This is a genomic window from Anaerolineales bacterium (assembly GCA_016928575.1).
In the GTDB taxonomy this organism is placed as follows: domain Bacteria; phylum Chloroflexota; class Anaerolineae; order Anaerolineales; family RBG-16-64-43; genus JAFGKK01.
Genome location: JAFGKK010000088.1, coordinates 1 through 83,807 on the forward strand (window position 1 = coordinate 1; position 83,807 = coordinate 83,807).

62 protein-coding genes and 3 tRNA genes are annotated in these 83,807 nt (G+C 59.7%); 47 read left to right on the plus strand and 18 right to left on the minus strand.

Annotation, left to right across the window (positions count from 1 at the left end):
• Positions 1-598 precede the first annotated feature (598 nt).
• Positions 599-2,740 (minus strand): hypothetical protein, encoded by a 2,142-nt coding sequence (locus JW929_10915; protein MBN1439910.1) that lies wholly within the window; start codon positions 2,738-2,740, stop codon positions 599-601.
• Between the two features lie 84 nt (positions 2,741-2,824).
• Positions 2,825-3,586 (minus strand): response regulator transcription factor, encoded by a 762-nt coding sequence (locus JW929_10920; protein ID MBN1439911.1) that lies wholly within the window; start codon positions 3,584-3,586, stop codon positions 2,825-2,827.
• Between the two features lie 263 nt (positions 3,587-3,849).
• Between JW929_10920 and JW929_10925 the strand changes: the two genes are divergently transcribed.
• Positions 3,850-4,572 (plus strand): hypothetical protein, encoded by a 723-nt coding sequence (locus JW929_10925; protein ID MBN1439912.1) that lies wholly within the window; start codon positions 3,850-3,852, stop codon positions 4,570-4,572.
• A gap of 49 nt (positions 4,573-4,621) precedes the next feature.
• On the opposite strand, the gene JW929_10930 is transcribed toward JW929_10925, so the two are convergent.
• From JW929_10930 to JW929_10940, 3 genes are read right to left on the minus strand one after another with little or no spacing between them, the layout of a single operon-like run.
• Positions 4,622-5,671: a hypothetical protein gene (locus JW929_10930; protein MBN1439913.1), complete on the minus strand. Its 1,050-nt coding sequence runs from the start codon at positions 5,669-5,671 to the stop codon at positions 4,622-4,624.
• Positions 5,668-6,897, minus strand: a complete 1,230-nt coding sequence (locus tag JW929_10935; protein ID MBN1439914.1) for a hypothetical protein — start codon at positions 6,895-6,897, stop codon at positions 5,668-5,670. Before JW929_10935 ends, JW929_10930 begins: the two co-directional genes overlap by 4 nt.
• The gene (locus JW929_10940) at positions 6,894-9,668 is read right to left on the minus strand and encodes a valine--tRNA ligase (GenBank protein ID MBN1439915.1); all 2,775 of its coding nucleotides are present in this window, start codon (positions 9,666-9,668) and stop codon (positions 6,894-6,896) included. The genes JW929_10935 and JW929_10940 overlap by 4 nt, the downstream gene beginning before the upstream one ends.
• Before the next feature lie 533 nt (positions 9,669-10,201).
• On the opposite strand from JW929_10940, the gene JW929_10945 reads away from it, so the two are divergent.
• From JW929_10945 to JW929_11035, 19 genes are all read left to right on the plus strand, one after another.
• On the plus strand, positions 10,202-10,687 hold the full coding sequence (locus JW929_10945; protein MBN1439916.1) for a methylglyoxal synthase: 486 nt from the start codon (positions 10,202-10,204) through the stop codon (positions 10,685-10,687).
• The gene (locus tag JW929_10950; protein MBN1439917.1) at positions 10,684-11,232 is read left to right on the plus strand and encodes an isoprenylcysteine carboxylmethyltransferase family protein; all 549 of its coding nucleotides are present in this window, start codon (positions 10,684-10,686) and stop codon (positions 11,230-11,232) included. Before JW929_10945 ends, JW929_10950 begins: the two co-directional genes overlap by 4 nt.
• A gap of 891 nt (positions 11,233-12,123) precedes the next feature.
• Complete coding sequence (locus tag JW929_10955; GenBank protein ID MBN1439918.1) at positions 12,124-13,155, plus strand: LacI family DNA-binding transcriptional regulator; 1,032 nt, start codon at positions 12,124-12,126, stop codon at positions 13,153-13,155.
• A gap of 127 nt (positions 13,156-13,282) precedes the next feature.
• On the plus strand, positions 13,283-14,635 hold the full coding sequence (locus JW929_10960; protein ID MBN1439919.1) for an extracellular solute-binding protein: 1,353 nt from the start codon (positions 13,283-13,285) through the stop codon (positions 14,633-14,635).
• Positions 14,636-14,713: 78 nt separating this feature from the next.
• Positions 14,714-15,661, plus strand: a complete 948-nt coding sequence (locus JW929_10965; protein ID MBN1439920.1) for a sugar ABC transporter permease — start codon at positions 14,714-14,716, stop codon at positions 15,659-15,661.
• A 13-nt stretch (positions 15,662-15,674) separates the two neighbouring features.
• Positions 15,675-16,532 carry a carbohydrate ABC transporter permease gene (locus JW929_10970; protein ID MBN1439921.1) on the plus strand — a complete coding sequence of 286 codons (858 nt, stop codon included), beginning with the start codon at positions 15,675-15,677 and terminating at the stop codon, positions 16,530-16,532.
• Between the two features lie 23 nt (positions 16,533-16,555).
• Positions 16,556-17,872: a glycoside hydrolase gene (locus tag JW929_10975; GenBank protein MBN1439922.1), complete on the plus strand. Its 1,317-nt coding sequence runs from the start codon at positions 16,556-16,558 to the stop codon at positions 17,870-17,872.
• A 275-nt stretch (positions 17,873-18,147) separates the two neighbouring features.
• Positions 18,148-19,278 carry a substrate-binding domain-containing protein gene (locus tag JW929_10980; GenBank protein ID MBN1439923.1) on the plus strand — a complete coding sequence of 377 codons (1,131 nt, stop codon included), beginning with the start codon at positions 18,148-18,150 and terminating at the stop codon, positions 19,276-19,278.
• Positions 19,279-19,428: 150 nt separating this feature from the next.
• Entirely contained in the window at positions 19,429-20,985 is a 1,557-nt protein-coding gene (locus JW929_10985) for an ATP-binding cassette domain-containing protein (GenBank protein ID MBN1439924.1), read from the plus strand.
• On the plus strand, positions 20,982-22,244 hold the full coding sequence (locus JW929_10990; protein ID MBN1439925.1) for a sugar ABC transporter permease: 1,263 nt from the start codon (positions 20,982-20,984) through the stop codon (positions 22,242-22,244). Before JW929_10985 ends, JW929_10990 begins: the two co-directional genes overlap by 4 nt.
• A gap of 107 nt (positions 22,245-22,351) precedes the next feature.
• Positions 22,352-23,518: a xylose isomerase gene (locus JW929_10995; protein MBN1439926.1), complete on the plus strand. Its 1,167-nt coding sequence runs from the start codon at positions 22,352-22,354 to the stop codon at positions 23,516-23,518.
• Between the two features lie 53 nt (positions 23,519-23,571).
• Complete coding sequence (locus JW929_11000; protein MBN1439927.1) at positions 23,572-25,929, plus strand: glycoside hydrolase family 3 C-terminal domain-containing protein; 2,358 nt, start codon at positions 23,572-23,574, stop codon at positions 25,927-25,929.
• 500 nt (positions 25,930-26,429) lie between these two features.
• Entirely contained in the window at positions 26,430-26,708 is a 279-nt protein-coding gene (locus tag JW929_11005; protein ID MBN1439928.1) for a GYD domain-containing protein, read from the plus strand.
• Between the two features lie 298 nt (positions 26,709-27,006).
• On the plus strand, positions 27,007-27,942 hold the full coding sequence (locus JW929_11010) for a UbiA family prenyltransferase (GenBank protein MBN1439929.1): 936 nt from the start codon (positions 27,007-27,009) through the stop codon (positions 27,940-27,942).
• 226 nt (positions 27,943-28,168) lie between these two features.
• A tRNA-Val gene (locus tag JW929_11015) sits at positions 28,169-28,242 on the plus strand.
• A gap of 373 nt (positions 28,243-28,615) precedes the next feature.
• Complete coding sequence (locus tag JW929_11020) at positions 28,616-28,864, plus strand: hypothetical protein (protein MBN1439930.1); 249 nt, start codon at positions 28,616-28,618, stop codon at positions 28,862-28,864.
• Positions 28,865-28,887: 23 nt separating this feature from the next.
• The gene (locus JW929_11025) at positions 28,888-29,982 is read left to right on the plus strand and encodes a hypothetical protein (protein ID MBN1439931.1); all 1,095 of its coding nucleotides are present in this window, start codon (positions 28,888-28,890) and stop codon (positions 29,980-29,982) included.
• Positions 29,983-30,454: 472 nt separating this feature from the next.
• On the plus strand, positions 30,455-32,527 hold the full coding sequence (locus JW929_11030; GenBank protein ID MBN1439932.1) for a WD40 repeat domain-containing protein: 2,073 nt from the start codon (positions 30,455-30,457) through the stop codon (positions 32,525-32,527).
• A gap of 15 nt (positions 32,528-32,542) precedes the next feature.
• The gene (locus JW929_11035) at positions 32,543-34,420 is read left to right on the plus strand and encodes a hypothetical protein (protein ID MBN1439933.1); all 1,878 of its coding nucleotides are present in this window, start codon (positions 32,543-32,545) and stop codon (positions 34,418-34,420) included.
• A gap of 121 nt (positions 34,421-34,541) precedes the next feature.
• Here JW929_11035 and hxpB read toward each other — a convergent pair whose 3' ends face one another.
• Positions 34,542-35,219, minus strand: coding sequence for a hexitol phosphatase HxpB (gene hxpB, locus JW929_11040; GenBank protein MBN1439934.1), 678 nt, complete (start codon positions 35,217-35,219; stop codon positions 34,542-34,544).
• Positions 35,220-35,230: 11 nt separating this feature from the next.
• Complete coding sequence (locus JW929_11045; protein ID MBN1439935.1) at positions 35,231-36,022, minus strand: FkbM family methyltransferase; 792 nt, start codon at positions 36,020-36,022, stop codon at positions 35,231-35,233.
• Positions 36,023-36,211: 189 nt separating this feature from the next.
• Here JW929_11045 and JW929_11050 point away from each other — a divergent pair, with 189 nt between their 5' ends.
• From JW929_11050 to JW929_11075, 6 genes are all read left to right on the plus strand, one after another.
• A complete protein-coding gene (locus tag JW929_11050; GenBank protein ID MBN1439936.1) occupies positions 36,212-37,099 on the plus strand; it encodes a glycosyltransferase family 2 protein in 888 nt (295 codons plus the stop codon).
• Positions 37,100-37,389: 290 nt separating this feature from the next.
• The gene (locus JW929_11055; GenBank protein ID MBN1439937.1) at positions 37,390-37,878 is read left to right on the plus strand and encodes a hypothetical protein; all 489 of its coding nucleotides are present in this window, start codon (positions 37,390-37,392) and stop codon (positions 37,876-37,878) included.
• 133 nt (positions 37,879-38,011) lie between these two features.
• Positions 38,012-38,791 (plus strand): glycosyltransferase, encoded by a 780-nt coding sequence (locus tag JW929_11060; GenBank protein MBN1439938.1) that lies wholly within the window; start codon positions 38,012-38,014, stop codon positions 38,789-38,791.
• Between the two features lie 34 nt (positions 38,792-38,825).
• Positions 38,826-40,538, plus strand: coding sequence for a hypothetical protein (locus tag JW929_11065; GenBank protein ID MBN1439939.1), 1,713 nt, complete (start codon positions 38,826-38,828; stop codon positions 40,536-40,538).
• Positions 40,535-41,575, plus strand: a complete 1,041-nt coding sequence (locus tag JW929_11070; GenBank protein MBN1439940.1) for a DUF362 domain-containing protein — start codon at positions 40,535-40,537, stop codon at positions 41,573-41,575. Before JW929_11065 ends, JW929_11070 begins: the two co-directional genes overlap by 4 nt.
• An 8-nt stretch (positions 41,576-41,583) precedes the next feature.
• Positions 41,584-42,759, plus strand: coding sequence for a glycosyltransferase (locus tag JW929_11075; protein MBN1439941.1), 1,176 nt, complete (start codon positions 41,584-41,586; stop codon positions 42,757-42,759).
• Between the two features lie 488 nt (positions 42,760-43,247).
• On the opposite strand, the gene JW929_11080 is transcribed toward JW929_11075, so the two are convergent.
• The gene (locus JW929_11080) at positions 43,248-43,454 is read right to left on the minus strand and encodes a methyltransferase domain-containing protein (protein ID MBN1439942.1); all 207 of its coding nucleotides are present in this window, start codon (positions 43,452-43,454) and stop codon (positions 43,248-43,250) included.
• A 990-nt stretch (positions 43,455-44,444) separates the two neighbouring features.
• On the opposite strand from JW929_11080, the gene JW929_11085 reads away from it, so the two are divergent.
• The 9 genes from JW929_11085 (at position 44,445) to JW929_11125 (ending at position 54,649) form a co-directional block, all read left to right on the plus strand.
• Complete coding sequence (locus JW929_11085) at positions 44,445-45,185, plus strand: glycosyltransferase (GenBank protein MBN1439943.1); 741 nt, start codon at positions 44,445-44,447, stop codon at positions 45,183-45,185.
• Complete coding sequence (locus JW929_11090) at positions 45,182-45,931, plus strand: class I SAM-dependent methyltransferase (GenBank protein ID MBN1439944.1); 750 nt, start codon at positions 45,182-45,184, stop codon at positions 45,929-45,931. The genes JW929_11085 and JW929_11090 overlap by 4 nt, the downstream gene beginning before the upstream one ends.
• A 16-nt stretch (positions 45,932-45,947) precedes the next feature.
• Positions 45,948-47,288 (plus strand): oligosaccharide flippase family protein, encoded by a 1,341-nt coding sequence (locus tag JW929_11095; protein MBN1439945.1) that lies wholly within the window; start codon positions 45,948-45,950, stop codon positions 47,286-47,288.
• Positions 47,272-48,186, plus strand: a complete 915-nt coding sequence (locus JW929_11100) for a sulfotransferase (GenBank protein MBN1439946.1) — start codon at positions 47,272-47,274, stop codon at positions 48,184-48,186. Before JW929_11095 ends, JW929_11100 begins: the two co-directional genes overlap by 17 nt.
• 34 nt (positions 48,187-48,220) lie before the next feature.
• Positions 48,221-49,921: a hypothetical protein gene (locus JW929_11105; GenBank protein ID MBN1439947.1), complete on the plus strand. Its 1,701-nt coding sequence runs from the start codon at positions 48,221-48,223 to the stop codon at positions 49,919-49,921.
• Positions 49,922-49,924: 3 nt separating this feature from the next.
• Positions 49,925-51,121, plus strand: a complete 1,197-nt coding sequence (locus tag JW929_11110) for a glycosyltransferase family 4 protein (GenBank protein MBN1439948.1) — start codon at positions 49,925-49,927, stop codon at positions 51,119-51,121.
• A gap of 9 nt (positions 51,122-51,130) precedes the next feature.
• The gene (locus tag JW929_11115) at positions 51,131-52,021 is read left to right on the plus strand and encodes a DUF1616 domain-containing protein (GenBank protein MBN1439949.1); all 891 of its coding nucleotides are present in this window, start codon (positions 51,131-51,133) and stop codon (positions 52,019-52,021) included.
• Positions 52,022-52,170: 149 nt separating this feature from the next.
• Entirely contained in the window at positions 52,171-53,532 is a 1,362-nt protein-coding gene (locus tag JW929_11120) for a CPBP family intramembrane metalloprotease (protein ID MBN1439950.1), read from the plus strand.
• Positions 53,533-53,632: 100 nt separating this feature from the next.
• Entirely contained in the window at positions 53,633-54,649 is a 1,017-nt protein-coding gene (locus JW929_11125) for an LCP family protein (protein MBN1439951.1), read from the plus strand.
• Positions 54,650-55,223: 574 nt separating this feature from the next.
• On the opposite strand, the gene JW929_11130 is transcribed toward JW929_11125, so the two are convergent.
• Both JW929_11130 and JW929_11135 read right to left on the minus strand, forming a co-directional pair.
• Positions 55,224-56,588: a hypothetical protein gene (locus tag JW929_11130; GenBank protein ID MBN1439952.1), complete on the minus strand. Its 1,365-nt coding sequence runs from the start codon at positions 56,586-56,588 to the stop codon at positions 55,224-55,226.
• A gap of 487 nt (positions 56,589-57,075) precedes the next feature.
• Positions 57,076-57,471: a hypothetical protein gene (locus JW929_11135; protein ID MBN1439953.1), complete on the minus strand. Its 396-nt coding sequence runs from the start codon at positions 57,469-57,471 to the stop codon at positions 57,076-57,078.
• Positions 57,472-57,841: 370 nt separating this feature from the next.
• On the opposite strand from JW929_11135, the gene JW929_11140 reads away from it, so the two are divergent.
• Entirely contained in the window at positions 57,842-58,759 is a 918-nt protein-coding gene (locus JW929_11140; GenBank protein MBN1439954.1) for an SGNH/GDSL hydrolase family protein, read from the plus strand.
• Between the two features lie 39 nt (positions 58,760-58,798).
• Here JW929_11140 and JW929_11145 read toward each other — a convergent pair whose 3' ends face one another.
• From JW929_11145 to JW929_11180, 8 genes are all read right to left on the minus strand, one after another.
• On the minus strand, positions 58,799-60,214 hold the full coding sequence (locus tag JW929_11145; protein MBN1439955.1) for a HAMP domain-containing protein: 1,416 nt from the start codon (positions 60,212-60,214) through the stop codon (positions 58,799-58,801).
• A gap of 3 nt (positions 60,215-60,217) precedes the next feature.
• A complete protein-coding gene (locus JW929_11150) occupies positions 60,218-60,907 on the minus strand; it encodes a response regulator transcription factor (protein ID MBN1439956.1) in 690 nt (229 codons plus the stop codon).
• Positions 60,908-61,316: 409 nt separating this feature from the next.
• Positions 61,317-61,388 (minus strand) — tRNA-Met (locus tag JW929_11155).
• Between the two features lie 91 nt (positions 61,389-61,479).
• A tRNA-Lys gene (locus tag JW929_11160) sits at positions 61,480-61,552 on the minus strand.
• A gap of 93 nt (positions 61,553-61,645) precedes the next feature.
• Complete coding sequence (gene folE / locus JW929_11165; protein MBN1439957.1) at positions 61,646-62,281, minus strand: GTP cyclohydrolase I FolE; 636 nt, start codon at positions 62,279-62,281, stop codon at positions 61,646-61,648.
• 29 nt (positions 62,282-62,310) lie between these two features.
• On the minus strand, positions 62,311-62,850 hold the full coding sequence (gene folK, locus JW929_11170) for a 2-amino-4-hydroxy-6-hydroxymethyldihydropteridine diphosphokinase (GenBank protein MBN1439958.1): 540 nt from the start codon (positions 62,848-62,850) through the stop codon (positions 62,311-62,313).
• Entirely contained in the window at positions 62,843-63,238 is a 396-nt protein-coding gene (gene folB / locus JW929_11175) for a dihydroneopterin aldolase (GenBank protein MBN1439959.1), read from the minus strand. Before folB ends, folK begins: the two co-directional genes overlap by 8 nt.
• A gap of 188 nt (positions 63,239-63,426) precedes the next feature.
• The gene (locus tag JW929_11180; GenBank protein MBN1439960.1) at positions 63,427-64,155 is read right to left on the minus strand and encodes an SDR family oxidoreductase; all 729 of its coding nucleotides are present in this window, start codon (positions 64,153-64,155) and stop codon (positions 63,427-63,429) included.
• A gap of 121 nt (positions 64,156-64,276) precedes the next feature.
• Between JW929_11180 and JW929_11185 the strand changes: the two genes are divergently transcribed.
• The 11 genes from JW929_11185 to JW929_11235 all read left to right on the plus strand — a co-directional run.
• The gene (locus tag JW929_11185) at positions 64,277-64,774 is read left to right on the plus strand and encodes a hypothetical protein (protein MBN1439961.1); all 498 of its coding nucleotides are present in this window, start codon (positions 64,277-64,279) and stop codon (positions 64,772-64,774) included.
• A 100-nt stretch (positions 64,775-64,874) separates the two neighbouring features.
• Positions 64,875-65,360, plus strand: coding sequence for a hypothetical protein (locus JW929_11190; protein ID MBN1439962.1), 486 nt, complete (start codon positions 64,875-64,877; stop codon positions 65,358-65,360).
• A gap of 92 nt (positions 65,361-65,452) precedes the next feature.
• Positions 65,453-66,241: a TlyA family RNA methyltransferase gene (locus JW929_11195; GenBank protein MBN1439963.1), complete on the plus strand. Its 789-nt coding sequence runs from the start codon at positions 65,453-65,455 to the stop codon at positions 66,239-66,241.
• A 217-nt stretch (positions 66,242-66,458) separates the two neighbouring features.
• On the plus strand, positions 66,459-68,264 hold the full coding sequence (gene lepA / locus JW929_11200) for an elongation factor 4 (protein MBN1439964.1): 1,806 nt from the start codon (positions 66,459-66,461) through the stop codon (positions 68,262-68,264).
• Complete coding sequence (locus JW929_11205) at positions 68,261-69,265, plus strand: flippase-like domain-containing protein (protein ID MBN1439965.1); 1,005 nt, start codon at positions 68,261-68,263, stop codon at positions 69,263-69,265. Before lepA ends, JW929_11205 begins: the two co-directional genes overlap by 4 nt.
• Before the next feature lie 88 nt (positions 69,266-69,353).
• Positions 69,354-70,514, plus strand: coding sequence for a glycosyltransferase family 4 protein (locus JW929_11210; protein ID MBN1439966.1), 1,161 nt, complete (start codon positions 69,354-69,356; stop codon positions 70,512-70,514).
• Between the two features lie 138 nt (positions 70,515-70,652).
• Complete coding sequence (locus tag JW929_11215; GenBank protein MBN1439967.1) at positions 70,653-72,995, plus strand: glycosyltransferase family 39 protein; 2,343 nt, start codon at positions 70,653-70,655, stop codon at positions 72,993-72,995.
• A 21-nt stretch (positions 72,996-73,016) separates the two neighbouring features.
• The gene (locus JW929_11220) at positions 73,017-78,356 is read left to right on the plus strand and encodes a glycosyltransferase family 39 protein (GenBank protein ID MBN1439968.1); all 5,340 of its coding nucleotides are present in this window, start codon (positions 73,017-73,019) and stop codon (positions 78,354-78,356) included.
• Between the two features lie 111 nt (positions 78,357-78,467).
• Positions 78,468-81,083 carry a hypothetical protein gene (locus tag JW929_11225; protein MBN1439969.1) on the plus strand — a complete coding sequence of 872 codons (2,616 nt, stop codon included), beginning with the start codon at positions 78,468-78,470 and terminating at the stop codon, positions 81,081-81,083.
• The gene (locus tag JW929_11230) at positions 81,080-82,849 is read left to right on the plus strand and encodes a hypothetical protein (protein MBN1439970.1); all 1,770 of its coding nucleotides are present in this window, start codon (positions 81,080-81,082) and stop codon (positions 82,847-82,849) included. The genes JW929_11225 and JW929_11230 overlap by 4 nt, the downstream gene beginning before the upstream one ends.
• A gap of 661 nt (positions 82,850-83,510) precedes the next feature.
• Positions 83,511-83,807 (plus strand): hypothetical protein (locus JW929_11235; protein ID MBN1439971.1); only part of this gene is annotated, 297 nt, incomplete at its 3' end.

The window sequence follows — 83,807 nt, forward strand, 5'->3', positions numbered from 1 at the left end:
ATAACTCCGAAACGGGCGGCCGGATAACTCCGGAATCACCGGCCGGATAACTCCGAAACGGGCGGCCGGATTAGGCCGGAAAATGCAAAAAGCGGGCGGATTTGCCAAGGTATTCGCAGAAGGATCCCGGGCGCTTTTTTCATATGGATTATCTATTTTGATATTTGCTCAATCTACCTGTTTTGCATCTGCTCAGCCTTCTGGACTTGTTTCCTTCCTCACCTCTATCCCCCGTCCCCTTCCCCCTCTCCTGGCTTATGCCAGGAGAGGGGGAAGGGGTGAGGGGTTGGGGGTGAGGAAGAAAACGAGCAGAATTTCTCTTCGATATGGGATGGGCTGAGCAGTCACAAATTGAAAAATGTCGAAAAACCGTCCAATTATTTCTCCCCTCATACCATCCTCCCGTCACTGTCCCGAGCGCCTCTCCCGAGCACGGCGAGGGATAGCGAGGGAAAGCGACGGGAGGGCGGAGGAGGGGGAAGCTGAGCAAATCCCCTTTCTTATCAGAAAGCCGGATACACGGCATCCGTCCCCCGGCACGGTGGTTCATATCCGCCGCTTTTTGGCGGAGACATCCGAGGGATCCGATTGGGACCGGTTAATGGATCTTTGCCGCACCCGACGCAAGGCTCAGCCGAACGGCCGTCCCGCCACCGGCGCGGGCTTTGACGGACAGGTCGCCGCCGACGACGGCCATCATCGTCCCGTGCAGCGAAAGCCCTTGCCCGGTGGCTTCGGCGGATTGCGGCGCAGCCCGGGTGCCGACGCCGTCGTCCTCGACAACTAATTCCAAGGCTTCGCCGACGGAAAGCCGGATCGTGAGGTGCAGCGGCCGGGAGGCATCGTCCCCGCGCCCGTATTTGGCGGCGTTGCGGACCGCCTCGCGGGCGGCGTAGTACCACACTTCCAGGTACATCGGCGGCAGGGAGCGTGCTGCTTTTTCGGCGGCGGGGTGGATGTCCCACTCGACCGATTCGAACGATTCAGGCAGTTCGTCTTCCAGCAGGCGCCGCAGGGATTCGACGATCCCGCCGGCCGGCTCCTCGATAGGCGGCGCGCTGGGGGTATCCAGGAGCAGTTGCGAGATCCGGCGGTGGATCCCGCTTAACTCGGCCAGGGCTTTCTCCGCAGAAGGATCCCCTGCGGCGCGGCCGCTGAGCGACAGCAGCGCGGCGTGCAGGGCGGGGAGAACTTCGTCGTGCAGGACGCGCCGCGTTTTGCGGTCGAGGATCCGGCTGCCGACCAGCCGCTCGCGTTGGATGGCGAACAGCCGGCGGGTCAGGGCCGCACTGGTTTGGGAATCCAGAAAGCGTTCGCTCGCCGCTTGGGCGATCTCGAAGTCCTCCTGGGCGTAGAGGCCGCCGTCGCGCTTGTCGCCCAGGAGCAGGAAGCCGATCGGGCCGCGCCGGCTCCACAGCGGAAGCGCCCAACGCAGCCGGTCGCTCCGGTCCCCTCCCAGGTTGATCACCGTCAACTTCGAAGTCGCCGTTCCCCCATCGGGCAGCGGATGGGAAAGGGCGAACGGTTCCGGAAACGTGAGCGGCGGACCCCACAGCGGAGCCATCGGGCCGGTCGCCGCGAGCGCCGCCAGCTCACAGCCGAGGTAGCGGCCGCACAGCGCGCGGAACGGTTCGGCCGCGCCGGCTTCCTCCGGCGCGGCGGGGTCGGCGGTCAGCCGATCGTACAGCCGAGGACCGGTGACGAAAGGCCGCAGGATCTCCAAAAAAGATTCGCGCGCGGTGTAGGAACGCCGACCGAGCATGGCGTAGAACACGGTCATGATGACCGTTGCGAGCAGGAGGATGTAGATCGGGGTCACCTTGCCGGCCAGACTCCAGCCCACCACCAGGCCGAAGCCGGCCGCCAGAATGACGGCGTTCCGCCAGTAGCGGGCCAATCCGCGCCGCGGCAAGGCGCGGCCGGTGAAGACCTCGTAGGCCACCACCGCCTGTCCGAGAAGCAGGGTCGCCAGGCCGATCAGGACTGAGACCGCCAGATCGAGGATTCCCAGCACGGCCAGGAATTGGCCGGCGCCCGAAGTGTTCGCGTTCAAGAGGACCCACCATTCGGCGACTCCCACCAGCAGGCATACCGCGAGGAAAACGATCGAGGCGGCCGCAAACCAGGGCCGGGCGCGCAGGCGCGCGGCCGGCCCCATCAGGCGCGCGGTGGGGCCGGGCCGGCGGAGGGCGTCGCAGGCCAGGGCGATGTAGAGGACGATGAACGGCGGATACGCCAGCATCACTCCGGGGAAACCGGCATTCGCCGGCGCGGGATCCAACTCGTAGCGGGAAACCTCGCCGACCGCCGGGAAGGTGTTGGCGGCGAGGGCGAGAAAGATCCAAGCCAGCACGGAAGCCGTGCAAAAGAGAAACCACGGCCGGTGCCTCGCGGCCAGATCCTCCGCTCCCGCCTCCCAGAATCCGGCATACCACAGCATCGCCGCATACCAGGAAAAGGGCAGGACCACGACCGTGATCCATCCAGCCCGCCACCAATTCTGCAGCGCGGGAAGAATTTTAGAAAGGCTGAAACCGAGCAGGATGGTGTGGAATAGGAAGAAGGTTCCCCCGAGGCAGAGGCCGGCGGCGGCGATCCAGAAGCCCCAGGCGCCGCTCCGGCTGGCGGGAGAACGGTGCCCGGCGTTGAACAGGACCGTCAGCCCGAGCCACAGCATCAGGATGGCGTTGAACAGGGATATGGAGAACAGCGATCCGTCGAGGAGGAAGGAGCCGGTCATCTTCTTACCCTTTGCCTCGCTTCCGGCGTCCGCCGGGAAAAGGAGGCGGGCGATGAGGGGCGGCGAAGGGACCGATCCCTCCCATCATTCCCCATCGATGACGTCCCTCCGGTTCCCCTTGGTATCCCACTCATACAGCCGTCCGGCCTGGACGATCAGCGCCGCCCGCGTGCGGGCGACCTTTTCGTCGGTCGCGTCGGTAGCCAGCCCCCAGGCGGCGTAGATTTGCCCGTTGGTGCGGCTGATCGTGCGCTTGTCGCGGAAACCCATCCGCGCCGCGATCTGCTCGTTGGTCAGGCCCTGCGCCAGCATCCGCGCCACCGCCTGTTCGTTCGGCTCGAGCAGGGCCAGCGGATCGTTTTCATCTTTGCGGCGCACTTCCTGGACCCGGGCTTCGATCTCCGGGTCGATGAAGCTTTTTCCGGCGGCCGCGTCGCGCAGCAGCGGCAGGATCATCGCCGGAAGGAGGTAATTGGATTTGCGGACGTAGGCGTAGTGGCTGAGGATTCCCGAGCGGCGGAAATCGCGGTAGTAGGCGTCGTCGTCCTGGATCGAGTAGAACACCACCGGCATCCGGGGGAATTCGCGGCGGACGGCGGCCGCGGCCTGGATCCCGTTCATCCTTCCTGCCAGCTGGACGTCCAGCAGAAGGATGTCCGGAAAACGCTCCGCCTCCCTCGGGCCGGCCGCGTGCTTTTCACCGGAATCGATCAGGAACTCCAGCGCCGCTTCGCCGCTCGCGCAGGCGTACACGGTGCGCGCCTCCCCGGTCGCTTCCAGCCCGGTTTGAAGCGCCTCGCGTAGTTTGGCATTATCTTCGACGAGCAGTACCGAGAGAGGATTCATGGTTTTTCGGTCACGTCCTGCCTGCCTTGCCACTCGCCGTGCTCGTCATATTCCGCTCCTCCCTTCCCGTTTGGCGGGAAGGGAGGAGCGGAGGGGGGCGGGATGGGATCGCGTCCCGAAACAATACAGCATTCACGGCGCACCGTCAAACACCCGGGTGCCCGGCGGGAAGGTTCCGAAGCGTCGCAATTAAGAACCAACCGGTGAAAATGGATGGTACCGGGCGGAGCGATTCCGCGCGGAATTTCGAATCCGGAGAGGATATGGCGGTGAAATCCCGATTGTTGTCTGTGACGGTTTTTTCCGTGGCGATGGCCTGGGTCGAAGCGGCTGTCGTCTTGTATCTGCGGGTCCTCGTCGACCGCCTGCAACCCTACCAGGCGGATCCGTTGCCGCACTTCGGCGGCTTGGGCGGCGCGGAAATCGTCCGCGAGGCGGCGACTCTGGCGATGCTGCTTGCGGCCGGCTGGCTGGCAGGAACGAGCGTGCGGTCCCGGCTGGCCTACAGCGCCTTCGCCTTCGGCGTGTGGGATATCTTTTACTACGTGTTCCTTATCCCGCTCACCGGCTGGCCCGCAACTTTCCTGGATTGGGACATCCTGTTTCTCATCCCGCTTCCTTGGTGGGGGCCGGTGATCGCTCCGGTGGGCGTTTCGGCGCTGTTGATCGCCGGTGGAATGCTCACGATCCTGATCGAGCGCTCCGGCCGTCCGGCGTGTTTTGCAGGATGGGCTTGGCTGCCTGCGTTGACCGGGATCGGTCTGATCTTGTATGCCTTCATGGCGGATGCCATCGGCGCATTGATCCGGGGAACCGGATCGGCGTGGAATATCCTGCCGGACCAATTTCCATGGGGGCTGTTCCTTTGCGGGTTCCTGTTGATGGCTGTTCCGGTCGCGGGGCTGGCCTGGCGGTTTATCGTCATCCTGCGGATCTCCCAACCACAGGGGATTGGGGGAACCCTTGGCCACCCTTGGGAACCCTAAGGGTTGGGAGGAGCGGTAACGAAGGCGGGGAGGAAAGGATAGGCGGGCTTTACGTCTTCATCACCGTCAATTTCTGGATCGTCGCTTCGCCGCCGCGGCGCGACTCGCGCCAGGGATGGGGGATGCGGGAATCGAACATCTTCAAGATCCAGCGCTGGCGCATGAAGGCGTTCTCGCGCGAAAAAAGGTCGCGGTCGCCTTCCACGAAGGAATACTCCGCCAACCGGGTGGTACTGTTGCCGGTCCAATTTTCCGCCCGGTTGCTTGAATAAAAAAGCGCGGGCGGACGCAGCAGGCGCCGGAAGAGGGAGAAATGCTCTCGGATCGCGGCGAGTTCCATTTCCTGCATCGTCTCGTTGTTCACCGCCAGGTGGATCGAGGCGGACGGCAGCCGCCGCGCGGCTTCCGGCGGGATCAGGAGGAAATCGCTCTCCGGCCAGGATTCCGACTCCCGCTCGAATCCGTCCAGAAAGAGAAACCGGCATTCCGGAAGGACGGTGGTCAGGAAGATGGAAATGAAGCCGAGGGCCTCCGGCCGGCCGACCAATACGATGGTGGAGTGGGGCAGAAAGAGTTTTGCCGCCAGCGCGAACAACCCGGCGCCGGGGCCGGCCTCCATAATGTTCAACCGCCGCGCGCCGGAGCGCATCTCCGCCGGCAGGTGCGGCGCGATGCAGGCAAGGTGGTACTGGGCGCTTAAAAAATCATAGGCGGTCCGGCGCCGACCGAAGCAATACCCAAAGCGCGAGTACCCTTTCCGCCCGCGTGGAATGGAGAAAGAGAGGGCTTTCAACTCCGCCGGAGACGCCCGGCGCCGCCAACCGGAAAACCCCAGCCACAGCAGGCGGTCGGCGGTGTTCAGCCACTCGAGCGCGGATCGGGAATGCCCGGGGAAATGAAAAGCGCTTTCCCCGCGGATGCGCACGACCCCCCGGCAGCGGTCGAGAACCTCGACTCCCGCCAGCGAGCGGTGCAGCTTCCAGTAGTCGCCGATCGACCGGCCGTCCGTTCCGAACCCGGCGGCGGCGCGGGCAAAGGAGTTTTCGATGCCCGCGAGGTATTCAGGATTGGCGCGCAGGATCAAATCGGGGCGGGTCACGGCCGGGATCCGCAAGCGGCGGATCCCGCCATCCGCGCCGCCAGGTCCGCGACGGCCTGCGCCGCGCGGCCGGGATTGGCCAGAAAGCAGGATACCGCCCGGGCCCCGCGCGCTCCGCGCTGCGGATCGCCGCGCACGACGCGGACGAAGGCAACCAACTCCTGAGCCGACCGGATCCGCTCGGCCACCCCGCGGCCGGCCAGGTCCCAATCATCGAGCGGTTTGGAGAGTTCAAGGATCCCCAGCGGAACCGAGAGCAGCGCGGCTTCGATGCCGGCGGTCGTGCTAAACATGAGCGCCGCCTGCGATCCCTGCAGGAGCGGATACAGCGGCCGCTCGACGATGCGGGCCCAGCTTCCGGCCTTATGTTCCTCCAGCAGGGCCTGCAACGGAGCCGGATCCTCGCTGCGGTGGAGTTTGAAGGCCATCCGCAGATTCCTCCACTCCGCATCCGCGCGCAAGGCCGCCGCCCAGGCGAGGAGTCTCCCGAGCGCGGCCTGCTTTTCCGCACGCGAGACGATCTGCATCCGCTCGATCGGACTGCTTAGAAAGATGAGGAGAAAATCGTCGGGGGCGAGGCGCAGATCCGCGCGGATGCGCCGCGCGTCGGCGGAAAAATCGGCGCCCGCCAGCCGGTCGAAGCGCGGATTGCCGGTGACGAAAATCTGCTTCTGCGGAACGCCGACTCTGCGGAAGTAAGCGCGCGAAGTATCCCCCCACGCGGCGACGGCGTCGCACCCACCTTGACCGTACCGGCGTAGTCCTTCTTCGATTCCCCGGAAAATTTTCCGCCGCCAACGGGCGAAAAGTTTGGCTGGGGGCGGCCGCTGGAAAAGATCCTTGCGCAGGCTTTCCTGGATCAGCAGGGTGGGAATGGCCATGCGGCGTGCCGTCTTGAGGTACACGTTGGACGGAAAATTGCGGTCGTTGAGCAGCGCCACCAGTGCGGGTCGGATGCGGTCCACCTCGGCCGGGATCCGCCGGAGGAACGGCGCCGCGGCCGCTTCCCATTCCGGCTGGCCGGCCGGCAGCGGCGAATCGGCCATGCGCACGTGGGGGATGCCCTCGCGCTCCAGCGTTTCCGTGTCGCTCGCGGTGCGCAGAAGTTCGCAGTCCGAATAGACGATCGATGAAACGCCGCGCGCAGTGAGCAGGCGGATCACCGGCAGGATGATCTGCTGGTGGGAATCCGCGGCTGTGATTTCAAAGAGGATCGGACCGGTCATTCCGCCAGCGCCTTAAGCTGCTCCTCGAGTTTAGCACGGGTTTCCTTGAGCGCGGCCAGGCGGGCGCGTTCCTTTTCCACCACCGCGGCCGGCGCGCGCCGGCCGAAATCGGAAGCCAGCAGCCCTTCCACGCGCGCGATCTGCCCTTGAGCCTGTTCGGATTCCTTCTTCAGCCGCGTTCGTTCGGCGTCCGGATCGGCCATCTCCGCCAAGGGGATCAGGATCCGCACCGGACCGACGACCAGCGGGACCATGGTCTTCGAATCCTCCGGGGAGGCCGCGGCGAACGTCAACCCCTTCGGCTCCAGACGCGCCAGCAGGCACAATCCCGCCGCGGATTCCTCCAAGGTGCGCCGGTGGCGGTCGGTGATGACCACGGCGGAGGTCTTCTTCGCCAGCGGGACCTTCTTTTCGGCGCGCAGGTTGCGGATCGCGCGGACGACTTCCATGAAGATCGAAAAATCCTCGAGCGCCTGCGCGTCGACCGCATCCGCCGCCTGGGGCCAGCGGGCGACGATCAGCGCATTGGGCCATCCCCCCGGGGGATCGAAATCCTCGCCCGCCGCGCGGCAGGCTTCCTTAAGGCGGCCCCACAGCGCCTCGGTGACGAACGGGGTGAAGGGGTGCAGCATCCGCAGGCAGGAATCGAAAACGCGAGCCAAGATTTGCAGGGTGGACCGGACGCGTTCCGGGCTTTCGGCGGTCTGCAGTTTGGAAAGCTCGATGTACCAATCGGCGAACTCGTTCCAAAAGAAGTCGTACACGGTGCGCCCGGCCTCGCCGTACTGGAAGGCGTCCATCAGGCGGGTGACGGTTTCGACCGTCTGCGAAAGGCGTGAGAGGATCCAGCGGTCGGCGAGGGTGTCGGGCGCCTTGCCGCACGGCCCGGTGAGCTTCTCGAACGCGCCGAGCGTGTAGCGGCCGGCGTTCCACAGTTTGTTGGCGAAGTTGCGGTTGGCTTCGACCCGCTCGATCGAGAGGTTGAGGTCGTTGCCCGGCGTGCCCGAGGTGATCAGGGTGAAGCGCAGGGCGTCGGTGCCCATCCCCGGAATGCCCTGCGGAAATTTTTCGGCGATCTCCGCGCTCGTGCCGGCCGCGCGGATCTGCTCGGCGGTCGCGCCGTCCATCACCCAGCGCGGGTCCATCACGTTGCCGATCGACTTCGACATCTTGCGCCCCTGCTCGTCGCGCACCAGCCCGTGCAGGTAGACGGTGCGGAAGGGAACCTCGCCGGTGAACTCGAGCGCGAACATGATCATCCGCGCCACCCAGAAGAAAAGGATGTCGTACCCGGTTTCCATCACCGAGGTGGGGTAGAAGTATTCCAGGTCGGGCGTCTTGTCCGGCCAGCCGAGGGTGGAGAACGGCCACAGCCCGGAGGAGAACCAGGTGTCGAGCACGTCCTCGTCCTGTTTCAGCTCGCGCTTGCCGCACACGGCGCAGGCGGTCGGATCTTCGCGCGTCACCGTCTGGTGGCCGTCGGCGCAATACCAGACCGGGATGCGGTGCCCCCACCACAGCTGGCGCGAAATGCACCAATCCTGGATGTTCTCCAGCCAGTTGAAGTAGACCTTCTCGAACCGTTCGGGGATGATCTTGATCCGCCCGTCGCGCACCGCGGCCAGGGCGGCTTCGGCCAGCGGTTTGATCCGGATGAACCACTGGGTGGAGATCATCGGCTCGACGATCTCCCCGCCGCGCTGGGAGCGCGGGACCCGAAGCGTGTACGGCTCCTCCTTGATCACGAGGCCTTGCGCGCGCATATCCGCCCAGATCTTCTTGCGGCAGTCGAAGCGGTCCATTCCGGCGTAGGGACCGCCGTTCTGGTTGAGGCGCGCTGTCTGGTCGAAGATCGAGATCAGCGCCAGGTTGTGCTTGCGGCCGACCTCGTAGTCGACCGGGTCGTGCCCGGGGGTGATCTTGAGCGCGCCGGTCCCGAACTCGCGGTCCACCGCCTCGTCGGCGATCACCGGAATCTCGCGTCCGAGGACCGGGACGAGCGCGGTGCGGCCGACGAACTTGGCGTAGCGCGGATCTTCGGGGTGCACCGCGACGGCGGTGTCGCCGAGAATCGTTTCGGGGCGGGTGGTGGCCACGGGGATGTAAGGGCGACCGACTGGGTCGCCCTTACCCGGTTCGTCCTTGATCATATATTTAAAGTAATACAGCGTCCCCGGCTCGTCGGAGTATTCCACCTCGAGATCGGAGACCGCGGTGCGCAAGCCCGGCGACCAGTTGACCAGCCGCGGCCCGCGGTAGAGCAGGCCCTTCTCGTGCAGGCGGACGAAGGCTTCGCGCACCGCGCGCGCCAGCCCCTCGTCGAGCGTGAAACGCTCGCGGGTCCAATCGCACGAGGCGCCCAAACGCCTCAGCTGGTCGTAGATGATCCCGCCGTATTTCCGCTTCCACTCCCAGGTCCGGGCTACGAACTTCTCGCGGCCCAGCTCCTCGCGGGTCACCTCGTCTTCGCGCAGGAGCATCTTCTCCACCTGCAGCTGGGTGGCGATGCCGGCGTGGTCCGATCCGGGAACCCACAGAGTTGGCTCCCCGAGCATGCGGTGGTAGCGGATCATCAGGTCTTCGATCGAGACGAACATCGCGTGTCCGAGGTGCAGCTCGCCGGTGACGTTCGGGGGCGGGATCGAGATCACGAACGGTTTGCGGGCGGGATCGACCGCCGGCCGGAAGCAGCCGCTCTTTTCCCACCAATCGTAGAGCTTGCGTTCGACGGCGTGGAAGTCGTAGGTTTTGGGAAGGTCGATTTTCGGCATGATGCTCCTTTTTCCATTCCTTTTTCCTCCCCCGTGTGCGGCTTCATCATACACGGGGGAGGGCAGGGGAGGGGGAAAATAAAAAAAGCCCTCCGCCGTTGAGGGCGAAGGGCCTGTCCTTGCGTCCGCCCTCGGCGCCTGCCCCCGGAACGGGGGTGATCTGCGCCGGGGAAAGCGGGGGCTTGGCCTCCGTGGTGCCACCTCGGTTCGCCTCCGCCGAAGCGGGGGCGCGCTTATCGCGGTAACGGTGCGTGCCGCGCCGGTCTATTCTCCCCGCAGGGGGGATTTCTTCGGCGGAACGCCGCGCGACGTTCGGCGGGATGGGGAAGCGGGGGCTTTCAACCTGCGGCCGCACCTTCTCTGGCATCCCGGGCCCGCTTACTCTTCGCGGCGGTTGCAACCGCGCGGGATTATAAAGGCGATCTCCGGCCGCGTCAATTACCGGTACCGCAGGGAGGGTTGATCGGCAGTAAAAAAACAAAATGGGTCGGCTTGCCATGCAATATAATGAAACCTGCGAACGGGAGGCGGCCATGAACTTTGGAAAAAGAAGAATCCCCATGGAACACGACAAACATATCGCGCTGGTCGCCCACGACAACAAGAAGCGCGATCTGGTGGAATGGGCGAAGTACAACCGCATCCTGCTGGCCCACCATAAGATCTACGCCACCGGGACGACCGGGGCGATCCTGGAGCGCGAATTGGGCTTTCCGATCCACAGGCTGCAAAGCGGGCCGCTGGGCGGCGATCAGCAGATCGGGGCGAAGATCGTCGACGGCGAAATTGATTTCATGATCTTCTTCTGGGATCCGCTCGAACCGGTCCCGCACGATCCGGACGTCAAAGCCCTGCTGCGCATGACGGTGCTGTGGAACATCCCCATCGCCTGCAACCGGGCGTCGGCCGACTTCATGATTTCCTCGCCGCTGATGGACGGGGAATACGAAAGGCTGGTGCCGGACTACGACGAGCACCGGAATCGTGAAATCCCGGGCGGCGAATCCGGATCCCGATGACCACCGCTATGTTGGTTTCTTCGATCGCCGCCGAACTGCTCGCCGCGGTAGCCGTCGCGGTCAGCCTGCTTTACCCCCGCCGCCGGATCTGGCCGCCGGACGCCGGCTCGTCCTGGAAAAAAGCTTGGATGGGCTTTCTCTTCCTCTACGCGTCGGCCGGGATCGGGATGCTGGGGCTCCTTGATTCCGGCAGTTTGGACCTCCCGCTGATATGGCGGTTGATCGCTGGAATTCCGCTTCTGTCGGGAGGATTGTCGCTGTTCCTGTGGGCCGCGGGCATCCTCGGAATCCGGAGGACGTTCGGTGCGAGCGGACTGTTGGCGACCGCGGGGCCGTTCCGCTTTTCGCGAAATCCGCAATATATCGGATGCATGGCCATGCTGGCCGGTTGGACGATCCTCAGCGCGTCGCAAGCCGCTGGCCTCGCGGCGGGCTTTGGTTTCCTTCCGCTGTTGATGGTTCCCTGGGCGGAAGAATCCTGGATGAAGGCGCGTTTCGGCCGGCCGTATGAGGATTATTTGCGGCGGGTGCGGCGCTTCCTGTAACTGTGGCCTGAAAGAGGTTTTGCATATCGACTGTCCGTTTGCCCCCCGCGCACAACTTTACTGTCCTGGGCAGACTCCGGAAGCGAAGATCATTTTTTCAGGGGGTTGAAAGAGTCCCAACTTGGTGCAATTGCGAGCATGTCCTCGCGCCCGCCCTTGGCATGCGCTATGCCGGGGAAGCGAGGGCCGGGGCGGGAATCGAAAGGAGAGCCCATGCCTTTGTCAGAACCCAGAAAAGACTGATTTGGGAACGCTCCCAATATTTAATAATTCTTGTTTTATCTCTCCTTATCTCGATGCAAGAATTTTGATAACGGGCGGAAACAACTTTTCATTTGCCTCTCATCCTATCTTATCGTCACCATCCTGCGCGGAGCGCGGGATAGGCGTTCCGGGATAAATTCTCCCAACCAATTTCTAGAGATTAATCGCTGGGGATAATTGCATATTCCTTCCCGCTGTCATGGGGCTGGGAAAAGGATGAGATCAGGGGCAAAGAAAATACGGCGGCTTTTTGGGTGGTTTTCTATTGCTTGCACCAGGCTATGCGGAGGTGATGTTTATATTAATGAAGAGAACTCGAAAAATATGGCGGAAGGCATCGAAGGCAGGGAGGACGCCGGAGGCGCATTCGCAGTTTTTTTTCATCGAAATAACCAACAGCACGCAAAACGGTACTTGACTCCGATTTTGGATGATGCTATGATTTTTCGTGTAAACGCTTCCAAAAAACGCCGATCCGCATTGTACTTTTTTTTGAAATATTTGGAGAAAAAAGGGATCGTCTTGGGAAAGACGGGAAATTTCAGTTTTCTCCATAACTGCAGCCGAAAGATGGAAGACGGTATCCGGCGGCGGAATTCAGGGATCTTGTAAGCGTTTACAAGAATAATGTCGAAAACCAGACCGGATAAAGTCACCATAGTCGATGTGGCCGCGAAGGCGGGCGTTTCCTTCGGCACGGTATCCCGCGTCATCAACAACGACATCCACGTTCGTCCGGAAACCCGCGAGCGGGTGCAGAACGTGATGCAGAAGCTCGGATACACGGCCAACCGCCAAGCCCGCAGCCTCGCCGGCGGGAGGTCCAACATCGTCGGCCTGCTTGTGCCCGATCTGGGCACCGGCTACATCGGGGAAATCATCCGCGGCATCGACGCCGAACTCAGCTTGACCAATCTGGACCTGATCCTCTACACCACCCACCGCACCGCGAGCAAAGAATCCAACTACGTCGCCAACCTGGCCAAGGGCATGGTGGACGGCCTGTTGTTGGTCCTGCCCCGCAGCCCATCCGACTACATCGGAACCCTCTCCAGCCGGATGGTGCCCTTCGTGCTGATCGACCATCAGGGCATCGGGCGGGATTGCCCGATGGTAGGAGCCACCAACTGGCAGGGCGCCTTCAACGCCACGGAATACCTCATCAAGCTCGGGCACACGCGGATCGGTTTCATCACCGGGTCGATGGACCTCGGGTGCGCCGGCGACCGGCTGGAGGGCTACCGCTCGGCGCTGCGCACCTACCATCTGCCCGACAACAGCGACCTGGTCTACGAAGGGACTTTTTTTCAAACCGACGGATACGCGGGCGCATGCGCGCTGCTCGAGCTGGCCGATCCGCCGACCGCGATCTTCGCCTCGAACGACGTGATGGCGATGGGGGCGATGGACGCCGTCCGCAACCGCGGTCTGCGGGTTCCGCACGACGTATCCGTCGTCGGCTTCGACGACATTCCGCAGGCGTCGGTCGTCCGCCCCGCGCTGACGACCGTCAGCCAGCCTCTGGAGAAGATGGGCCGGGTGGCCACCCAGATGCTGCTGGACCTGTTCCGCAAAGAGGAGAAAGCGGATAACCGCATCGAGCTTCCCACCGAGCTGGTGATCCGCGAATCCTGTCAACCGCGGCGCGCGAATGTGTAATTCGTATTACAATGCAGTCCGGTTGACCATCCCCAAGCAGGAAAGGAGGTGAGGCCTCACACCAAAGCGATTTTCCGGTACGATGGAAAGGTTATCCGTTCCTAACAACAAAGAAGGAGAAAATTCAATGCCCCGCAAAATGCTAGTGCTGACCGGCCTCGTGCTGGTCACCGTGCTACTGCTCTCGGCTTGCGGAACCGCCACGACGGTCGCGCCGAAGCCGACGGACAAACCCGTCGCCGGCGAGACAGCGGCTCCGGAACCGACGGTTGAAGTGGCCGAACCCGTCACCATCACCTGGTGGCACATTTCGACCGCCGAAGAGCACAAGAACCTGTGGCAGTCGATGGCCGACGAGTACGTGGGAATGCATCCGAACGTCACCATCGAGATCCAGGTGCTTGAGAACGAAGCCTTCAAGTCCAAGCTGACCACCGTCATGCAGTCCGGCGAACCTCCGGACATCTTCCAGAGCTGGGGCGGCGGCGTGATGAACGAATACGCCAATGCCGGCCTGCTCCGCGACATCAATGCGGAACTGGATGCGGACGGCGGCGCGTGGCGCAACACCTTCGGCGAAGGCGCCCTGGGCGTCTACGCCTACAAGGGCGTGAACTACGGCGTTCCGTGGGACATGGGCATGATCGGTTGGTGGTACAACAAAGCCCTCTTCGCGGACGCCGGAATTTCTGCTCCGCCCACGACCTGGTCCGAGTTCCATGCGGACGTCGATAAGCTCCAGGCGGCCGGCATCGTCCCGATCGCCGTGGGCATGGGCGACAAATGGCCGGGCATGCACATGTGGGCCTATCTCGTCACCCGCGTCGGCGGCAAGGCCAACTTCGAAGGCGCGCTGCTGCGCACCGGTTCCTTCACCGACGCCCCGTTCGTCAAGGCCGGCGAGCTGCTCCAAGAGCTGGTCGCCAAGAATCCGTTCCAGGATGGTTTCCTGGCCGCGACCTACGGCGATGAAGCCACCGCGATGGGCAACGGCAAGGCCGCGATGGAACTGATGGGCCAGTGGGCTCCGGCGGTGCAGAAGGACAACAGCCTCGATAAAGAGGGCATCGGGGACAACCTCGGTTGGTTCCCCTTCCCGATGGTCGAGGGCGGCGCCGGTGATCCGAACGACGCGGTCGGCGGCGGCAACGGTTTCGCCATCGGCAAGAACGCCCCGGACGCGGCGGTTGACTTCGTCAAGTTCCTGACCAGCGCCGAAAACCAGGTGAAGCTGGCGGCGATCAATGTCGCCATCCCGGTGGTCAAGGGCGGCGAAGCCGGCATGACCGATCCGCTTTTGATCCAGCTCCAGCAGGAGCTCGCCAAGGCCAAGTACTTCCAGTTGTACTACGACCAGGCGCTGCCTCCGGCGACGGGTTCCGTGGTCAACGACAGCGTGCAGGCTCTGTTCGCCGGCTCTATGACGCCGGAAGAAGCCGCGCAGGCGATCGAAGATTCCGCGAAACAAGAGTTGGGTTAAGGTTTTCCCTGTAAGGGGGTGCGGGGACCGGGTCTCACCCGGTCCCCGCACCCAGTCCACTCACGAAGGAGTCTGCCCATGGCATCCGCCGATACCCGAGGGATTGCCCGGAACCCCCGCAGAACAAGCTTTCTTTCCCACAAGGCGTGGAAGAACCTGACGATCTTTCTGTTTCTGCTGCCGGCGTTTGTGCTGTTCTTTTTGTTCATCGTGTACCCCATTACAAAATCCGTGTACTTCAGTTTCTTCTCCTGGAAGGGCTTCGGCGATCCGACGGATTTCGTGGGTCTGGAGAATTTCCAGCAGATCTTGAAGGATAAAATCTTTCATAGGGCCATCATCAACGGGCTGTTGATCATCGGCCTCTCCCTGAGCGTCCAGCTGCCGCTCTCGCTCGGGCTGGCCATCATGGTCGGCCGAGACCTTCCCGGCCGTGCATTCTTCCGCATGATTTTTTTCATGCCGTACGTCATCTCGGAAGTCATCACCGCCATCGCGTTCATGGGGCTCTACAACCCAGATCCGACGCGCGGTTTGTTCAACGCGATCCTTATCCTCATTCCCGGTGTCAAAGCCCAGGCTTGGCTGGGAAACATGCAATTGGTGATGCCGAGCCTGTTTGTCGTCCTGACGTGGAAATATTTCGGGCTGCACATGCTGTTGTTCCTGGCGGGCCTGCAGGGCATCCCCATCGAAGTGGAGGAGGCGGCCCGGATCGACGGGGCCAACGGCCTGCAACTGCTCCGCTACATCACCATCCCGATGCTCGGCAGCACGATCCGCACCTCGGTCTACCTCTCGATCCTCGGGTCGCTGCAGCAGTTCATCCTGGTGTGGATCATGACCAAGGGCGGCCCGGTGAACGCCAGCGAAGTCATGGCCACCTACATGTACCGCTTCGGGTTCGTCCGCTTCTGGTACGGCTACGGCTCCGCGGTGGCGATCGTCATGCTGCTCATATCGCTGGTGTTCTCGATCGGATACCTGCGGATCATCCGCCAGCCGGAATACCTGGGCGGCGAGTAGAAAGGCAACCGACATGACTTCCCTGGTGGCGCGTCCGAAAATCAACCTGAGGAAATACTCCTCGCGAATCGTCCAGTACGCGGTGCTTTCGTTGATCGTCATCGTCGTGTTCGTTCCCATTGTGATGCTGGTTTTCAGCGCGCTCAAGACGCGCGGCGAGGCGATGACCAATCCGTACACCCCGCCCATTCCCCCGCGCTGGGACAACTACCTCAACATTTTGCGGGCTCCAAACTTCTGGACGATGCTCAAGAACAGCCTGATCGTCATGGCCGGCACGACGACCAGCGTGGTGCTGGTGTGCAGTCTGGCGGCGTTCGTCTTCGCCCGGATGAAGTTCCGCAGCAAGGACCTGTTGTTCAACATCCTCACCCTGGGCTTGATGTTCCCCATCAACATCGCCATCCTCCCGGTGTACCTGCTGATCCGGGATCTCAAACTGCCCGATACCCTCATCGGCGTGATGTTTGTCCAGACCGCCTTCGCGCTTTCAGGCAACATCATGATCCTGCGCGGTTTTTTCCTCTCCATCCCCATGGAATTGGAGGACGCCTCCTACATCGATGGATGCACGGCCTTCGATTTCTTCTGGCGGATCCTGATGCCGATGGCGCGGCCGGCCTTGGCGGCGGTGGCGGCGCTGACGATGATCGCCAGCTGGAACGACCTTCTGGTCCCGCTGGTCCTGATAAACAAGGAGACTTTATGGACCCTGCCGCTGGGGACCATGCAGTTCCAAGGCCAGTACGGGATGGACATCTCCCTGGTGAACGCCTTTGTCTCCCTTTCGGCGGTGCCGACGCTCCTGTTCTATTTCTTCGCCGAACGGCAAATCGTGGCCGGCATGACGGCGGGCGCGATCAAAGGATAAGAAATCAACGAGAACTGGGGAGGATGCCGATGATCGCTCGAACTTCCTTATTCGTTGTCGTCTTCTCCCTTCTCCTTTCCGCTTGCGGAACCGGGCCCAGCCCGGTTCCGCAAGCGGATGGGGGGACGCCGCCGCCGGCAACGGCGGTCGCCCCTTCGCCGGCCCCGCCCACCGCCACGCCCTCTCACCGTCCGGCGGCGACCAGCGTTCAATCCTTCGAAAGCGGCGCCTACCGCAACCTCTTCGCGGAATACCTGGGAAAATCGGAAACCGAGATCCAAGCCAAACTGGAATCCGCCTGGAACCAGTTGTTCTACGGCGACGACGGGACGGAGCGGGTGTACTACCCCGACGGGGAGGACATGGCCTACATGGTCGATATCGGCAACAACGATATCCGCTCTGAGGGCATGTCCTATGGGATGATGATCGCCGTACAGCTGGATAAGAAGGAAGAGTTTGACCGGTTGTGGAAGTGGACCAAAACCCACATGTACCAGACGGAAGGTCCGTACCGGGGGTACTTCGCCTGGCACTGCGACCTCGAAGGAAAACCGCTGGCGGCGAATCCCGCCTCGGACGGCGAAGAGTGGTTCGTCACGGCGCTGTTCTTCGCCTCGGCGCGGTGGGGCGACGGGCAAGGAATCTTCGATTACCGGGCGGAAGCCCTGCAGATCCTGCACACCATGCTCAATAAGACCGAAGAGAACGGGATCGCCACCGACATGTTCGATCCGGAGCACAAGCAGGTGGTCTTCGTTCCCTCCGGAAGAAACGCCACCTTCACCGATCCCTCCTACCATCTGCCGGCGTATTATGAGGTTTGGGCGCGGGAAGCGGAAAAGGACAATCAATTCTGGGCGGATGCCGCCGAGGAGAGCCGGGCTTTCTTCCGCCTCGCCGCCCACCCGCAAACCGGCTTGATGCCGGACTACGCCGAGTTCGACGGGACGCCGACCGGAGGCGAGCATGCGGATTTCCGCTTCGACGCCTGGCGGACTCTCGCGAACGTCGCAGTGGATTACGCCTGGTTCGGGGTGGATCCTTGGCAGGTCGAGCAATCCAACCGGGTCCTGGCATTCCTCGCCTCCCAGGGAATGCATTCCTACCCCAACCAATACACGCTCGACGGAAAACCGCTTTCCGGCGATCATTCCCCCGGCTTGGTCGCGATGGCCGCCGTCGCCGCGTTGGCGGCGGACGCGGACATCGGAACACCCTTTGTCGAGGCGTTGTGGGACGCGTCGATCCCCCGGGGCACATGGCGGTATTACGACGGTTTGTTGTATTTTATGGCTTTGTTGCACGTCAGCGGGGAATTCCAAGCCCGCATGCCGTAAAGGCGTTTTCCGTCCCGGATTCCGGTTCGGTTGGGACGATGGACGGATGGCGGTCTGCGCTGATTCTGATATAATCTGTAGGATTACAGGAAATCCTGCGCCGACTCCCGCGCTCTTCTTGCTGGGAGCGTTCTCTTTATACCGTTGCCGATTGGAAAGGGGGCCCGGTGGTCACGCCAGGAGAGGATTTGTAGGAATTAAGGTAGAATTGCCCGGAAAGGAGGAAGAAGACTTCAGACCAGAACTCCAGAATTCATGATGCAACACCGCTTCAGATGCAAACCATCTTCGAAAGGAGCCGAAATATGTACCGCAAAATTTTCGTGGCACTCTTGCTGGTGGCATTGATGACCGGTTTGGTCTCCTGCGCCGGCGCCGGCAAGACCAAGGTGGGCCTTTCATTCTCCGACTTCGCGACCGAGCGGTGGAAGAATGAAGCCGATCTGATGACGAAGTTGCTGAATGAAAAAGGCTATGATGTCATTGTCCAGGAAGCGGCCCATGACGTCAAAGCCCAGAACGACCAGATCGACAACATGGTCTCGCAGGGCATCAAGGGCCTGATCGTCATCGCCGAGGACGGCGATGCGGCCGTGACCGCCGTCGAGGCCGCCGCCGAGAAGGGCGTGAAGGTGATCGCCTACGACCGCCTGATCAAAACCGCCGATATCGCCGCCTACATCTCCTTCGACAACGTCGAAGTCGGACGCAACCAGGCGGAAGGCGTCATGAAGGCGCTCGGCATTCCGGGCAGCACCACCTGGACCAAGGACAACCCGGCCAAGGTCGTGCTCTCGGGCGGCTCGCCGACCGACAACAACGCCCACCTCGTCCGCCGCGGGCAGATGGAAGTCATCCAGCCCTACCTCGACGAGGGCATCATCACGATCGTCGCCGACCAGTGGGTGGACAACTGGGATCCCGCGACGGCTGAGAAAATGATGGAGAACATCCTCACCGCGCAGGCCAACCAGGTCGACGCCGTGATCGCCTCCAACGACGGCACCGCGCTGGGCGAACTGCAGGCGATGAAGGCCCAGGGTCTGGCCGGCAAGGTCCCGATCTCCGGGCAAGACGCCACCGCCGACGGCTGCAACTCGATCGTCAAGGGCGAACAGACCGTGACCGTGTTCAAGGACATCCGCCTGCTCTCCCCGATGGCCGTGGAAATGATCGACAAGCTGATCAAGGGCGAGACGGTGGAGGGCTTGGTGGCCTTCCCGCTCTCCGATCTGACCGGCGACGACACCAAGACCGGGAACGTGATGGCCAAGTTCCTGGAAGTTGTCCAGGTCACTCAGGACAACGTCTACGACGTCATCGTCAAGAGCTGCTTCCAGCCGTACGAAGACGTGTACCGCGACATTCCGGATGCCGATCGTCCGGAGCCGGTGACTTGCGACTAAGCGTACTGGATACCTCAAACCGGGCGGGCGTTCGCGCGCGCCCGGTTTGAGTCAATCGGTTCTGCAGACAGTGGGGCGGGCCTCCTTAAGGAAGGGTCATCCTATCCGCAAGGAAGCCCGCCCTGCGATACCGGGGCGACGGAGTGCGGCATGAGCGACGACGTCATTCTTGAGTTTCGAAACGTAACCAAAAAGTTTCCGGGAATCACGGCGCTTTCCGAGGTGTCGTTTTCCATTCGGCGCGGGGAGATCCACGGGATCTGCGGGGAAAACGGCGCCGGAAAGTCCACCTTGATGAAGATTCTGTCCGGCGTATATCCCCACGGGACGTACGAAGGGCAGGTGATGTACAACGGCCAGGAATTGAAACTGGAGGACCGTGCGATCCGCAAGGCCGCGGAGCAGGGGATCGCAATCGTATACCAGGAATTGACGCTCGTCCCCACCATTACCGTGGGCGAGAACATCTACCTGGGCAAGGAGCCGGTGGAATTCGGGGTGATCAACTGGCACAAGCTCTACTCCAACGCCGACCGTCTGCTGGAAAAATACAACCTCGGCGTGGAATCCCGCGCGCAAGTGAAGCACCTGGGCGTCGGGAAGATGCAGATGACCGAAATCGCCAAGGCGTTGGCGGAAAACGCCAAGATCCTGATTTTGGACGAGCCGACCAGCGCGCTGACCGAAGCTGAAATCGAACAGTTGATGGATATTCTGCGGGGCCTCAAGAAGCACGGGGTGACCTGCATTTACATCAGCCATAAACTGGAGGAATTTTTCAAGATCACCGACCGGGTGACGGTGCTGCGGGACGGGAAAAACGTCGTCACCGAATCCACCAAAAAATTGAAAGTGGAAGATCTCGTCCGGCACATGGTGGGACGGGAGATGAAGGAGCGGTTCCCCAAGGGGCACCGCAAACCGGGCAAGGTCATCCTCGAGGTGGAGGAACTGCACGCCCTGGACCCCAACGACCGGAACTTTGAAATCCTCAAGGGCGTCAGCTTCAACCTGCGCAAAGGCGAGATCCTCGGCATCGCCGGGTTGATGGGATCCGGCCGGACCGAACTGGTGATGACGCTGTTCGGGGAATACGGAGTCATCCATCGAGGCTTGATTAAATTGGAGGGCAAGGAGATCCGCCCCAAGAGTTCGCGTCAGGCCATGCGGTTCGGAATCAGCCTGGTGCCCGAGGACCGCAAACGCCACGGCTTGGTTCTCATTCAATCCATCCTGCGCAACATCTCCCTGGCCAATCTGGACCGGTTTGCGGCATTCTTCCGCATCAACGACTCCGCCGAACTCCGGGAAAGCATGGATTTCGCCAAAAGCCTGGCGATCAAAGCCTCCAACCTGCACGCCAAGGCGGAATCGCTTTCGGGCGGGAACCAGCAGAAGGTCGTCATTTCCAAGTGGCTGATGTCGCGGCCGAAGGTGCTGATCATGGACGACCCGACCCGCGGGATCGACGTCGGCACCAAATTCGAGATTTACAAAATCATGAACGAGCTGGCCGAACAAGGCATCAGCATCATCATGATCTCGAGCGACTTGGTGGAAGTGCTCGGGATGAGCGACCGGGTGATGGTCATGCACGAGGACCATTCGGTCGGCACGCTCGACATCGCCGACGCCACCCAGGAAAAGATCATGGCGCTGGCCACCGGCACAGCGACCCACCTTACCCCAGAAAGGCCTAAACGATGAGCGCCGTTTCCACTCCTCAAAAAAGCACCCCCATGAATGCGATCTCGCGCGCGGTGCGGGGAAACCTGCAGACCTACGCCCTGGTGATCGCGATGATCGTCATCTGGCTGCTCTTCGCGGCCTTGACCAACGGGATCTACCTTTCGGCGCGGAACTTCTCCAACCTCTTCCGCCAGATGACCATCACCGCGATCCTATCGGTCGGCATGGTGCTGGTGATCGTCACCGGCAACATCGATCTTTCGGTGGGCAAGCTGGCCGGATACGTCTCGGTGGTGGTGGCCACCTTTCAACTGCGGACGTGGATCGCGCTCTTCCCGCCGGACGGCCTGCCGCCGCTATTTGCCGCCATCTTATCCTCTTTGGTCGGAATCGGGGTCGGGACCCTTTACGGAGTCCTGCAGGGTTGGATCATCGCCTACCTGAACGTGCCGGCCTTTATCGTAACCCTGGGAAGCATGTGGGCGCTGAACGGGCTGATCCTGATCCAAACCGAGGGAAGGACGATTGCGGCCAACCAGGATTATTTCGAATTGATCGGACAGGGGTACGTGCGCACGGATGTTTCCTGGGTCGTCGGGGCGATCGTCGTGGTGATTCTCTTTATTACGATGTTCTTGGGCCGCCAGCAGAAATCGAAATACGGATTCTCGCTTTCTCCGCTGTGGATGGACCTGCTGAAGACCGGCTTCTTTGCGGTCTTGATGCTGGGATACATTTTCGTCGTCAATCACAGCAGCGACAATCCGGAAGCCTGCGGGTCGACCCTTCCCATTATCCACGATAAAAGCTGCGGATTGCCCATCCCGGTCATCATCCTGGCCCTGTGCGCGGTGATCGTGGCCTATATGTCGGGCAACACCAAGTTCGGCCGGCACGCCTACGCGATCGGCGGAAACATGGAAGCCTCCCGGCTGTCGGGAATCAACATCAAACGCAACATCTTCTCCGTGTTCGTCCTGATGGGATTGCTGTGCGGCGTCTCGGGCGTGGTGATGGCGTCCTACATCGGCTACGGGACGATCGCCGCGGGCGGAGGCTACGAGCTCGACGCGATCGCGGCCTGCATCCTCGGCGGCACCTCAACCCTCGGCGGCGTGGGCACGATCTTCGGGGCGATGGTCGGCGCGTTGATCATGGCCAGCCTGACCAACGGGTTGCAGATCCTCAACGTCCCGTCGGCGTGGCAATACGTCGTCAAAGGCGCGGTTCTCATCATCGCCGTGTACGCCGACGTGTACTTCAAGAAGAACCGCTAGACCCCGCCGCGGAGCGCGGCGGACGGGCCCGCGTCCATCGGTTCCCAAAACACATCCCCGGCCGCCGAAAGGCGGCCGGGGGAACCTACGGCCCAAAGGAGGCTGCGATGTCGGAGTATTCACCCAAGCCCGAGCATAAATTCACCTTCGGCCTTTGGACGGTGGGCAGCACAGGCCGCGATCCGTTTGGGGAACCGACCCGGGAGAAAAAAACGCCCGTCGAACTGGTGAACCTGCTGGCCGAAGTCGGCGCCTACGGGGTCAATCTGCACGACAACGACCTTGTTCCGATCGACGCCGGCGCCGCCGAACGCGACAAAATCGTCGCCGAGTTCAAGGACGCGCTGAAGCAAACCGGCTTGGCCGTGCCGATGGCCACCACCAACCTGTTCGCCGATCCGGCCTTCAAGGACGGCGCCTTCACCGCCAACGATCCGAAGGTGCGCGCCTACGCCCTGCAGAAGACGATGGCCTCGATCGACCTCGGGGCCGAGCTGGGCGCCAAAGTCTACGTCTTCTGGGGCGGACGCGAGGGAGTGGAAAGCGACGCCACCAAAGACCCCGCCGCCGCGATCAAGCGCAACCGCGAAGCCATGAATTTCCTGTGCGAATACGTCCTGGAGAAGAAGTACGGGATGAAGTTCGCGCTGGAAGCCAAGCCGAACGAACCGCGCGGCGACATCTACAACGCCACCACAGGCCACATGCTGGGCTTCATCGCCACCCTCGACCACCCCGAGATGGTCGGGGTCAACCCCGAAGTGGCCCACGAGCACATGGCGGGGCTGAACTTCCTGCACGGCGTGGCCCAGGCCTGGGAAGCCGGCAAACTCTTCCACATCGACCTCAACGACCAATATCCGGGGCGCTACGACCAGGATTTCCGCTTCGGGTCGCGCGACCCGAAAGCGGCCTTCTTCCTGGTCAAGTTCCTGGAAGACGTCCGCTACGGCGGCAGCCGGCACTTCGACGCCCACGCCTACCGAACCGAGGACTACGAAGGAGTCAAAGATTTCGCCCGCGGCTGCATGCGAACCTACCTGATCCTCAAGGAGAAGGGCGCCCGCTGGAACGCCGACAAGGAGATCCAGGCGCTCCTGGAGGAGATCAACGCCGACGACGGCACGATGGCGGCGTATTTCGGCAAGTACGCCGCCGCCAAGGCCGAAGGATTGAAGCGCCAGGCTTTCGACCGCGCGGCGCTCGGCAAACGCGGAATGAAGTACGAGAGGCTTGACCAATTGACGATCGAGCTCCTGCTCGGCGTGCGCTAGCGGCTTTCCCCGCACGCCGGGCGACCCTATGAAACGGAAACGAGAGTGGTTTCTTGAATCAAATTGAATCGAACCCCAAATACTTGGATGCCACCCGTGCGGTCTCAATCCGGCTGAGCGATCTGCTCAGCCGGATGACCGTCGAGGAGAAACTCTCCCAGCTGACCGCGTATTGGTTCCACGATCTGCTTGACGGGAATTCGCTGTCGGACGACCGGATGCGGACGCTGCTCGGGGACGGCATCGGTCAGATCTCGCGGGTCGGCGGTTCGAGTACGCTGCCGCCGGTCGAGGTGGCCCGGGCTGGAAACCGCGTTCAGCGCTTCCTGAAGGAGCATACGCGCCTTCGGATCCCCGCCCTTTTGCACGAAGAATGCTGTTTCGGCTACATGGGGCTGGGCGGAACGATCTTCCCGCAGATGATCGGCCTGGCCGGCTCGTGGAACCCGGAGCTGGTGGAACGGGTGGCCCGGGAGATCCGGCGCCAGATGCTCTCGGTCGGCGCCCGGCAGGGACTCGCGCCCGGATTGGATATCGGCGCCGATCCGCGCTGGGGTCGGATCGAGGAGACCTTCGGCGAGGATCCATTGCTCGTCACGCGGATGGGCGTGGCCTACATCCGCGGGGTGCAGGGGGACGACCCCGCGCAGGGCATCCTGGCGACCGGCAAGCACTTCATCGGGCACAGCTTGTCCGACGGGGGGTTGAATTGCGCACCGGTCCGCCTGGGGCCGCGGACGATGCGCGAGGTGAACCTGATGCCCTTCCAGGCCGCGGTGGCGGAGGCGGGGATCCGCTCGGTGATGAACGCCTACATCGAACTCGACGGAGAGGTGGTGGCGGCTTCGCGGCCGATCCTGACCGATCTGCTGCGCGGCGAGCTCGGCTTCGAGGGGACGGTGGTTTCGGATTACGACGCCATCACCATGCTGAAGACCTACCACCGCGTGGCGGCCGACGAACGCGAAGCCGCAGTAAAGGCCCTGCGGGCGGGGATCGACGCGGAATTGCCGACGCGCGTCTGCTACGGCGAGCCCCTGCGGGCCGCCCTCGACGAGGGCCTTGTGTCGATCGAGGAAATCGACGCCTCCGTCCGGCGGATACTGCAGGCGAAATTCGAACTCGGCTTGTTCGAGAATTCCTTTGTGGACGAAGGACGCGCGGCGGAGAGCTTCGAAACGGCGGATCAGCGCGCGCTGGCCCGCGAGGCCGCCGCGCAAACGCTGGTCCTCCTTAAAAACGACGGCACCCTGCCGCTGAAGAATCCGCGGACGATCGCCGTCATCGGTCCCAACGCCGATTCCCCGCGCAATATGTTGGGGGATTATTCCTACGCCGCGGACGTGGAGTTGATGACGCATTCGCCCGTGGCCGCGTTCAAGCTGATGCAGGGGGTGGACCAGGATTTCCTGGACCGGCATTCGGTGAAGGTTCCCTCCATCCTGGAGGGGATCCGCGAACGGGCCGGGACGGAGGCCCTGATCCTGCACGCCTGGGGCTGTCCGGTGGTCGGGGATGACCGCACCGGAATTGCCGAGGCGGCGGCCGCGGCGAAAAAAGCGGACGTGGTGATCCTCGTGTTGGGCGACAAATCCGGGTTGACTTGGGATTGCACCTGCGGGGAGACCCGCGACCGCACCCGGCTGGGTTTGCCGGGCGTGCAGGACGAGCTGGTCCGGGCCGTTGCGGCGGCCGGGAAACCGATCGTCGCCGTGCTGATCAACGGCCGCCCGGCTTCGATCCCTTGGCTGCAGGAAAACGCCTCAGCCATCTTGGAGGCCTGGCTGCCCGGGGAGGAGGGAGCCGCGGCGGTGGCCGACGCGCTGTTCGGGTCGGTCAACCCCGGAGGAAAACTGCCGGTGACGGTGGCGCGTTCGGCCGGCCAGGTGCCGATGAGCTATAACCACAAGCCCTCGGGCAACCGCTCCTTTTTCTACGAATACTACATGGATTCCCCGAACACCCCGCTGTATCCTTTCGGACACGGGTTAAGCTACACGACGTTCGAATACGCCGGATTGTCGGTGACCCCCGCCGAAGCGCGGGCCGGAAGCGTCGTCGACATCCGCGTGAAGGTCGCCAATGCCGGAAAAACCGCCGGGGACGAGGTCGTGCAGTTGTACGTCTGCGATCCGCTGGCTTCCACTCCGCGGCCGGTGAAGGAGTTGAAAGGCTTCCGCCGGATCTCCCTCGCACCCGGCGAAACCCGGACCGTCATCTTCCATCTGCCCGTCGACCTGCTGGCCTTCTACGATGAAGCGCTGGACCTCGTGGCCGAGGCGGGAAAGATCGAGGTGATGATCGGCGGTTCTTCCGAGGATATCCGTCTGACCGGCGGGTTTACCGTGATCGGTCCGCCCAAGGTAAAGATTGCCAGGCGCGTTTTCAATTGTCCGGTGGAGGTGCAGTAGGCGGACGGGGCGGCGGCAATCCCAAGCCGCGGGCAGACCTGAAGGGTAGCCCATGACAAAGCCCTGAAATTGGCAGGATTTGCCATGGGGAGCCCCGTTCGTGCGGTCCGTGGCGGATGAAGCGGTCTTTTTTTGGATGTGCTCAGCCAGCAATCGTCAAACTGTCCCCCGCCCTCGGTGTATTCATCGCCGAGGGTGAATTTCGCCGGGATCCATGGAATCATCGAAAACCACGGGATCCCGACTTCAAGCTCCTCCGTTTGGCAGGGGCGGGGGCCGGGATGACGAAGGAATCCAGGAACACCGGCAGCGCTTTTTGAGGTTTTTTCGGGGATAGACAGCCTGAGCGGCGTCTCATTTTTTCGGGTTTGCGCGGAATAGAAGAGTCCGCTTTTTTGGGATCCGGGTACAATGGTATGGATTTACAGGGCCGCCGCGCCTCGGGGAAGGCGGGCGGCGGTCTTTTCGCCGTACCCTCAAATCGGAAAGGAAGACCCAAGATGAGCGCTTACGTTTTGATGGGAAAGTATTCGCAGGATGCGCTTAAGAAGATCAGCGCCAGGCGCACCGCCGGAGCTGCCGCGGTGATTCGTAAAAACGGCGGCGAACTGAAGGCGGGCTATGCGCTGTTAGGCGAGGTGGATGTCGTCCTCATCGCCGATTTTCCGGACAACGCCAAAGCGATGAAAGCTTCGATCGAGCTTACGCGTTTGCTGGGGATCGGTTTTCGCACCGCCCCGGCGGTCAGCGTGGAATATTTCGACACCATGATGGCGTAAAGCATCGCGGGTGCGGCGGTCCGGCGAATCCGGCCGGACGGGAGCCCCCTGCCATAAGGCGGACCGAGTTCCGGATATCGAAAACGGCAAGCCTCCGTCCGGGAGAGCGGCGGTTACATCGTGCCGCTGAGCAAATCGTCCCCCGGGGGATGATCCGGAAATTGCAGGCGCGTTGTATGCCGATCCGGGGAAGGAGGCCGAGGCCGGAAAGGGGGGCGGACGGCCGCGCTGTTCGGAAAACGGGTATTCATTTACAATACAACGGTCTCCAAGGGATCCCTAAGGATAGGATAATTCCATGATCATCAAGCGGCGGATCGACGGCACCATCCGGCTCAGCCGGTACCGCGAATTTCTTTGGTTCGTGCTCATCACCACCCTGCTCGGGGTGGCCTCCTCCAACGGCGAATTCGGCATCCGGATGGTGACGGTGCTGATCGCCAACTGGATGGCGGTGGCGTTCATGTTCATGATCAACGACGTAGAGGACGCGCCGGACGACGCGCTTTGCCCTCAAAAGGCAATGCGCAATCCGATTTCCGCGGGGATGCTTTCTCACCGCAGCGGTTGGTGGGTGTCGATTCTGGTGGGTTTGCTGGCCGGTTTCCTCTACCTGCTGTTGGGCGTCGGACCGGCCGTGTGGGGATGGATCGGCCTGTTCCTGGGGTACGTGTATTCCTGGAAGCGGATCCGGCTGAAAAATTTTCCGATCGTGGATTTCCTCTCCCACGGCATGATGCTCGCCGGGTGCCAGTTCCTGGCGGCGTTTTACACTTTTTCCCCCGGAGTCTACTGGTGGTGGCCGTTCCCGTTTATCATGACGGTGTCGATTTCCATGTACGGCGAGTTGTTCAACGAATTGCGGGATTTCCACAAGGACCGCGAAGCCGGCTTGACCCACACGGCGCTGTTGGTCGGGTACCAGCCGACGGCGGTTTTAATGTACAGCCTGCTCGGGATCGGAGTTCTCTCGGCCGTCATCACCCTGATCGGGATCATGATCGTGCCTTTCTGGGTGCTGGTCATCACCGGCGTCCTGCTGATCTGCCTGCTGATCCCGGCGATCGTGAGGATCGCCCGCCGGGCGCGGACCCGGGCGGCCGAGTACGAACCGCTGCACAAACCGTTCGAGATCTCCTTTGCGGTGGCGCTTTCCACATATTACGTATACCCGTGGCTGGGAGCGTTGGGGGCCCGCCTTCTGCATTGGCTGCCGCGCTTCTCGTTTTTCTAACGGACGCCGAAAGAGAGTCTGGAAATCCTCCTTGCGGACGACCTTCCCAAGGCGCCGGTGGAAGGGATTCGCAGCGGTATTGTCCGATATTCTCCTAGCCTGGAAGGACCTCCCGGGCTCGGGGGGCAATTTCTCCACCGGCGCGCTTTCTTTGGCTCCGCGCCGCAGGGGGAAGGCGGGCAGACTGCACGATTTGCTCCAATTTGTTATAATACGCGCGCTATTCGGGCGCATAGCTCAGTCGGTTAGAGCGCTTCACTCACATTGAAGAGGTCGGGGGTTCGAGTCCCTTTGCGCCCACAGTTCCTCGGTTACCAGGGGGTGTGCATGCACGCAAGTTACTCATCGGTTGACACTCCAGCCTTTTCCGAATCCAGAGAAGCCGATCGCTTAACCCGGCGCAACCGGGCTGGATTCCCGCGTGGCGCCAAGGGAGATCGTATTCCCGGGATGGGATTCCGGATGAATCTTTTCCTCCCCTGACTGCTCGGGGTCCGCTGGATTCCCAAAAAGCGCATGGGTATCGCCGCGGAAGATTGGCCGCTGGCCGCTGGGCGCTTCACTCAAGGAAGGCCGGACCATCGCGCGGAAGGGCGAGGCCGAGGACCGCCCATTGTGACGGGATTCAAGGACATATCTGCGGCTCGGCGGGCGGCGCGGCAAGCCTCTGCGGGTGTTCACCGACGGCTTCTTCTTCATCATCAAACACCGGATCGCCACGGCCGAGCAAGCCGGCGCCGGGATGGGCGCGGCGGACGCGTGCGAGTTCGAGAAGTCCGCCGACGAGGTGACCAAGCGCTTCTCCCAATCCTTGCAGGATCCGTACGGGGCCGCCAGGGCGGAGACGGCACTCCAACAGCAGGTCCGCGAAACGACGGCCCCGCCCGCGAAAGAGGAGAAGACGGTACAATCGAAGAAATGAAAATTGTGCGGGTGGATCCGGGAGTGAAAAGGCAGGTCGGGGAGTTCCTCGACCTGCCTTTTTCCCTCTACCGCGGCTGTCCGCAGTGGGTGCCGCCGCTGGCGGCCGACGCCCGGTCCATGCTCGACCGCAAGCGGCATCCGTTCTACCGGCATTCCGACGCGGCGTTTTTCCTGGCGGACGACGGCGGACGGCGCGCAGTGGGGCGGATCGCGGTTCTCGACAACCGGCACTACAACGAATACAACCGCGAGCGGACCGCTTTCTTTTACCTGTTTGAATGCCGGGATGATTCCGCCGCCGCCAAAGCGCTCTTTCATGCGGCGGCGGATTGGGCCCGGGCGCGGGGGTTGAACCGTTTGTGGGGGCCGAAAGGATTCACCTCGCTGGACGGCATGGGCCTGCTTGTGCGCGGATTCGAGCACCGGCCTGCGCTTGGGATCCCGTACAACTTCCCCTACTATCCGAAGCTGATGGAGGAAAGCGGTTTCCGCGGCACGGCGGACGTCGTCTCCGGATACTTCAACCGTTCCGCGCAACTGCCCGAGCACATCCACAAAATGGCGGAGATCGTCCGGCGCCGGCGCGGATTGCGGATTTTACAATTCCGCTCGCGGCGAGACCTGGCTAAAGTCGTCCCGCGCCTGCAGAAGCTGTACAACGATTCGCTCGCCGGCACGACCGGCAACACGCCGCTGACCGACGACGAGGCCAAAGCGATGGCGGACCAGATCTTGTGGTTCGCCGATCCGCACCTGATCAAACTGATCGCCAAGGGAGACGAGTTGGTGGGGTTCGTCTTCGCGTATCCAGACATCTCGGCCGCGCTGCAGCGCACCCGCGGGCGCTTGTTCCCGTTCGGGTGGATCGACCTCCTATTGGAATTGAGGCGCACTAAGTGGGTCAACCTCAACGGCGCAGGGATCGTCGATAAATACCGCGGCTTGGGCGGGACGGCGATTCTCTTCGACGAGATGGCCAAGAGCCTGCAGGCGGGGAACTTTGAACACGCCGACGTGGTCCAGGTGGGCGTGGAGAACGACAAGATGCAGCGCGAGCTGCGCGGCCTGGGATTCGATTTTTACAAAACGCACCGGATGTACGAAAAGGCGATATAACGATTGATTATCGTCCTTTGAGAATCGACAATCGGAGAACCCAATATCGGAGATACAGACCTGTGAAAGCGGGGCTTTGAAAATTCCTGCGGGGATCTTGCCCAGGGGGAGACGGATCGTTTTTTTTGTAAAGAGCCGGATGCTGCGTTTTTACTCCGAGACGAGAAGAAAATCAACAGCCGTATTCGAGCTATGGAAGTTGGCAGAAATAGGATTTTTCCAAGCAAAACCTTGCCGCCGAGCTTAAAATCTGAACTTCAGAGGGCGAAAGGCTGGTTTTTTATGGATAATTTGCGGAAATACCGCATGATCTTTCATATCTTTGTTATTGATTAGCGTGGCACCCTATGATAGGAAAGCCAATAATTGCCATGGAATCAAAATTGGGGGGATAAGGGATCTATTAAGATTCAGCAATTGCTGCAGAAACCGGAGAAGTATATTTGATTTCCATCAAGGAAGCGCCATGAAAATGGATAAAAAAAGATTCCGATGGATTTTATTCCTGGCGGGCCTGGTTTGGATTTCTGGCTGCCAGGGGGATCCGAGCGTCGTGCCCACCTCCTCCGCTACTCCCACGCGGGCAATTGCCACCGAAACCCAGACCCCCACCGTTACTGCCACGGGAACCATCCCGCCCCATGAATTAATCCACCCTTCGCAAACTCCCACGCTCGCCGCCCAGCAGGCGGCGAAGTACAGATTGAAGGTCTTGACGGCAGAGAACATATCCCAGGCGAAAATTCTGCCCCTATCACCCAAGCTGACGCCGGCGCCGCTTTCGGTGGCTTGGGCGGCCGACGGGAAAACGGTTGCCATCGGAACCAGTGGGAGTTTTCTCCTGAAGGATCCGAAGGGGGACGCCATCTACGAGCGGAGGGTGACCTACGGAGTGCAAGCCATTGCTTTTTCACCGGATGGCGGGGAGGTGGCATTCGCCGACGGGCATAATGTATACGTCTTCCCGGTGAACGCGCCGCAAAAAGAAACCGCCCTAACCGGCCATACCCGCGCGGTCTTGGCGCTGGTTTTTGACGATGCGGGCAAGCTTCTGGCGTCGGCCGGCGAGGACAACCAGATAATTTTTTGGCAGGATAATTCTCCGCAGAAGAAAACGGTTCTCAAGAACGATAATCCCTTGATCCGGGGATTGGCCTTCACACCTGATTCAAAATACCTCTTTTCTTCCTCGGATGGAGGGGCCATCCGAAAATGGAATTTGGAGACCCAATCCGTGGAGCGGGAGTTCGATTGCGCATGCGAGGGGACGACCCGGCTGATGCGGGTGGAGGGCATCCTCTACGCGGGAACGGAGGAAGGCTGGCTGCAATCCTGGGACATGGCAGAGGGAACCAGGGGACTGCAATTCGACACCGGATTGGGACAGATACGCTCGCTGACTCCGCATGGCAGTGAAGGACAGATCCTCTTGGCGGGCATGGATGGGAGAGTGGGGATTCTGGCGGGCGGCCGGGAAAGCGACTTCCGGGTTCTCTCCCTGACCTACGGCGCGATCACCTCGGCGGCCTCCGACCCGCAAGGCGGGCAAATCCTCATCGCGGCTTCCGATCATTTGGCGGTAACCGTGGATTCGATATCAGGGGAATGGAAGAACACGCTTTTTTCCGGGACTCCGGGCGGGGCGCGGGATTTTTCCTTCAATCGCGATGGAACCTATATCTATCATTCCTTATGGTCGGCCTTCTCGCGCTGGAACATGGCGCAATCGATCAACCAAAGCGTCACCGCTTATTCGCGTATCTCCTCGATCTTCGGGACAAACCCCTGGGCGTTCCTGCCGGATGGAAACCTGATCGTCATTCTGGAAGACAGCAACCGAAGAAATTCTCTGGCAATCCTGGATCCGGACTCGGGGGGGATTGAGAAAATACCCGAGACGGAAACCATGTCGCCGATCATAGCGGCCGATGTGGACTCGACGGGAAAGTACCTGGCCTGGCAGATCGAAGGGTATGGACGCGGAGCCGGTCTCCTGAATTTCATGGGCCTCGACGGTCAGGAAAGAACCCAATGGGCAAGCGAGATGCCCGGATACGGGTATTGGGCATTCCGACGCCCGTTGGCGCTTCTTTCCAATCGCATCCTGTTTACCGCCGGACCGGACGGCTTGCGTCGCTACACGGCCGGCAAGCCGGAGCCGGATCTGGTTTCACAAGAGGGGTATCTGGATCTGCGGCTGTCCACTGACGAAAAGATGCTGGCCGCTGTGGTTGCCTATCCCAGTCCCTTAAAACCCCAGGGACATATAAACATTTACCGGGTTTCCGATGACGGCAACCTGGAGCGGGTGCAGCGGATCGTGGGGGAGGCGGTGTCGCTCGGCCCGCGGGGCGAATTGCTGGCGACGCTCTACGGCGGGCTCCTTAAAGTGATCGACACGACCGACTTCCGCGAATTGCGGACCTATGTGGTTTTGGGGGAGAAAATCAAATACGTCCAATTCAGCCCGGCCGGCGATTGTTTCGCGGCGCTTACGGATAAAAACAACGTTTATATATGGGGGATCCCGGCGGATGCGGTCTGAGGCCTGGAGGGCGCCATGAAAAAACATATCCTGTTTCTTCTCGTATTTATTCTCCTGACCTCGTGCTCTTCCCCTTCGCCGGCCGCGACGGCAACACCGGTTCCCTCTCCGAGCGAGGCGCCGGTGAAGACGCCGGTGGAAACCGGCGTTTACCGGGTTGCATCACTGACGAAGATTTACGCCGGGCCGGACTCGGCTTTTTTCCCCGAATCCGGAACGCTTGCTCCTGATACCGTGATTACGATTCTGGGGTTTTGGGGGAATTATTCCCTGGTTTTAAGTGAAGGGCTGGAGGGATATGTTATGACGGAGGATATTGAACCTGCGCCGGTCGGCTCTCCTGGGCTGGACCCTTTGACCATCCCGGCCTATAACGAGATCGCGGTGGATCCGGCGCCCGACGATCTGGTCCGTTATGGATGGATGAGTTCCCCCCGCTGGATGCTGGCCGCTCCCCCGAACGGATTTCTCATCTGGGAAATCCAAGTTTCCGATCCGGCTCCGGCAGGCTTGAGTATCGCCATCTCTGCGTCCTCCCCGCTTCTGGCCAAGGATCCCTGGCGGTCGCACTCGATAGTGCTTGGAATGGAATCGGACTCTGTGCTCACGCTCGAGCTGAATGACGGTCTGAAGGCCGCATCACCGGCCGAGGCGCTGCTGTATTCGGATTCGATCGGGAAGATTCCCGCCGGCGGGCGGTTTCTGCTCATGGCGGGGATGGAAAAAGGCGTTTTGCAGAGCATGGTGTTCCGCGAAGGGGAAAGCTCCGCGGCGCCGATCGCATCGTATTCCACCTCGGCGTTGAACCTCTCCTTTATGAAAGGAAACCGGGCGGAGATCCATACCGCTCTACGGGGCGCATCGTCGGTAGATCCGGAGGGGCTGGAGATTCAGGTCCGGGCTATCCCGGACGGAATCCACAACAACCAATTGAGGCCGGGGAACAATTCTTTGGTCTCACCCGGTCGGCTGGTTCTCAACGGTGACGGATCGGTCTTGGCCCTCCAGGATACCGGCGGGCGTGTTGATTTCGTGGAGACTGGAACGTGGTCCAAGATCGGATCGGTCTCGACCAAATTATATCCGGGTGGGATGGATTTTTCATCAAGCGGTCTTGTGGCGACGGTCGGGAGCGATCACCGACTGGCCGTGTTCAACATGCTGGACGGCTCACTGGTCGCCCTTCGCCCGGGGTGGCCTGAGTCGCCGGACCCCGCTTGCAGGGCTCAGTTTGATTACTCGGAAAGCTTGATCGGGATGAACTGCGGCGGGGGACTAGTCGGCCTATTTCGCGCCTCCGATGGGGCCGCCATTTCCTCGGTCAGCCCCTTTCCCCTTTTCCGGAGTTATCGAATTGGTCGGGACCTTCTATCGATTCATGGCGCCGTCAGGGGGTCCACCAGTTTAATTTCGGCCATTGCCGTCACGAAAGATTTTCAGACTTGGCGGTTTATCCGCATCGAAGGTCACGACAACCTTGTCGGGATGGGGGATGAGGGAGGGATATTCGCCTCGCTCAATCCCAACAAATCCAGTATAAATATTTTTGAAATCCGCGAAGACAAGCTCAATCCGGCTCCGGTCCTGTACGTGCCGGTTACCCCGGGAGAATCCCAAGAGGATCCTTTCGTCGGCGCCGAGGCCGTATTCTTCGAACACAATACGAAAACCATCCTTGTTTTCATCTATGCGCAGCATCTGCAGTTTTCGGTCTACGCCGTCGGGAATAACAAGGCGCTGTTCTCCCAATCGTTTCCGATCGAGTCCACCGCCTTTAACTATACATTCAGCCGGGACGGGAGGACTCTGGCGTTCCTTTCCGCCGAGCGGTCGTTGACCCTCATGCGTTTTTCCGATCCGGTCGAAATCCGGGAATGGTCTATGCCCATATAGCATTATTATTGACCAAATAAAGCCGGTGTATTTTTTCGTATGGGAAACCCGTCGACCATCAGACGAAAAAAGCGATAATCCTTTTCCCAAACCCTTCATGTTCTTCGTGGATAAATATTATTCAATCGCGAAGGGCGTCGAGCAGGCTGTCGCCGATTTCCAATAAAGAATTCACCGTCCGGTCCGCCGCAAGGTAATGCGGGTCGTTTCGCAATTCCGGCAGCGGGACGGCGATGCACTTCATTCCGGCGGCCTTGGCGGCCTGCACGCCGGCGATCGAATCCTCGATCGCCAGGCACGCCTGCGGCGGAACCCCGAGGCTTGTTGCCGCGGCAAGATACACGTCCGGGTGGGGCTTTCCGCGGGGTTCGTTTTCCGCCGAGCAGACCGCTTCGAAATACGGCCGTACCCCCAGGCGGTCGAGCACCGCATCGATGAGCGACCGGGCCGAGGACGAGGCCAGCGCCAGGCGCAGCCCGCGCGAACGGAAGAGGCCCAGGGCGTCCATCAACCCCGGCATGGCCTCGCCCCGTTCACGCACCCGGCGGATCACCCCCCGGAGGATCTCCGCGGCGAGGATCTCCGGCGGGGGGCCGTTCCACGGCCGGCGATCGTACCAGTAACGGGTCACTTCCCCGATGCGCATGCCCGTGGTCAGGATGCAATCCGACTCGGTCAGCTGCAGGCCGTGCCGGCCGAAGATTTCGATTTCCGATTCGCGCCAAAACGGTTCAGAATCGATCAGGATTCCGTCCATGTCGAACACAACCGCCCGGAGCGGGGAGGGGCGCGGGGTCATGGCGCGGGTCCTCAGGAATTCCGCACGGCGGTGAGGAATCCGATGTGTTTGTGGACGGGGTTGTCGCGCAGGGTCACGGCGAATCCCTTGCGGCGCAGAAAGTCCGCCAGTTCGCTGTGGGAGTGGGGCGTGCAGCCGTCGTGGTACTCCATGGCAATGCGCTCGATCCGGCGGAGGGTTTCGTCGGACGCACCGAGGAAAATCTCATATTCCGCGCCCTCGCAATCGACCTTGAGGAGATCGCAACGGGCGAATCCGGCTTTACGGAGCGCCTCTTCCAGCGTGGCGCCCTCAACCGTGAGTGCGGAAGACGGAGCGGATCCTTCGCCCGGCGCGGTGCTATGCTGGACCGCGATTCCGGTGGCGGTCTGCAGACGCATCGGACCGGAGTGCGCGCCGACGGCCAGGGGGAACGCCTGCACGTTGCGAATGCCGTTCAACAGGAGGTTCTCCTTTAACAGGTCGAAAGATTCGGCGAACGGTTCGAAGGCGGCGATTCGACGCTGCGGATGACCCCGGGCGGCGCGGATGGAAAAATCCCCCAATCCGGCGCCGATGTCCATCACCGTCCACTCCTCGCACCAGGCGGGAAGGTCCATCTCATAGTCGCGGTCGAGGCAGGTTTCCTTGATGATCCACAGGTCCATCAGGCTGCGGAGGCGGAAGGCGCTTCCGTCGGTCAGCCGCACCGTCACCGGACGGGGCGGGCGGCCGGCCAGCAGGCGCGCCGCGCTTCCCCAACTCCGGATTCCGGCCAGGAGGGTGGGGATGGATCGCAGGTAGTAAAACCAACGGGCGAGCATATTCCGGTTCCTTTTTTATCCGGATTTCACACCGAACGGCAAGGGTACCTTGTTTTTCGCTTGGATGTCAATCCCATTTTGAGGATCCGTCCGCAAAGGACGGTAGTACTTCTGCTTTCCCCTTGCCTGACAAGATATGAAAGAGGATAATAAGTGGGGCGGATTTCCTGAAGAAAGGCGGGCGGTCCCATGCTGATCGCGATCATCCCGGCCTACAACGAAGAGCGATTCATCGGCTCGGTTGTGCTGAAGGCGAAGAAATACGTCGATGCGGTCCTGGTGATTGACGACGGCTCGAAGGACCTCACGGCGGAAGTCGCCCGGGCGGCCGGGGCGGTGGTGGTGCGGCATGAGACCAACCGCGGCAAGGGCGCGGCGCTGAATTCGGGGTTCGAGAAGGCGCGGGAACTGCGGGCGCAGGCGGCGGTGGTGCTGGACGGGGACGGACAGCACCGGCCAGAGGACATTCCAACCGTCATAGCGCCAATCCATGATGAGAAGGCAGATATTGTTGTGGGATCACGATATTTGGAGCAACAGAGTCATATCCCGTTTGTCCGAATTCTTGGCCATCGTTTTTTTAATTCGTTCACCAATTGGTTGACCGGTACGCACGTTACGGATTCACAAAGCGGATTCCGCGCCTTTTCGACAAAAGCCCTTCAGAGAATCAAGTTCAAATCGGAGGATTTCTCCGTGGAATCGGAAATGCAATTCCTTGCAGCGCAACAAGATTTACAGTTGACCGAAGTGCCAATTGTCATCTGCTATCCGGAAAGACCCAAACGATCGGTTATTGCGCATGGGGTCTCGGTGCTGAACGGGATTCTTCGGCTTGTCGGCCAGCACCGTCCGCTGTTGTTTTTTGGAGTACCGGGAGCTATTTTAATAACAATGGGTTTGCTGTGGGGCGCCTGGGTAGTGGATATTTATTCGCGATATCAGACGCTTGCCATCGGATACGCGCTGATAAGTGTTTTCCTTTCGATCGTTGGAATGTTCTTTTTATTAACCGGGATCATTCTGCATTCTATCCGCGCGCTGTTGATGGAATTAAAATCCGCCATGGCAAAATAGCGTTGATATCCAGCCTTCGGAGACCTTCGACGCCCTGCGAGAGTGGATCCCAGGATCTCTTCTAGCCAGAAAAGGCTCGCGCCCGTCATCGCTGTCGATAAATAAAACCGGAGGAACCGGTAATGATTTGTAAAAAACCATATGGTAGAAAAACTGAAAATTCGTACGCTTGGTGTACGCATCCCCCACGAACTGGATCTTATCGGGATCGTTTTGTACATCATCCGTGAGTCTTTTCCTGCTCAAAGATAAAATTCATCTACGGATATTCTACATATCGAATAAAGGGGATGATGGAGACCTGTGGATTAGGAACGGCGGATAGAATAATTCTCAGACACATCGAAAATAAGGAAGGGTTTCCATTTATGCAAGCATTGACTCTCTGGAAATACGATCTGGAAGTGCCCAAAGTTGAATTGGATTTTTACCCGCAGTATCTTTGCAGGGCTTTCAGGAATATCGACCTTCTTCCATATAAAAATTCAACCCTAAATTTAGTAGGCACATTGGTTTTATTAAAAAATGCTAATCCGGACGATTTCCTCTCGCTTTTTTGGGAGTCACATTGGCCGATACAACCTGTTGGACAAACTCTGCTATTGGCACCATCGACATGGTGTGGGAGAAAGACCCAAGCACATTCGATAGAAGAGAATTTTGGTTGTCAATTTTACGAAGTAGAAAATCCGGATTTATTTCGACCGGAGGATGTGATTGGCGGGTTACAGAGATACGGAATCTATCTAATTGAGAATGGGGCTTTTACCTTCCAGTGATATGTTTTTGCTGCCCCTCTTAAAAGGATGGTTATCTACTCGGAGTAATGGTTCTTTCAAATTGGTTGCTAATCTACTTGGCTTGATGGATAATAGTCTGAGTTGAAAAGAAGATAAAGGAGGAACCATAAAGGTGTACCCCAAAATAACCATCGTCACTCCTTCTTTGAATCAAGCTCGGTTCATCAGCCGAACCATCGAATCCGTCGTAAATCAGAATTATCCTTCTTTAGAATACATCGTTATGGACGGAGGCTCCACAGACGACACGGTAACGATTCTGCGTAGGTATTCGGGCCAGTTGACCTGGAAATCAGAAAAAGACCTTGGCCAATCTCATGCGGTAAACAAAGGACTACGGTCTGCATGCGGGGATGTTGTCGCTTTCCTTAATTCCGATGATATTTATGACCCCGGTGCATTACTGACGATCGGAAAATATTTTTCTGAACATCCAGAAGCAGCTTGGGTCACCGGGCGCTGCAGAAACATCGACCCGGAAGGTCGGGTAATTCGAAAATGGATCACATGCTATAAGAACTTCTGGTTATGGGTGAATAGCCAGAGGATTCTAAAAATAATTAACTTTATTTCTCAACCGGCCACTTTCTGGCGACGTAGTGTAATGGAAAAGATTGGATACCTGGATGAAAATATCCATTATGCGATGGATTATGACTATTGGCTACGAATTGGCCGCCTGTACCCGCTTCACATCATTTGGAAAAACCTCGCTTGTTTCCGAATCCATCCTAATTCCAAAGCGGGTTCCAGCGCCAACAAACAATTTGACTCGGAGATGGAGATCGCCCGTCGGCATATAAACTCCCATATGATTCTTGGTTTGCACGAAATACACCGGATGCTGACGGTAGGGATTTATACTCGCTTCCATCATCGCCAAGACCGATAATCGGATCAGCGAAGTCTGTAGAAGGAGGTCGACTATGAAACCATCAATTACGGTATTAGGAATTCACGATGGGCATAATGCCGGGGCGGCGCTGGTTCGAGACGGAAGGATCCTAGCCGCTGTATTGGAAGAAAGGCTGACCAATATTAAAAATTTTAGCGGTGTTCCAATCCTCTCCATCCCTGCCGTATTCCAGACGGCGGGAATAGATCCAGCAACGGTGGATCAGGTGGTAATAGGTTGCCTTATCCGGGCGATGGCTCCGGTTAGGGAAGAAGGCAGCAGAATAACCCAGCTATATAAAAAACTAGCACCGCTTTATCAAAGTCATACCATGGCTGATCTGTTCGTTCGCGGATTTCACCGCCTGCGGCGTATGGACGAACTTAACGCCATCCTCCGACAATTAGATTTATCGGAGAAGGAGGTTATTTTCATGGAACATCATTTGTCGCATGCGGCTTGCGCTTTTTATTCCCGTCCGTGGGAAGAGGAGACTCTTGTCTTAACCCTAGATGGTGCCGGAGACAATCTAAGCGCGACAGTGTCCATCGGCAAGGATTACCGGATCGAACGAATTGCTTCAACAACCTTCTACCACAGTCTTGGTAACAATCTATACAGTGAAATAACCGGTTATCTCGGTTTTAAACGCTGGGAGCATGAATACAAGATCATGGGATTGGCGCCATATGGGCAAGCGGAGTTATGCCTGGATCAGATGAGAAGAATCGTCCGAATTCATCCACGGCGACCGTTAGAATTTCAGAATACCCTGGGGGTTTATTCAACGGAAGTACAAAAAAAACTCCAGAAAATCCTGGCGGGCCACCGTTTCGACAATATCGCGGCTGGATGCCAGAGGTATTTTGAAGAACTGGTTACGCAATGGATCAGGAATGCTATCCGGGAAACGGGTTTGCATAAGGTCGCCTGCGCGGGTGGGATGTTCCTGAATGTTAAAGCCAATAAGGTCATCCGGGAATTACCCGAGGTGGAGGATGCGTTTTTCTATCCGGCGGCCGATGACGGGGGAACACCGGTCGGCGCTGCCTTGGAAGGGTATTTTCGATTATGCGAACGCAACGGAATAACTCCATGCCGGATTCCACTTCAAGATCTGTATTATGGAAGAGAGTTTTCAGACGAAGATATTGAACGAGAAATTGATGAGGGCGGGTGGCGGGCGAAAGCGGAACGGATTATGGACATTGAAAAAGCGGTCGCCCATCAGATTGCGAAAGGGAAAATAATCGGTCGGTTCTTTGGAAGGGAGGAGTGGGGTCCTCGGGCTTTGGGAAACCGAAGCATTCTGGCCGATCCGCGGGATATTCGAATAATCCGGAGAATCAATCACGCAATAAAATTCCGTGATTTCTGGATGCCTTTCGCCCCATCAATTCTTAACCACAGAATGGAATCCTATTTAGAAAACGCGCGTCCGGCGAAATACATGATCGAAGCCTTTAACACCAAGCCGGATGCCGAGGAGATTCTTGCCGGTCTACACCCCATCGATCGGACTGCTCGACCGCAAATCGTAAATGGAGAAAATGAGAGATATCAACGGCTTTTGGAATACTTCGAAGCCGCAACGGGGGTCGGCGGCATCCTGAACACGTCCTTTAATCTGCATGGATATCCTATCGTCGGCTCGCCGGCGACCGCTTTGGGTACGCTCAAGCACAGTGGTTTAGACGGCTTGGCAATAGGCCATTGGATGGTCCATCAGGAGAGGAAAGCATGAATCGGGTATACATCGCACGACTCACCGGATCGGAATTAACTGCGGAGGAGGTGGCCAACGCTTTGGATTGGATTGGGTGGCAGGCGTGGCTACCAACGGATTCAAAGGTTTTCCTGAAGCCGAATTTGACATGGCCTACGCATATCCCTGGCGTGACCACCACGCCAAAGGCTATTGAGGCTATCATAGCGGCGCTCTCAACACGAACCCGCCGGATCACGGTGGGCGAATCCGACGGCGGATATCATTCGTTCACCGCAGAAGAATCGTTGGCCGGACATGGGGTGTACGAACTGCAAAAAAAGTATTCAATCCGAGTGATAAACCTAAGCAAGGAGTTCGCGGAAGAAGTTTGCGAAACCGTATTGGGAAGTCCGGTTCGCATTATTCTGCCCCGCCTTCTACTGCGGGAGACGGATGTCTTTATCACCATTCCGGTGCCGAAAGTGCACGTAATGACCGGAGTGAGTTTGGCGTTCAAGAACCAGTGGGGATGCAATCCCTCGACGATGCGACTTAGGGATCATCCGGAATTTGAGAGGAAAATCATCGCGATCAACCGCCGACTTGCCCCGCGGGTAATCATGGATGGAACCTTTTTCCTCGATGGCGCGGGGCCTCTCTCGGGTAATGCCATCCGAAAAAACGTCTTCCTGGCGGCGAACAGCGTCGGCGCTGCCGACACAGCTTGCTGTGAGGTTATGGGGATCCGCCCGGATGAGATCCGTCATTTACATTTTGCAAGGCGGACCGGGATGCTTCCATCATCGAAAACGGATCTCTTATTCAATCAACCCCTTGATTCATTCTGCGGAAATAAATTTTCCACCCACCGATCATTGATTGATTGGATTTCCCTGCTCGGGTTTAGAACCCGCTTTTTCGGATGGTTATTTTGGGATTCTCCGCTGGCGAAGGTATTTCGAAGCATTTTATATACCGTACGACGCCAACCGTTTGTTGGAAAATTATTATATGGGAAGGCGGGTCCGCCGCCGGAATTGGGGGGTGTTGACAGAACGCGACCCAATGTATGAGGAGAGCCATGCGCATTCTTCAAGTGTCGCCTTTTTTTACCCCTTCCATGGGAGGGGCAGCGCAAGTAGCTTTCCAACTATCCTCGTATCTTTCGCGACGAGGCCATCTGGTCACCGTGGTAGCCGGAGATCACGGCGTCCGATCTTCGCGGTATCCGGATAATGGATTCCAGCAGGTGTTGTTGCCCAGTTATTTTTCCCGTCTGGGTTTCTATTTTACGCCGGGCTTGCCCACATGGCTTCGGGAGCATATATCAGAACACGATCTGATACATCTGCATACCGTACGGACATATCAAAATGTGGTTGCATTAAGCGAGGCGAGATCACGGAAAATCCCCGTCGTGATTTCAGCTCACGGAACTCTTCCGATCATTCTTCAACGGAAATCAGCGAAAAAGGCATTCGATTGGTTTTTTGGGTCCACTTTCCGGAAAAACGTTTGCCGCTGGATTGCCGTATCACCAATGGAAGTTCGGCAATTTGAACAAGCGGGAATCCGTCGCGATCGGATTGGATTAATCCCCAACGGCGTAGATTTGGAAGAATTCTCGTGTCTTCCCCGACGTGGACAATTCCGGAAGGATGTGTTGCACATCTCTTCGGTGAGACCGTTGTTTCTCTATTTGGGACGACTTCACCGGGAAAAGGGACTCCGACTTTTACTTGAAGCCTTCGAAAGGATTCAAACCAAATACCCAGAGAGCGCCTTAGCCATTGTCGGCCCGGATGATGGCGAACGATCGCTGTTGGAAAAAACCGTGAAAAAAAAGAATCTGGAAGATAGGGTTCTTTTCTCTGGTCCTCTCTATGGAGGAGAACGCCTGAAGGCGCTAGTGGATGCTGATGTGATTGCGTCACCGGCCACATATGAAATATTTGGGCTGGTACCGGTGGAAGCGATTCTATGCGGCACTCCCGTTGTGGTAGGAGGATATCAAGGTAGGGGAGGGTTACTCCAGGAAGCCGACGCCGTGTTCACGATACCGCCGAACGATGCCAGCGAATTGGCAAAAACGCTGTGTTGGATTGTAGAACATCCGAGGGAAGCGCAAGAAAAAGTCAACAAAGGAAGAAGATACATAAAAAAAAACCTGGATTTACAAAAAATCAGCAGGGAGTTGGAGCGTTTATATGATGGAGTCTTAGCGGAATGCACCGAGACAAACTCTGGAAGGATCTGACCGCGGAAATAGAGGAATCAGCTTGACCCATTGTGGCTCCTTGTATTTGGTCACAATATATCGACGATCAAGAAAGAAGGGGCCAGGAATTTCAACCATGGATTCGATCCGAGCGCGATAAGCGATTTGGAGCTGCACGATCCGGTTTTTCTGATGGTGTACACTTCAATAACCGGTTTGTACCCATATCGGATTTTTCGATAGGTGGCATCCAGGATTTGTTTTGGAACCAGGCAAAGGATCAAACCCTCCCGGTTGAGGCGCCGTCCACGGTGAATAATAATCTGCTCGTTTGGAACGTGAAAAACCAGGATCCTGCCGGGGTAGAGAACGCCAAAATATTCTCGGATATAGTGCATCGATTTGTCAGGTGGGATATGCTGCAAGGATTTCACCGAATAAATGAAGGGAAAATGATTATCCTGGAAGAACTGAAGACACCATGAGGGGTTGAGGTTAAACCGACAACGATCGCTAAATTGGTTATTCTACCCGGCCAGTTTCAACATCAAGGGCGCAATGTCTACGCCGATTATTTCCTTAAAATGGATAGCCAAGGGCTGGGTCAATCTTCCGATTCCATATCCAAAATCCAGCGCGCGCGGCCGATCCGGATTCAAATGTATTGTCCGAAGAAATTCCAGCTGAGATTCGTTTTCCTGAACACCGGTAGCGAAGAACTCGCGGGATTTCAAGGGTTACCGAACGTACTGGCATTAGGCAATATCGAGCCAAAAGGCTCGGTTTTTCAAAGATTGTCCCAATTTCTTTGAAGCCGAACCAAATCCCTCTTGGATACCTGCTTGAAAAATGCGATTGGTCTTCAAGTAAAAAGCCAACATCGAAGAGAATGATGCCTTGGCGATGAAAGTGAATTACACCTCCGGTTCACAATCCCATTTATTTCACCTATAATTGATGAAATGGATTCGAATACAACGGCGTGGGCGGAGCAATTTATCAGAGAACAACCTAGGCGATAAGAAAGTGAAAAGGGCCGGCATTGTAGGGAAAACGGGGAAAACCAATATGGGATAGATCGGAGAAACCGGAAATGATCCATAAGGTTGGATAGCACCATCCAACAGATTTGACAAACAGGAGGGTTCTCGACCGATTGGTTTTTTCCTCCGTTACAGGATAAAATCAACCCATTACGTCAGGATTCCGCATTCAGGAATCTGCGGGGGAGGGTGGGAAAAGGGTGCAAATCGCATTATGGAATGATCGACAAGAGAACGCAGCGGGATGCAATCCAAGGAGTAGAAGGAAAATCATTGAAAATATTATGGATTCCCCATACAAGTTGGCATATTCCACAGAGGGCTCATTTATTTTGTCAGGTACTCGCTGAACGACATGAAGTTCATGTTACCGATTGGGTAGCGGATTTTTACAATCTTCAGGATTATATCTCTACCAGATACCTTAAAAATTTTTTTTATCGACGGAAGCGCGAGAGCAATCTTACTGTTCATGGAATCCCCCGGATTTCCCCGGCATTGTTTTTTCCGACAATTCGGAGGATAAATTCCCATCTCTATTCGCAATGGGTCCGGCGGATAATCCGTTACCATGCCATCGATGCGGTTGTTGGCACGTTTGTCCTGCCTCCACCCCAGGCTCCGCGATTGATCTTCGATCTTTTCGACGAAAACGTCGCATATTGGCGGAGTTATGGCCTTATGAAAGACTACGCCGAGGAAATCGAAAGAAACGAGATCGACTATATGGATTCGGCGGATGCCATCGTAGCCGCCAGCGAAGTCCTCACAAAGAAGATCCGATCCCTGACCAACAAACCAATCCATTTCATTCCCAATGGCGTGGACTTAAAAAATTTCAGAGGCACTTCAGAAGCACACCAACGAGTAAAACGAGTGGTGTCCAGATCAATCATCGGGATTTTAGGCAATCACGATAGGGCGGCGGAATTGCATAAAGTCATCGATGCCGTTCACTTGCTTTCGAAGTCTAGGCTGGTTTTCATCATCGCCGGACGTGGAAAAGCGATTCCGGAGATTCGTTCCCGAATTCGTCGGGAGAAGTTAAAAAATATAAAATTCCTCCCTCAAGTGCCGTTGTCGAGTGCGCCCAGAGTTGTCAGTTCCTTTGACGTCGGACTTTGTCCATACCTAAAATCGGGCGGCGCCGATGCGAGCAGCCCGATGCGGTTATTGATGTATTCAGCCGCGGGTCTACCAACGGTTTGCACAGAATTAACCGAAATCCGGAATATGGATTTTCCTAATGTCATAATGGTCCGTGATGATCATCGGGCACTTGCAGATGGAATACTCCATGGATTGACCCTTCCGCGTCTTTCCCCAAAAAAGATACAGAAATATGATATATATAAACTCGCTATACGGTATGAAAAGGTTTTAGAGGGGAAGGAACGGAGCGAAACCAGAGAGGAAGTATGAGCAGTTCAGTGACAAATGATTTCTACAATGACCGCCCCCTGGAAAAGCCGACCGACCTAACCTGGGGTTTATTACATGCCAGCTTGCCGTTGCTGGAAGCGATCAATGGAAAAAAATTTCTAGATATTGGGTGCAACGATGGGGAAAAAACCCTTCCCGTGTCTCGTTGCCTATCGGCGGGACAGGTTGTCGGAGTGGACTTGGCTTTTTCTCCCCTCCGCAAAGCCAAAGGGCGGGAGATCCAGGTTGTTCTGTTCGACCTGAACCAGAAGGCCGCTCTTCCTTTTCAAAGAGAAACCTTTAGTTGCATATATGTTGGCGAAGTAATCGAACATGTATTTTCTCCAGACATGCTGCTTTCGGAAATCTATAGGATATTACAACCAGGGGGGTACGCAGTAATCACGACTCCAAATTTGGCGTCCTGGCGCAATAGGTTGGTTCTACTTCTGGGATGGCAACCTTTCAGCACCGAAGTAAGTACCAGAATCCGAGTAGGAAATCCGCGTGTTTCGGCTGGCGTACCAGCTGGGCATATCCGGATGTTTACGGCTAGGGCTTTGATGGAATTTGTCAATTATTATGGGTTAGGTGTCGAAAAAATCGTAGGATGGGGGCCGGGAAAACCCCATGATTTACTGACGTTTATATTCTCTCTTGTGGACGGAATTGCCAGGAGATTTTTCCCTTCGCTCTGTGATGAAATATTACTAAAGGTCAGGAAAATCCCTACCGAATTCACATAAAGGCGCGACATCGACCATGCAAACCATCTCGATGATTCCAAACCTGGGATCGAACAATTATTTTCGAATAATAATCCGTGGGATTGGAATCGCGTTCGTTATCCAAATTTTCGGCACCGCAATCGGCTACCTAGCTCAAATTATCCTCGCCCAGTGGATCGGAGTAGAAGAATACGGAAGATTTACGTTCATTGTCGCATGGACCCAGGCGTTCGCTTTCCTCGCCTTGATGGGCTTCGACATTGGGGTGTTGCGATTAATCCCGGAATATCTATTTCGAAAAGAAGTGGGTTATCTGCACGGTCTCCTGAGGTGGAGCAGGGTTTTGGCGCTGTCGGTCGGGATTGTCCTGGCACTTATTTCGACAGCCGTGCTTATGGTTTTTAGAGGGAGACAACCCGGATGGTCAGTTTTTCTTTGGGGTTCCCCGCTAGTCCCCTTGGTGGCGGTGACAGAGATCCAAACACAAATCCTACGCAGCAAATCCAGGATCGCACAGGCATACGGTCCGCCATTGCTGCTTCAACCCCTTCTCTTTCTCACAATAACCACAGTGCTTTTGTTTTTTTCGAAATCGTTGACCGGAGAATCTGCCGTCTTGTCTTTTTCCGCCTCCTTTCTCTTAATCCTTGTTCTACAAGCCTGGTTCATAAAACGGGAATTCTACTACTCGATGCCGAAAGTACCTATCCGATTCTCCATCCCGCAATGGATGCGTGTCACGCTACCTTTATTGATGATTTCTTTCTTTGCTATTGCTCTGCTCAAGGTGGATACGATCATGGTTGGTTTCTTGTTGGATATAGATGAGGTGGGTATTTACACCGCTGCATACCGGACGGCGACGATCGTCGGATTTTCTCTTATGGCCACGAATGCCATCGTCGCGCCCCTAATCGGAATGTCTTATGCAAAAAAAGACTTACTCGGAATGCAGGAAATTGTGCGAATGGCCACACTCGGTGGGTTTAGCTTGGCGATCCTTTTAGGAAGCGGAATTCTCGGGTTGAGCCAGGTGTTGCTGCGGGGGTTTGGAGAGGAATTTCTCCGGGGGCAATCCGTGTTATTAATCCTGATTATAGGTCAAATCTTCAATGTCGGCGCGGGGCCCGTAGGACTTCTCCTAATGATCACAGGGCACGAAAGGGAGCCTTTGCGTGTTTTCGGATGGAGTGCGGCGATAAATTTCCTCTTGTGTCTTATCCTGATTCCCGTCGGAGGGATTATCGGCGCCGCCTTCGCATCGGCGACATGCACAATGATATGGAACATCTGGCTTTGTTTCCGCGTTACGGCCTTAATTAAAATCCAACCTTCGATCTTCTCGGCCTTGAGGTGGTATGCACTCCGAAAATGAGTTCATTACCGGTCTCCCTAATTTTCTGATTCTTGGGGCGCCACGGTCCGGAACGACTACGATATATCAAAACCTGCGCAGTCATCCGGAAGTGTTTATGGGTCCGGTTAAAGAACCCATGTTCTTCATCTTGGAGGGAGAAAAAACACCGGAATACCTGGCTTTGGTTCCGAATGCCGTTACCGAATGGGAAACATACCGCAGATTGTTTCAAGGTGCGGGAAAAGCTAAAGCAATCGGCGAAGCGTCAACCTTTTATCTGTTCAGTAAAAAAGCGGCGAGCCGGATTAGGCACCGTATCCGGAGTGCAAAGTTTATTGCTATCCTTCGGAATCCTGCAGATCGAGCGTTTTCGCATTTTCTTCATAACCGGATAGAGGGGATAGAACCCCTTGAAAATTTTCTAGAAGCATTGGAAGCCGAAGAGGAGCGGAGGAGGAAAGGCTGGTTTATGTATTATTACTACCGGGATGCTGGTTTCTATGGAAAACAGATTAATTGTTATTTTTCAAAATTCTCAAAGGATCAGTTTCTGTTTCTTTCGTTCGATGAATTAACGAAGTCGCCCGATACCATGTACAAGAAAATATTCCGTTTTTTGGGAGTGTACGACAGTATCCGGATTCCCCGCCAAATTCGATATAATCCGTCGGGAACGCCGAAAAATAGGCGATGGTCCGAGTTCCTCCGTAAACCGAACCCGATAAAAAATATTTTCAAGCAATTCCTTCCGCAGACGATCCAATATAATCTCTTTACAAAATTGAATGGATGGAATTTATCCAAGCCGGTTCTGCAGGAGAATATCCGTCGGGAGCTGATAGAGGAATATCGGAACGATATCGTAGAAACACAGAAACTCACTGGATTGGATCTCTCATCTTGGCTTTTAGAATAATTCGCTACTTGGGAAGAATGCCGAGGAAAATCGCATGAATCCGTCACCAGCGTTTTACCCGTTAGCGATTTCGATCGTTGTAGTAGCGGTCTGTTTGGTCTTGATGATCTTGCGCTTGATCGGCCCTAATCGGATGAACCGATCGACGTATGTGGCGTCGGTAGATTTTCGAAATAAAACTCCTAGGGCATTACTCGGCTTCCTGGTTCTTTATGGGATATTGGCGGCGGCCTACTTTATCCTACGATATCATGGGCAATGGGCGGAGACCGATAGTGCGAGTCATACCCAATCCATTGAATATATCAAAGAACAAGGTGTTCTGATTCCGGAGCGTGGATATTATTTGCATGGATTCAGCTACCAATTAATTTCCCTGGCGATTATGTTTTTTACGGGATTGTCAGCCCCCATCCTCCAGACCCAAATTTATTCCTACGTGGCATCGATCATATTGGTAATTACCACCTTTACTTTCTTCAGGGAAGTGATAAAACAACCCTTTCCGGCGGTCCTCGCATCCGTCCTCGTTTTTTTTCAACCAGAATTTCTTTTCATAACCATGCGTGGATCCCATGAAAAATTCACCTGGCCGTTAATGATGTTAGCCTTGACAGTCTTATATCGCAGCATCGGTCAACCGTTACGAAAAATGACGATATACGTAATTTTCTTCTATGGTATAGTATTTGCGATGATCGCCACGAATATCTTTTTCGGGTCCGTCTTTCTTGCGGCGATAGTCCTGAGCATGGTCATGGGCGTCGGAATCCTTCGTATAGTACGCTTGCAGCGTCCGCCCTTACCATTTTCGGATATCCGGCGTCTAATGTTAATCAGCCTGTCGGGAGGGATCCTCATATATATCTTCATGGCATACATATATCCACCGGCGTTATCAAATCTTCGTGAGTTACGGAGTATTACCGATCAATTAAGCGCCTTGCTACTGAGTTTCGAAATTAAGGCGCAACCCTATGCCTATATCTCCTTCGGATGGATTAGCACGGAAGTCTATTTTGGATTGACGGTTTTCACCTGGTTGCTTATTCTTGCGTCCATATTGGAATGGATACGGCGCGCATGGAGAATATTTCATGGAGAAGCACGCCCGGGATTGGTAGAGAATATCGATTGGATGCTTTATACCGGATTTGTCATCCAAATTATCCTATCTATCGCAGTAGATTTCTCCGGAGCGTTGGCTGCGAACATGCAACTGCGGTTATTTCCGGGATTTACCGTACTGGCATCGGCATTACTCACCCGGGCAATAACAGAGGGACTTCCGCGCCTGCATCTTTCAAACCATAAGCGATGGGTGATGCATGGCATTATCGGTTTGATGGTGGCTTGGTTTACCCTCGCATCTCTGTTTAAAGCGACCAATGAGACTCTACTTAGCAACAAATGGGGTTTCTATACAGAATCAGAATATCGTTCGATCGAATGGGTGGAATCCCGGCTGCGGGGAATGATGATTTGGAGCGGGATCGACGAAAGGTTGTCTAATCTCTATCGTCTGTATTTCATCTCTGCGTCGCAGACCGGGAATATTCTTTATAACGGCGATTTCAGAACAGTAAGTCGGTATATCATTTATTCAGAAAATGACAAGAGGCGAGAGAGGAGGCTGGGCATACCCTCCTTGCCGGTGGACTATTGGGACCAAATATACGATAACGGAGAAGTTGTAATATATCATCAAACCCTGTTTCCAGAGGAATCTCCCTGATCCATGCGAATCGGTATCGTCGCCTACGGCCTTGACCGTCCGCTAACCGGTATTGGTCGATACACGATTGAATTGGTCCGAGCGCTTCAAAGATCAAAACAGGCGCCAGAAATCGTGCTATTGGCAGCAGGAAAGCCCGGGAACTTGGAAGCGGAAGGATTTACGATAATTCGACTGCCGGCTTGCAGATATTTACCGGCTTTATTGACGTTGGGAAATTTCTGGATCGCATTTTGGGCGCGGCGATTGAATCTTGACCTGGTCCATGATCCCAACGGAGTAGCTCCTTTCTTACTGGATGTGGGAAAGGCCTGTTGCGTCGCGACTTTACATGATGTTATTCCCTGGGTTTGCCCTGGCAACAGCAGGTTGTTAGAAGACCTCATTTACCGGTATTGGTTGCCCAATCGGATCCGGCGTCTTCACGCAGTCATTACCATAAGCAGTAACTCAAGGAGAGATATCCTTAGATATTTGCCTGCGCGATCGGAATCCTTGCATATCGTTCCATACGGTCTTCCTGCCTGCTTTCAGAAACGGGCTTCGGAAGCTGAAATCCGTAATCTGAAAAATAAAATCGGGATTACTTCGCCGTATGTTTTATACGTCGGCGCGTTGGAGTCACGCAAAAACATTCCGAGACTTCTTGAGGCATTTGCGAAAATTCACCATCGAAACCGGAATCTATCGTTGATATTGGCCGGACCTACCCTGGACCCACAAGGGAAGATTGAAAAAGCGATACGCCGTCTGGGGCTTGCAGATCATGTGATTCGTCTCGGCCCTGTGAACGATGAGGATCTTCCAGCACTTTACGCGGGGGCGCAGATTTTCACCTTCCCCTCTCTATATGAAGGATTTGGATTGCCGCCCCTGGAAGCCATGGCAAGCGGGACGCCCGTGGTTTGCTCCAATTCCTCATCGCTTCCGGAAGTGGTCGGAGATGCGGCGATTCTGGTTAATCCTTATGAGATCCAGGAGTGGGCAAGCGCCATGCAAACTGCTTTATCAAATTCTAGAGTCCGTAATGGACTACGGGAAAGAGGTTTTATCCAAGTTAAAAAATTCACATGGGAACACGCTGCCCAAAAGACGCTAGAAGTATACCACGCGGTAATGCAAAGGAAGCCGGCCTTGTCAACTAAAAGCTTACATTCGGATTCGAAAAATCCGGAAATGAAAAAGGATGATCTTGCTTAAGCGCGACCGATGAACCGAATTTTCTCTCGGGACTTTTTTCTTCTATTTCTTGTTCTCTCGGTGTGGATTATAATCTCAGCATCGGGCGCATGGATATTCTCACAACCCATCTTTTTCATTCGGGCTATGATCGGGATCGTCATAGTCCTTTTTTTTCCGGGCTATGCCATTCAAGCTGCTCTCTTCCCCAATCCAAAGGATCTCGACGGTTGGACACGCCTGACCTTTTCTTTCGGATTTAGCATCATCATCATTCCCCCGTTGGCGATTATTTGCGACGCAGCCAATTTTGGAATAAATATTACGACGATAGTGACAGGTATCCTACTGGTTTTCTTAGTCGGGACGGCAGTTGCGGTGATTGTACGCATCCGCCAACCACTCGAATACAGAGAACGTATGATTGGGGAAAGACCAACTTGTAGCTGGTGGATTTCAGGAAAAAGAAACGATCGAATTTTACAGGTTCTGCTTTTGTCAGCCGGTCTCATCGCGTCGGTTTCGGCATTCTATATGTATGCATATCCACCGGTCGAATCTTCTACGGAATTCTATCTTCAGGGCATTTCGATTCCCGCGCCGGAAAATCCACGATTGGTGTATTTGAATGAGGAATTCTGGGTCGAATTAGGAATCGTCAATCATGAAGGTCTAGCAAGCGAATATAATGTCACTTTTTACGATGACCAAGGACAGATCCTAGGAAAAATCGGACCGATATTTTTGGTGGACGACGAGATGTGGCAAGGAGGAATTTACATCACCATGACGCAGGTCGGCGATCATCAACGAATTCTTATTTTACTAGAACGTGTCGACTCCCCTTGGCCTTACCGTTCCTTGCGGCTTTGGGTAAACATAGTGGAAAAGAACAATAATTTCAACCAACAAGAAACATAGAAAAGAGCCGCACAAGTAACTTGGAAGATACGGAAATCAGAACAATTGTCCAAAACCCGGTCCAATCCTCACCGACATATAGTCGTATAATAATTAGAAATCCATTCCGTCTATCAGATCATCCTTGCGAAATACGGATAATATATACCATGAACGATCGTTCTAATCATCGGATGACTTGGGTAAACACAGCACGACGTCACCTGATGGGGACCGAAGGACAATATCAAGCCGTTGTATTGTTTTATTTATGTGTCATCACGCTTTCCGAAGTAGTAACAACCATGGGGGACGCACATTATGGCATGTTTTTCCATTGTGTTGTCCTCGTACTACTGCTAATGCATAGTGCACTCGTGTACCGGCGAATTCTACGGAGATTTCTTGTCCTTCTATCCTTGGCTCCGTTAATCCGTATCCTGAGTCTATCCCTTCCTTTGGCTATACTGGGTTTGCCGGTGATATATTGGTATATGGTGATCGGTGGTCTTCTCTTTATTGCCGCGTTCGTTGGCGGGAAGATTACAGAATTCAAGGGGCGTCGCATCGGATGGTCTTTACGGGCATGGCCTGCCCAATTAGCGATGGGGATTTGCGGTTTCGGATTAGGATATATTGAATATCTGATATTAAATCCGGGTCCGTTGGCTGAATATGTAACTTGGGAGGATATTATCACAGCGGCGTTCATCTTGCTTGTATTTACTGGCTTACTGGAAGAATATATCTTCCGGGGTTTATTGCAATCTGCATCGATGCAGCTCTTGGGGCAAAGAGGATTGGTGTATGTTGCTGTTCTCTTTTCAATTCTACATCTGGGGTACCACTCATTTATGGATCTTCTATTTGTTCTATTCGTCGGATTATTGTTCGGGTGGTGGGTTTGGAGAACGCATTCTTTACTTGGTGCATCCTTGGCACATGGCATTGCGAATATAAGTTTGTATGTTTTATTTCCGCTCTTATTGAACAAAAGCGCCTTACCGGTTGCCTCGGTACAACCGGAACAAATATCTCTTTCCCCTGTCGCCACCGTTCTAACAAGCGAAACGCCCATGAAGGAATTGGCATACCCTGTATCGGAAATACTGGTCGACAATGAGGATCAAGGATTCGTTTTTTCCGGAGATGACTTATGGCTAGATCTAACCGATGGTTTTGGAGGAAGTTTTCGGTGGTTGTATGCTTCCCAAGCCTCACCAAGCGTTGTGGTATCGTGGATTCCTAGCTTTACGGGTTGTGGAATGTACCGGGTTGACGCCTTCATCCCAAGTGGACGAGGATTGACGGAATCCGCTCGGTATGTAATCCGCCATCGTGCTGGAAGCCAAGAACTTACGGTCGACCAAGCCAAATACGCCGGGTCGTGGGCGCCGCTTGGTAATTTTACATTCCTTTCTAAAAGTCCCGTTATCGTCCAATTATCCAACTGGACGGGGGAGGATCAGAAACTTTTCCGATGGGTAAGTTTCGATGCAATCCGTTGGAAATTGTTGAAGCCTTGCTCATAAAAGTAACAACAAAAATGACCGAGTATCTAGGCGCGGGTATAATGCCAATGGCACCGATAAATGGATTGGTGTATGATAGAAGAAATAAAGGAGATATAACATGCCCAAGAAACGCAAATGGATAATACTAGGAATTATCATTGCATCTCTCTTTCTATTTGGATGCTGCGTTACTTTAGGGTATGTATTCTGGAATTCCCCTTTGGGAGAACCATTGGAAATCGTCACGGAACAAAAACCATCTTCAGGAGAAGATATATTGAATCAGGAGGTGGATGTTTTTCCCTCTCCGCATCCGATTCAAACACAAGCAAATGTTCAAATGGCCACTAATTGCGGGGAGTCCGGTTCGATGAATATTCTGGTATTAGGTATCGCGCCATCCGATTTTCCCGGTCCGAATGGACCATTAGACGTTCGAATTATACAAATAGATTTCAGCCGGAAAAAGACGACGGTGTTCTACTTCCCCAGGGATCTTTGGATTCCAGTCGTGGGATTAGAAAGCCTCGGCTTCGCCCAGACGAGATTGGGGGAGGTATACCTCATCGCGAGAAGCAACGGTGGATATTCGGTTTCCGCCGCGACTATTACCGTAGCGCAGAATCTATATTCCAATTTTAATGCGACGAGCCACCACTACATCACCGCCAGTATGTCCACCTTGGCGGATATTATCGATGTCGTTGGCGGAATAGATATAACGATACCCACATCTTATGACGGCACCCCGTATGGATTTCATTATTTTCCAGCCGGATTGCAGCATATGAATGGGCAATTAGCGATGGAATATGCCATCGCACCATCGCCTACGCATCAATGGACGGCATTGGATCGGAAAAACTTGGTGTTGATCGCCCTATTCCAGAAGATATTCTCACCCGCCGTAGTTCCGAACATTCCCGCCCTGATATCTCAATTCCAACAAATCATATCGACCGATCTCAGCCCTCAACAAATAGTGAACCTGATCTGTATTTCCCAAGAGATCCCGCAATCAGAAATAACCGTTACGGGTGTGGGGCCTACAGATGTCGCTATGGGCGCCAGCGGTGTTTTATATCCTAATTTTGACGCAATCCGTGAAAAAGTAAGACTATTCATCGCTGTATAATTTTCTAGGGTGATGGATAGAAAAACTGCAATAATAAAAACCTTAAGGGGGAGTAAGAATAATAAATGGAAGGCCCGTCAAGGGTATTGAATATTGGTTATTTTGATAAGATTTCAGAAATTTTCACGCCTGCCATTATTATAAATACTACAATCAAAGGCCATATGGCAACGTTTAAGGCTCTCTGCAAACGCTGCATCTTTGTATCACTTAGTCCGAAAACCATTTCTTTCTGAATCAAGAGGGTTATTAAAACAACGATGCTCATAGCCCCCAGCGTCCCGAACAGCGCGGCGCTGGTGATTGATGATACGGTGGATGTGGTGACCGTTGATATCATGGCTCCTCTAGCACCAATCCTTTATGACCGGCCTGGATATGCATGAAATCGGGCCGGGAATATGGGTATTATATGTAATAACCCTTTCCTTTTCAAGGAAGGATACATGACCCGTTTTTTTACAGCTTCCCGGATTCGGTTTTTATCGGGAATAATGTTGTTTTTCCGGCTTCTTCGCCTCCGGGAGGCAGCTGTTTTTACCCCTTTTTTATCCCCCGGAGGAAATCCCTTCCCTTACGGATACACAAACCCGAGGAAGTTCCCGTCCATCACGAACGACTGATGGGCTCCCAGGACCGGATCCAGCGGTTGGTCCGGGATCGGCGCCCAGACGATCAGCACGTAGCGGTTGATGACGTTTAGGTAAGCCTCCAGGACCAGCAGGTGGTTGGCGAGCCAGCCCACCGGCCGCAGGCTGTCGGGGGCTTCCCCGCCGAGCAGGGTGGTCATGTTGGCGATCGGCGAATCGAACAGGCTGGCGCCGTCGGTCCGCGCGATCCGGATCCGGAAGGCCGCTTCCATGTTGCTCGGCCCGCTGGCTTCGGTCCAGGCCAGGAGCTGGTTGTCGGGCGAGAAGACCATCCACCCGCCGCCCAGGTTGCTCGAAGGATTGAAGGGGATGGTTGTCTCCTGGCAGGTAACCAGATTGCGCACGGTCACGCCGTTTCGGATCAGGCCGGGAGTCCCGCCCTGGCCGGCGCCGTAGGCGATCCGCGTCTGGTCCGGGGAGATCCCGCCCAGGGCGTGGGCCGTTCCGATATACTCCGCCGACTGGAGGGTGGAAAGGTCGAAATAGAACAATCCGTTGTAGGGCGGGAAGTTGATGTTGCCGATGCCCTCCATGGTGTAGGTGTACCAGAAGCCGGCCGCCGTTCCGCCGGCAAGGCGCACCGCCAGGGGGCGGATCGAATTGCCGATGTGTGCGGAGGGATCCGGAGTCCAGGTCAGGGCCGGCGTCAGGGAGGCGGCGGCCGCGTAGTTGCCCGCGAAAACCCGGTTGACGGATTGGTTCATCCAATCGAGCGTGACGTAGACGATGAAGGGATTTCCCTCCGCGCCGATGAGGGAAGTCAGGTCGGCCGCCGGCGCCAGATCGCTCTGGAGGTTGTTGATGTTCGTCCTCAGGGTTCCACCCCCTTGCAGCGAAAAATAAACGATCGGCAGGGCATCGGCCCCCGGGCCGAGGCTGCCTGCCAGGTGCGCGAATTCCTGGCTGGCGAAGGTCATTCCGCCCACCGGCCGGGTCGCCAGGGTTTGGTCGTGTACATCCTTGAACCGGACCACCTCCTCGTAGACGGCGGCCACCGCCGCCGGAAGGGGCAATTCCTGCGGACCCGGATGCACCGGCTGGCAGGCGGGTTCCGGCGTCGCCGGAACCTCGGCGGACCCAGTGGCGGTGGCGGCGGCCGGCGTTTGCAGCGGTTGCCCTCCGTCCGGCGTGACGGCGGTTTCCGCTCCCCCTCCGCCGATCGCCGATTGAGTGGCCGCAACCGCCGAGCCGACGAGGTCATCCGGGGAGGGGGCCGGAGTCGGGGTGATGCAGGCGAATCCGGCAAGTAAGGTGAAAACCAACGGCAGGATTTTTATGTTTTTCTTCATGGGATTCCCTCCGCAATCGAGTATAGCACTTGCGGCTGGAAGCGTATGGAACAATCGGATGAAGGGATCGGTCGGTTGTGAGCGGGGCGGGGGCTTCCGTCCTCACGTCCGCGCCGGCATTACCAATTACTAAGGAGCCGTTTCCGGAAGACCGCCGCACCCGCAACGCCGAATTGGGAATTCGCGCCCGATCTCGAACCGCACCTCGACTCCGCCCCGGCCAAGGTGGAACTGCTGGAACACCGCGGGTGGCGCGCGGAAAACCGCCTGCCGGCCGAAAGGGGAGTTAGGTCGCGGCGATCCTACTCTCGCTGACTAAGAGTCCGCCGGTGGACCCCCTCCTCGCCGCCGCACCGGTATCCCTGACCATCGTCGAATAGGGAGAATTCAACAACCTCTTGGTGGCCGTCATGATTGACGCAATCCTGGTTTGATCCGGGAAAACCGAGTCCGCCGGACGCATGAGGCTTTCAAGGTCTGCTCGGATTCACGGCGGCTTCCGCACCGCGGTCGCCGCCATCAAGAAACGCCGAATCATCTTCGAAACCAGCCGCAAGGCGGTCGCCTGAATCCTCTCCAATACCCACGCCGAGAGGATCGCTATCTTTTCCGCAATGATGTTCCGCAGACCGGCTCCGCCGGTGGGGGCGCAGATCCTCTGGATCCAACCGGTTGGCGGCCGCCCGTCAGGCATCGTTCTTGGCTTCGAACCGGTGACGGAGGGGATCGCGAATGAGAATCCCAATTCCCTGAAGGAGCCGATCCTCACTCCGCCGGGAATTTGGCTGATCGGCGGGATCAGGGTTGGCGGCTCGATCTTGACCCAGGTTCCGTTCGGCCGCTGCTTACAGGCGCATGCAGATCCCGTCGAAGGTCGCAGCATCCTTTTCGCCGGCTTCGCGGACAACTCGATGATCTGCATCTTCGCCTGCCGCGGATTGCCCGGGATGGATCCGCTCGCGCCGGAGGGATGGGGATTGCCCGCGGGAATCGCGCTGTCGCTCCGGTTGACGGTCGACCGGCAAGGGGATCAACACTCGGATTCGAAACAGGCGTGCAAAAAGGTTTCCCGCGGGGGAAAACCAAGACCTCTTTCCGCCCTGCGGCGGAATCGCTTCGCAGAATTCCGCATCCGTTGCGCCGGGGCGCCGCCGTTCATCCCGGACTCCGGGGGCGGAGGATCTTCGGCCGCGGCACACGGTCCCTGCGGACCCGAAAGCCGCGGGCTGGGTATAATCCTCTGTAGGACATCCATGAGGAATTTCCAAAGACTTTGTCATCCAATCGCCGCGGCGGGGTATCTCTTTTTGTTCGTGGTGGCCGGCTGCGCTTCAAGCTTCGGCTCCAACCCTACTTCGCCGGCCGTTGTCTCCAGCCTTGGCGGCGGCCCGACCGTTCCGCCGCCGACGGCGACCTTCACCCGAACCGCCCCGCCGACTCCGACGGCGACGCCCACCTCCACGCCCAAGTGGCCGTTGACCTTGGTTTTCTACGGTGACAGCCTGCTGAAAATCGGGGAGGTCCGCCGGGAGGCGAAATGGAGCTATTCTTTTGTCGATTTTCTGCAGGCCATGCTGGATCCGGCCTATGAGATGATCACGGCCAATTACGGAGGGCGGGATGCGGCCTGGGCGGCGGAAAACCTCCAAGTCGCCGTCCTATCCTACCAGCCGGATTTGGTCACGTTGTGGTGGGGATTCAACGACCTGCTTGGATGCGGCGGCTTCTTCAGTACGAAGACCAACAAGGTGATTCCGGAGTATCTGGATACTCTGGTCCGGCGCCACATCGACGGCCTGCGCAAGCAGGCGGACCTCCTGCTGGAACAAGGGGCTTCGGTCATGGTTCTGACGTCCATTCCGATCGACGGGAAATTGCCGTGGACGCACTTTGACGAAAACGGCCAGTTGGTTTGGGAATGGAACCACTTGTGCGATTACAACCTCGGTTTGGAGCGCTTGGCCTCGGCCCAGCGGGAATTGGCGGAAGGATATGCGGCCGAAGGGAAAGCCGTATTTCTCGTGGATCTGTGGCGGTTGTTCGTCGAGCACGAGGGCGTCAGCGGCATGTATCTCGACCTGATGCATCCCGGGCCGGTGGGCGCCTACCTTATCGCCGAGGAGTGGATCCGGATTTTCGGAGAAACAGGGTCTTTGCTTCTTTTCCGTTGAGGGGGTCAGCGGGGGAATGATCGTGGCGGGGCGCGGGGGTTAAGGATTCGGCCGCCGGGGCAGGCGGATGCGCATCCGCGTCCCTTCCCCCGGGGCGGATTCCGCTTCCAGCATGCCGCCGTGAGCCGCCACCAGCGCCCTGGCGATCGCCAGCCCCAGCCCGGAGGCGCCGCCGTCGTCCGCCCGGTAAAACCGGTCGAAGATGTGCGGAAGGTCCTCGGCGGAGATGCCGTTACCCGTATCCCCCACGGTGAGCAGTACCTCCTTCGCGTCCTCCCGCGTCCCCAGGGTGATCCGCCCCCCGGGCGGGGTGTGGCGCAGCGCATTGCCGATCAGATTGGCGAGCACCTGCGCCATGCGGGTTTCATCCAGTCCGATCGGCGGCACGGGCGCGGGGACATCCACTTCCAAGACGACATTCTTCTGAAGCGCCTGCTGTTCGAAGGCGGCGCACGCCTGCCGCAGCAAATCGGCCGGATCCACCGGCTGGCGGATCACCTCTAATTCTCCGGCGTCCGCTTCACTCAGGATCCGCAAATCCTCCACCAGCAGTTGCAAGAGCTCGATTTCATCGTAGATCACCGACAGCCGTTTGGGGCTGGGGGCCAGCACGCCGTCGCGCAGGGATTCGATGTATCCCGAGATGACCGTCAACGGCGTGCGCAGTTCGTGCGCCACATCGGCCGCCAGCTTCCGCCGCGCCCGGTTGGATTGCGAAACGGCGCGGCTCATTTTGTTGAAGGCCGCGGCCAGTTCGCCGATTTCGTCGCGGGAGTTTGATTGCACCTGCTGATCCAAATCGCCCTCCGCCATCCGGTGCGCGGCGGCCTTCAGCGCCTGCAGCGGCCGGGTGAGCGTGCGCGCCAGCCAGACGCCCATACCCAGTGCGATCAGGAAGGCGCCCGAACCGGCCAGGAGCAAGGCGACGTTGAGGCGCTCCAGGTATCGGGATTCCTGAGGCGATAGGTTGGGCGGGCGCGGGGCGGTCAGGATCGTTCCGACGGCGGCGCCGTCCACCAGGATCGGTTCGCCCTCGGCCAGCGCGTTGGCCGAAAGCCGGTTGCCCGCGGGAACCTCGGGATCCGCGGAAAGGACGACCACGCCCTCGGCGTCCGCCAGGCTGAATTGACTGCGCCAATCGTGCGGATTTCGGCCCGCCGGGACCGAGCCGCCTTCGGAATGGGAGGAGGGAGTCGCAGCGGCCGAAGGGGTTTGCGGAGCGGGGAAGGTCTCGGCCGACCGAGGACGAAGGTATTCCTCGAGGCCGGCCCAGGTTCCATGGGCTTGGTAGTAATCCGCCAACAGCGACCGGAAATCCTCCCGCAACTGCGAAACCACCAGCGTGTTGAATTGCGATGGATTCAGCAGGCGGACGGAGGCGATCGGCAGGATCGAGACCGTGGCGGCCACCAACAGGAAGGCGAAGGTTAATTTCCAGGTCAGGGAGCGGGGCATGGATCAGATTCTCGGTTTCGCGAAGCGGTATCCGATTCCGAACACGGTCTCAATGTACTGCGGGGAATCCGGATCGGGTTCGATCTTCACGCGCAGGTTGCGCACGTGGACGTTGAGGGTCTGTTCGAGGCCGGCGAACCCGTTTTCCGAGAGCGCCTGCACCAGCTCGTCGCGGGGAAAGACCCGCCCCGGCGCGCGCATCAGAATCGCGAGCAGGTTGAACTCGGTGGGGGTCAGGTTCACCGGCCGGCCCCCCACCGTCACCGTGTGGGCGTCCTCTTCCAGCTCGATCTCCCCGAGGCGCAGCCGCCGGCGGCGCGGGTCGGCCGGATCGCTGCGGCGGAGGACCGCCCGCACGCGGGCCGCCAACTCGCGCATGCGGAACGGTTTGACGACGTAGTCGTCGGCGCCGAGCTCCAATCCGAGAACCGCGTCGGCTTCCTCCACCCGTGCGGTGAGGATGATCACCGGGGCTCCGCGCTCGCGGCGGAAGCGGCGCAGAAACTCATAGCCGTCCATCGACGGCATCATGATGTCGAGCAGGACAACGTCCGGCTTCTCATGGCGCGCCGCGAACAGCCCCTCCTCGCCGTCGCGGGCGGTCACCACGCGGAATCCCTGCTGGCCGAGATACTCGGAGATCAGCTCGCGAACGTTCAGCTTGTCGTCCACCACCAGGACCGTCTTTGCCATGCCGGAATCCGTCTTCCCCTGCAACGGGGCGCCTTCATCATAGGCCGGGGATATTCAGATTTTGTGAAGGTTGGCGGAGTTCGGCGGGGTTAATTCGATTCTTATCCGATCGGGCGGGGGAATGATCGGACCTTGGATCTTGGACGATCGGCCGTTGCCGATTTTCGGTTCCGGATGGTGTTCAGCGGATGGGGGCAGAATTTTTCCAAAAAGACGCCGAGGTTTTCGTGTAACGGCGGGGGGGCGCCGCGAGGTTCGATGCCGGCGGTCGACCGCCGATGGCCGTTGCGGCTGTCTTGGAAATGGACCTGAAGAATGGAAAGGATGAAGACGATGGGGCCGCCCAGTCGCCGGCCGGAGAACCCGCGACCCAGGTCCATCGTCTGCCGTCCATGGTCGTGTCGTCGAGTGGCGAGGAATGGAATTGAACCATCAACCAAGGGCTTATGAGTCCCCTGCTCTGCCATTGAGCTACCTCGCCTGGAAAAGCCTGCGAATTGTACCGGGCGGTGGGAAAGCGGTCAAGATTTGTTATAAACGACCGGACGCCGGGGAATGCAACAACAGCCAGGTGAGCCGTGAGCGACTCGAACGCTCAACCAAGTGCTTAAAAGGCACCTGCTCTGCCACTTGAGCTAACGGCCCAGCGCGGGGGGCATTCTAACACGGGGGAATGCGAACCGTCAAAGGATTCCCGGATTCGCGCCGCGAATCCTTCGGCGGGAGCGCTTCGGCGCGCTACGCGGCGAGGTGCGGATGCCCGATGTGGGCGAAGAACTCACTGCGGGTGTTGAGGTTCTCCTTGAACGATCCCCGTACCGCGCTGGTCACCATCCGCGCGTTGGCCTTCTTCACTCCCCGGATCGCCATGCACATGTGCAGGCCTTCCACCACCACGCCCACCCCGCACGGGTTCAGCGTTTCCTCGAGGAAAGCCGCGATCTGCGAGGTCATCCGCTCCTGCAGCTGCAGCCGCCGGGCGAACATCTCCACCATCCGCGGGATTTTCGAAAGTCCGATCACCTTGCCGTCGGGGATGTAGGCGACGTGGGCCTTGCCCACGAAGGGCAGCAGGTGGTGTTCGCACAGGCTGGCGAAGTCGATGTCGCGCACCAGCACCATCTCGTCGTAATCGACGGTGAAGATCGCCTGGTTGACCAATTTGACCGGATCCACGTGGTATCCGGCGGTCATCTCCTCGAACATCCGCGCCACCCGCAGCGGGGTCCGCACCAGTCCTTCGCGGGCCGGGTCTTCCCCGATTCCCTCGAGGATCGCGCGGATCGCGCACTCGATGTCGCCCTCGCAGCCCTGCGCCGGACGGTCGGTCAGGTCGTCGCGGAACAAATCGAAATCGGACGGGTTGGTGGTCATCTTCGGCATGTTGGTCTCCTGCCCCCTCCTCAGTCTGCCCCATGTGGCTGCGCCAACGGGGGAGGAGGAAGGAGGGGGGAAATATCCTCACGGCGCCGAACGGTTCCATCCCGCAGGCGCTCGGCGATCGCGCGCAGGGGTTCGCCGGTGGCGGGATGCGGGATGTCCGGCGAGATCTCGGCCAGCGGCAGGGCCACGTAGGGCCGCTTGAGAACATCCGGATGGGGGAGCGGTTTTCCGCCGGCCTCGCCCAAAAAGTCGTCGTACAGCGAAAGGTCGATGTCGATCGTCCGTGCGGCGAAGGGATCCGCCCCGCGCCTCCGCCCCAGCCGGCGCTCGATCGGCGCGATCAACCGCAAAAACAGCTCCGCGGGCGTTTTCGCCGTCCGGATCAACGCGGCCGCGTTGAAATAATCCGGCTGGTCCGATCCGTCGGCCGGCGGAGATTGCCACACCGAAGATACCGCCAGCACCGTCTCCCGTTCAGCGATCGCGCACAGCGCCGAACGCAAGTTCCGCTCCGGATCGATGTTGGAGCCGAGCAGCAGCCAAACGAGGTGGTCAGCCACCGGGGCGGCCCCGCTCGATGGTCACGCACACCGACCGGGCGAAGCGCAGGGCGCCGGGCTTCTCGACCGTCACGCGCACCCCCGTCACGCAAGGCTCTTCCAAGCACAGCGCGGCGATCTCCTCCGCGAAGCGCTCGACCAGGTGGTAGGCGCTGCCCTCCGCCAGGGCCAGGATCCGTTTCGTGACGGTGCGGTAATTGACGGCGTCGGCGATGTCGTCGGTTTTTCCCGGGCGGGAGGTGTCGGTTTCGAGCGCCACCGAGATCAGCACATCCTGCCTGTCCCGCCGCTCCTCCTCCGAGACCCCGATCACCGTGCGCACCAGCAGGTCCTTGATGATGAGCGCGTCGGTCATGGAACCCTCCTCCGAGCCCTTCTCCGCCCTCATCCGGCCTCCCGTCGCTGCGCTCCGGGACAGGTTCGACCGCCTTCTCCCAGCATAAGCTGGGAGAAGGCCGGGATGAGGGCGGAAAGCCTGGGAACGCCGGTGGCAAGGTGAATTTCTTAGTGGCCTTCCGGTTTTACCCCGGCCTCGCCCGGCGAAGCCAAGGCGGGGCTTCGTGTCTCATCGCGGCGTCACAGGTATTCCCCGCCGTCGATCCGCAGCACCTCGCCGGTGATGAATGTCGATTCGAGCAGGAACAGCACCCCGCGCACGACCGCCTCGGGCGAGCCGGGACGGCCGAGCGGAATCCGGCGGGCCAACTTTTGCAGGTACTCCTGCCCTTGGCCGGGCGGGGGGAGGATTGCGCCGGGCGCGACGGCGTTGACGCGGAACGCGGGCGCGAGCGACTTCGCCAGGCTGCGGGTGAGCTCGACCAGCGCGGATTTGGCGAGGCTATACGCGAGATGCTCCGCCGCCGGGCGCCCGGCCCGCGCGTCGGCGAGGAACAGGATGTCCCCGGCGTCGGCCTGCGCGGCGAACGCCCGGCTGAGGAAGAACGGCGCGCGCAGGTTGATCGCGATCGTCCGTTCCCAAAGATCCGTTGCGGTGTCGGCCAGGGTTCCGCGCTCGAAGATCGCGGCCGAGTTGACGAGGATGTCGATTTTCCGGAAAGCGGCCCCCGCCGCCTCGAAGATGGTCGCCGGCGCGTCGAGCCGCTCCAGATCGGCGCGGATCGTCGCGCATTTCCGCCCGAGGGCGCGGATTTCCTCCGCCGTCCGGACGGCTTCCGCTTCCGACGAGCGGTAGTGCAGGGCGACGTCGGCGCCGTGCGCCGCGAGTCCGAGTGCGATCGCGCGCCCGAGCCGCACCGCGCCGCCGGTCACCAGCGCCGTCCTTCCGCAAAGCGGCAAATCGGCCATGGAAGGATTATATCCCAGTGCCGGATGCCGACCCTTCGCCCGCCCGCAGCTTCTCCGCCGGCCGGAGAAAAAAAACCGCCGCCACGCGTTATAATGCTCCAAACCGTTCCCGGGAGGGAAAATGGCCAAATCCAGTTTAATTGTCGGCGTTCTGACCTTTGTCTTGATTTTCGTCGGCGGATTGCTCTCCAGTGTTTGCTGCCTGGCGAGTCCTTTCCTGGCTTTGTTTCTGGGGCTCGCCGCAGGGTATCTGTGTGCGATGTTCGAGAAACCGGCCGACGCCGAAAAGGCGGCGGTGCGCGGGGCGATGGCCGGGGGGATCACCGGCGGGGTGGCGTTGGTCGCGCAGTTCATCAGCCAGACGATCGTTCAATACATCCTATCCCAAAGCGGGAATTTGGTGGCCTGCATTCCCGGCTTTTGCACCGAAGGATCGGCGCCGGTGGATCTGACGCACGCCATGCTCGCCGCGGTGTTCAATTCCTGCTTCTGGGGGCTGATCCTGCTGGCGCTGATGGCCGGATTCGGCGCGGCCGGCGCGGTGATCTGGATCAAGCTGTCCGCCGGCCGCAAGCCGGATATCCTCGCCGGAGATTCCGGATCAGCGCCGTCCGCCTAGGGCGGGAAGGCGGATCCGTTAACCGCAATCCGGCGTTCCGGACGGCGTGCCTTCGTCCGCGATCGACAGGCGAAATGACGGAGTTGATGGAGGAGGATAAATGTTTCGATCCGCTCTCATTGTTGGGGCGATTGCGTTTGTGTACCTGCTGGTGGCCAACGTCGCGATGGCGCTCTGCGCGCCGTTTCTCGCGATTCTTCTCGGATTTCTGGCCGGCGGGCTGGCCGCCATTTACGACAAACCCTTGGACGCCCAAAAGGCGGCCGGGACGGGCGCGCTGGCGGGGTTGATCGCCGGGATCGGCGCGGTCGCCGGCAACACCGCCGGTTTGCTGATCCGGACGTTTGTCGTCTTCAGTCCGGAGACTTTCACCCAAAACATCACGGACCTCACCGGAGTCACCTACACCGAGGCCGAAGCCAACCTCTACTCGCTGTCGCCGGTTTGCTGCTGCGCGGTGACGGATTTCATCCTTATGGCCGGGATGGGGGCCTTGGGCGCCTACGCGTGGTTCCGCTACAAAGCCGGGAAGAAATCCGCCGGCGCCGGGCCGTCCGGAGCATCCGGTTTTTCCGGCGGTGCCTGATCGATTCGGATTCGGTTTTCTCGAAATGGGATGATCCCCGCCAGGGGCGGATGCATGTCCGCCCCTGGGCATTTCCCGAGGCGGATTGAGCCGTGGGCGGACCGAAGAAGATCCGGTTGGATATCCTGCTCGTCGGGCGCGGTTTGGCCGGGACGAGGTCGCTCGCCCAGCGGCTGATCCTCGCCGGCCGGGTGCGGGTGGACGGGCAAACGTCGGCTCAGCCGGGGAAGCTCCTGCCGCCGGATGCGGACGTCGAACTCGAAGCGGCGCCGCCGTTCGTCTCCCGCGGCGGCGAAAAGCTGGCGGCCGCGCTGGATGCCTTCGGCATCAAGCCGCCCGGACGGGTGTGCGCAGACGCCGGCGCCTCGACCGGCGGATTTACCGATTGCCTGCTGCAGCGCGGCGCGGCGAAAGTATTCGCGATCGACGTGGGCAAGGGCATCTTGGATTGGAAACTGCGCAACGATCCGCGGGTGGTGGTGATGGAAGACCGCAACGCGCGCTTCGTGGCATGCCTTCCGGAGCCGATCGACTTGCTGACCGCCGACGTTTCGTTCATCTCCCTGAGGCTGCTGTTCCCGGTGTTCCGCGGCTGGATGAAGGATGTGTCCGAGGCGGTGGTCCTGATCAAGCCCCAATTCGAAGCCGGACGCGGCAAAGTTGGGAAGGGGGGCGTGGTGAAGGATCCGGCCGTTCACCGTGCGGTTCTGCTCGGGGTTCTGCGCGCGGCGGAGGATACAGGCTTCTCCGTTTCCGGCGTGATCCGGTCGCCGCTCAAAGGCCCCGCCGGCAATATCGAGTTCCTGGCGCATGCGAAGCGCGGCGTAATGCCCGCGGGCGAGGATGCCCTGCGATCCATGATCGATGCGGTCACCGGCTGACCTCTCCGGCCCCTCTTCACATCAAACCCCGTATTAAACCGATCGACCGACCCTTTGTCTTGATTTGGGGAGGGCGGAATCCGGTCGCAGACCCCCCAAATCGAAGAAAAAAAACCACCATCGGGTGGATTCCTGTCCTCGATATGGGGAGGGCAGGGAGGGGTTTTCGGGTATACTTACCCCGCGCTCCCGGGCGGTTGCGGGAGCGCGCATAGCGATGGACACCTCCCATATCCGCAACTTCTGCATAATCGCCCACGTCGACCACGGCAAATCCACGCTGGCCGACCGGATGCTGCAGCTCACCGGGACCATTTCCGACCGCCAGATGACCGAGCAGGTCCTGGACAGCATGGACCTGGAGCGCGAGCGCGGGGTGACGATCAAAGCCTCGGCGGTGCGCATGAGCTACACCGCCGCGGACGGCGCCGCCTACGAGCTGAACCTGATCGACACCCCCGGGCACGTCGACTTCGCCTACGAGGTAAGCCGGGCGCTGGCCGCCTGCGAGGGCGCGCTGCTGGTGGTCGACGCCACCCAGGGGATCGAAGCCCAAACGCTGGCCAACCTCTACCTGGCTCTGGAAGCCGACCTGGAAGTGATCCCGGTGGTGAACAAGGTGGATTTGGCGTCGGCCCGGACCGAGGAGGTCAGCCGCGAGGTGGCTTCCCTGCTCGGCGGCAGCCCGGCGGACGTGATCGCGATCTCGGCCAAGACCGGCCTCAACGTCGATGCGGTCCTGGAGGCGATCGTCCGCAAAATCCCCGCCCCCGCCGGATCGGTGGAAGCGCCGGCGCGCGGGCTGATCTTCGATTCGCACTACGATTCCTACCGCGGGGTGGTGGCCTACCTGCGGGTGCGCGAAGGCGTCCTGCGCATGTCGGATGCGCTCAAGGTGATGTCGACCAGGGCCGGGTTCGACCCGATCGAAATCGGGATCTTCACCCCGGACATGCGCCCGACCGGCGAACTCTCCGCCGGAGAGGTGGGCTACATCGCCACCGGGTTGAAAAGCATCCGCGAGTGCCGGGTGGGCGATACGATCACCGGCGCGGACAAGAGCGCCGCCGAACCCCTGCCGGGCTACCGCCGGATCAAGCCGATGGTCTTCGCCGGCTTTTACCCGGTGGAGGGCGAGGATTACCCCGACCTCAAGGACGCGCTGGAAAAACTCCAGCTCAACGACGCTTCGCTGGTCTACGAACCGGAGACCTCGCAGGCGCTCAATTTCGGATTCCGCTGCGGGTTCCTCGGCCTGTTCCACATGGACATCATCCAGGAGCGGCTGGAGCGCGAATACGGCCTGGACGTGATCGCCACCGCGCCCTCGGTGGAATACGAGGTGGTCCTGCTCGACGGAACGGTCCGGAAGGTGGATTCGCCCGCCGCCCTGCCGCCGGAGGACCAGATCGCCGAGGTGCGCGAACCCTGGATGGAAGTGCAGGTCTTCGCCCCGGATGCCTACTACGGAACGGCGATGGATCTGGTGACCAAGCGCCGCGGCGTGTTCCGCGAACAGGCGCTGACCGCCCCCGGCCGGATCCAGCTGACCTTCGAGCTCCCGCTTTCGGAATTGATCGTGGATTTCTACGACCGGTTGAAATCCCGCACCCGCGGGTACGCCTCGCTGGACTACCGCTTTCTCGAGTACCGCCCCGAGGATCTGGTGCGGCTCGACATCCACCTGAACGAGGAGCCGGTGGACGCGCTGGCGACGATCGTACACCGCGACGCCGCCTACCACCGCGGCCAGGCGCTGGTGACGAGGCTGAAAGAAGTCATTCCGCGCCAGCAGTTCGTGGTCCCGGTCCAGGCGGTGGCGGGCGGGCGGGTGATTTCGCGCGCCAACGTCAAAGCCGTGCGCAAGGACGTGCTCGCCAAATGCTACGGCGGGGATATCACCCGCAAGCGCAAACTGCTGGAAAAACAAAAGCGCGGAAAGAAGCGGATGAAAATGGTGGGCAGTGTGGAGGTGCCGCAGGAGGCATTCCTGGCGGTGCTCGGGATGGGAAGCGAGGAATGAATCCGGCCGACAGGCGGCGCCGGTGGTTGCGGTTTCTGCCCGGCCTATTGGTCAGCGTCCTGGCCGTGGCGGCGCTGGCCCTGGCGGTGGATTGGAGCAAGACCGTCGACGCCTGGCGCCAGGCGCAGCTGTGGGTGCTCGCGCCGGCGATGGCACTCGCCGCCGGCGCCATGCTCACCCGCGCCGCGGCCTGGCGTTGCCTGATGGGGGACGCGGTCCCGCTCGGCCGCTGCTTCTGGGTCCTGAACATCAGCTACCTGATGAACGGAATCCTCGGATTCCGGATCGGCGACGTGATCCGCCCGTACCTGATCAGCCGCGGCCGCGACGGCGCGCCGGCGAAGGTGACGGCCGGTGCGGCGCTCTCGGCTGTCGCACTCGAGCGCAGCTTCGACCTGGCCTTCACCTGCGTGCTGGTGCTCTGCATTTTTCCGTGGATCGCCGGGATGGAGTGGGGCGGCGCGGTCCTGCTCAGCGCGGCGGGGATGGCGGCGGCGGTCTTTGGTGGCTTGTTCCTGCTTGCCTCCTCCCGGAGCCGCTTGACCGCGCTTGCCGCGCGGGCGGCGGAGCGGTTCCCGCGGATCCGGCCGCTGCTGGAACCGCTGGATCATTTCCTCATCGGGCTGGCCGAGATCCGCAACCTGCGCCGTTCGGTTCCGGCGTTTCTGTGGATCATCCTCACGATGGTCCTGTGGGGGGCGGTATACTGGGTCGTCCTGAGGGGCTTCTTCCCGGACGCCTCGGTGTTTTGGGGGTTGCTCTCGCTGATCGGGGGGCTGATCGGCGTGGCGCTGCCGTCTTCGCCGAGTTCGCTGGGCGTGTTCGAAGGCTCGGTGACGGTCGTATTGACGATGAGCGGGCTGGCGCGCGATACGGCGGTCGCCTATGCGATCGCCGTTCACATGCTCAACATTGCCTGGCTCAGCGCGCTGGGCGCGCTGGGATTGATCGTCGAGAGGCAGTCGCTGGGATCCATTTTGGCGGCCGCCAAGACGGGATAATCCTCGCCCCTCATCCCCTCGCTCCCCTTCTCCCAGCTTATGCTGGGAGAAGGGGAGCGAGGGGATGAGGGGCGAGGAAGGGAAACCCATGCGCATTCTGATCGCCCTGACGTATTACCGCCCGCACGTCTCGGGCCTGACCATCTACGCCGAGCGGCTGGGCCGCGCGCTCGTCCGGCGCGGGCACCGGGTGACGGTCCTCACCTCGCGCTTCGACCGCTCGCTGCCGGCGAACGAGGAGGTCGACGGACTGCGGATCGTCCGTCCGTGGGTCGCCTTCCGCGTCAGCAAAGGGGTGATCATGCCGACTTTCGGCCACTGGGCCAACCGCCTGGCGCTCGCCCACGACGCGCTTTCCATCCACCTGCCCCAGTTCGACGCCCCGGGAATAGCGCTGCGCGGGCGCCTGCTGAAAAAGCCCGTCGTCCTCACCTACCATTCGGATCTCAGCCTGCCGCCGACGCTCTTCAACCGCGTGGCGAACCAGGTGATCAACGCCGCCAACGAGGCGGCCGCCGGCCTGGCGGATAGGATCGTCGCCTACACCCGGGATTTCGCGGAGCACTCGCCGTTCCTCTCGCGCTACCTGCCCAAGATCCAGGTCATCCCGCCGCCGGTCGAAATCGGCCGCGCGGGCGAGGCGGAGGTGCAAGCCTTCCGCGCCAAGCATAACCTGGAGGGGCGCAAGGTGGTCGGCATGGCCGCGCGCCTCGCCGCGGAAAAGGGGGTCGAATACCTGCTCGAGGCCGCTCCGACGATTCTGGAAAAATATCCCGGCACCCGTTTCCTCTTCGCCGGCCAATGCGAACACGTGCTCGGCGAGCAGGCCTACGAGCGCAAGATCGCGCCGCTGCTCACCGCGCTCGGCGGGCGGTGGACCTTTCTGGGAGTGCTGCAGCCCGACGCGATGGCGGCCTTCTTTAAATCCTGCGACGTGACGGTGCTCCCGAGCATCAACAGCACCGAAACGTTCGGGCTGGTCCAGATCGAATCGATGATCTGCGGCACGCCGGTGGTCGCCGCCGGATTGCCGGGAGTGCGCGAACCTGTGCGGATCACCGGGATGGGCAAGGTCGTCCCGCCGCGCGATCCGGCCCGCCTGGCTGAGGCGGTCCTCGAGGTGATCGGCGGCCGTTCGCGGTTTGTCCAACCTCCAGGTAAAATCGCGGCTATGTTCTCCCCCGATGCCACCGCCGCGCGCTACGAGGCGCTGTTCGAGGAAATCGCAAAGGGGAAAGGCCGAACGTGACGGAATGGATTTGAGATTGCCCCTGATTCCCTTCCCCATCCTTATCCCCCGCACCCCTACCCCTTCTCCCGGCATATGTCTGGAGATGGGGAAGGAGCCGGGGGTAGGGGATGAGGTAGAGCGGAGGGTTTTTCCGCAATGACCGAATCCGATCTCACCCTGTGGGAATGGCTGGCCCGCAAATGGAACACGCCGCGCTGGAGGAAGGCGGTCCGGCTGATCGCGGCGGGGCTGTCGGCGGCGGCGGGAATTGCCTGCGCCGTCACCGATGCCGGCAGCGGCAACTGGCTTCCGCTGCTGGCCGGAGCGGCGGTCTTCCTGATCCTCGGCTTGCGGATCGAGGTGCCTGAGGAGCCTCTGCCCGTCATCCCGGACGGATTCGAACAGCCGCCAAAGGCCGTTGCGGAGCCGGAGGCGCCGGAGGCGGGCGAAATCCGCCCGGCCGGGAAGGGCGGGCTGCCGGTCCTCCGCCTGCCGTTGGCGGTTGCGGCCGCCTTCCTGGCCCAATGGATCATGGATTTCCGCCCGATCTACACCCCCCATGCCCGCACCGCCGGCTTGTTTCTTTACCTCCTGGCGTTCGGAATCCTGAGTTGGGCCCTCGCGTCCGGCGATGCGGTCTTTCCGGTGGCATCGACGTCCGGCGAGGGCAAGGGATTCAAAATTACCCTGCCGCGGGCCGCGATGCTGATGTTCGCCGTGTTCTTCGGCGTGCTGGTCTACATGGGCTCGAGCGATGGGATGTTCCGTCCGCTGGCTCTCCTGACCCTCGCCGTTGCGCTGGTCTATTGGTGGATCGCCCTGGCGGAATATTCGGGCGGAATGGGTGAGGCGCTGATCGCCGCCTTCCGCTCGGCGGCCGGGCGGATCCGCGGCTTCGGCGCCGGCCTGCTTGGGGGAATCACCCTTTCCCCGTGGAGTCTGCTGGTGGCGGCGTGCTTCGCGGCGCTGGTGGTAATCCGCACGGTCGACCTGGCCGCGACCCCGCCGGAGATGACCAGCGACCACATTGAAAAACTGGTCAACGTGGACGATATTCTGCAAGGGAACTTCTACATCTTCTTCGCCAACAACGGCGGCCGCGAAGCCCTCGAGTTCTACCTGGTGGCGCTCGTCTCGCAGATCTTCGGAACCGGATTGTCGTTCCTTTCGCTGAAGATCGTCTCCGTCGCGGCGGGTATTCTCACGTTGCCGTTCCTCTACCTCCTCGGCCGGGAGATCGCCGACCGGCGGGTCGGACTGCTGGCGATGGTCCTGGGCGGCATAGGTTATTGGCCGGACATGATCAGCCGGATCGGCCTGCGGCTGCCGCTGGCGATGCTGTTTTCCGCCGCCGCGCTGTATTTTTATTTCCGGGCGCTCCGCCGCCGGCGCTGGAACGATTTTCTCTGGACCGGCGTCGTCCTCGGGATCGGGATGTACGGCTATACGCCGATCCGGATCGTGCCCCTGGCGCTGGCGGCGGTGACTCTGCTGTTCCTCCTCCACCCCTCCTCGAAAGGCTCCCGCGGATGGGGTGCGGCGGGATTTGCGATGATGATGGCGACGACGGTCTTGCTGTTCGTGCCGTTCCTGCGCTACGCCGCGGAGTTCCCGGAGGATTTCTGGCTGCGGACGTTGACCCGGATCGTGGGGGGCGGCGACCTCCCGGCGGAGGATCCCGTGAAAACCTTCCTGCTGAATGTCGGCAACGCCATGCTGATGTTCAGCTGGAACGACGGCGTGGGTTGGTTCAATTGCGTCCCGCTCCGCCCGGCCTTGGACGTGGTCACCGGCGGCATGTTCCATCTGGGATTCTTCGGGGTCATCGTGCACGCCTTCAAGAAGCGGACCTGGGAAGCGATTTCGCTCCCGGTCCTGATCCCCATCCTGTTGCTGCCGAGCATCCTGGCGCTGGCGATCCCGAACGAGAATCCGTCCCTGGCGCGGGCCATCGCCGCCGTACCGGCGGTCTTCCTGCTTCCGGCGCTGGCGTTCGTCCTGCTGATCGATTTTATGCGGGCGCGTCTGCCCGGCCGGTACGGCGCGTGGGCCGCGGCGGGGCTCACGGCCGCGCTGGTGATTGCGGGCGCCGTCCAGAATTTCGACCTTACCCAGCGCCAATATCCGGCCACCTACCGCCTGAATTCCGAAAATGCGTCCGAACTCGGAGAGTTCATGCGCCAATTCGCCGCCACCATCGGCGCCCCGGAGGATGCCTACTTCATCCCCTACCCGTATTGGGTCGACGACCGGATCGTCAACATCGCCGCCGGATTCCCGATCAACTCGGTGCATTACGTCTTCCCGGAGCAGATCCCCGATTTCGAGTTCAGCGGGCGGCCGACGCTGTTCCTGTTGCTCGCCGAGGACGCCGAGAGCCTGGAAGCCTTGAAGCAGAGATTCCCGGACGGATACTACGCCGTGGTGGCTTCGCAATTCCCCAACAACGATTTCATCTATTTCATCGTGCCCGGAACGCCGAACACGGGAAACCCCTGAGCGCGGACAAGGAATCGAAGCATGGAAAATTCCCACCTGACATCTTCGCCGAGCATGGACGAGCCGCAGACTCCGCGGGAGGAGGCGGCGCCTTCCGGGCAGACCGCACCCGGCGGGCTTCCGGAATCCTCCGCGGCGGCGGAAGCCCCGGCGGCCTTCGAACCCGCCCCGGCGCCGTCCCCCGAGGATCGTCCGCCTGCGCCTGAACCGCTTGCGCCCGCCCGCGCGGAAGCCGCGCCGGAATCCATTCCGCCGGCGCCGTCGGCGGAGCCGATTTACGCGGAACTGCCGCCGATCGACATCGGCGGGTTTGTAAAATCCCTTGTCCGGGAAATCTCCTCCTTCGTTCCGGAGCTGGCGCTCTGCCTGCTGATTGCGGCCGGCGTGTATTTCCGGTTCGCCGGCAACGACTGGAGCGAAGGGACCTTCCTCAATCCCGACGAACTGGGCGTGAACAACGTCGTCTCGGGGGTCGATATTCCCTCCAGCTTCGACGACTACTTCAACACCCGCAAATCCCCGCTGACCCCCTATCAGCTTTACGACGAAGCCGGCAATCCGACCGGCGCGGGGCCGGATCCGGGTTGGGTCTGGGGCCAGTGGCCGATCATCCTGATCCGCGCGGCCGCGGAAGGATTGACCTCCCTGCAGGAGGCCTTCGCCCCCGTGCTGGGAGGCGCCTGCGCCGAGGGGCAGGCCGAGCCGTGCGTACCGGCGAAGATCGTCGACTTCACCCGCTACGGCGAGATCCGCCTTTTAGGCCGGTTTCTTTCCGCGCTGACCGACACCGTCACCCTGCTGTTCATCTTCCTGATCGGCGCGCGACTCTACGGCCGCCGGACGGGGTTGCTGGCGGCCGCGCTCAGCGCGCTGGCGGCGACGCAGATCCAGCAATCCCACTTCATGACGATCGACAACTTCGGCGTGATGTTCGCGGCGATGGCGATGTACGCGGCCGTGCGCGCCGCGCAAAAGGGCGGGTTCGGCTGGTATGCGCTGTTCGGTTGTTTTTACGGCATGACGCTCGCCTCGCGCTCGAATTTCGCCCCCCTGGGCGCGATGATCCTGGTCGCCGTGATCATCGGCCAGTGGGAACGAATTAAAGCCGCCTTCGCCCCGCCGCCCGCGGAGGAGACGACGCCGGATTCCTCGGCCGCCGGCGAAACCGCCGCGCACAACCGGGAACCGTCGCAATCCCTTCAAAACGGAGCACCAGCGGAAACCGGCGGCGGAGCGCCCAGGCTCTCCCCCTCCCTGCAGATCTTGATCCCGGTTGGGATGTTCGTGCTGGCGGTTGCGGCGACGGTCGTCTCCTTCCGCATCGCCCAGCCGATGGCTTTCCGGGAGGCTACCGGCGATACCGGCTTCTTCACCTTAAGCTTGAACCCGGACTGGATCTCGAAGATGGAATACGCGGCCCAGGTTTCGGCGGGAACGGGCTACATCGCCGGATATCCGCCGGCGGAGCATTGGGCCAACCGGCCGGCGCTCATCACCCCCTTCCTGAGCATCGTCTTGTGGGGGATGGGCCTGCCGCTCGGGCTGGCCGCCTTCGGCGGGCTGATCTGGGCCGGAGTCCTTGCCTACCGGGGCGTGGATTCGGGCAAGCACGCCCTGCCGGTGCTGTTCGCCGGCGGCATGTTCCTGTTCCTGGGAACCCGCTGGGTCAAGGAGATGCGCTATTTCCTGGTCATCTACCCGTTCCTCTGCCTGCTGGCGGCCTGGGCGCTGTTGGAATTATGGAAATGGGCCGGACGTCACCGCGGGGGATGGCGCAAGGGGCTGGCCGGATCGGCGCTGGGAGTCGTGCTCCTAGGGACTCTCGCTTGGGCTTGGAATTTCAGCGCGATCTACCGTACGGAGAACACCCGCCTCGAAGCCTCGCGCTGGATGTACCAGAATTTTCCGGCCGCCTTCCGCTTGACCATGCGGCTGGATTCGGGCGAGATCTTCCAACAGGGCGCGAATTTCTACCAACAGCAGATCGGCGGCGAGCCGGCGGCGTTGAGCGTGCTTCCCGTGCACACGGGGACGGTGGAGCGGATCTCGCTTGGGTTCGTCAAGGACCTCGCCGAAGGCCCCGATTCGCTCTTGCACGTGGAGCTGTATGCGGAGCCGCCCGGCGAAGGGCCGCTGGCCTCGGCCGACATCCTCGTGCCCGCCGCCGCGGACGGGGACGGCCGCGGCGCGGGAATCGACGCGCCCTTCGGCCCGATCGTCCTCGAGCAAGGCCGGCGCTACCAGCTCTACGTCTCGGCCGCGCGCGGCGGGCCGTTCGAGGTGCGTGGGGCGTGGTTTGTCGACGAGGCCTGGGACGAAGGCTTGCCCTTCAACCTCGACGGCTTCGACGCCAATTTGTTGTTCGACCGTTCCAACGGCGCCCAAATGAACATCGAATGGCCCGACGTCGAAGAGAAGCGGCAGATGCTGATCGACAACCTCTCCCGGGCGGATTACGTCATCGTCCAAAGTCAGCGGCGGATCTGGAGCGTGTGCCGGATGCCGGCGGTGTATCCGCTGACGATGGAATACTACCGGGCGTTGTTCGACGGCCGCCTCGGATTCGAGTTGGCGGCCGTGTTCCAGCATCCCTTCGCCTTCGGTCCGCTGCGGATCTCCGACCTGGCCGGGGCCGCCGCCTGGGGGAGCGATCCGGAACTGCCGGTGTTCAACCTCAATCCGCTGGCGGCGGAGGAATCCTTCAGCGTCTACGACCACGCCCCGGTGTGGATCTTCCGCAAGAGCGGGGATTTTTCGCGCTCGAACGTCGAAGCGATCCTCGGCGCGGTCGACATCTCCCACGTGGTCAAGCAGGACGCCAGCCAACCCTTCGGCGTGCTGAACAACCTGATGCTGCCGCCGGAGCGGCTGGCCGAACAGCGGACCGGCGGGACCTGGTCGGACCTGTTTTCCTACGAGCGGATCTGGAATAAATATCCGGGCTTGGCGGCCGGGATGTGGTGGCTGTGGGCGGTGCTCACCGGCTGGGCGGCATTGCCGCTGGTCTCGATCGCCTTCGGCGGACTGCCGGATAAGGGCTACTCGCTCTCGCGGATCGCCGGCTGGTTGTTCACCGCCTGGGCCGCCTGGATGATGGCCAGCGCCCGCGTGCCTTTTACGGCCGGCACGATTACCGCGATCTGGCTGGCGGTGGCCGCCGCGGGAATCCTAGCCGCCTGGCGGGAGCGGGCCAAGTGGAAGGAATGGATCCACGAGCATGGCAAGACCTGGCTGACGATGGAAGCCGTGTTCGCGGCGTTCTTCCTGTTCGACCTGGTTCTGCGGTTCGCCTACGGCGACCTGTGGCACCTGTGGACCGGCGGCGAGAAGCCGATGGATTTCTCCTACCTGAACGCGGTCCTTAAGAGCACCTCCTTCCCGCCCTACGACCCGTGGTTCTCCGGCGGCTACCTCAATTATTACTACTTCGGATTCGTGCTGGCGGCGATACCGATCAAAATGCTCGCGACGGTCCCCTCGATCGGCTACAACCTGGCTCTGCCCCTGCTCTTCGGAACGCTCGGCCTGGCCGCCTACGGAGTGGCTTGGAATCTGGCGGAGGGATTGCGGCGCAGGGGGACGGTCAGGATCTCGCCGGTGCTGGCGGGAATCGCCGGGGCGGTGATGCTGGCGGTGCTGGGAAATCTCGGCGAGGTGCGCTTCATCTGGAACGGCCTGCTCGGCCTGAGCGGGCTTTCCCTGCCCAAAGGCCTGCTGTTCGGGCTGGGGGATTTGCTTCACGCCGCTGCGGGCGCCTTCCGGATCCTCACCGGTCAGACCGTCTTCCCCGGCGGGATGAGCGAGTGGTATTGGAACGCCAGCCGCGCGATCCAGTTCCCGCCCGGGCCGAACGGAGAATTCGTGACCGACTGGTCGATCACCGAATTCCCGTTCTTCACCTTCCTCTATGCGGACCTGCACGCGCACCTGATCGCCATGCCGCTGATTGTGCTCGCGTTGGGGGGAACCCTGGCGATGGCGATGGCGCCGGAGCGCCTGAAGGACTGGCGGACGGCTCTGCCGCTGGTCGGCCTCACTTCGCTCGCGATCGGCTCGCTGTGGCCGACCAACACCTGGAATTTTCCGGTGGCGCTCGCGCTGGCCCTGGTCGGGTTGGTTTTCGCCGGCGTCCTGATGCTGACGCGGGAGGGAAGGCTCCGGGATTGGCGGGGCTGGATCCGGATTTTGCTCCTGGGCGGCCTGATGACCGGGCTGTCGGTCTGGCTGTATCAGCCGTACTACGATTGGTACGCCGGGCAATCCTCGTTCACCTGGTGGGACGGACCGAAAACGCCGCTGGATTCCTACCTGGTGATCCACGGGCTGTTCATCTTCCTGGTCGTTTCCTACCTGGCCGTCCAGACCCGGGTTTGGTTCTCGCAGATCCGCGTCCCCTCGCGGGAGTGGTTTGAGAGCTGGTCCGGGCCGCTCTTCGCCGGCGCCGCGGCGCTCGCCGCCGCCGTGCTGATCCTGGCCGCGATCGGGCATCACGTCCTGGCGCTCTCCATCCCGCTGATCGCCTGGGCGGCGGTCCTCGGCCTGAGAAAGGATGCGGAGGACGAACACCGGCTGGTGCTGGGTCTGGCCGCGGTCAGCCTGGCGATCATCTGCCTGGTGGAGATCGTGGTCCTGCAATACGACAACGGCCGCCAGAACACGGTCTTCAAGTTTTACCTGCAGGCCTGGATCTACTTATCCATTATTTGCGGAGCGGCGCTGGCTTGGCTGGCGGCCCGGCTCGGATCGTGGCGGACGTGGCCGCGCCGGATCTGGATCGGCGCGCTGAGTCTACTGGTGCTGGCGGCGTTCTCCTACACCGTCTTCGGATCCTACTACCGCATCGTCGACCGGACGAGCGAGGACGCGCCGCGGAGCCTGGACGGCATGGCCTTCATGCCGTACACAACCTACACCTTCATCGACGAGTACAGTTCCGGAACCTACAACCTGCAGGAGGTGTACGACGCCGTCCGCTGGCTGCAGGAGAACGTGCAGGGCTCGCCGGTGATCGTCCAATCCCCCTGGCCGCATTACCGCGGCGGGATGCCGTACACCATCTTCACCGGTTTGCCGAACGTGCTCGGGTGGAATTACCATCAGCGCCAGCAGCGCGGCTCGGTGGCGGATGCCTGGGTTTGGGAGCGCGATGCGGAGATCCAGGCCTTCTACGAAACCGAGGACCTGGCGGCGGCGCGGGCCTTCCTGGAAAGGTACGACGTGAAATACGTCGTCGTCGGCCAGCTGGAGCGCGCCTACTACGCCGGGCCGGGCCTCGATAAATTCGACATCATGGCCGCAAGCGGCGAACTGAAGGTGGTGTTCTCGGAGGGGCAGACGGTGATTTACGAGGTTGTGACCTAATCCATCCTCTCCTACCTCTCCCCGGCCCTCTCCCCCCTCCCCGTATCACGGGGAGGGGGGAGAGGGTGTAGGGTGAGGGGGAAGGGGATGGCACGAGGAGCCGTCGCACCGATGACCTTTTTCGAAGGCGCAGGTTACTTTCTCCGCTGGTGGGCTTCCACGCTGATCCTCGGGCTGGCGCTGTGGCCGATTGTCTTCCAGTGCCTAAAGCGGCTCCCCGACCGCGGCTGGTCCTTCGCGCGGATGGCCGGAATTCTCTTCACCGGATATTTCTTCTGGTTGGGCTGTTGGCTGAAGCTGTGGACCAACGGCGCGGGCGCCGTGTGGCTGTGCGCCGCGGCGCTGTTCCTGGCGGGGACGGCCTGGGCGCACTACCGCGGCGCCGATCCGTGGCGTTGGCTGAGGGACCATTTCCGCGAGGCGCTGTTCACCGAAGCCGTATTCTTTATCCTGCTCGCCGGACTCACCTGGATCCGCAGTTACGACGCCGGCGCGACCCACACCGAGCGGCCGATGGACCTGGCGTTCCTCAACGCCATCCTGCGCTCCGAATATTTCCCGCCGAACGATCCCTGGCTTTCGGGATACGCGATCTCCTACTACCACTTCGGCTACATCCTCACCGGCATGCTGGCCAAGATCACCGGCATCGCCGGCGGCGTCGCCTTCAGCTTGGGGGTGACGGGCAGCCTGAGCATGGCCGGGCTCGGCGCCTATGGAATCCTGCGCAACGTCCTGTTGTTGAAGGCGCAGTCGCAGGAAGAGGCGGATCCCGTCCCCGCGGCGCCTCCGGAATCCGGCGCCCCCGGCACGGCTTGGCGCAAAGCGGCCGGTTTATGGACCTCGCACTGCCTGTGGTGGCCGCTGATGGCGCCGTTCACGTTGTTGTTCCTGGGGAACTTCGAAGGCGGTTTGGAGATTCTCTACGCCCAACACGTCGGATGGGACGCAAATTGGGAAGCGGGCAGGCGGAATTTTTGGACGGAACTCGACATCGAGGACATCAACTCGCCGCCGATCGGCGAGCGAAGCCTGACGCCCAACCGCTCGCCGTGGTGGTGGTGGGCGGCGTCGCGGGTCGTCAACGACCGCGCGCTCTCCAGGGATCCGGCCCGGCCGGGGGCGCACATCGAGGTCATCGACGAGTTTCCGGCGTTCTCGTTCGTCATCGGCGACATGCACCCGCACGTGATGGCGCTCCCGTTCCTGCTGTTGGCCGCGGCGGTGGTGCTGGAAACCCTCTTGCGCGGCGGCGGCGCGCTGGAGGATTCGGCCGCCGAGCGCCGGACGTTCGCCGCCTTCAGCGCGCTTGCCTTCGGGAGCCTGCTGTTCCTCAACACCTGGGACATCCTGATCTTCGGGATGGCGGCGGCCGCCGGCTGGTTCGGATGGAAGATGAGCCGGAAGGAATTGGCGTTCGGCCCGTTCTCCGGATGGAAGGCTTACCTCGCCCGCTGGGCGCTGATCGGTGCGGCCGCGGTGGCGCTGTTCGTCCCCTTCCTGATCGGCTTCTCTTCCCAGGCCGGCGGGATCCTGCCCAACGTCCTGTTCCCCACCAAGGGCGGTCAACATTTTGTCATGTTCGGGACCCTCTTCATCCCGTTGTTCGCCTGGATCATTCTGGAAATACACGGGCGGGACCGGCGCTGGGATTGGAAGAACGGGCTGACCTTGGCCGGAATCGGGATCGCCGTCCTGGTCGCCGGCTCGCTGATGCTGGGGTTCAGCATCGCGCTGGATCCGACTGTGGTGATGAGCCTGGCGGACGTGCTGGGCGGCTACGGCGCGGTCGATGCGCTCTCGGCCGTCCTGATGCGCCGGATCGCCGATCCGTGGGCGACCCTGCTTCCCCTGCTGTTGATCGCTTCCGCGCTGGCGGCGCTGTTCGGTTGGATCCGCCGGCCCGGCGCGGACGCGGCGGGGGACCCGGTGCCCGGGGAGCAATCCGCTCCCGGGGGCGGGGTTTGGGCGGAGGCTTTCCTGTTGATCCTCGTCTTCTGGGGGGCGCTCCTCGCCCTCGGGCCGGAGTATTTCTACCTGCGTGATTTCTTCGGCGGGCGGATGAACACCGTGTTCAAATTCTACTTCCAGGCCTGGGCCTTCCTCAGCCTCCCGGCGGCTTACGGAGCGGTGCGGCTGACGCAGGCGCTCCGGGAAAAATCGGCCTCGGCTTCGCGCCGCAGATACGCCGCCGCCGCTTCGGCCGCCGTCTTCGCCGCCCTGATCGCGGGGTCGGTTTACTTTCCCATGGCGGTGTGGACCAAAACCCGCAGCGAGAATTATTCCGACGAGCCGACGCTCGACGCCTCGGCCTACCTGCGCGACGCGCATCCGGCGGACGCTGCGGCGATCGCGTGGATCCGTCAAAACATCCACGACAACGGACCGTTGGTCGAGGCGGTCGGCAACGACTACGATGAATATGCGGCGCGCGTGTCCACGCATACCGGCATCCCGGGCCTGCTCGGCTGGATCGGGCACGAAGACCAGTGGCGCGGCACGCGCGCGATCCACGCCCCGCGGATCGCGGACGTCGAACAGCTCTACCGGACGACGGATTGGTACGGCGCGCAGGAGATTCTGGACCGCTATGGAATTCGCTATGTGTACTTCGGGCCGCTCGAGGAGCGGCTGTATGGCACCCGCGGGCTGGAAAAGTTCCGCCTGCACCTGAACGTGATCTACGAGGCGGACGGCGTGATCATCTTCGAAAGGGGCCGACCATGAAACTGCGCGGCACGGTCGATGCGTTTCTTGAAAAATTCGATCTGCCCCTCTACGGCGCGCTTTTTCTAGCGGCCTTGTTGCTGAGGCTTTCCGCCATCGAAGCCGCGCCGCTGAGCGAACGGGAGGCGGTGGAAGCCTGGGGCGCCTTGAACCTCCTGCGCGGGCAGGCCTCCTCCTCGGTCAGCGCGCTGTTTTCCTCGCTCACCGCCGGCCTGCTGTTCCTCGCCGGCCCCTCGCAATGGGCGCCGAGGATCCTCCCGGCGCTGGCCGGCGCGCTGTGCGTGTTTCTGCCGCGCCTGCTGAAGGACGAGCGCGGGCGGCTCGAGGCGTTCCTGGCCGCGCTGTTCCTCGCGCTCTCGCCCTCGCTGTGGGCGGCTTCTACGACGGCCGGCGGGGCGGCGCTCGGCTTCCTCGCCGCCGCGGTTGGCATCTTCTACCTGCGCGCGCCCGCCCGCACGCCGCTGAGGAGCGGGTTGATCCTTGGCGTTGCGGCGGCTTCCGGACCGGTCGGGTGGAGCGGGTTGGCGATCGCGGCGGCCGCGCTTTCGGCCGATTGGTTTCTGCGGATCTCGCAATCCGGCGCCGGGGAGTCGCAGGAGGAATTCCCGCTCCGCAGGCCGTTCGCCGAATTCCTGGAGTCGCGCAGCGGCCCGGCCGGGTTCCTGGCCGGGCTGGCCGCCGGAGGAACAGGATTGTTTTTCTTCCCGCGCGGCTTGGGGGCGCTGGCGGCCGGTGCGGGCGATTGGCTCTCGGCGTTCCTTTCCGGCTGGCCGCCGATCCTCGAAACAATTCTGCTCTTCTTCGCCTACGAGCCCGCGGCGCTGGTGTTCGGCGTGGCCGGGCTCTTCCTCCTGTGGAAAGGTCTGCTCGCGGCCGAGGACCGCTTTTGGGGGCTGTTCGCCGCCGTTGCCGCGGCGTGGGCGATGCTCCGCGCGGCGGCCTTCCCGCAGGAAGCGCTGTGGATCCTTCTGCCGCTGGCGATCCTCGCCGCGCGCGTGATCCGCCGGGCGCTGGAATCCGTTGTCCTCGCGGAACGGCCGGTGTTTCTCGCGGCGCAGGTTTTCGCCGTCCTTGCCCTGGCGGCTTTCTCCTTTTTAGAGATGGCGGCGTTCCACAATCTGGCTGAGCGGAGTCCCGCGGAAGCCTGGGCGCATTTGGCCCTGGCTCTGCTTGGGTTGATCGCCGGCTTGCTGGCGGGTGCGCTGTTCACCGAAAACTGGGGCAAGGATTGGAGTCAGTCGCTCCCGGGATTGGCGCTGGCCTGGGCGGGGATCCTCCTGGCGGCCCAAGCCGGCGCGGGCTGGAATGCGGTCCACATCCGGCGCGCTTCGGCAAACGAGCCGTGGCGGACGGAGGCCGCGACGGCGGATCTTCTGCGCCTGCGCGAAGAACTCGAGCTGATCTCCGAGCGGCAGACCGGCGTGGAGGATGAACTGCGGGTGGTCGTCCTCGGGCCGGAAGAATCCGCGCTCGGCTGGGAGCTCGTGGGATACGGCGCGGTGGAATACGCGGATTCGCTGGACGCGCTGGCGGCGCCGGCGGTCCTGATCGCCCCGTACGCGGAATATTCCGACGGCACGGTTGCCGCCCCGCGATTGACGGCGGTCTACCGCGGGCAATCGTTCGCGGCCTTCGAGAGCCGCGGCTGGTACGGCTGGCCGCCCGATTTCTTCGGCTGGCTGTTCTACCGCGAAGGGCCGGTACAGCAGGGGAAGTGGATTCTCTGGGTCCGGGAGGATATCCTCATCCCGGAAGCGGCCGGGTAACCAACGGCAATTATTCGTAGAAGCGCCTGTACCGCCGGAAAATCATTGCCGGCGAAGATTGATTCAACAGAATGGTGAAAAAAGAATAATGGCGGCTGGTATCTGGCGGGAATACACGCCTCTCAATCCCTGGAGGGGTTGTCTCAAAACAGCATTAGGTTGTCTCCGGATTGTCATGCCCGCGTGTTCGTAGCGGGCATCCAGCCATGGAAACCCTGGATTCCCGCCAAACCCCACCCCCGGCGAAGAATGCGCCGAGGGCCGGCGCGGGAATGACGACATAACCGAAAACGAAGCGTCTTTTTTTTGCTTTCCGGACAGCCATTTGAACCATCGGAATATTGACAGAGTTATCCCGCTTTCGCGGGATGATGAATACCCCGCGCCTGCCCTCGCACAGCGGGGGGCTTGCCCCCGCTGTGCGAGGGCAGGCTGCGCAGTTCTTAGGGGTTGCGCTCCGTGATACCGCGCGGCTTGCCGCGCGGTAGTTCATTCGTGACACAACAGTAGACGCGTCTTTCCTTTGTGAGTTGTTCACTCCTTACCGTCGAAAACGGCCGCATATTGCACATGAGGCACAGAAAGCGGATGCCGTTGAGATTCACAATCGACGACCGCGATTTCGCCGACTCTGTTCGGGTTGGGATGTGAATCGGCCCGCATGCAAATCGGGATATTCCAGCCCGCGCGGCGGACGTACCGGGAGCTCGACCGGCTTTTTGACAACACGCCGATGGGGATGGAAAATGCCCGAACCGGTGGTTTACGGAAAAATGCCGCCGCCTGCGGATTGAACGGTACGGTTAAGGAAGATGAAATTATGGATGCGCGGGGATATAATAATCATCGCCATCCGATTTTACTGTTTTTCGAGCAAATTCCGGTCAATTCGGCCACCGATTCCGGTGTAATCCGGCCGCCCCATACCAACCCTCCATCATCAGCGACGAGATTGTAC

What these genes read in the sequence shown, in the direction of transcription:
- JW929_11210 (MBN1439966.1), top strand. Translation starts at nt 69,354, where the DNA reads ATGCGCATTCTGATCGCCCTGACGTATTACCGCCCGCACGTCTCGGGC.
- JW929_11120 (MBN1439950.1), top strand. Translation starts at nt 52,171, where the DNA reads ATGAACGATCGTTCTAATCATCGGATGACTTGGGTAAACACAGCACGA.
- JW929_11110 (MBN1439948.1), top strand. Translation starts at nt 49,925, where the DNA reads ATGCGAATCGGTATCGTCGCCTACGGCCTTGACCGTCCGCTAACCGGT.
- JW929_11215 (MBN1439967.1), top strand. Translation starts at nt 70,653, where the DNA reads ATGACCGAATCCGATCTCACCCTGTGGGAATGGCTGGCCCGCAAATGG.
- JW929_10990 (MBN1439925.1), top strand. Translation starts at nt 20,982, where the DNA reads ATGAGCGCCGTTTCCACTCCTCAAAAAAGCACCCCCATGAATGCGATC.
- JW929_11005 (MBN1439928.1), top strand. Translation starts at nt 26,430, where the DNA reads ATGAGCGCTTACGTTTTGATGGGAAAGTATTCGCAGGATGCGCTTAAG.
- JW929_11220 (MBN1439968.1), top strand. Translation starts at nt 73,017, where the DNA reads ATGGAAAATTCCCACCTGACATCTTCGCCGAGCATGGACGAGCCGCAG.
- JW929_11140 (MBN1439954.1), top strand. Translation starts at nt 57,842, where the DNA reads ATGAGGAATTTCCAAAGACTTTGTCATCCAATCGCCGCGGCGGGGTAT.
- JW929_11035 (MBN1439933.1), top strand. Translation starts at nt 32,543, where the DNA reads ATGAAAAAACATATCCTGTTTCTTCTCGTATTTATTCTCCTGACCTCG.
- JW929_11205 (MBN1439965.1), top strand. Translation starts at nt 68,261, where the DNA reads ATGAATCCGGCCGACAGGCGGCGCCGGTGGTTGCGGTTTCTGCCCGGC.
- JW929_10925 (MBN1439912.1), top strand. Translation starts at nt 3,850, where the DNA reads ATGGCGGTGAAATCCCGATTGTTGTCTGTGACGGTTTTTTCCGTGGCG.
- JW929_11095 (MBN1439945.1), top strand. Translation starts at nt 45,948, where the DNA reads ATGCAAACCATCTCGATGATTCCAAACCTGGGATCGAACAATTATTTT.
- JW929_11115 (MBN1439949.1), top strand. Translation starts at nt 51,131, where the DNA reads ATGAACCGAATTTTCTCTCGGGACTTTTTTCTTCTATTTCTTGTTCTC.
- lepA (MBN1439964.1), top strand. Translation starts at nt 66,459, where the DNA reads ATGGACACCTCCCATATCCGCAACTTCTGCATAATCGCCCACGTCGAC.
- JW929_11050 (MBN1439936.1), top strand. Translation starts at nt 36,212, where the DNA reads ATGCTGATCGCGATCATCCCGGCCTACAACGAAGAGCGATTCATCGGC.
- folB (MBN1439959.1), bottom strand. Translation starts at nt 63,238, where the DNA reads ATGAGGGCGGAGAAGGGCTCGGAGGAGGGTTCCATGACCGACGCGCTC.
- JW929_11150 (MBN1439956.1), bottom strand. Translation starts at nt 60,907, where the DNA reads ATGGCAAAGACGGTCCTGGTGGTGGACGACAAGCTGAACGTTCGCGAG.
- JW929_11185 (MBN1439961.1), top strand. Translation starts at nt 64,277, where the DNA reads ATGGCCAAATCCAGTTTAATTGTCGGCGTTCTGACCTTTGTCTTGATT.
- JW929_11105 (MBN1439947.1), top strand. Translation starts at nt 48,221, where the DNA reads ATGAATCCGTCACCAGCGTTTTACCCGTTAGCGATTTCGATCGTTGTA.
- JW929_11180 (MBN1439960.1), bottom strand. Translation starts at nt 64,155, where the DNA reads ATGGCCGATTTGCCGCTTTGCGGAAGGACGGCGCTGGTGACCGGCGGC.
- JW929_10940 (MBN1439915.1), bottom strand. Translation starts at nt 9,668, where the DNA reads ATGCCGAAAATCGACCTTCCCAAAACCTACGACTTCCACGCCGTCGAA.
- JW929_11090 (MBN1439944.1), top strand. Translation starts at nt 45,182, where the DNA reads ATGAGCAGTTCAGTGACAAATGATTTCTACAATGACCGCCCCCTGGAA.
- JW929_11230 (MBN1439970.1), top strand. Translation starts at nt 81,080, where the DNA reads ATGAAACTGCGCGGCACGGTCGATGCGTTTCTTGAAAAATTCGATCTG.
- JW929_11125 (MBN1439951.1), top strand. Translation starts at nt 53,633, where the DNA reads ATGCCCAAGAAACGCAAATGGATAATACTAGGAATTATCATTGCATCT.
- JW929_11075 (MBN1439941.1), top strand. Translation starts at nt 41,584, where the DNA reads ATGCGCATTCTTCAAGTGTCGCCTTTTTTTACCCCTTCCATGGGAGGG.
- JW929_11100 (MBN1439946.1), top strand. Translation starts at nt 47,272, where the DNA reads ATGCACTCCGAAAATGAGTTCATTACCGGTCTCCCTAATTTTCTGATT.
- JW929_11010 (MBN1439929.1), top strand. Translation starts at nt 27,007, where the DNA reads ATGATCATCAAGCGGCGGATCGACGGCACCATCCGGCTCAGCCGGTAC.
- JW929_11130 (MBN1439952.1), bottom strand. Translation starts at nt 56,588, where the DNA reads ATGAAGAAAAACATAAAAATCCTGCCGTTGGTTTTCACCTTACTTGCC.
- hxpB (MBN1439934.1), bottom strand. Translation starts at nt 35,219, where the DNA reads ATGACCCCGCGCCCCTCCCCGCTCCGGGCGGTTGTGTTCGACATGGAC.
- JW929_11055 (MBN1439937.1), top strand. Translation starts at nt 37,390, where the DNA reads ATGATGGAGACCTGTGGATTAGGAACGGCGGATAGAATAATTCTCAGA.
- folE (MBN1439957.1), bottom strand. Translation starts at nt 62,281, where the DNA reads ATGACCACCAACCCGTCCGATTTCGATTTGTTCCGCGACGACCTGACC.
- JW929_11225 (MBN1439969.1), top strand. Translation starts at nt 78,468, where the DNA reads ATGACCTTTTTCGAAGGCGCAGGTTACTTTCTCCGCTGGTGGGCTTCC.
- JW929_10985 (MBN1439924.1), top strand. Translation starts at nt 19,429, where the DNA reads ATGAGCGACGACGTCATTCTTGAGTTTCGAAACGTAACCAAAAAGTTT.
- JW929_10915 (MBN1439910.1), bottom strand. Translation starts at nt 2,740, where the DNA reads ATGACCGGCTCCTTCCTCCTCGACGGATCGCTGTTCTCCATATCCCTG.
- JW929_11070 (MBN1439940.1), top strand. Translation starts at nt 40,535, where the DNA reads ATGAATCGGGTATACATCGCACGACTCACCGGATCGGAATTAACTGCG.
- JW929_11135 (MBN1439953.1), bottom strand. Translation starts at nt 57,471, where the DNA reads ATGCTGCGACCTTCGACGGGATCTGCATGCGCCTGTAAGCAGCGGCCG.
- JW929_10965 (MBN1439920.1), top strand. Translation starts at nt 14,714, where the DNA reads ATGGCATCCGCCGATACCCGAGGGATTGCCCGGAACCCCCGCAGAACA.
- JW929_10945 (MBN1439916.1), top strand. Translation starts at nt 10,202, where the DNA reads ATGAACTTTGGAAAAAGAAGAATCCCCATGGAACACGACAAACATATC.
- JW929_11030 (MBN1439932.1), top strand. Translation starts at nt 30,455, where the DNA reads ATGGATAAAAAAAGATTCCGATGGATTTTATTCCTGGCGGGCCTGGTT.
- JW929_10950 (MBN1439917.1), top strand. Translation starts at nt 10,684, where the DNA reads ATGACCACCGCTATGTTGGTTTCTTCGATCGCCGCCGAACTGCTCGCC.
- JW929_10970 (MBN1439921.1), top strand. Translation starts at nt 15,675, where the DNA reads ATGACTTCCCTGGTGGCGCGTCCGAAAATCAACCTGAGGAAATACTCC.
- JW929_11045 (MBN1439935.1), bottom strand. Translation starts at nt 36,022, where the DNA reads ATGCTCGCCCGTTGGTTTTACTACCTGCGATCCATCCCCACCCTCCTG.
- JW929_10920 (MBN1439911.1), bottom strand. Translation starts at nt 3,586, where the DNA reads ATGAATCCTCTCTCGGTACTGCTCGTCGAAGATAATGCCAAACTACGC.
- JW929_11085 (MBN1439943.1), top strand. Translation starts at nt 44,445, where the DNA reads ATGAAAGACTACGCCGAGGAAATCGAAAGAAACGAGATCGACTATATG.
- JW929_11065 (MBN1439939.1), top strand. Translation starts at nt 38,826, where the DNA reads ATGAAACCATCAATTACGGTATTAGGAATTCACGATGGGCATAATGCC.
- JW929_11145 (MBN1439955.1), bottom strand. Translation starts at nt 60,214, where the DNA reads ATGCCCCGCTCCCTGACCTGGAAATTAACCTTCGCCTTCCTGTTGGTG.
- JW929_10995 (MBN1439926.1), top strand. Translation starts at nt 22,352, where the DNA reads ATGTCGGAGTATTCACCCAAGCCCGAGCATAAATTCACCTTCGGCCTT.
- JW929_10980 (MBN1439923.1), top strand. Translation starts at nt 18,148, where the DNA reads ATGCAAACCATCTTCGAAAGGAGCCGAAATATGTACCGCAAAATTTTC.
- JW929_10935 (MBN1439914.1), bottom strand. Translation starts at nt 6,897, where the DNA reads ATGACCGGTCCGATCCTCTTTGAAATCACAGCCGCGGATTCCCACCAG.
- JW929_11190 (MBN1439962.1), top strand. Translation starts at nt 64,875, where the DNA reads ATGTTTCGATCCGCTCTCATTGTTGGGGCGATTGCGTTTGTGTACCTG.
- JW929_10975 (MBN1439922.1), top strand. Translation starts at nt 16,556, where the DNA reads ATGCCGATGATCGCTCGAACTTCCTTATTCGTTGTCGTCTTCTCCCTT.
- JW929_10960 (MBN1439919.1), top strand. Translation starts at nt 13,283, where the DNA reads ATGCCCCGCAAAATGCTAGTGCTGACCGGCCTCGTGCTGGTCACCGTG.
- JW929_10955 (MBN1439918.1), top strand. Translation starts at nt 12,124, where the DNA reads ATGTCGAAAACCAGACCGGATAAAGTCACCATAGTCGATGTGGCCGCG.